We start from the raw sequence: 115343 nt of genomic DNA, 5'->3' as shown, positions 1-115343 counted from the left end.
CGCAACAAGGCCGCCACGTTGTGCGCGTGAAAGGCGGCGAGGCACTGCTGTTTGGGCGCGCGGGTGAGGAGATGAGCGAGCTGCGCCGCGCGGGCGTCGAGGTCGAGGTGATCAACGGGATTTCGTCGGGTTTTGCCGCGGCGGCCGGGCTCGGTGTCTCACTCACGCATCGCGATCATTGTCCCGGGGTGATATTCGTGACCGCACACCTGCGCGACGGTACATCGCCGGACTGGCCCGCGCTCGCGCGCACGGGCATGACGCTCGCCATCTACATGGGTGCGAGCCGGCTCGCCGACATCGCCGCGGCCTTGAGTGGCGTGTTGCCGGTGCAAACGCCCGCGGCCATCGTCGAGTGGGCCGGCACGACGCGGGAGCGGCGCGTGGTCGCCACGCTCGACGACATCGCGCGGCTGGCCGGCGCGGCCGGGATTGTGAGCCCGGCGGTGATCCTCGTGGGCGGGGCCATCGGCGAGGCATCGTGTGATGCGGACGTGCTGCAAGACGCGCACGAACTGTCGCGTCGCGCGTGAATGGCGGGCGTAGTTGGGGGGCGGCCACGCGTAAGTGCCGCACCTTACCGCAGACAGCACACGCCCGAGGGCTCAGGCGTGCGCGCCGCGAATCGTGAACCCGTCCACGTACGCGTGCGGATCGCCGCCATCCCAGCGACAGCCATCGATCAACACTTGAGGCAGGTATTCGGCGGGCGAATCGATCCGCATCGACTGCGCCACTTCGCGGTAGAGCGCGGTCTGATTGAGCGCCTGCGCGATCTCGTGATAGTCGTCGCGCCGTGCCAGCATGCCCCAGCGCTCGAACTGCGTGAGAAACCACACACCTTCGGAAGCGCGCGGATAGTTGACGGCGCCATCGTCGAAGAAGCGCACCGGCGGCACATCGGAGCGCATACCTTGCTCCAGCCGGGATGCAATCACTGCAGCGTCGACGCCCAAAAATTCCGGCTGCGCAAGCCACTGTGCGATTTCCCGCCGATGACCCGCACCGTCGAGCCAGCGACACGCTTCCAGCATCGTGCGCACGAGCGCCTGCGCGGTACGCGGATACGCATGCACGAAATCGCGGCGGCAGGCGAGCACCTTCTCCGGATGATCCGGCCATATCGCGCCGCTCTGAACGACAGTGCGTCCCACACCGTTTTGCTCCGCGAGCGCGTTCCAGGGTTCGCCGACGCACAAGCCGTCGAGCCGATCGGCCGCGAGCGCAGCGACCATCTGCGGCGGGGGAATGACGACGCTCTCGACATCGCGCAACGGATGCACGCCTTGCGCGGCGAGCCAGTAGGCGAGCCACATCACGTGCGTGCCGGTGGGGAAGGTCTGGGCGAAGACCGGTTTGCGTCCAAGCGAGGCAAGCGCGCGCGGCAGCGTGCCGTGAACGGCCAGGGCGTCGGCGAGCCGGTTCGAGAGCGTGATGGCCTGGCCGTTGCGCGCCAGTACCATCAGCAGCGCCATGTCGGTCTGCGGTCCGCCGAGGCCGAGTTGCAGGCCGTAGACGAGTCCGTAGAGCGTGTGCGCGGCATCGAGTTCGCCGGACACCAGTTTGTCTCGCAGCGCGGCCCAGGAAGGCTGGCGCGACAGTTCCAGCGTTAGCCCGTGCGCGTGGCCGAATTCGAGCAGCTTCGCAGCGACGATCGGCGCGGCGTCGGAGAGCGGCACGAAGCCGATCTTCAGATGCGACTTCTCGGGCGGCGCGAGCGCGGACGCGTTAGGGGAGAGAGCGTTCGGGTTCATGGGCTTTGCTTCACTCCTTCGATCCGCCAGCGTCGACGATCTGGCGAGCGGCCTCAGCGAGCTTCACGCTCCGGTTCATGGCGTGCTTTCGCAGCGCGGCGTAGGCGTCGGGCTCGGTCATCTTCTGGCGTTCCATCAAGAGCCGCTTGGCGCGGTCGATCAGCTTGCGTTCTGCGAGTTCGTTCTCAGCCTGCGTGAGACGCTCGCGCAACTGCGTTTCCTGCGCAAATCGCGCAAGCGCGACTTCGAGGATCGGCGCGATCCGCTCGCCCGCGAGCCCTTCGACGAGATACGCCGTCACGCCCGCATGCACGGCCGCGCGGATCAGTTGCTGGTTGGCGTCGTTGCTGAACATCACCACCGGACGCGGTGCGGTGGCGTTCATCACGGCGAGTTGTTCGAGCGTGTCGCGTGACGGCGATTCGGTATCAATGATGATGACGTCGGGGCGCGCGTGCTCGACCACGCGATGCAGATCCTGCGGCGTGGCCGGGTCGGGCAGCATCTCATAGCCGAGTCGCGCGAGCGCTTCGCGCAGATCGCCGATGGGCTTGTCGGTGTCGGTGACGAGCAGTACACGCAGCATGTCGGATGGCGGGTTGGAGTGTCTTGTCGTAGCTGTTATTCATCCGCCGATGGCGGCGGTCTCGCACATGCGCCGCAGTTCGGTCACGCACGATCCGCAAACCGTGCCGCAGCCAAGCGACGTTTTTAGCTCCGGCATGGAAGCGCCGCGCGCGATCGCCGCCTGGATTTGCGTTTCGCTGATCTGCATGCAACTGCAGACGATGCGCTCTCGTGGCGCGCTGGCGGTCTCCCCGGCGCGGCGCGCCGCGAACACGCTGAGCCGCGATCCGCGCCACGGTTCGCCCGAGCGCACGGCGGCGAAAAGTGTATCGGCCTGCCTGACTTCGCCCGCGAGCACGAAACCATGGATAACGTTTTCGCGCCAGAGAGCGCGCTTGTCAAGGCCTCGGCGCGCGTCGCGGTATTCGAGCGTGTCGTCGCCGGAGGGAAGATCGAGCGCGGCGTAAAGCCTGTCGAGCCAACCGGCGGGCGCGGCGGTATCGGCTGCGCGCAGGATCAGGAGGTCGTCTTCGATGGCGAGCGCCGCGTAGCGGCACGCGCCGAGCAGCGGTTGAACCGCCGCCTGCAGCGCCAGCGCGTCACCTCGCCGAGCGGCCGCCACGTGCCATGGCAACGCGACAGGTTCGATGCGCACGGCCGCGTGCTTCAATTCCGGCTGCAACGAATCTGGATCGACGGCGGGATCGGTGACCTCGTTGACACCGCCACTCGACATGAACTGCGCGTTCCAGTGCATCGGCGCGAACAGCGTGCCCGAGCGCACGTCGTCGGTCGGCCTTACGGGCAGCACGAGTTCGCCGCGTCGGCTGATGACGCGCACGAGATCGCCTTCGCTCAGACCGCGTCGCGCAGCGTCGCCCGGGTGGATGTCGAGCGTCGGTTCGGGCGCGTGCATGAAGAGCCTGCCGATGCGGCCTGTTCGTGACATGCCGTGCCACTGGTCGCGCAGGCGGCCACTCGTGAGGCGCAACGGAAAGCGCGCGTTGATGGCGTCGGCGGGCGGTTGATAGCGCGCCGCGTGGAAGCGGGCGCGGCCGTCGTCGGTGGCGAAGCGGCCATCGGTGTAGCGGCGCGCCTCGCCTTGTTCGCTGCCCGCACGAAATGGCCACTGTTGCGGGCCGCGTTCGTCCAGCAGCGCGTAGCTCAGGCCGCCGATGTCGAGATCGCGGTTTTCGGTGAGTCGCCGGTGTTCGTTGAAGATGGCTTCCGGCGTATCGAATGCGAAAAGCGGCGCCTCACGCTGGCGGTCGAGCCGCTGCTCGATACGCCGCGCGATTTGCACGGCGATCCACCAGTCGGGCTTTGCGTCGCCTTGGGCGTCGATCGCCGCGCGAACGCGCGAGATCCGGCGCTCCGAGTTCGTCACCGTGCCGTCCTTTTCGCCCCACGAGGCGGCAGGCAGCAAGACGTCCGCATAAGGCACGGTATCGGTCTGCGTGAACGCCTCCTGCACGACGACGAATTCCGCCTTGTCGAGCGCTTCACGCACGCGAGCGTTGTCGGGCATCGAGTGAGCCGGATTCGTGCAGACGATCCACACCGCCTTGATCGTGCCCGCGCGCAGCGCTTCGAACATCTCGACGGCGGGCAGGCCGGGCCGCGCCGAAAGCGCTTGTACGCCCCACAGCTGCGCGAGTTCTTCACGGTCCGCCGCGTTGCCGATGTCGCGATGCGCGGCGAGCATCGTCGCCATGCCGCCCACTTCGCGTCCGCCCATCGCGTTGGGCTGGCCTGTGAGCGAGAACGGCCCCGCGCCTGGCTTGCCGATCTGCCGCGTGGCGAGATGCAGGTTGATGAGCGCGAGATTCTTGTCGGTGCCGTGGCTCGACTGGTTCAGGCCCATGCTGTAGAGCGACAGCGCCGCGTCGCTCGCGCCGAACCAGACGGCGGCCTGAATCAGGTCTTCCTCCGCAATGCCGCACAATTCGGCGGCGATAGCAGGGGTGAACGTCCGCACGGCCGACTTGAGCGCATCAAAGCCCTCGGTGTGTTCGTCGATGTAAGCGCGATCGACAAGCCCTTCCCAGATCAGGTGATGCAGCATGCCGTTGAAGAGCGCGACATCGGTTCCCGGTTCGATCGCGAGGTGCAGATCGGCCATCGCGGCCGTATCGGTGCGGCGAGGGTCGACGACGATCCAGCGGATCGACGGGTCCGCGGCCTTCGCCGCTTCGAGCCGGCGGAACACGACCGGATGCGCCCACGCCGCATTACTTCCCGCGAACAGCACGGTGCGGGCACGTTCGAGATCGTCGTAGCAGGTGGGCGGACCGTCCGCGCCGAAGGCCTTCTTGTACGCGGTTACCGCACTCGACATGCAAAGGCGCGAATTCGTATCGATATTGTTCGTACCGATCAGACCTTTCGCGAGTTTGTTGAAAACGTAGTAATCCTCAGTGAGTAGCTGCCCGGAGACATAAAACGCGACGGCGTCCGGACCGTGCTGCTCGACGATGCGCGCGAAGCGTTCCGCAACCGCGTCCAGCGCGACCGGCCACTCGACCGCTTCGCGCGGCATGTCGCGATGGACACGCAACTCGGGCTGCAGCGCGCGGCCCGTGGTGCTTCGTGCTGTGTCGGCCAGCGCCATGCCCTTGCTGCAGAGCAAGCCACGGTTCGCGGGATGGTCGGGGTCGCCGCGCACGCCGGTGATGCGGCCGTCGCTGGCTTCGATCAGCACGCCGCAGCCGACGCCGCAGTAGCAGCAGGTGGAGCGCGTCACGGTCGTCATGGTCGTCAGTCCAGGCAGATGAATACGGCGCCGTCCTCGACGTGCACCGGGAAGCGTCGCGCGCAACCCTCATCGGGCGCGTGGGCCTTGCCGCTCGCGAGGTCGAAATTCCACGCGTGCAGGGGGCACGTCACGCTCTCGCCGTGGACGATGCCGAGCGAGAGCGCACCGCCCTTGTGCGGACACCGGTCGAGCAGGGCGAACACAGTGTCGAGTGCAGTGCGAAAGATCGCGACGTTACCGTCGTCGCGTTCGACCACGCGGCTACCGAGGCGCGGAATGTCCGTGACTTCGCATACACGCGTCCAGACGGGAGTGGCTTTCATATCCATATGCGTAACCTCAGGCGATGACCTTGAGCGGAATGTATTGATGACGCTGAGTACCACCGACGCGCGTCTCCCAGGGGTCCTGCAGACCGTCGAGCGAATACAGCAGACGCTCGTAGAGTGCGAGTCGGCTGGCGGCGTCCTCCACGACTTTCTGCTTCACGTAATCGAGCCCCACGCGCGCGATGTAGTGCACCGTGCGGTCGAGGTAATACGCTTCCTCACGATAAAGCTGCAGGAATGCACCGCTGTACTCCTTCACTTCGTCGGCTGTCTTCACTTTGCAGAGGAACTGCGCTACTTCCGTCTTGATGCCGCCGTTGCCTCCCACGTAGAGTTCCCAGCCGCTATCCACGGCGATCACGCCCACGTCCTTGATGCCCGCTTCGGCGCAGTTGCGCGGACAGCCCGAGACAGCGAGCTTGACCTTGTGTGGCGACCACATGTTGGCGAGCATGGTTTCGAGGTCGATGCCCATCTGCGTGCTGTTTTGCGTGCCGAAGCGGCAGAATTCGCTGCCCACACAGGTTTTCACCGTGCGGATGGACTTGCCGTAAGCGTGGCCCGACTTCATGCCAAGATCGCGCCAGACGTCGGGCAGGTCTTCCTGCTTCACGCCGAGCAGATCGATACGCTGACCACCGGTGACCTTGACCATCGGGATGTGGTACTTGTCGGCCACATCGGCGATGCGGCGTAGTTCGGATGCATTCGTCACGCCACCCTTCATCTGTGGCACTACTGAGAACGTGTTGTCCTTCTGTATGTTGGCGTGCAGACGTTCGTTGACGAAACGGCTCTGCGGATCGTCGACGGCTTCGCGCGGCCACGTCGAAAGCAGGTAATAGTTGATCGCGGGGCGGCACGTCGCGCAGCCGTTCGGCGTGTTCCATTCGAGGAAATCGTAGACATCGCGGTGCGTGAGCAGATGATGTTCGCGGATGGCCTTGCGCACCTCGCCGTGATTGTGGATTGTGCAGCCGCAGATGGCTTTCGTCTTCGGTGCTTCCTGGAAGCTGGAGCCGAGCGTGCTCATGAGAATCTGCTCGACGAGACCCGCGCACGAGCCACACGAACTCGATGCCTTCGTGTGTTTTTTCACGTCGTCGAGCGTGAAGAGGCCCTTTTCGGTGATCGCCTTCACGATCGTCCCTTTGCATACGCCGTTGCAGCCGCAGACCTCGTCGGTGTCCGCCATCGTGGCGGCGCGGCTCTGCCCCTGCACGCCGGCGTCGCCGATGCCCGTTTCGCCGAAGACGAGGTGCTCACGCAGCTCGCCCAGCTTGCGTTCCTCGCGCAGGAGGCGGAAGTACCATGCGCCGTCGGCGGTATCGCCGTAAAGACAGGCGCCCACCAGCTTGTCGTCCTTGATGACGAGCTTTTTGTACACGCCGCCCGCGGGATCCGAGAGCACGATTTCCTCGGTGTCGGCACCGCCGACGAAATCGCCCGCAGAAAAGAGCTCGATGCCGGTCACCTTGAGCCGCGTCGAGAGCACCGAACCCTTGTAGCTGCCGATGCCCATCAGTGCGAGGTGGTTCGCACACACTTTCGCCTGTTCGAACAGCGGGGCGACGAGACCGTACGCGACGCCGCGATGGTTCACGCATTCGCCCACGGCGTAGATGCGCGGATCGTAGGTCTGCATTGCGTCGTCGACGACGATACCGCGCGAGCAATACAACCCCGCAGATTCAGCGAGTGCGGTGTTCGGCCGGATGCCCGCTGCCATCACGACGAGATCGGCCGGAAGCGATTCGCCATCGGCGAAACGCACGCCCGTCACTTCGCCCGCGTCGTTGCCGGTGATTTCGGCCGTCGCCTTGTTGAGCAGGAAACGCAGCCCGCGTGTCTCGAGCGATCGTTGCAGCAGCTTGCCCGCGGTGGCGTCCAATTGCCGTTCGAGCAGTGTGTCGGCGAGATGCACGACGGTCACGTCCATGCCACGCAGCTTGAGTCCGTTGGCCGCTTCGAGCCCGAGCAGGCCGCCACCGATCACCACCGCATGCTGCTTGACGGCCGCGGCGTCGATCATCGCTTGCGTGTCGTAGATGTCGCGATACGAGACAACGCCTTTGAGCGTGTTGCCTGGCACGGGCAGAATGAACGGCGTCGAACCGGTAGCGATGAGCAGGCGATCATAGGGCGCTTCGGTGCCGTCCTCCGCCACAACCACGCGCCGTACCCGGTCGATGCGCTCGACGCGCCTGCCCAGATGCAGATGAATGCCATTTTGTGCATACCAGTCGAGCGGATTGAGCACGATGTCGTCGAAGTTCTGCTCACCGGCGAGAACCGGCGAGAGCAGAATGCGGTTGTAGTTCGGATGCGGTTCCGCGCCGAACACGGTGATGTCGTAGTGGCCTCGCGCGATCGTGAGCAGTTCTTCGAGCGTGCGGATGCCGGCCATGCCGTTGCCGATGACGACGAGCTTCGGATGCGTATTCATGGAATGTTCCTCGTGCGTAGTCGGTTGTGTGTTCAGACGCGCGCCGCGGCCAGCGACCACGTATTGCGCCAGCGGTGCTTCACGTTGCTCATTCCGGCCCAGCCGAGAGCGGTAAGCAGTGCGAAGAGCGCGAGACCCCACGCGTAGCTGCCGGTGGCCTGCTTGATCGCGCCGAGGCTCGCCGCGAGCGCGAAGCCGCCGACACCGCCCGCCATGCCGACGAGCCCCGTCATCACGCCGATGTCCTTGCCAAAACGCTGCGGCACGAGCTGGAACACGGCGCCATTGCCCGCGCCGAGGCACAGCATCGCGGCGATGAAGAGCAGCACGGTGACGACTGGCCCGCCCGGATGAAACGCGGCCGTGCCGATGAGCAAGGTCACGGCGGCGAAAACGTTGAGCAGCGAGCGCGTGCCGCCGATGCGATCGGCGAGCAGGCCGCCGAATGGACGCATCACGGAACCGGCGAACACGCACGCGGCGGTGGCCCACCCGGCGAGCTTTGCGTCGAACGCGAACTGATCGTGGAAGAAGCCGGGCAGCGCGCTCGCGAAGCCGGAAAAGCCGCCGAACGTGAGCGAGTAGAAAAACATGAACCACCACGTATCGCCGCCGCGCAGCATGCGTGCGTAGTCGGAGAAGCGCTTGCGCTCGACGAAACCCGGCGCGTCCTTCGCGCAGACCATATAGATGACGAGGGCTGCGACGAGCGGAATGCACGCAATGCCGAACACCGATTGCCAGCCAAACGCGACAGCGAGCGCGGGTGCGAAAAGCGCGGCGAGCACGGTGCCCGAATTGCCCGCGCCGGCGATGCCCATCGCAGTGCCCTGGTGCTGCGGCGGATACCAGCGCGACGCGAGCGGCAGTGCGACGGCGAACGACGCGCCTGCAATGCCGAGCGTGAGGCCGAAGAGCAGCACTTGCGGCAGCGAGTGCAGACCGAGCCGCCACGCCACGAGCAAGCTCGCGATCACGCACACCTGACCGAGGAGTCCTGCACGCTTTGCGCCGATGCGGTCCGCGAGCATGCCCATGAACACGCGCAGAATCGCGCCCGCCAGAATGGGCGTGGCGACCATGAAGCTGCGTTGCTGTGTCGTGAGCGCGAGCGTCTGCGCGATCTGGATCTGCAGCGGTCCCAGCAGATACCAGACCATGAAGCTCAGGTCGAAGTAGAGGAAAGCGGAGAACAGCGTGGGGGTATGGCCGTTGCGCCAGAAGCTGCGGTCCATGTCGGCTCCGTCGTTGGATCGCGCCGGTTGGAGATGTACCGGTTGCGACGAACGTCGAACGTCATTGCCCGACAAGGGTTGGCAGTTTCGAGCGTCGTGCGGGACGCGCTGCCGCGATGCAGAGCGGTGCGCGAAGTTCGTGCTCGCCGCTCAAAGGCTCCCGCGTCATTGCGGGAGGCGAGAGCCTTTTCGCAAACACTGTGCCAACTTGCAGCAACGGCGCAAAGCGTTGCTGGACGGGGCTGTGCGGGAAAGGGATGGAATCTGGCTGGTGCACCGCAGCAGTGCGGCGGGCACTTTGCCGCACTCAACTGGCGCAGTGTGCGCACGTGAAAGCGGCGGTCACTTCCAGCAGGCGGCTACAAGTGATCGGGTGTTCAGCGCCGGTTCTGGATGTCGTATTTCGAGTGTTTGAAGTACTGCGAACCCATCGAGCGCGGTGCTATGTGATGGTGACCGGGAGATTCCTGGTTCTTCGCAGATTTCCGGCGAGGGCTCTGTTCGACCCGCAAGGGACGGTCGCCCATACGCAATGCGGCCGTTCAGACAGGCTCCGCCGGGCGCTTTGTTAACGAAATGCCTGCCGGATTCCCAGCGCAATCATGAGCCCTCCACATGTGAGGTCGATCCATGCCTTCGCGCGACGATACGCCGTCGCAATCGCCGCGTGCGATAGAACGAGCGCGACTGCTCCGTACCAGCACGTCGCTGTTGCACCGACAGTAGCAAGTACCGCGAAGAACGTCGGCATGGAAACGTGCGTGGGCACCGCCGAGGAAAACACCGCCGCATAAAAGGCGATGGACTTCGGGTTCGCGATATTTGTCGCGATACCTTGCAGGAACGCGGCACGAAACAGAGGTTCCTTCGTTGGGTGACGTGCTCCTGAGGGGATTGCCCGTGCCGACACAACGAGCCGCAGCCCGAACCAGATCAGATAGGCCGCGCCAGCAAGCCTGATGCCGACAGCGAGCCACGGGAAAATAGCGAACACCATTCCGATACCAAGGATGGCGAAAGTCGCCCAGAACAGATTCACCGTCACGATTCCGGCGACAAGCGCCAGCGCATCGGAGCGTCTGCCGGCTACCGCCTTCTGAGTGATTGCGACGAAGTTCGGCCCGGGAATGACGACAGCTGCCGCATAGACAGAAAAGACTGTCGCAATAGCAGACGAATTAACCATTTGTAGCCTCAGTGAATTGCGGTTGTACAAAAAGTGGAGTCGCTTCATCTGCCCGTATTCTGAAGCAATTCACGACTGACCGCTGTTAGCCGATTCTGTTGAAAAACCCGGAATCGGGAGGCTCGCAGGGGCGATTTCGGTCTATGAGCCCTTGACTGAATGTCCTGCTTTCCGCGGCTACCCCCCGAACGAGAAATCGCGCCTCGGGCCCGCTACGCGTCTGCGAAGGCCATCGACGCAGCACGCGCGACCCGGAGTTTGCACGCGGGATATGACGGCCCTCGTCCGGTGCTCGAGTTTTTCAACAGAATCGGCCGACTACGGCCTGGCCGCGAGTTGTCTCCCCGGTAATCGTCGCTGAATCATATTCTTGTGTCGTCGCGCGATCTCCGGCCCGTTTGTGATTCCCCCGCGCCGTGCCGCTTCTTTTCGCAACTAACCGCCAAGCCCAGCCCCGCCACGCCTGCCGAGTCGCCCGCACGGCGGCGGCGCGCATAAGCCTATGCGCTGACGGCGACGAGCAGAATGCGCGAGTGCATGCACTCACCCCGCTTTATGCACGGGAGGAAACCTCCTCTTGCCGTTGCCAATGCGAATACGCCGAAACCGCTCCTTCTTGTGTTCCTCCTCGAAGTGGGTCAGCGAGAGCTTGACCAGATCGCTGCGCGAGACAATGCCGACGAGTCGCATCGTCGTGCGGTCGGTGACGACAGGAAGTCGTTCGAGGCCATGAATCGCGAGCCGCGTGGCGATCTTGCGGCACGTTTCCTCGGGCATTGCGACGTCGGGCACGCGGGACGCGAGCAGCGCGCCGAGCGTCTTGTCGGCGCCATCGCCACGCAGGGTTTCTAGCGCCGCGCGATCCACGACGCCGAGCACCACGCCGTCACGCACGACGGGCCACGCGCGTCGCGTCTGCGCCGCGCCGAAGCGGGTCGCGAGGGCGTCGGCGACGGTGGTATCGGCGTCGATCGTCTCGACGTTGTGCGACATCACCTCGTCGACATAGTGACGTTCGAGCGGATCGACGCCGTATTCGCGATAGATGTGATACCCACGTCGCGCGATCTTCTCGGTCATGATCGAGCGCTTCATGACGACGGTGGCAAAGCCGTGCGCGATCAGCGTAGCCCCGAGCAGCGGAAGCAGCGCGTTGCTGTCATGCGTGAGGCCGAACGCGAAGACGATAGCCGTGAGCGGCGCACCGAGCGTTGCGCCGAGCGTCGCTGCCATGCAGACGAGCGGCCACAGCGCGGGATCGGCGCCGGGCAACAGGTGTCCGAGCACGGCGCCGAGTCCTGCGCCGAGCATCAGAAGCGGCGCGAGCACACCGCCCGACGTGCCGGAGCCAAGCGCGACGACCCAGATGATGGCCTTCACGACGAGGATGCCGATCGCAACCTGCCAGACGATGTGCAGATTCAGCAGATCGCCGATGACGTCATAGCCGACGCCGAGCGCACGCGGCTCGAAGAATCCCCCGATGCCGACGACGAGGCCGCCGAGCGCCGGCCACCAGCTCCAGTGAACAGGCAGGCGTCCGAACAGATCTTCGACCTTGTAGAGCGCGGCCGACAACCCCGACGCGAGCGCACCGGACAACAGCCCTGCGATGACGCACGAACCGAGCGCAAGCGCATGGGGCGGCGGGGTTTGAAGTGCGAACAGCGGCTCGACGCCGAAGAACGCGGCGCGCGCGAATCCCGCGACAGCGCACGCGAGCGCGACGGGCAGGAAGCTGCGGGGCCGCCATTCGAACAGCAGCAGTTCGACGGCGAGCAGCACGGCCGCGACGGGCGTGCCGAACACGGCGGTCATGCCTGCGGCCGCGCCTGCAACGAGCAGCGTTTTGCGTTCGGCAGAGGTGAGCCTCACGCACTGCGCGAGCAGCGAGCCCAGCGCGCCGCCCGTCATGATGATCGGACCTTCGGCGCCGAATGGCCCGCCGCTGCCGATCGCGATGCCTGACGAAAGCGGCTTGAGCACGGCCACTTTCGGCGACATGCGGCTCTTGCCGAACAGTATCGCTTCGATGGCTTCGGGGATGCCGTGACCGCGTATGCGCTCGGACCCGAAGCGCGCGATCATGCCGACGATCAGCCCGCCGAGGGCGGGAATCAGGATCACCCAGGGGCCGAGCGTGTTGAGCGCGGGCGAATGATCGGCGAACGAAAAGCGGCCGAAGAAAAACAGATTCGTGAACAAATGAATCAGGCTCAGCAGCGCGAAGGCGGCGAGCGTCGCTACGGCGCCGATCACTGCCGCCAGCGCGGCGACACCCGGCAGGCGGTTATTGGCGGAGAAATCGCGCTTGTGGGAATCGGCGTGCATGGCAGTCAAAGATCAATTTGCGGAATCGTGAAGGCGCTTTCGAGCGAGCGCAGTTCAGCGCGATGGAGTTCGGCGAGCCGCGCGAGCAGTTTTTCGCCGTCGGGGAGGAGGTGGACTTCGACCTGGCGGCGATCGCGTTCACTGGCGCGGCGCTCGACGAGGCCAAGCACCTCGCAGCGTGATACGAGAGCGACCACGCCGTGATGCTGCGCCTGCAACCGCTCGGCCAGTTCGCCGATGGTGGCCCAGTCGCGCTCCGGATAACCCTTGACGTGGAGCAGCAGGAGATACTGGAGCGGCGTGATACCTTCGGCCTGAGCCGCGCGTTCGGAGAAGCGCTCGAAGCGCCGCATCTGGTAGCGGAACTCGGACAGTTGCTCGTAATCGCTCTTGGCGAGCGCACGCATGCCTCTTTTCATCGGATGATCCAGTGGGACAGAGAAGCTCATAAATGTATCACAATATGATATATTTTCGCGTGCCAGGGCAATAGTGATAGCACTTATAGCGCTTACATAAGAGTGCTCAAATCAGGCGGCGAGCGGCTGTTCGGTTTGCGACTGCCGGTAAAGACCCGAAATCAGGTCCGCCTGCGTGACGATGCCCGCGAGACGCTTGTGCGCGTCGACGACCGGAACGTGGTGGTGGCCGCGGCCCGCGAAGATCGCCAGCAGATCCGCGATCGGTGTTGTCGTGGCGACCGTGCGCACGGGCGCACTCATCAGCGTATGCACGGGCTCGTCCGTTCCCGCCAGCGGCGCGAGCCAGCGCGCAGCGCGCGCGGCCAGCAGACGGCCCGGATGCGTATTGCGGCCACCATCCGCGAGATTGGCGCGCGTGACGATGCCCTTAACGTGACGCTGCGCATCCACCACGGGCAGCGCCTTGATATCGTGTCGCCGCAACAGGCGACGTGCCTCACGCACGGTCGTGTCGGGCGAGATGCTGATGACGTCGCGCGTCATCACTTCGGCGCAGGTCAGCTCGCCGAATGTGCGTGCATAGGCACGGATTTCCGCTTCGCGCAGAACCGCTTCGAGATCCCGGGGATCGACGTCGAGTATTTCGTCTCGTCCGCGCAGCACCGCCTCCAGGTCGTCACGCGAAAAACCGCGCTGGGCGGGCGCGTTGCGATCCGCCGGTTTGACGGCCACATGCGGATAACGATGCCCCGTCGCGGCGTGATAGACAAGCGCCGAGCCCAGCAGCACTGCGGACTGGAGCGCGACGGGCTCAATCACGAATTCATATCCGAGCGCACGGACCGCAGGTCCGCCGAGCACGGCCGTAAGCGCAACCGCGCCCGAGGGCGGGTGAACGCAGCGTAACGCGAACATTCCCGCAATCGCGAGCGCGATGGCGACCGCTGCAGCCTCGACAGGATCGTGAATCAGGAGCGCGCAGGTCACGCCCACCGTCGAGGAAACGAGATTGCCGCCGATGATCGACCACGGCTGTGCGAGCGGGCTCGCCGGCACGGCGAACAGGAGTACCGCGGAGGCGCCCATTGGCGCGATCAGGAAAGGCAAGGTCGCGTCCGGGCCGAGCAGCCGGTGCGCAATAAAGCCGGTCAGCGCGATGCCGAACAGCGCGCCGCCGCTCGAGCGCGCGCGCTCGCGCCAGCTGATGGAAATACGGGCGGGGGCGAATCCGGCGAGCCAACGGGTAAGGTTCAGAAGTGACACGATCGAAAGCTATCTGGAAGGAGCGGAACGGCGGCCTGGTTCTGAATCAGGAGGCGACAATACGCCGCAAGCCGCGAATTATATCGCAACGTGATATATGTCGCAGCCGTCCCCACGGAAGCCGTGTTGCACGCGCGGAGAACGCTTCCAGTCCCGTCTGGTGCGTCAAGAAGCCGCCATATCTGCCGATATCACAAAGAGAAGGCATGCGGATGTGAAGACGTCCTCAGCCCGGTCCGGCGATCCGGACAGCAACGCTTGAGTTAAAAGCGCGCGATAGCGCGGATTTGCCGTTACATCAGGAGAAAGCGTGGGGACGAGCTATTCCTGGAAGATCGGGGGCATGGGCGGGGCGCCGGCAGGGGGCGCCGGTCACCGTGCCGGTTCGGCGGAAGATGCGTTCGCCTTCGAGCGCGATGTGCTGAGGCTCATCACACGCGGCATGCCGATGCCCGAATTGCTGGCGGAGTTGTGCACCCACGCCGAGCGGCTGCTGGGCGACGGCGCAATCTGTTCGATTCTGCTGCTCGACGCCGACGGACAGCACATCCGTCTCGGCAGTGCACCTTCGCTTCCGGATTACTATCGCCGCAATATCGACGGGACACCTGTTGGTCCGCACAGCACGCCGTCGGGCACGGCGATCTACGAGAACAGGACGGTGTCCGTCGAAGACCTGCTCGCCGATCCTGCGTGGGCCGCCTTTGCGGATGGCGCGGTGAAGAGCGGCGTGCGCGCGTGCTGGACGACGCCGCTCGAAACTGACGCGGGCGGTGTGATGGGCGCGCTGGCGGTGTATCGCGGCGTGCCGTGGCGGCCAAACGCGGCGACCGAGGGCCTGTTGCGCGAAATCGGGCTGAGCGTCGCGGCGCTGCTCAATCAGGCAAACATCGCACATCGCCTCGCCGAGAGCGAAGAGCATTACCGGCTCGTAGTCGATCATCTGAACGAAGGCATCGTCGTGCAATCGCGCGACGACACCGTGCTCGCATGCAACCGCAGTGCGCGCCGCATTCTGCGCCTGGCCGACGACGTGATCGGCCAGAGCATCCTCACCTTGATTCCGCGTGTGCTCGACGAAGACGGGCAGCCCATGAGCGTGGCGCGTCGTCCCAGCATGCTCGCGCAGAGCACCGGACAGTCCATCATCGGGCGCACGACGGGGCTGGAACTCGCGAACGGCGAGATCGTCTGGGTGAGCGAGAACGTGCTGCCCATTTTCCGGCCCGGCGAAACCGAGGCGTCGTCGGTCGTGGTGTCGTTTACCGACATCGGCGCGGTGCGTGAGGCGCAGCAACAGCTCCAGTACCTGGCGACGCGCGATCCGCTGACCGGCCTCTACAATCGCACCTGGCTTGCCGACCGCATGCGCGAATGGCTCGAAAGCGACGATGGTACGACGTGCCCCGCGCTGCTGTTCGTCGATCTGGACGGTTTCAAGAAGGTGAACGACACGGGTGGCCACGAGGCAGGCGACACGCTGTTGCGCGTCGTCGCGGAGCGGCTCACGCAATGCGTGCGCGATGCCGGCACGTTGGCGCGCGTGGGCGGCGACGAATTCGTGATCGCGGTGCGCCGGCACGAGGGCGGCAGCGAGCTGATCGCGCTTGCGCAGCAGGTGCTCGACGCCATCGCCGTGCCATTCAAAGTGGCGGACAACGAGTATTACCTCGGGGCGTCGATCGGCATCAGCCGCTATCCCGACGATGGCACCGACGCTGCCGCGCTCATGCGCAACGCCGATTCTGCGATGTACGTCGCAAAGCAACGCGGCACCAACCAGTTTCAGTTCTTCACGGCTGAACTACGGCAGCGCCTGGAGCGCCGCTACCTGCTGGAGCAGTTGCTGCGGCGCGCGCTCGCGTCGGGGGAATTGCGGCTTGTGTACCAGCCGATCGTCGACGGCAAGACGGGCAGCACGATCGGCGCCGAAGCGCTGCTGCGCTGGGAAAGCGGCGAACTGGGCACGGTCCGGCCCGCCGAATTTATCCCGATCGCCGAGGACACCGGCATGATCATCGGCATCGGCCAATGGGTACTCGAGCACGCCTGCCGCCAGGCCGCGCAGTGGCGCCGCCTGATCGCGCCGGATTTCGTGATGGCCGTGAACCTGTCGCCGCGGCAGTTTACCGAAGGACTCGTCGAGCACGTCGAACGCTGTCTGACGCAGGCCGGACTCGATCCTTCCGGCCTCGAACTCGAAATTACGGAAGGACTGCTGATGAATGACAGTCAGTCCGTTCTACCGATGCTGCGCGCGATCAGCGACCTCGGCGTGCGGATCTCGGTGGATGATTTCGGAACCGGGTACTCGTCGCTCTCTTATCTGAAGCGCTTTCCGCTACATCATCTCAAGGTCGATCGCTCGTTCGTCATGGGGCTGCCCGATAACCGCGATTCGGCGGCAATCACGCAGGCCGTCGTAGCGATGGCGCATTCGCTCGGCATGCACGTCACGGCCGAAGGGGTGGAAACGCCCGAACAGTCTTCGTTCCTCAAATCGCTCGGCTGCGAGCGTCAGCAGGGTTATCTGTTCGGGCGGCCGGTTGCCGCTTCGGTTTACGCGAGCAAGCTTAGCGGCGCGTGAGCCGCGAGGGCGTCCGGTCATGCCGGACTTGCGTGCGGCTCACGCGTGGCTCAGCTATGCGGCTGCACCGGATGGTTCTCGTCGGCTGTGCGGTTTGCGGTGGGCGCCGGCTTGCCGGACGGCGGCTGGTGCGGCTGATGTGCCTGCTGCTGCGGCCGTGCCTGGGGTGGCTGATGCTTCTCGGGCGGGTGTGGCTGGCCGGCCGGCGGGGCGTGCCTCGTGGGAGGCGGCGCCATCTGCACCTTCTGCATCGGCAGGTGACCGTCGTGGTGCGTCATGACGAGCCGTAGATTCGCACGCCGGTGCATGACTTCGCCACGCAGATCGCCATGGCCGTAAAAGTGACGATAGCGCCGGCCATCGTGGCCGAGATACCAGATATACGTGTTGCCGCCTGCAAAGACGATGTCGCTGTCGAGGGCGACCGAAATATACGCGTCGTGAGGCTCGGGCACGTAGACCGGCTCCGCGACGACAACCGCCTGCCGTGGCGGTGGCGGCGGTGCGGCGACGACCGCGTTGGGCCGGGCAGGGCTGGCAGCGACGCGGGTGTCGCTGATGCAGCCGCTCAACAGCAGCGTGGATGCCAGGGCACTGAGGGCGAGCGTTTTACCGTTCAAGCAAGACTCCGTCACGATGGTGGATACCTCAGCGTGTTAACGGCACGTTCGTGCGGCCGCTTGAGAATGGGGTCTCGTTCGACGGGCGGACCCGGGTGTCGCGACTGACCAGGCGGGTGCCAATACTTGACTTGCCGCGTCCTGGCGTCGGGTTTTGTAGTTTTTGCAGAACCTGCGAGGTGGCGAGACGGCGCTCGAGGTGCTTCCCAGTGTGGTACGGGCCTTGCTTCCCGTTGAACCACCTCTGTGCTTCGCACGTATCGGGGGGAGGCACCGAAGCGACGGATACACCTTCTTTCCGCCAGATCCGACTGAGACAGCGGTGCACGACGGCACGTGCCTGTTCGACTGAGTGGTGTTGCCGATACATGCGCGCCGCGGCCGGTGCAGCGGCCCTACCTCGCCCGGCCTGAACTTATAGACTGAAGGGTATCCGGCGCGCTCGCGCGGGTGCGGTCGCCGCACGCGCATCGGCGCGCGACTGCACGACTCACCTTTTGAGACCTCGATGAAAAGGCTATTCCTGTTTATCGCGCTGCTCGCTGGGCTTGCGCCGGGCGTGAGCGCGTTCGCGCAGACCACCGTCGACCAGTCGGATCCGCAGGCGCTCATCAAGACCGCGACTCAGCAGGTGCTGGACGAAGTGCGGACGAACTCGATCGCACCGGACGACATTGCGCGCGTCCGCGGCATTGTCGACCGGGACATCCTGCCTTACGTCGACTTCAAACGCACCACGCAGCTCGCCATGGGCCGTCACTGGCGCACGGCCACGCCTGAGCAGCAACAGAGGATCGAGACGGAGTTCCAGTCGTTGCTGATCCACCTGTATTCCGGCGCATTGGCACAACTGAAGCCGGATCAGCAGATCGAGTATCTGCCGATGCGCTCGTCACCCGGCGACACCGATGCCGTCGTGCGCACGCTTGCGCAGACGAGCGGCAAGCCCGTCGAGATCGACTATCGTCTATACAAGACGCCGCAGGGCTGGCGCCTTTACGACCTGAATGTGCTCGGTGCGTGGCTCATCCAGACCTACCGTCAGCAGTTCAACGAGGAGATCCAGCAGGGCGGCATCGATGGCCTGATCCAGTTCCTCACCGCGCGTAACCAGGAGATCACCTCGGGCAAATCGTGAGGAAGGCCGTGTGCCGTCCGCGCGCCGCTTGCCCGATCGACTCATGAAATTCCCTCGCTACGACATGAATCTTCCGGTGCCGCCGCAGGGCCGGCACAACCGCGTCTTTCCGCCGAGCCCGCCGACGCTGCATGCTCTCGCGTCGGTGATCATCGGCGCAGTCGTGGTGTGCGGTCTTTACTTCGGCCGTGCGGTGCTGATTCCGATCACACTCTCGGTGCTGCTGAGCTTCCTGCTCGCACCGCTCGTGAGGACGTTGCGCCGCCTGCACCTCGGGCAGTTTCTGTCGATCTTTCTTGCCGTGCTTGCCACGGTGCTCGCGCTGGGGGGCGTGGGTACGTTGATCGGGGCGCAGATCGTCCAGCTTGCCGCCGACCTGCCGCAATATCAGGACGAGATCGAGCAGAAGCTGCAGACGGTGCAGCAAAAGACGGTTGGCCGCGCCGATTCGCTGATGAGTCGCGCGTCCACGGCGCTCCAGCGCGTGTCGCCCGCGCCGCCGCCCGCGCCGCCGCAGCTGCATGGGCGCGCCGCGCGCAACGCGCCCGCCGTGCCGACGCCGGTCGAGGTTCGCACGCCCCCGCCTACGCCGATGCAGCTCGCGCTGAGGGCCATCTCGCCTGTGATCGCGCCGCTCGAAACGGGCCTTATCGTGCTTGTCGTCACGATCTTCATCCTGCTCCAGCGCGAGGACTTGCGTGACCGCCTCATCAGCCTGTTCGGCTCGGACGATCTGCATCGCACCACCACGGCGATCAACGACGCATCCCAGCGGCTCTCGCGCTACTTCGTCGCGCAACTGGGCTTGAATGTCTCGGTGGGGGCGGTCATCTCGATCGGGCTCGCGGGGATCGGCGTGCCGGGTGCGCTGTTGTTCGGCGCGATGGCGGCGTTGCTGCGCTTCGTGCCGTACATCGGCATCTGGATCGCGGCGGGGCTCGCGACCGTGCTGGCCGCCGCCATCCAGCCGCAGTGGACCATGGGCGTCTTGACGCTGCTTCTCTTTATCGTGGTCGACATAGCGGCGGGGCAGTTCGCGGAGCCGCTGCTCTACGGGCGCCACTCGGGCCTGTCGCCGCTCGCGGTCGTCGTCGCGGCGATCTTCTGGACCTGGCTCTGGGGGCCGATCGGGCTCGTGCTCTCGACGCCGCTCACGCTGTGCTTCGTCACGCTTGGACGCTATGTGGACAAGCTGAATTTTCTGACCATTCTGCTAGGTGACCAGCCCGCGCTTACGCCTGCGCAAATGTGCTACCAGCGCCTGCTCGCCGACGATCCCCACGAAGCGCTGTTGCAGGCGGACCGGCTGCTCGCGGGCATGCCGCTCATCGACTACTACGAGCAAGTGGTGCTCGAAGGCCTGCGCTTCGCTCGCAACGATGCGTTGCGCGGTGTGCTGCCCGCGGAACAGGTCGAACGCATCAATCAGGCGCTGCTCGATATCGTGGAGGACCTGGAATCCGTCGATGATTCACGACATGCCACCGCTGACGAAAGTCCCGGCGAAGGCAGGGTGCAAACGGCCAGTCGGGAGATGGCTGGACCCAACGCGGTGCTGTGCGTGCCGGGGCGTGGCGCGTTCGATACGGTTGTCGCTGCGATCGTTGCACAACTGCTCACGCGGCGCGGCATCGCTTGCACGACGACGAGCTATGAGCAGGTGCGCAGCACACGAGCCGCGATGGTGGATGCGCGGGATACGCGCATGATCTGTGTGGCGTCGCTCGATGCGCCCGAATCGCCGCCGTATTTGCGCAATCTCGTGCGACGGCTGCGTGAGCGGACGGCGCAGGCGGTGATCATCGTGGGCATCGGCGGGCCGCAGCGCGAGGAGGGGCTGCTCAACAACGACGATGCGAACGTGCGGATTGCGGCGGGGTTAAAGGATTTGATCGAGGAATGCGCGGGGACGCCGGTGGACTAAGCGTGGCGCGCGGCAACGCAAATGGCAACGCCGACGCCAATCAACACAGCGTTGGATTTCACCTCGTCCCAGACGGACTGTGACAGTCATGACGTTGTCACATTTAGCCGTCAACATGTGTGGTTCTGTGCCCCTGGTCGCGGCATTAATGTTACTGGGAGACGATGTTTTGCTGAGTCCGCATGAAATTGCCACGCTGATGCTGGTCCGCCATTCGCCGGAGCAGATCGACATGAATCGCGGTGAACTCCACACGCTGCTCGAACGCAGACTGATCGCGCTGGAGCAGCGCGGGGGAGGTCACCGGAGGCTCTCGTTGACGACGACGGGCCGTCAGTTGCTTGAAGCGGTCGGGCGTCTTGACCCGACTTTGCCGGAGGCGAATGAAGCCAACGGTTTCGGGCGCCTTGCAGTGAATCTATAAGTATCTATTTACTTCAAGTATTAATCGGAGCGGATCCGGCAAGGGTCGCTCCGCGCATAATCGTTCGAAAACGCGAATGGTGATTTCGCACGATACTCGGAGCGTTGGTGCGTTACGCATTAGCGATCCGCGCGAGCAAACCAGCGAATTCCGGATCGAAATTGATAATTTCGACGCTGATGTGATTAATTCGTGATACTGAATATGTAGCGGGAACATCGCTATGAGATGACCTGTTATCTGCCAACTCTAGATCGACTGTTCGCCATCTGCTTAAGCGGAAATAATGCTGCATTTGCCGAAGTGTACGAACGGCCGTGCCAGATTGTCATATCCGTGTTTGCCGAATCGAATTGATTCATATCACGAGTATTTTTTTCAAATCGTCTGGACGGGCTCGGCATCTCCGTGTTTTACTTGTCACATGACGCGTCGCAATATGCGTTACGTATGAAGAGTAACGCTGTCGTATGACGAATACCCTGTCGTAGAACTGTCACCATCGCCGCGATACGATTCTTAACGTCGTCTACTGTAAGCAGGTAGACGAACGGCCGTGCTGTTGCGCAGGGTGTCTTTTTATATGGAGTCCGAATTTTGGTTTGCATTACCGAAGATCGTACCGAATTCAGCACTGCGTGCATGCGTATCGCCGGGATTCCCACCCGGATTACCTGTTGCCTGAGGCTCCATCAACCGGATGTGCCGAATTCACGCGGATCTCGCGTACGAGACTTCGGACGCGGCGTTCGTTACGCCCGCCTCGCTTGCGTGAGCCTGCGCTCACTGACCCCAGCGCGGTTGAATCGATTTCGACCCAACGGGCGAGGCTCTTGCCGGGCATGATCACAACATGCTCCGCGCTGGTTGAGACTTCGGCTACGCGTTGCTGCCGTCGCTTTAGCGCGGCACGATACCCGGCCGCGGCAAGCATCACGTGAACGTGGTAATCGGCGTGCACCTGGCCCGGCCGGCCAGCGGTGAATTACGCATCTGATTCCGACAATCCACGTTATTGCATACGGGTTAATACCCATCGTGTGGCGTGCGGGCGGTCGTCAAACTGACCTCGCCCTCCGCAGCTTTTATCGACTTGCTGATACCCCTAAACGAAAGGAGGAGTTATGGCGAAGCGCATTGCCTATGTAACCGGCGGAATGGGCGGCATTGGAACCTCAATCTGCCAGCGGCTGCACAAGGACGGCTTCACGGTCGTCGCCGGCTGCGGGCCGAATTCCCAGCGTCGCGTGAAATGGCTGGAAGACCAGAAGGCGGCAGGGTATGACTTCATTGCGTCGGAAGGTAATGTGGCTGACTGGGAGTCGACGGCTACCGCTTTCGCGAAGGTGAAGAAGGAAGTCGGCGAAATCGACGTGCTGGTCAACAATGCCGGCATCACGCGCGACGTCGTGTTCCGCAAGATGACGCATGAGGACTGGGTCGCCGTCATCGACACCAATCTCACGAGTCTCTTCAACGTCACCAAGCAGGTCATCGACGGTATGGTCGAGCGCGGCTGGGGACGCGTCATCAACATCTCGTCGGTGAACGGGCAGAAAGGTCAGTTCGGCCAGACCAATTATTCGACCGCGAAGGCCGGCATTCACGGCTTCACGATGGCGCTCGCTCAGGAAGTCGCGACGAAGGGTGTGACCGTCAACACCGTCTCGCCGGGCTATATCGGCACGGACATGGTGCGCGCGGTGAAACCCGAAGTGCTGGAGAAAATCGTGGCGAGCATTCCGGTGCGCCGCCTCGGCGAACCGCAAGAGATCGCATCGATCTGTGCGTGGCTCGCGTCCGATGAATCGGGTTTCTCGACCGGCGCCGACTTTTCGTTGAACGGCGGCTTGCACATGAGTTAAGCGGACTTTTCGTCCGGCTGTGCGCAGCTGGCGGAAACCTCGCAATGCGGGAGCGGGCAGCAGCCTGTTCCCGCATTTTGCATTGTGCGGGTCGCGCTGCGATACGGCAGGGGCCAAGAAAAAGCGCCGGAAACAGGGATCCCGGCGCCCAAGGTTGGCTCTGCGTGTGGTCCCGACTGCTGTTACATGGGACAGGGTATGGCCCGTGGCGCGCGGGGACGACGCATTCGACCCGTCGCCTCGTACCATGATTGTTTTAACGGCAACTGCCGCGCGAAGTTGAGGGTGGAGAATCACGGCTAGCCGAAAGAGCGCAGACATGGTACGTGCGCAGTGCAAGTTGCTTGTCTTCCGCTCGCGATGACTGCGGTCGTCGCGGCGTTGTGGAAAGCGACGCGTTTTCGCAAGTTGAATAGACATCGGTCGCGTTGGTCGGCGGATCAGGAGCGACTCGCCGATCGATGATTTCAAGCGTTGGGGCGACCCTCGAAATAACGTCGCGTGAGATCGTCCGTGCCCACGTTCGTTGCGTCTGATGGCATCGTATGCGAAGGGCTGTGCGGCCACGGCGACGCGATCACGCATTGGCTGAACGCGCCGGGGCGTGAGCGAGCCAACACTGATTCAGATATCGATGCCGTAATATCAGCGTGACGGTTCCGGGTGCCAGGTGTCATTCGGGCTGCCCGGCCGCCGACTGGCGAAGTGCAAATCGTTGTGCAGCGATCCGCGCACGAAGCGCCGGAGCGTGTGACTTTTTTAATCCTTCGTCAGTGCCGCAAAACTAACCGGCAGGCTGGCTCCCCGATCGGAGGCAGCGAAGGGGAACGGGTATGCATTCGAAAGCAATGCCTCAATTGCTTGCAATCGTATTGCTCATGAGTAGCGGCCCCGCTCTTGCCGCCTGTGAACAGGAAGCGTCACAACTCTGCTCGTCCGGCGATCCACGTTGTCTCGAAGGCGCCGCGAAGTCGGTTGAACAGGCGCTCGCCGATTGCAGAACGCCGGAAGGACGGCAACAGAACGCGGCGCTATGGCAAGCCACGCCAACATTCTTCGACGGGCAGCCCTTCGAACACAGGTTCTGGCGGTGTGTTGCGCATTTGTGCGACGAGCGCCAGTAGGCCGGTTTCGCGGTGTGTGTGACAACGACCTGCTATCGCGTTCCGAACCATCTGTCGCAAATGCGCTGGTCAGTAGAACCAGCGATGCGCCCAGAGTCGCGCGCCATCGGACAGTCGAAATGTGCCGCCACGCAAAAGGCGCGGTCTTCGCTGAGCGGTTCGAATCGCGTGCTTTCATGGACGTAGCGCCGTCCTTCTCGACTTGTGGCGCACAGGCGTGATGAATCGAGCTTAGTCGCGAAGTTATGTGATGTCGATGAACAACCGACTCATCTTTGGCCTCGCGCGCGTGCTTGAGGGGCATTAATTGGGCAGGGTATTAGGGGTTAATACCATGTCGATTTCGATATCGGAGGACGCTCAATTGCGCCAAAGTGGATGTCTTGTGCCTGCGGCGATCGACGAGTCATGGCGGGGCAGCCGGCGCCGCGCCGATCGCTATGAGCGAGGATTACCGCGCGAGCGCGCCGAAAAGTCGAGGCTATGCGCAGGGCCGCGCTAAGTGCTGAAGCACCAAGTGCCACCGACAGGAGACAGGATGACGACCACGAACCGTGTACCCCGCCACGCGGGCATCTTCCCCGTCGTACCAACCACGTTCACCGAAACCGGCGAACTGGATCTCGAAAGCCAGAAGCGCGCGGTCGATTTCATGATCGACGCAGGCTCAGACGGACTGTGCATACTCGCGAACTTCTCCGAGCAATTCTCGCTGTCCGACGACGAACGCGACCTCATCACGCGCACCGTGCTTGAACACGTCGCGGGCCGTGTGCCTGTGATCGTAACGACGACGCACTACAGCTCGCACGTCAGCGCGGTGCGCAGCCGGCGAGCGCAGGACCTCGGCGCGTCGATGGTGATGCTGATGCCGCCGTATCACGGCGCGACGTTTCGCGTGCCGGAAACGCAGATCTATGAGTTCTACGCGCGCGTTTCCGACGCCATCGACATTCCGGTCATGATCCAGGATGCGCCCGCGGCGGGCACGGTGCTCTCTGCTTCGTTTCTCGCACGCATGGCGAAGGATATCGAGCATGTCGCCTACTTCAAGATCGAAACGCCGGGAGCGGCAAACAAACTGCGTGAACTGATCCGGCTTGGTGGCGAAGCCGTGGTCGGTCCGTGGGACGGCGAAGAAGGCATCACGCTGCTCGCGGATCTCAATGCGGGCGCAACTGGATCGATGACGGGCGGCGGCTTCCCGGACGGTATCCGGCCGATCATCGTGGCGCACCGCGAAGGCCGCACCGACGAGGCGTTCGCGCTCTATCAGCGCTGGCTGCCGCTCATCAATCACGAGAATCGTCAGGCAGGGTTGCTTGCCACGAAGTCGCTGATGAAGGAGGGCGGCGTGATCGCGTGTGAATTGCCGCGCCATCCATTGCCGCAGATGCATCCCGATACACGCGCCGAACTTGTCGCTATTGCACGCCGTCTCGATCCGCTCGTGCTGCGGTGGGCGCATTGACGATTCACGCGTGGCCATTACCAAACAGGAGATTCTAATGAACGCGTCGCCGTATACGTTGGCCATTGCCGGTGTCGGCAAGATCGCGCGCGACCAGCATCTGCCCGCCATCGCGGCGAATCCGGGCTTTGCGCTCGTCGCGAGCGCGAGCCGCAACGCGCAGGTTGAGGGCGTGAGCAATTTCACCGATATCGATGCGATGCTCGCGGCCGTTTCCGGACTCGATGCCGTGTCGCTCTGCGCGCCGCCGCAGGTCCGTTACGCACAGGCGCGCTCCGCGCTGCTGGCGGGCAAGCACGTCATGCTGGAAAAGCCGCCGGGCGCGAGTGTGACCGAAGTCGAATGGTTGCGTGAACTGGCGCGCGCGCAAGGGCGCACGCTCTTCGCGACGTGGCACTCCCGTTACGCGAGCGCCGTCGAGCCCGCGCGCGAATGGCTCGCGACACGCACCATCAGCGCGGTGCACGTTCGGTGGAAAGAGGATGTGCGGCGCTGGCATCCGGGGCAGCAATGGATCTGGGAGCCGGGCGGCCTGGGCGTCTTCGATCCCGGTATCAACGCGCTTTCCATCGTCACGCGCATGTTGCCGCGCGAAGTGCTGCTGCGCGGTGCGACTCTGCATGTACCCGCCGATTGCTCCACGCCCATTGCTGCCGAACTCGACTGCATCGATACCGATGGTGTCGGCGTGCGCGTCGAATTCGACTGGCGACATGGTCCCGTCGAGCAATGGGAGATCGACGTTCAGACGACGGATGGACTGCTGGCGCTGAGTGAAGGCGGCAAGCGCCTCTCGATCGCGGGCGAGAACGTTGAGCTCGCGCCCGAACGCGAATATCCCGCGCTCTACGAGCGCTTTCACTGGCTGATTGCGCATGGTGCTGAGGACGTCGATGTGCGTCCACTGCGTCTCGTCGCTGATGCGTTCCTGCTCGGGCGTCACGTCGAGGTTGAGCCGTTCGGACGCTAGCGCGGGGGGCGAGTGGAGCGGGCAGACGTAGAGCGGATTTAATACGCTCTACGCTAGCCCGCGCACCACTCAACCTTCCATCTACCGATCCGGTGCGAGCGCTGCGCCGCCGAGAATCGAATTCGCATCGGCGCGCGCGTTATCGAGCTGCACGACGCTCGCCTGTCGAGCGGCCAACGCGTCGCGATGCTCGATCGCGGTGAGTATGGCCTTGTGGCGCGGCAGCGAAAGGGCGTGCGTGTTCGGATGGCGGCTCGTGAGCTTGATCGACTCGGAGAGCGCGAGCGAGAGCATGTTGCCGATGTAAGCGAGCATGTCGTTGTGCGTGGATGCCATGATCGCGCGGTGGAACTCCAGATCGGGCTCGAGCAGTTCGCTCGCTGTGCGCGCCCGCTCCATGCGCGCATAGGCAGCACTGATGCGCGCTATATCGTCGTCACTGGCGGAAATCGCGGCGAGTGCGGCGGCGGCAGGCTCGATGATCTGCCGCACCGTCATGAGCGCCTGGAAAAATTCGCCTTCGGGAATGCTGTTGACGGTCCAGTAGAGCACATCGGGATCGAGCATGTGCCATTCTTCGCGCTTGCGCACGACGCTTCCCACGCGTGGTTTGGACACCACGAGCCCTTTCGCCACGAGCACGCGCGTCGCCTCGCGCAACACGGGACGACTCACACCATAGGCCTCGCATAGCGTGGGCTCCGGCGGCAGTCTCTGCCCCGGCGCGAATCGTCCGCTGACGATCTGCATGCCCAGTTCCTGCACGATGCGGCCGTGCATGCTCTTGCGCTTCGGCAGATTGCGATAATCCATGTTTTCCGCTTTGGGGCGATCCGGTCGGGTACGCCCTCGTTTGTCGTTAATTCGTGCCGTTCGCGCGCATCGCGCGGTACTCGCGCCGCACGATGTCCATGAGTTCCGGCACCGAGGTTTGCGCGCTGTGCTGCTCGAACGTCACGCGGCCGCGTTGCATCAGCATGATGCGGTCGGCGATATCGAGCGTCTGCGCGTAGTTGTGCATGATCATGATAATGGAGAGTCCACCCTTCTCCTTGAGGCGCAAAACGAGGTCGATGATGAGCGCGGCTTCGCGCGCGCCCATCGCCGCGAGCGGTTCGTCGAGCAAAAGTATTCTGGCATCCGAATTGACGGCGCGCGCCACGGCGATCGCCTGGCGCTGTCCGCCCGAAAGCCGCTCGACGGGCAGATCGACCGAGGGCACATGCACGCCGATGTCGTCGAGACACTGCGCCGCGCGCTCGCGCATCTTCCCGTGATCGAGCAGACGAAACGGGCCACGCCGCACGATCTCGCGGTTCAGGAACATGTTGTGGTAAATGCTCAGCGAATTCGCGAGCGCGAGGTCCTGATAGACGCACTCGATGCCGAGCGAACGCGCGTGATCGACTGAGCGCAGCAGCATCTCCTGACCATTCACGTAGAGCGTGCCGGCTGTCTGCTGATGAAACCCCGTGAGGATCTTCACGAGCGTGGACTTGCCCGCGCCGTTGTCGCCGAGGATGCCGAGAATCTCGCCAGGCCCGAGTGTGAACGACACGCCATCGAGCGCCGTCACAGCGCCGAAGCGTTTGACGAGTTGTTCGCCGCGCATCGCGAGCGGCGCGCCGGAATCGGCGCTTGCAGAAGCGGTGGCGTCAGTTCGCAGCTCGGCCATCATCGGCTCCCTCTGCGCCCGATGCGGCCGACGTGAATGTTGAAGATCATCGCGGCGAGAATCGCGGCGCCGAGAATGATGTTGAACATGAACGCGTTGATGCCGATGATGGTGAAGCCGTCGTTGAGAATGCCGAGCACTGCCGCGCCGATCAGCCCGCCGATGATCGTCCCGGAGCCGCCCGTGAGCGGCGTGCCGCCAATCACCGCAGCGGCGATTGCGAGGAATGTGATCTGGTTGCCGCCGGCCTGCGGATCGATGGACGTGATGCGAAAACCTTCGAGGATGCCGGTCAGGCCCGCGAGCATCCCGGCGATGATGAAGTTACCGAGACGCAGCCGGTTGACATGAATACCCGCTTCGCTCGCGCCGAGCGGGTTCGCACCCGCGGCCTGCGTATGCAGCCCCCAGCGCGTGTGACGCAGCAGGACGTGCATGGCGAACGCGAGCCCCAGCGTCCAGAGTATTTCGCTGTAGCCCCACGCGCCCATGACGTTGGCGAATGTCGTTGAACCGGGCGCTTCGACCGGCGTGCCGCGCGAGATCGTGAGCGTGATTCCGTTGATCAGAAAGAGCGTGCCGAGCGTCGTCACGAACGAAGGCAGCCGTAGCCACACGGTTACCGCGCCGTTGACGAAGCCGACCAGTGCCGCGGCGGCGAGTCCCGCGATCAGGGCGAGCCACATGGGCGCGCCTGCGACGTTCGCGAACACCATCATGAACGGCGCGAACGCGAACACCATGCCCGCCGAAAGATCGATATCGCCGCCGATCATGAGCATGATTTCGCCGAACGCGATGATCGCGACCGGTGCAACGAACTGCGAGAGATTGACGAGACTCGCATTCGTCAGAAGAAAGTCGTGATTGGCGAACTCGAAGTACGCGGCGAGTAGCACCGCGACAAGCAGAATGCGCAGCTCCGCTGACCAATGGGACAGCAGGAGCCCGCGCGGCCGCGCGGGCCGCGCCGGGGCTCCGACCTTGCGGGGATCGTCTACGATATTCATCGCTACTTGATCGGACCTCTCATCTGGAGGATCTGCGCCTTGGTGCTCTTGCCTTCATAGCGCGTCGACGTGTTGAGATACGGCTCGACCGTATCCTTCGTCACGAACTTGAGACCCGTGTTGACGTCCGCCGGTCCCACGAGGCCGCCCGACGCAAGCGTCACGAACGCCTGCATCACCGTGTAAAAACCCTGGACGTAAGGCTGCTGATCGATCGTGAAGTCGAGAAAGCCATCGTGGATCAACTGGACCGTCGTCGGCAGCAGGTCGAAGCCGCCGCCGTGTACGCCCTTCGAAGGCAGGTTGTTTTCCTTCATCACTTCAGCGATGCCCTGCGTGCTGCCCGCATCGACGGCGAACATGCCCTTCAGGTCCTGGTGGCCGAGGTAGAACGCCTTGATCTTCGAAAGCTCCTCGTTGACCGTTGCGCCCGTCGCTATGGTCTGGATCTGGATGTTCTTGCCCGACTTCTTGATTGCTTCGCTCGCGCCGTCCAGACGCGGCTGAATGTTCAACTGGCCCGGCGTTGCGATGAACAGGCCGACGAGGCCGCTGTCGATCAGGCTGACGATGCGCTGGCCCATCTGGTAGCCGGAAAGATACAGGTCCTGCCCGATGTAAGCGAGGCGCGGGTTGCTCTTGCCGCGAGGTGCGTCGGCGTTGTAGGCGAACACCGGAATGCCTGCGTCGAGCGCGGCCTGGATCGGCTTGTCGAACGCGGTGGGGTCGACGATCGGAACGGCGATGGCGTCGGCTTTCGCAGCGATGGCGGCGTTGACGGCGCGCACCATTTCACCTGCGTCGGACGTGGCCGAACCGGTCCACTGGTAGTCCATGTCCAGCAGCGAACACGCATCCTGAATGCCGTATTGCGTCGGCACGAAGAACGGATTCGTGGTGACGTGGTTCACGAACACGATCTTCCACTTCTTGTGGTTGGGGAACGCCGATTCAGCGGCCTGTGCCGTTGAGATCAATCCGCCTGCGCCCGTACCCAGCGTGCCCAGCAGCGAGAGCGCGGCGCCGAGTCCCGCACCCTGCAACAGGCCGCGACGGCCCACTTTTACCTGCTCCAGCCGGTCTTGCTCTTCATCCCGTTCTTGCGCCATGTTTTCCTCCGATTGTTTTCGTGGAGATGGGGCATGCACATTCGCGACAGCACCGGGCGGCGCGGCGGTGTCCTGAAGCCAGGACGCCGTGGGTCGAACGTGGAGACCGTGCCGGGACGGTACTCAAAAATGGTAATGCAGCGATTTGGCGGGACCTAGTACATGTAAACCCGTAATAAGTCGGACTATTGTCAGGAAGAAGAGAGTGTCTTGCCGGCGATCAATTATTCCCGCCGCGAAGCACGCGTGATGTGCGTGCCGTATTACACCGCTTTGTGTAAATCGCGTTCGGGATTCGCGCAGGGAACGCTGTACCCCTCACGCCCGCGGCGGTGCCGCCGCAAGCTTCGCCTGATCGAGCGGCGCGGTGCTTTGCGTGCGTGTTTCTTTCGTCATCGGCGCACCCATGCCGGTACCCGTCGACTTGCGCCGCGCCGCATGCCGCTCGCTGGCGCGCTGCAGCAGGCAGAACGCACACAGCAGCGCGCCGATCACAATACGTGTCCACCACGAACTGAGCGTGCCGTCGAAGGTGATGAGCGTCTGGATCGTTCCGAGGATGCCCACGCCGAACACCGACCCGATGACGTAGCCCACGCCGCCCGTGAGCAGCGTGCCGCCGATCACGGTGGCAGCGATGGCATCGAGCTCCATGCCTTGCGCCTGGAGCCCGTACCCCGAGAGCACGTAAAGCGTGAACACGACGCCCCCGAGCGCGGAGCAGAAGCCGGAAAGCGCGTAAACGCCGATCTTCGTGCGCGCGACCGGCAAGCCCATGAGCAGTGCGGAGCGCTCATTGCCGCCGATCGCGTAGACGTTGCGTCCGAAGCGCGTGAAGTGGGCGATGACGATGGCTGCCGCGAGCATCGCGAGCGCGATCAACGCACCGGTGTTCAGCGAGCCGCTGCCGAGGGTGACGTTGAACTGCGAGAGCGCGTGAAAATCCGCGCTGTTGATCTGGATGGATTGCGTGGTGATGAGAAAGCAGGTGCCGCGCGCGAGGAACATACCCGCGAGCGTGATGATGAACGGCTGGAGCCGGAAGTAGTGGATCAGCGCGCCCATGCCGGCGCCGTAGAGCGCGCCGCAGGCGAGCACCACAGGCACGATGACGACGACGGGCCAGTGCCACCGTTCGGACATGACCGCGCAGAGAATCGTGGTGAGCGCGACGACCGCGCCGACCGAAAGATCGATGCCACCGGAAATGATCACAAACGTCATGCCGATCGCGACGATCAGCAGGAAAGCATTATCGACAAGTAATCCGAACAATACCTGCAACGAGAAAAATCCGGTGTACATCACCGACCCGAAGCCGAACAGCGCGACGAACAACAGCACGGTGACGGCAATGGGCAGCACGCGCGGATCGCCGAAGCGGGCGGCGCCGCGTCGAAACGCGGCGAGCGGGGCGAAGTGCGGGAGGGAGTGGTTCATGCGTTCGGTTCCTCTCTCAGGCGCTTTCTCGCGCACGGCGTACGAGCGCCGCGCGTCGTAGTTGCCGCGCGGCGAACGCGCGGGCCGTCGGCGACTGGATCAGGGTCACGAGCAAAACGACGACGGCTTTGACGACAAGCGTCGCCTCGGGCGGCACGCCGATCGAATAGGTCGTGTAGGTCAGGGTCTGGATAATGAGCGCCCCGAGTACGGTGCCCGCGAGGCTGAAGCGTCCACCCGCGAGCGACGTACCGCCGAGCGTGACGGCGAGGATCGCGTCCAGTTCGAGCAGCAAGCCTGCGTTGTTGCCATCGGCGCTGCGCACATTCGAGCTGATGAGGATGCCCGCGACGGAAGCCATCAATCCGCAGAACGCGTAAGTGCCGAACACCACGGCCTGCGACGACAGCCCGGCGAGGCGCGCGGCCACCGGATTCACGCCGATCGATCGAATGAAGAGCCCGAGCGCGGTCTGATTGACGATGAGGACGGTGAGGATGGTAACGGCGATGGCGATCCACACGTCGCACGGCACAAGCGCGTAGTAGCCGCCACCCGCGAAGAGATAGCCCGGTGCGCCGATCGGGATGATCTGCCCGCCGGTGAGCAGTTGCGCGACGCCGCGTCCGGCCACCATCAGGATGAGCGTGGCGATGATGGGCTGCATGCCGACGAACGCAACGAGCATGCCGTTCCACATTCCCGCCAGCAGGCCCACGCCTAACGCTGCGGCGAAGGCGGTGCCCACGCGCGTCGGATCGCCTTCGAGCACGCTCGCGGCGGCGGCCCCGGCGATGGCGACCACGGCGCCCACCGAAATGTCGATGCCGCGCGTCGCAATCACGAGCGTCATCCCGAGCGACACCACGACTAGCGGTGCGGCGTTCATCAGAATGTCGATGGGTGCGCCGAACAGGTGACGGGAAAGCAGGGTGATCGAAAGGAAGTTCGCGCGATGGGCGACGTCGATGGCGAACAGGCACACGAGCGTCGCCACCGGCCACATGAGCGGATGCTTGAAGAGCGTGGACAAGCGCATCATCGATGGCCTCCGGCGATCAGGTCATACACTTCGTCCTCTGAATGACCGTGGCCGTTCAGTTCGGCAACCTTGCGGCGATCGCGCAACACGGCGATGCGATCGCTCACGCGGACCACCTCGCTGATCTCCGACGAAATGAACAGAATGGCGAGCCCCTTCGCACACAGTGCGCGCACGCGATCCATGATTTCGAATTTCGCGGCGACGTCGATGCCGCGGGTGGGCTCGTCGAGTATCAGCAGTTCGGGCTCGGTCGCGAGCCAGCGGGCGAGCAGGACCTTCTGCTGATTGCCGCCGGAGAGCAGGCCGAGCGGCTGTTCCGCGTCGCGCGCCTTGATGCCGAGCTGCGCGATGTATTCGTTCGCGATTTCACGCGAGCGAGCGCGGCTGATCATGCGCCACCAGCCGCGGCGCGCCTGCAGTGCGAGCACGATGTTCTCGCGGATCGAGAGGTCCGCGACGATGCCTTCCTTCTTGCGGTCTTCGGGACAATACGCCATGCCGTGCCGCACGGCATCGCGTGGCGAGGAAAGCTTCACCGTCTCGCCGCCGATCGACACCGCGCCCTCGTCCGCGCGGTCAGCGCCGAACAGGAGACGCGCGGTTTCCGTGCGCCCGGAGCCGAGGAGCCCGGCGAGCCCGAGTATCTGGCCAGGCTGGACGTCGAGATCGAGCGGACTGAGCACGCCGCGCCGCGCGACGCCGTGCGCGCTGAGCCAGGGTGCTGCAGGCGCAGCACTCGCCGGGGCCAGCGTCTCATTGCCCGGTTCGAGCCGTTCGCGCGCGAGCTGCTGCCCGACCATCTTCGCGACGAGCGTCTGTACGGGCAGGTCCGCTGCGAGATATTCACCTTCGCGCTCGCCATTGCGCATCACCGTGATGCGATCGGAAATCGCGTAGGTCTGTTCGAGAAAATGCGTGACGAACAAGATCGCGATTCCCGAATCCCGTAGCTTGCGCAGGACTTCGAAGAGCCGCGTGACTTCGCTGTCGTCGAGGCTCGAGGTCGGTTCGTCGAGGATCAGGATGCGCGCATCGACGGACATCGCACGCGCGATCGCCACCATTTGCTGCATCGCAATGGGATATGTGTCGAGCGATTGCGTGACGTCGAGCGCGAGATTGAGTTCGTCGAGCGCTTCGTCGGCGCGCCGGTGGATCGTCTTCCAGTCGATCAGGCCGCGCCGCCGTGGCTGCCGTCCGGCGAAAATGTTTTCAGCGACCGAGAGGTTCGGACAGAGGTTGACCTCCTGGTAGAGCGTCTGGATGCCGGCCGCTTCCGCTTCCAGCGGCGTCGAGAAAAGCACGGGCGCGCCGTCGAGGAGGATTTCGCCTGCGTCGGGTTGGTGCACGCCGGTCAGGACGTTGATGAGTGTCGATTTGCCGGCGCCGTTCTGACCCATCAAGGTATGGATCTCGCCGGGGTAAAGCCGGAAATCGACGTTGACGAGCGCACGCACGCCCGGGAACGTGCGCGAAAGGCCGTGAGTTTCGAGGAGCGGAGTGGCACTCATAGCGTAATTAGCACGCAGCGGCGGGCGGCACGCAATAGCGCGCCACCCGCCGTCTGCGAATCAGTCGTCAATGTTAGTACTTGCGCGTCGGCAGCACTTGCGCGGCCACGCTCATCGGGAACACGGTCTCGGTCGTCACGATGCGCTTGGGCAGTTCCTTGCCCGCCACGACATCTTTCACGGCGGACATTAGTTGCGGTCCGAGCAGCGGGCTGCATTCGACGTCAACATTCATCTTGCCGGCGATCATCGCCTCGAAACCGCCCTTGGTCGCGTCGAACGACACCACGGCGATGTCCTTGCCAGGCTTCATTCCGGCTTCTTCCATCGCCTGGATTGCGCCGAGCGCCATGTCGTCGTTATGCGCGTAGACCACGTTGATCTTGTTGCCGTAGGTCTTGGCGAACGCTTCCATGACCTGCTTGCCGCCCGCGAGCGTGAAGTCGCCACTCTGCGACGCGATGATCTTGAACTTCGGATCGTTCTTGATCACTTCGATCAGGCCGGCATGGCGGTCGTTGGCGGGCGCGGAGCCCACCGTTCCCTGCAGCTCGACGATATTGATCGGGCCCGCGTCGTTCTTGTAACGCTCTTCGAGCCACTTGCCGCCGCGGCGCCCTTCCTCAAGGAAGTCGGAGCCGATCATCGTCACGTAGAGCGACGTGTCCTTCACGTCGATGTTGCGGTCCGTGAGGATCACGGGAATCTTCGCGCGCTTCGCTTCCTGCAGCACCGGCTCCCAACCCGATTCGACCACGGGCGAGAACGCGATCACGTCCACCTTCTGCGCGATGTACGAGCGGATGGCCTTGATCTGGTTTTCCTGTTTCTGCTGGGCGTCCGAGAACTTGAGATTGATGCCGGCGTCTTTCGCCGCCTGCTTGACGGACACTGTATTGGCTGTTCGCCACGCGCTTTCTGCGCCTACCTGGGCAAAGCCGAGCGTGATCTGCTTGTCTTCGGCGTGGCCGGTGCCAGCCGCAAATGCGAAGGCGGTTGCCATGAGTCCGCCCGCGACCATGCGAATTGCCAGTTTCATGCGTGTCTCCGATGTAGCTTGCGTTGTAATCGTTTAATTCACGGCGCTACACCCGTTGTCCACCACGGCCGGATACTGTCACGAGTAGTTCGCGCCATTTCTGACCACCGGATGCTCTGGTGGCCGCCCGACTGCTGACTTCAATAGGAAAACTATATGCACGCTATTTAAGGGTTTCGATTAGCGTTTTCCCGGTACTACGGGATCAAATAGTCATGCTATTTATACTCCATTGCCACGAAAATGGTACCGCCATGAGCACACGCACAAAAAAGCTTCGCTCGGCAGCCTGGTTCGGCACAGCGGACAAGAACGGCTTCATGTACCGAAGCTGGATGAAAAATCAGGGTTTCCCGGATCACGAATTCGAGGGCAAACCCGTGATCGGCATCTGCAATACGTGGTCGGAACTCACGCCCTGTAACTCACACTTTCGCAAACTCGCCGAACACGTGAGGCGGGGCGTCTACGAAGCGGGCGGCTTTCCCGTGGAATTTCCGGTGTTCTCGAACGGCGAGTCGAACCTGCGGCCCACGGCGATGTTGACGCGCAATCTCGCTTCGATGGATGTCGAGGAAGCGATACGCGGCAATCCGGTCGATGCTGTCGTGCTGCTCGTGGGCTGCGACAAGACTACGCCCGCATTGCTGATGGGCGCCGCAAGCTGCGACGTACCCGCGATCGTCGTGAGCGGCGGTCCGATGCTCAACGGCAAACACGAGGGGCGCGACATCGGCTCGGGCACGGTCGTGTGGCAGTTGAGCGAGCAGGTGAAGGCGGGGCGGATTTCGATTCACGAATTCATGTCTGCGGAGGCGGGCATGTCGCGCTCGGCAGGGACCTGCAACACCATGGGCACCGCGTCGACGATGGCGTGCATGGCCGAGGCGCTCGGCGTGACGCTGCCGCATAACGCGGCGATTCCCGCCGTCGATGCGCGCCGCTACGTGCTCGCGCATCTCTCGGGCATGCGCATCGTCGAGATGGCACTGGAGGATCTGCGGCTGTCGAAGCTGCTCACGCGCGAGGCCTTCGAGAACGCGATCCGCACGAACGCGGCCATCGGCGGCTCGACCAACGCGGCCATTCACCTGAAGGCCATTGCGGGACGCATCGGCGTGCCGCTCGAACTCGACGACTGGACGCGCGTCGGGCGCGGCACGCCCACGCTGGTCGATCTGCAGCCGTCGGGCCGCTTTCTGATGGAAGAGTTTTATTACGCGGGTGGCCTGCCCGCCGTGCTGCGACGGCTCGGCGAAGCCGGACTGTTGCCGCATCCGGATGCGCTCACGGCGAACGGCAAGTCGCTCTGGGACAACGTGCGCGAAGCGCCGATCTACGACGCCGAAGTGATTCGCCCACTCGACAATCCGCTCGTGCGTGACGGCGCTTTGTGCGTGCTACGCGGCAATCTCGCGCCGAACGGCGCGGTGCTGAAGCCATCGGCGGCGACGGCCGCGCTGCTCAGGCATCGCGGCCGCGCGGTGGTGTTCGAGAGCTTCGACGACTATAAAAGTCGTATCGCCGAACCCGGACTCGACGTCACGCCGGACTCGGTGCTCGTGATGAAGAACTGCGGGCCGAAGGGATATCCGGGCATGGCGGAGGTCGGCAACATGGGCTTGCCGCCGAAACTGCTCGCGCAGGGCATCACCGACATGGTGCGCATTTCGGACGCGCGCATGAGCGGCACGGCGTATGGGACCGTCGTGCTGCACGTCGCGCCCGAGGCGCGCGCGGGCGGACCGCTCGCCATCGTGCGCGATGGCGACTGGATCGAACTGGACTGCGAGGCGGGGACGTTGCACATCGATATCAGCGATGAGGAGATTCGCGCGCGCCTTGCGCAGTGGGCGGATGCGCGAGAGGAAATACCGGAGGATCGCGGCGGCTATCGCGGCCTGTATGTAGAACACGTGCTGCAAGCCGACGAAGGGTGCGACTTCGATTTCCTCGTCGGCTGCCGGGGAAGTGAGGTGCCGCGGCATTCGCATTGAACGACGGCTGTCCGCGCTAACCGCAGGCTTGCGCTCGTCGCCAACGCGAAGGAGGCATCGCCGGTAGCGGGCGCGCCTTGCCGCCTGCCTGACGATTGCGATTGTCGCGATCGTACGTCCGGCAATGAGAGCAAGTTCGATCAAGTGCCCCTGATTCCGGCTCACTACAATCCATGCAATCCACTTGGGGGAGATCGCATGGAAATCCTGGGGCGTACCTTTCGATTTGCTGCCGTCCGCTTTGCCGCGCTCGCGACCGTGTGCGGCCTGTTCGCCATTGCGGGTTCGCGCGCCGAGGCAGCGGTGGGGTTCCAGCGGCTAACCTACACCGCACCTGGAGGCGCTCACGTCGAAGCAGGCATCTGGTACCCGAGCGAAGGGGTCGAGAAGCCTGAACCGCTGAGCTTGAACGAGCAGGACGTGGTCACGGGCGGTGCCGTTCGAGGCACCGATCTGCCGCTCGTCGTCATCTCGCACGGAACGGGTGGCTCGTTCACGGGGCACTACGATACGGCGATCGCACTCGCGAAGGCCGGCTTCGTGGTGGCCGCGCTGACGCATCCCGGCGACAACTACCTCGACAACAGTCGCGCGTTATTCATCTCCGACCGACCGAGGCAAGTCAGCCAACTGCTCGACTTCATGCTCGAGCACTGGAGCGGGCGGGCAAGCCTCTCGACGCAAAAAGTCGGCGCGTTTGGCTTCTCCGCTGGCGGATTCACGGTGCTGGCGCTAGTCGGCGGTCGCTACGATCTTGGTCTCGTCAGTGAGCATTGCGCCGATCATGCCGACGAGTGGACCTGCAAGTACGTCGCAAACAGTCCGGTGCCGGTGAACTTCGCCGTGCCGCGCGCGGATGGCGCGGACACCGATCCGCGCATCAAGGCCGCGGTAGTCGCCGCGCCTGCGCTCGGCTATACGTTCGGGAAAGCCGGACTAGCCAACGTTCGCGTTCCGGTCCAGCTATGGCGTGCCGCCGCCGACGAGATCCTGCCTCAGCCCTTTTACGCGCAGGCCGTTTATGACGCCCTTCCGGTCGCGCCGCAATACTTCGTCGTGCCCGGTGCGGGCCACTACGATTTTCTCGCGCCGTGTTCCGCCGCCCTTGCTCAGCAAGTGCCGGACATTTGCACGTCGGCGCCCGGATTCGATCGCGCGGCGTTTCATCGGCGCTTCAATGCGGCAGTCGTGGACTTCTTCAAAGAGAATCTGCGTTAGCGTCAGCGCAAAACCGGCAATGACCGACGCTTGCGTGCAGCGGACGCGCTTCGCTCAAAGTGTCGTCACGCACTCGGCTAGCCGCGAGCGCTCCGCCGTGGTCACGCCGCTTGCCACTTCGACCGGCACGCGGCGCGCGAGCGCACACATCAGTTCATAGCCGATCGTGCCCGACGCTTCGGCCACGTCGTCGACCTTTACCCGGTCGCCCCAGAGTTCGACCGACGACCCGATTGTCGCCTGCGGGCACGGCGTGAGATCGACGGTCAGCATGTCCATGGAGACGCGTCCGACGACGCGCGTGCGCACGCCATCGACGGCAATGGGCGTGCCGGTGCGTGCGTGACGCGGATAACCGTCTGCGTAGCCGCAGGCGACGACGCCGATGCGCATCGGATGGCTTGTCTGGTACGTGCGCCCGTAGCCGACGGTCTCCTGCGGCATGAGCGTTTGCACACCGATGACGCGGCTAGTGAGCGTCATCGCCGCGCGCAGCCCGAAGCCTGCGACGTGGCGCGTCGCGCCCGTGGGCGACGCGCCATAGAGGATCGTGCCGGGCCGCACCCAGTCGCGGTGCGCGCGCGGATGCCAGAGCACGCCCGCCGAGTTCGAAAGCGACTGCTCGCCGGGAATGTCCTGTGTGACGGCGTCGAACTGATCGAGTTGCCAATCGATCGCGCCATCATCGGCGTTGGCGAAATGGCTCATGAGCCCGACTGAGCGGATCGAAGGCAGCGCCGACGCACGCTCCCACGCTCGCCGGAACGCATGCGGACGAAAACCGAGACGGTTCATGCCGGAGTTCATCTTGAGCATGACGTCGATGGGCTGGCGCAGCTTCGCCGATTCCAGCAACTGCAACTGCTCGTCGCAGTGGACGGCGACGGAGAGGTGATGGCTGTCCGCGACTTCGACGTCGATGGGCTCGAATACACCTTCGAGCAGCAGGATCGGCTTCGTCCAGCCCAGTTCGCGCACGCGCACGGCTTCGTCGAGATCGAGCAGGGCGATGCCGTCGGCTTGCGCCAGCGCGGGATAGATCCGCTCGATGCCATGGCCGTATGCGTTGGCCTTGACGACGGCCCAGACGCGCGAGTGGGGCGCCGTCTGCTTGACGAGTCCGAGGTTGTGGCGGACGGCTTCGGGATGAGTGCGGGCGATGATGGGACGCGGCATGGCGGTTCCTGATCCGGGATGTCTGGCCTGCGCTGCCCGTATCGCCGGCGGCGCGGTTAGCCTGGAGGAGTGGTTTGCGCAATCATATTGATCTTCAGCCAGTTATTTTTAATATATTTGATTGATTTTTTGGTCGAAATAACTGTGCTGATGCGCTTCCGTGATCGATGGTTCGCGACCTTGGCGAACGTTGTGTGTGTGGAGGGGAGTTTGTGGAAGCGAGTGGCGCTCGCTTCGCGATCGGCCTTTACGCGCCGACACCCAGCATCGTGCCGCGGCAGCCGCCCGTGCCGCATCGGCAAACGTACATCAAGCGCGTCTCGTCGCTCGCATCGCTTTCGAGTTCCAGCGCGTAGTCGATGAAGAGTTCCGCGCCCGCGTCGATATCGCAGATCGCGTCGATGAACACGCGCCCGTCGATCTCGACTGTTTCGCAATTCGCATTGCAGGCGTGATTGAGCCAGCGCGCGCCGTTGCCGCCGCGCCCTCCGTCGATCACGCGGCCATCGGAGAGACCGAACAGAAACGTGTGGGCGCAGTCCGCGCGCGACTCGCAGTGACGCGAAGCCTCGCGCCAGGTGGTCACCTTGCCACGGTATTCGAAGATTCGTTCGCCCGCGCGCAGGGCGCACAAGGCGAAGACGCCTCGGCCATGCACCGGGGAGCGCCGCACTGTGATTCGTCTCATGTCGATTGTGGTGGTGTGGATTGCGTGCAGTATAGGTGGGCAATATTGCGTGTTGTGTTGAAGATGTATTACCCGGTTTGAGCTGTAGCGGCGAGGCGCCGTGCCTCCCACCTCCGTGTTCCGCCAGAAGTCCACCGGTCCGTTAAACACGCTCACTCGTGGCTCCACAAGAGTGTCGTCGCGTGGACCTTCCGAAGGTGCCACGAAAGACGTAGTCTTCTGGATTCACCTATCACACTCGCGGGAGCAGTCCTTGACACAGCGCCTTAACGAATTCGGGCAACCCATCGGCGAACCGGTCCCGGGCTGGACGCCGCGCGAGCGCCCCGCCGACGTCACCCTGACTGGTACCTGGTGCCGCCTCGAGCCGCTCGACGCGGCGCGCCACGCGGACGATCTCCACGCTGCCTATCGCGCCGCGCCCGATAGCCGTAACTGGACCTACCTGGCCGTCGGCCCGTTCGAGACGGTCGACGAATTCCGCCGCTACGCCGAAGGCGCGGCGCGCAGCGCGGACCCGAAGCACTACGCGGTGATCGACCTCAAGACGGGTCGCGCAGTGGGCACGTTGGCGCTGATGCGGCAGGACCCGGCCAACGGCGTTATCGAAGTGGGCAGCGTGACGTTTTCGCCGCTGCTTCAGCAGACGCCGCTCTCCACGGAGGCGCAGTACCTGCTCATGGCCTATGCCTTCGACACGCTCGGTTATCGCCGGTACGAGTGGAAGTGCGACAGCCTCAACGCGCCTTCGCGCAAGGCGGCGCAGCGTCTGGGCTTTACGTATGAGGGAATCTTCCGCCAGGCGGTGATGTACAAGGGACGTACACGCGACACGGCGTGGTTCTCGATCATCGATACGGAATGGGCGTCGATCAAGCGCGCGTTCGCGGCGTGGCTGATGCCGGAAAACTTCGATGAAGAGGGGCGTCAGCGTGTGTCGCTTGCAGCGCTACGCGAGCGAGCGTGACACGGGCCACGCAGCGTAACTGACCGGACGATGGGGCCGTGCGTGCCTCATCCCCCGATCAACTTCAATCCGGCAGGCAGCGATTCGCCGAATACGCGTCCGGTATCGGCATTGTCGAGCGACACCACTTCGCGGACCATCTCGACCCATGCAAGCGGTGCATTCGCCGCTTCGAGCCGCCGAATGATGGTGTCGCGCACGGTCTGCGGCAGATCGCGCGAGCGGTCGCCGGTCATCCTTGCGATCTGCACGGCAGCAAACATCGCGGGCTCGACCTTGCGCCAGTTCAGTTCGAGGATGACGTCGATCCAGCGCGTCGCCACGTCGGGCGGCACGACACCATGCGCGCTGCCATAAAACGGCCGGCGCGCACCGATCCGGCCGACCGCCCACCAGCTCTGCGGGTTTTCCGAAGACTGCTGTAGCCGCGCAAGCAGGCGTTCAGCAATCTGGATCTTGCGATCGACGTCGATGTGTTCGAGCGACGCGTACAAGCGAACCATGTCGCCCTGGCCCAGCTTCGACGGATCGAAGGGCAGTTTGTGGCGCTTCGCGCCCGCTGCCGCTTCGAGCCAGTCCATGGCTTCGAGCACCTGCTGCTGGGCCGCTTCGGAGAGCCCGCCAGCCGCGCGCCGCCAAAGCGTCCACCACTCCGACCACACCTGGCTGTCATTGACGTGCTGGATGCCGTCGTCGAACAGCGTCCACAGTTGTTCGACGCGCCACTCGTCGAGCGGATAGCCGAAGCCCGGCCGCACGCTGTAGCCGGCGAGGTTGAGCCAGAGCCGTTCGTGATCGGCGGAACGCCGGCGCCGGCCCGAGCGCTCCCAGAGCGCGCCGAACAGTTCACGAAGCAGCGCGCTATCCCAGCTTTCGCGCGGCCCGAGACGTTGTTCGAGTTGCGCGCGCAGACGCTTCACTTCCTTCGCATCGACGCTCGCGGACCGTGGTCCGAACACGCGATCGATGAGGCCGATCGCTTCGTCGAGCGACGGATGACGCTGCGTCGCTTCGGCGTTATTTCCCCTATCGTCGCGCCGGAGCTGGAATTCCAGCAGCCATCGTTGCGATGGATCGTCGGTGGCGATGCAACGCACTTCGAGCGTACCGAGTTCCGTTAGCGAGGTCGTGAGCTTGACCTCGCGCTCACGCGGCGCGTTTGCGTCCATGCGTTGCACGACCGTTGCTAGCGGCGGCAGGCGCACGAAGTCGGCGCTCGAGAGATCGGCAAGCTCGCCTGCTTTCCACGCCGTATCGGCGACCGTGGAGACCAGATGGAACTGCACAGGGTGTCCGAGCCGCAACGCGAACACGCGATCGTCGAGACGCACTTCGTGCGCTTCTTCCGTGCCGCGCGGCAAGAGGCAAACGCCTCGCTGCGTTTCGGGGGCACTGTCGAGCACGAGGAAATAACTGCGCGCGGAGCCGCCGCCGATGCGCGGCGCCTCGCCCGCGCGGGCCAGCGCATAGGCCACCGCGCCGCGCGCGACGGCGACATCCGGCTGGTCGTTTTGCAGGACGTGCAGCGCTTGCCCGCGCCATGTGCCGAGCGTATCGGCGAGGCGCGACGAAAGGGCTTGCGCGCGAAAAACGCCGCCATTGAGCAGCAGCGTGTCCGGCACCGGCACGGTGGGCGCTTCGGTTTCGGCCAACGTGTCGCCCAACGCATCGCGCGATTGCGCGGCGAACCGGTCGAGGAACGCAGCGATGTGCCGCGTGATGGCCGGATCGGCGGCGTAGGGCAAGCCGAACTCGACGAGTGCTGCGCGCGAGCGGCGCGGCAGGTCGCCCGCGCCCCCCTTCGGAAAGAAGCCGTCCACGACAACCTGTTCGACTTCTTCACGACGCAGCTGCGTCGTGCGCGCGCCGCCCACCAGCCGCGCACCCGCGCCAAGCAGCGTGATCGGGACGCTATCGGGCGCCGCTTCGTCGAGCAGTTGTTCCTTCGCGGCGCGACAGCGTTCGACGAGCTGCGAGAGGCTCGCTGCCGTTAGCCGCGTGCCAGCCGGTTGCCCGGCCGCGAGTCGCGCTTCGACGAGATGCGCCAGCGCGAGATCCATGTTGTCGCCGCCGAGCATCAGATGATTGCCCACGCCGATCCGCGTCAACCGCGGCTCGCCGTCTTCGACATGCACCTTGATGAGCGTGAGGTCCGTCGTACCGCCGCCCACGTCGCAAACGAGCACGAGGCGCGTCTTTCCGAGTTCGGTGTCGAGCGTCGTGCGATGGTGGTACAGCCAGTCGTAGAACGCGGCCTGCGGTTCTTCGAGCAGGCGCAACGCGGGCAATCCGGCGAGCCGCGCGGCTTCGAGTGTCAATGCACGCGCGCCGTCGTCGAACGAGGCCGGGACGGTGAGGACCACATCCTGATCTTCGAGCGGCGCATGCGTGAAGCGCGCATTCCAGGCGTCGCGCACGTGCGCGAGATAGCTGGCGCTCGCCGCGACGGGCGAAACCTTCTGCGCGTCGTCGCTCGCGCCCCAGGGGAGGATCGGCGCGAGACGGTCGACCGAAGCGTGCGAAAGCCAGCTCTTCGCACTGCTCACGAGCCGGCCCGGCACCTGCGCGCCAAGCGTGCGCGCGAGCCCGCCGATCACCGCCTGCGGCGCATCACCTGGTTGCGCGCCGCTCCATGGGAGGCGCAGATCGTCCGCAGCGAGTTCTCCCGGCGCCGGGTGATAGCGCGCGGAGGGCAGGAGCGGTTCGGCATGCACCTCGCCGAGACCCACGAGCTGATCGACGTCGAAGACGCGGATCTCGCTGTTGTCCACCCCGCCGCGCGCCTCGACGTAGGCGACGACCGTGTTGCTCGTTCCGAGATCAATGCCGACGAGGTATTGCTTCATCAAGCTCAGGCGTTGGCGCTGCCACGCACGTCGAATTCGACTTTCCAGCGCTCGTTCGTGCCGCTCGACAGCGCTTCGAGTTCGAGCGTGCCCGCTTCGGTCACGCGCGCGTGCAGCTTCACGGGCACGACGTCGCCGGGCGTGCGGCCTTCGGGCGGCAGCGTCGCCTGGATTTCTTCGAGTTCCTGCAGTTCGTCGGGCGACCAGTAGTCGAGCATCGTGCCGACTTGATCCTGCCGCCGGACCGACGATCCGAAGAAGCGGAAGTGCACCGGCTCGCCGACCACGAGTCCGAATTCCTGCGGCGGCAGAGCGGCGTCCGTGCCTTCTTCCATGCCGAAGGGTGCGACGCACAGCGCCGACACCGGCGGCTCGAGACCGGGCACGGCAGGCATGGCCGACTCGATCGCGATGTAGTAAGCGCGCGCCGTGCCTCCGCGAATCCGCACGCCTTTGCCGCGCTTCACGTAGCCGTAGTACGCGGCGCCGCGCGCGACGGCGAGATCGAGGTCCGCGCCGCCGATCAGGCGTGCGCTCGCGGCGCCGTCGGCGGTGAGCCAGTTGTTCAGGACGCCGAGAATCCGTTCGGCCAGCAGCGCGGACTTGAACACGCCGCCGTTGAACAGCACGGCGGTGGGGTGCAGGAAGCTCGCACTTTCGGCCGGAGCGGTGGCGAGGCCCTGGAGTTCGGCCAGCGCGCCGACCTGCTTGCCGAGGAACGCCGCCAGGTGCCGCGTGATGCCGGCGTCCTGCGCGTACGGCAGGCCGAGCTGCGTGAGGCCCGCGCGTGCGCGGCTCACGGGGCGCGCTGCGGCATCGACCGGCGGGAAGAAGCCTTCGAGAATCGTCTGCGTGAGTTCGGCACGCGTGAGTTCGGTGCGGATCGACCCGCCGATCAGCTTCGATCCGCGGCTCGGCACGACGAGCGGCACGGCGTCGGCGGCGGGGTCGGAGAGCAGCGTTTCCTTGGCCGAGCGGCACGCGTAAGTGAGGGCGCGCAATTGCCACGGATCGGCCTGCGTGCCTTGCGCCGCGAGCTTGCGCGCGACGACGTGCGCGAGCGCGAGGTCCATGTTGTCGCCGCCGAGCAGAATGTGCTCGCCGACCGCGACGCGATGGAGTTCGAGATTGCCTTCGCGCTCGACGACGGCGATCAGCGAGAGGTCGGTCGTACCGCCGCCCACGTCGATGACCAGAATGATGTCGCCGACCGTCACCTCTTTGCGCCACGCGCCACCGCTTTTCTGGATCCAGCTATAGAGCGCGGCCTGCGGCTCTTCCAGCAGCGTCATGCGTGCGTAGCCGGCGGCCTGCGCAGCCTCGGCGGTCAGCTCGCGCGCGGCCGGATCGAACGAGGCGGGAATCGTGACGGTGATGTCCTGCTCGGCGAAAGGCGCCGCGGGATGCGCGTGGTCCCAGGCTTCGCGCAGATGCGTGAGATAGCGCACCGAGCTTTCGAGCGGCGAAATGCGCGCGACTTCGGGTGGCGCGTCGTTCGGCAGGATCGCTGCGCGCCGGTCCACTCCGGGATGGCACAGCCAGCTTTTGGCGCTCGACACGAGGCGGATCGGCGTGCCTGCACCACGGCTTCGCGCGAGTTCGCCTACCGCGTAGTCGCGGCTTGCCGTCCACGGCAAGGTCAGATCGCCGGGCGTCAGTTCGCCGGGATGCGGCAGATAGAGAAACGAAGGCAGCAGGCTGGGCGATTCGAGCGTGCCAGGCGCGGTGAGCTGCGCGATGGGCAGCACGCCCTGGGTGGTTTTCTCGCCATCGCTTGCCGTGAGGTCGACGTAAGACAGCGCGCTGTGCGTCGTGCCCAGATCGATACCGATCGAAAAGCGCGGCTCGCTCATAGCTCCACCTCGGCGGGTGCGATCACCGTCACGTCGTGGGACTTGATGAGCTTCGGCAGCCTGACTTCGGCGGCGCGCCAGCCGCGGTGCGCGACGCTGCCGCTAAACGGTGCCTTGCCGACCACGTTGCCGGTGAGGCGGATCGCGGTGGCGTCGAAACCCTCGGGGACCGTGACGCGGCTGCCTTCGGCTTCGTCGCGCACCGGGCGGATCGTGAAGTGTTCGCGCAGCGTCGTGCGGCAACCGTCGTGAACGAGGCGCGCCGCAGCACCGATTTCGAAATCGGAATAGCTCGCGATGTCCTCTTCGACGAAGTCGATGAAGCGCGCGTTACGCTGAAGCAGGCCCAGCAGTTGAAGGGCTGCATCGGGACTCGCTTCTTCGATGGCGGGCGCCGGAGCAGGCGCGGCGACCGGTGCGGGTTGGGGCGCGGAAACAGGGGCAGAAAGAGGGGCAGAAACGGGCGCCGGCGCGCCTTCGCGCAAACGGCGAACGTTCGCGGCAAGCGTGCTGTCGCCGAGGATGGCGAAAAACGATCCGACGGCGACGGAAAGCCGGCCGACGAACGAAAGATTCGATTCGGTCATGAAGAACTGCTCCTGGAGTCGCCTGAGCGGCGAGCGGGCCGGCCGGGCCTGGCGTTGCTCGCAGCGAGCATTGCAGGCAGTGGCCAGCGTGGGAAAGCCGAGCCCTGTGAGGGCTCAAAAGCGTTATTTTGCCTTGTTCCGGCGGCGAGCCGGGCAAAACACGGCCGCGAGGGCCGGATATGACGCCCGGTTGAGGGCGCGGCGGGGCGCCGGGTCACGGCAAAGGAGAGATCCGCCCGGGCAGGTGGCCTGCTCGCGGGCGGCTATTTCGATCGACGCCGACTGGTGTTGGCGATCATGCACATGTCGCCATCGTCGCGGTAGGCGCGCGAGAACCTCACGCTCGCAACGCGCGTCGCGACCGGTCTCAGGTCTTCTTCGTATAGCCGCTGCACCAGCCGCCGCTATTAACGATCTTGCCGCCGAAGAGCAGACAGGGGCCAGTCGCCGCTCCCGTCTTGCCCTGAAACAGCTGGCAATTCGAACACGCCTGGCCGGTTTGATATTTCGGGTACTTCGCTTTATCCACCTGCGAGGCATTGGCCTTGTAGCCGAGCGCCTGAGCCGTCGGATCGCTCTCGGAGACCGGCGGGGCGTCGGCGCGCGCTTCGTCGATGAGAATCGACGTCGAGGCGAACGTGGCCGCGATGGCGATGAACTTGCGACGTGAACATGGCATTACAAGACTCCCTTTGAACATGCGCGCCTTGGGGAAAGGTCCGCGCGAGTGGTTGTTCGGGTCGGCTCCTGCAGTCACGAGCCTAAGCCTATGTGGTGCCGTCTGGCATCGCAAGTTTTTTGCGATGCCTTCTATTCCCGGCGCGCAGCGCGGCGCATCGCCTAAACGGCGGGCGATCTCACTCGTCCATCAGGCGCGCTTTGATCTTCTTGCCCTTAACCTTGCCCGCATTGAGCTTGCGCAGCGCATCGCGTGCGATGCCACGCTCGACGGCCACGTAGGTCGAAAAATCGGTGACGTTGATCTTGCCGATCTGCTCGCCCTTGAATCCGGCTTCGCCGGTCAGCGCGCCCAGCACGTCGCCCGGACGGATCTTCTCCTTGCGGCCGCCAAGAATCTGCAGCGTTTCCATCGGCGGCAGCAGGGGCGTATTGCTGGCGGGTTTTAGCGAGGCGACGGGATGCCATTCGACTTCGCGCTTGAGCGCCTGCTCGATGCCGCCCACGCGCCCCATCTCGTCCATGGTCGCGAGGGAAAGCGCCCAGCCGTCCTGATCCGCGCGTCCCGTACGGCCGATGCGGTGCACGTAGGTTTCGGGATCGGGCGTTACATCCACGTTGATCACCGCTTCGAGCTGCGCGATGTCGAGACCACGCGCGGCGACGTCGGTGGCCACGAGCACCGAGCAGCTTCGGTTGGCAAACTGGATCAGCACCTGGTCGCGTTCGCGCTGGTCGAGTTCGCCGTGCAGCGCGAGTGCATGAAAGCCCTGCGCGCGAAGCACGTCGAGCAGGTCGCGACACTGCTGCTTCGTGTTGCAGAACGCCAGCGTGCTCACCGGGCGATAGTGATTCAGCAGCATGCCGACCGCGTGCAGACGGTCGTTCTCGGTGACTTCGTAGAAGCGCTGGCGAATCTTGCTATTGTCGTGATGTTCTTCGAATTTGGCTTCCTTCGGATTGCGAAGGAAGCGTTGACTGAGCTTCGTGATGCCGTCCGGATAGGTGGCCGAAAACAGCAACGTCTGACGCTCTTTGGGGCACTGGCTGACCACTTTGGCGATGTCGTCGAAGAAGCCCATGTCGAGCATGCGGTCCGCTTCGTCGAGCACGAGCGTGTTCAGCGCTTCGAGCGCGAGGCTGCCGCGCTCCAGATGATCCATGATGCGTCCCGGCGTGCCGACGATGATATGCGCGCCATGTTCGAGGCTCGCCGTCTGGGGGCGCATGGGCGTGCCGCCGCATAGCGTCAGCACCTTGATGTTTTCCTCGGCGCGCGCAAGGCGGCGGATTTCCTGCGTGACCTGGTCGGCCAGTTCGCGCGTGGGGCAGAGGATCATCGCCTGTACTTCGAGGCGGCGCACATCGAGCCGCGACAGCAGCGCCAGCGAAAATGCGGCCGTCTTGCCGCTACCCGTTTTCGACTGCGCGATGAGATCGTGTCCCGCGAGCGCGATGGGCAGGCTTTCGGCCTGGATGGGCGTCATTTCGAGGTAGCCGAGCCGGGTGAGGTTCTCGAGCATGGCGGGCGCGAGCGGGAGCGCGCTGAAGGGCGTGGCGGTAGATGGGTTCGTCATACGGGGTCTCGCGCCGTGGGTCGCGGCAACGCGGCTTGAAGCTACGTTGCGCAGGGGCGTTGGGTGGATCGGGAGGCGAAGAAAGATCGCGCGTGCCGCGATTCTAGCGGAAGCACGGGGGCGCGCCTTTTATTTCGTCGCGCCGCACGCTGTTAGGGCCAGATCCAGGGCGAAAAATCGTTGTGTTCTCAATCACCTTGCAGCAGACGGAGCCGCCAACCGATGGCACAATATGGTCTATCCCAAAATACCCTCGTCCGGCGCAGCGCGACCGGCCTCAAAACAATAATGAACGCTGCAGCGAATCAAGAATCCGGCAAGGGAAGGCGTTTCGTCGAACGCGTCTACCGGTTGCGGGTCGCAGGGTGCGGCCTGGGGATCTTCTGTGTAGCTTCGGTGTTCGCGCAGCAGGGTCGCGGCTATGTGCTGTGGGCGCTGCTGATATTTCACTGTTTCGTGTGGCCGCACGTGGCGCGCCGTGCCGCGCTCGCCAGCGCGGTGCCGTATCGCGGCGAGCTCGTCAACCTCTTGATCGACTCGGCATTCGGCGGCTTCTGGGTTGCCGCGATGCGCTTTAACGTGCTTCCGTCCGTGCTGATCCTCACGATGCTCAGTATGGACAACATCGCGGCTGGCGGCTTGATGCTCTTCACCTGGGGCGTGGTTGCGCACGTTGTTGGGCTCGCGGCGGGGCTGCTCCTGCTCGGCTTTGCCTTCGAGCCGATGTCGCGCATGCCGACCATTCTCGCCTGCCTGCCGTTCATGGTGATCTATCCGATCGCGCTCGGCTGGTCCACTTACCGGATCTCGCGCAAGCTCGCACAGCAGACTCGCGCGCTCGAGCGCCTGAGCCGCACCGACGGCCTGACCGGCATCCTCAATCGCCGCACGTGGGAGGGCGTACTCGCCGACGAATTCGAGCGCAGCCGCGCGAGCGGCTATGCGTCATCGCTGTTGCTCGTCGATCTCGATCATTTCAAGCACCTCAACGACACGCGCGGCCATACGGCAGGCGATGCCGCGCTGCAGGCGTTCGCCGGGATACTGCGCGAGCACTTTCGCGACGGCGGCCACATCGGCCGCTACGGGGGGGAGGAGTTCGGCGTCGTGCTGCCGGGCGCGACGCTGGCGCAGGCACGGGTCGTCGCCGAGCGGCTGGTCGCGACGGTGCGCGAGTATGCGTCGATGGACGACGCGGTGTGTCCGTGCACGGCCAGTGTCGGCGTGGCGCAGTGCGACCAGGCCATGCGCGATCACATCTCATGGCTGCAGAAGGCCGACACGAGTCTCTACGCCGCGAAAGTGGGCGGGCGCGATCGCGTGGTCGTGGCGCACGCGTCGCCGGTCGCGGATGCTTGAGCGTATTGGCTCGCGCATGTGAGCCGCGCGGCCAGCGCGACGGTATGCACAGGCACACGCAGGCACCGCTGAAGCCGCCTTCTTTGACCGGCTGGCGCGCGCAAGACTATTTCCCCTGAAGCGTTGGAGCGACGCCCTCGGGCGATCCGAGGCAGCCGAGGCTCGCCAGCGTTGTTTCGACCGCCGCGTCGAGCGCGGTGTGCGGTTCACGGCCCAGCGTTGCGACGAGCCGCGCGTTATCGAGCTGGACCGGTTCGCGCCACAGGTAGCGCATTTCGAGCATTTCTCGCAGCGTCGTCACAAAGGGCGCGGCGGCGAACACGAGGGGCCACGGAAAGCGGCGCTGCGCGACTTCCAGACCGTGGCGGTGTGCCACCCGGGAAATCGCCGCGGCCATTTGCGTGCCATCGGCGTCCCAGTGGCCGGCCAGGTGAAACGTCGCGAACGGCGCCAGCGTCGCGCGTCGCGCGATCAATTCGACCATCGTGCGCGCGACGTCCGGCACGTAGGCCCATTCATGCCCCACGCCGGGCTTTCCAGGCAGCCGGACCACGCGAAGCGGTTTGCCCGCTTCGATCAGCCCCTGCGAAAACCAGCTATTGCCCACCATGTGCGGGCCGAAAAAATCGCCTGCGCGCACGATGATCGTTCGCACGCCGTGGTCCGCGGCGGCCTGCAATTGCCGCTCCATTTCGACGCGGATGGCGCCCTTTCGCGTGCGCGGCCGTTGTGGCGAGTCTTCACGCAAAAGCGGAAACGCATCCGGCCCATAGTTGTACACGGTGCCGGGGAACACGACAGTCGCGCCTGCCGCCTGCGCCGCCGCGATTGTGTTGCCGAGCATGGGCAGCACGAGTTGCGGCCAGCGGCGGTAGCCCGGCGGATTCACGGCGTGGACGATCACCGTGCAATCCTGCGCGGCGCGCACGACCGCTTCGCGATCCATGGCGTCGCCCTCGTGCCATTCGATGCTGTCGCCCGTCTTCGCTACCTTCCCGGGATGCCGATGCAGCGCGCGCACCCGCCATCCCGCGTCCAGCAACTGACGCGCGACTTCGCCGCCGATTCCACCCGTCGCGCCGAGTACCAGCGCCAGTTTGTCCGTCGTTTGAAGAGAAGTGAGTGCCACGTCGAGTCTCCGGTTGAAATGCTTCGATGGGGGCATTCTGCGCTTCTGGCGGCACACAAGAAATTGGCGAAATGACGACATCGGCTATACATTTATGTATGGCCTCGAATCTCAACTGGGAACTCTACCGGACCTTCCTCGCCGTGCTGACGGAAGGCTCACTGTCGGGTGCCGCGCGTGCGCTCGGCATCACGCAGCCCACGGCGGGGCGGCATGTCGAGGCGCTCGAAGCGGCGTTCGGGCAACCGCTTTTCACGCGATCGCAGACCGGCTTGCTGCCCACCGAAGCGGCGAGCGCACTGCGCGGCTACGCCGAGGCGATGCGCAGCACGGCGGCGGCGCTGGAGCGCGCGGCGGCGGGCCACGGCGCGGCGGCGCGCGGCGTGGTGCGCATTTCCGCGAGCGAAGTCATCAGCGTGGAGGTGTTGCCGCCCGTGATCGCGCAGTTGCGGCGCGCACATCCGGGGCTCGTCGTCGAACTGGTGGCGACCAATCGCATGCAGGATCTGCTGCAACGGGAGGTCGATATCGCGGTTCGCATGACGCAGCCGAAACAGGAAATGCTGATTGCGAAGCGTATCGGCTCAGTGGAGGTGGGTCTCTTCGCGCGCGACGATTACCTCGCGGAACGCGGCACGCCGTCGACCGTCGACGACCTCGCGGCCCACGCGCTGATCGGTTTCGACGAGGCAACACCGTACCTGCGCGACGCGACGAAGCAATTTCCACTCTGGCGTCGTGACGCGTTCGCGATACGCACCAGCAGCGATGTCGCGCAACTCGCGATGATCCGCGCTGGGTGTGGCATCGGCTTTTGCCAGGCAGGCGTGGCGCGGCGCGATTCACGGCTCGTTCGCGTGCTGGCGAAGCCGTGCTCGGTGGGTCTCGACACGTGGATCACCATGCACGAGGACTTGCGCAGCAATCCGCGTTGCAGGGCGGCGTTCGACGCGCTGGCGCAAGGGTTGGGTGCTTATATCGCGGGTGGTTGATCGAGGGTTCGTCTGCGGCGCGTGGACATAGCCCGTTGACGTTCGACCCGCGGTATTCGGCCAACCGGAAATAACCGGCTATGTCCACGCGCCGGGCGACATCTTCAACCGATGCAGAGAGCAGCAACGGTCATCGCTCTCACTATCGCAACGTACTGCAACGTATCGCAACGCGCAGGCTCACTCCGTCGTCGAATCGGCGTTCGCAACCACCGCTTCACGCGCCGGCTTCCGCACGGCCCGCACCTTGCCGCTATCGCCGCCGCCGCAGTAGAACCGGTCGCGACCATCGGATTCGAGTCCCGATACGCCCATGCCTGTGGGCATGACGACTTGTTCGAGCACCTCGCCTGTGCCGGGGTCGATGTGGCGCAACTCGCTCTCCTGATTCTCCCAGGTGCCGTGCCAGAGTTCGCCGTTCACCCAGGTGACACCCGTAACGAACCGGTTCGATTCGATCGTGCGCAGAATCGCCCCGGTTTGCGGATCGAGTTGATGGATCTTGCGTTCCTGGTAGCGGCCTACCCAGAGGCTGCCTTCCGCCCATGCGAGCCCGCTGTTGCCGCCGCCTTCGGGCGACGGAATCGTCGCAACGACTCGCCCGCTCGCAGGATCGATCTTCAGGATGGCCGCACCGTCGATCTGATAGAGATGCTGGCCATCGAAGGCCGTGCCCGCGTGCGACGGCGCCTCGATCGAGCGCACGGTCTCGCCGCTTGCCGGGTCGAGTGCGTTCACCTTGTCGCCCGACGCGAACCATACGTGATGGCCGTCGTACGTGACGCCATTGACTTTGTCGATGCCCGCGAACGGGCCGTATTCGCGGACGACTTCCGCGGCTACTGGCTTCATGGTGAATCCTCGTCGATTGGGAGGGAGGAGGGGAGTAACAAAGTCGTCGCGAATCCGGGCGCGGGCGGGGTGGTCCAGCGGCGCGCGCGTCCGCGGCCGAACGACTGGATCTTGCTCTTTGCCGCCAGTGCATCGAGGGCGCGCTGAACGGTGCGCTGGCTCGCGCCCAGCGCGAGCGCAAGCGACGAACTCGACCACGACTCGCCGTCGGCGAGCAGCGCGAGCACGGCTGCGTGCGGCTCTTCGATCGGGCGCGCCAGCACCACGATCCTGCGCGCGACGTTGGGCGTCATCGTGAAGCCGCGATTCGTCGCGTGGATGCCCGCAAGCGGGCGCAGCGCCGTGCGCAGTCGGCCCATCTCCACGCGCAGTCGCGCGCGATGCGTTTCGTCCGCGTGCTTCGTGCGAAACGCGCGCTCGATGAGCGCGTCGCGCGGTGCATCGGCGGGCCACGCTTCGGCTAGCGCGCGGGCGAGCACGAAGAGCACCGGGCGGCGCGCGAGCGCGATCACAGTGCCAGCTTCGCGCACAGCATGGCGGCACGCATCCACGACGAACGTCTTCGACATCAGCAGCGCTTCAACTTCGTCGAGCAGCAGCGTTCGTTCCGTACCGTTCGCCAGTAGACGCGCCGCAGGCGCGTTCAGGACCGCGCTCACACTGTCGACCTCGGCGAGGAGCGCGGGGATGGCCGCGCGGCGTGCGGCCTGCGCGGCCCGCGCGAGCGCGGTGCGGGCCGCCTGCGTCTGGAGGCGGCGTATGGCGATGCCGGCGATGGCCAGTTCGTGGGCGGCCGCAAGCGCGGACGGCAAAGCGGTGGAATCGATCGCGGCAAGGTGGTCCTCGGCGGCGTCGAGACGGCCGATCAGCACGAGACGCCGGACCTCCAGTTGTCGCGCATGCGCGGCGTTCGCGAGGTCGCCGTGCATCTCCAGCGTCGTGCGCGCGGCATCGAGCGCGTGCTGTGGCCAGCCGAGGTCGCGCGAGGCAAGTGCGATCTCGGCTTCGGCGACGACGCAGCGCGCGCGGGAAACAGGCGCTTTCGGGCCGAATGCGCGCGCGGCCTGGCGCACTAGCGTGCGAGCGCGTTCGAAGTCGCCGAGCTGCGCCATCGCGATGCCGCGTAGCGCGAGCGCAGGCGCATCGTCGCGCAGTGCGACGCGGTTCAGCGCGCCGAACGGATCACCGGCCGCAAGCGCGCGCGCGGCGGCCGAGATGTGAGAGTCCATTGGAATCCCGCCACACTTGTCACTCCCCGGGTTGGAGGCCGGCAACTAATCTAGCACACGAGCACCGGCGCGCTTGCCCGTCTCGCGGGCCGGACGTTTCGACGATGACCATCGCAAGGAGGGAAGCATGAGCACGAAACATACGACCGGGACGCGCGAACAATGGCTGGCGGCGCGCCTCGAACTGCTGGCCGCCGAAAAGGCGCTGACGCATCGCAGCGACGAAGTCGCGCTGCAGCGCCAGGCATTGCCGTGGGTGCGTATCGACAAGACCTATCGCTTCGACACCGACGACGGACCCGCGACCCTCGCCGATCTCTTCAAGGGCCGCTCGCAACTGCTCGTCTATCACTTCATGTTCGGGCCGGATTACAAGGCGGGCTGCCCGTCGTGCTCGTCGATTGCGGACGGCTTCAACGGCGTCTTCGTTCACCTCGCGAATCACGATGTCACGCTGATGGCCGTGTCCCGCGCGCCGCTCGCGAAACTGCTGGCTTACCGGCAGCGCATGGGGTGGGCGTTTCCGTGGGCGTCTTCCTCTGAGAGCGATTTCAACTTCGATTTCAACGTGTCGTTCTCGGAGGTTCAGGAGCGCGAGGGCAGCGTCGAATACAACTACCGGCGCGGCGGTCACGCGATGGATATGACGCCCGTCCCCAAGCCCGTCGAGGAGTTCGCCGCCAGTTGCGGGACGGATGGTCAGACCTACCGGCGCGACCGGCCCGGCATCAGCGCGTTCGTGATGGAGGACGGTGAGATCTATCACACGTATTCGGCCTACGCGCGCGGCGTGGACGCCATCTGGGGCATGTATCAGTGGCTCGATCGCGCGCCGCTCGGGCGTAACGAGACGGGCATCTGGTGGCAACGCCACGACGAGTACGCCGTTCGGTGACGCATGATGCGCGCCCAGCCCATCACCGAGGCCTGCGTGCGCATGCGAAAGCGCGTGCGCGCAGGCGCCTGGATCGGCGTCGCCGCGCTGCTGTTCTGCGTGGCCACGACGCTGACGATCGCGATCTGCACGTCGATGTCGTCGAAGGGCGGCATGCCGATGCCGGGCGGCTGGACGATGTCGATGGCCTGGGCGCGCCTGTGCGGTCAAACCTGGCCTGGCGCCGCGGCTTCGTTCATCGCCATGTGGTCCGCGATGATGGTCGCGATGATGCTGCCCGCGCTCTCGCGTTACCTCGCGGCAGCGTCGGGGCAGGCGCAGGCGCGTGCGGGATGGTTCGTGCTGCAGGTGGCGCTGGGCTACTTCGCGGTGTGGGTCGCGCTGGGCGTGGCGCTGTATCCGGTGGGCGCCTGTCTGGCCGCGCTGGCGTTATGCGTCAGCGCTTTCTCGCGCGCCGTTCCCGTCATGGCGGGCGTGATCGTGCTGCTGGCTGGCGCGTTTCAGTTGAGCAGCGTGAAGGCGCGTTTTCTGGCGTGCTGCCGCGCGGCGGCGCCGCAAAGCTTTGCGCGGTACGCCCCCATGGGGCTGGCGTTGCGCCACGGCGCGCGGCTTGGATGGCATTGCGTCGGCTGCTGCGCGGGGCTCACGGCGATGGTGCTCGTAATCGGCGTCATGGATCTGCGTGCCATGGCGTTTGCCGCCGCCGCGATCAGCGGCGAGCGTTACGCGCGCAATGGCGCGCGCGTGGCGCGGGTCGTCGGCGGTTGCCTCCTGGCAGCGGGTGGGGTCCTGCTCGCGAAGGCTGGCGGTTTAGCATGAGGGCGTTGTCGTGCGCAGTCGATGCGGTTCGTCGCGAATGTACGGTCATGCCGCGCACAAAAAGCCTAAATCGCGGCGCATAACGGTCGTTATCCTGTGTATTGTCCCTCGCCGAGAGATCCGTGACCGAGCCGAACACCCTGTCCAAGCGTCTGCGCAAGCTGATCGATACCGTCCAGCATAACGAGCGCACCCTCCAGCGCTTTCAGGAGATCGAAGTCCGCCTCATCAGCGTCGACGATTTCGCCGCGCTGCTCGACACCCTCGTGACCGATCTCGCGCGGGCGTTCGACCTCTCGGTCGTGACCCTCTGGCTCGACGCGCGCGTACCGTATGTCGGCGAACTGCTGCACGGCGACTCCGCTCCCGTGGCCGACTCTCGCCACTTGCGCGGCGGCCACGCCGACGAACGCGGTCTGGTGCTGCCCGGCGAGACCGGCGCGCCGTGGCTCGGCCAGCCCACGGATCTGCCGCCCGCGTTGCGCGCCGAGTTCTTCGACCCCGTCGATGAGCCGCGAAGCGCCGCTATCCTGCCGATCGAAAGCGGCGCGGGCGTGTGCGCTTATCTGTGCCTCGGCAGCGCGGACGCCGGCCGCTTCACTGCCGACATGGCCACGGATTTGCTGAAACGCTTCGCGATCTTCGTGAGCGCGGGGCTCGTGAATGTCGTGCATCGCCAGCGGCTCAGGCGCCAGGGCGTGACCGACGCGCTGACCGCACTCCCTAACCGTCGCTATTTCGACGCGCGGCTGCGCGAGGAAATCCAGCGTGCAGCGCGTGTGGCGGAGCCGGTAGCGTGTCTTTTCATCGATATCGATCTGTTCAGGCAGTTCAACGACACCTTCGGTCACGACGCGGGCGACCGCGCGCTCATGGCCGTCGGTTCCTGCATCCGGCGCACGGTGCGGCAGGGCGAAACGGTTGCGCGCTATGGTGGCGAGGAGCTCGTCGCGCTCGTGCAGGGTGACACGCGCCGGGCCTGCATCGCGGCGGAACGCGTGCGTGCTGCCGTGGAAGCGCTCGTGATCCACGACGACCGAGGCGCGCCGTTGCACCTGACGGTTTCGATCGGTGTGGCCGCGCGGGCCATAAAGCAGATCAGCACTGACACGTCCGTCACGGCGAATGCGCTGATCGAGGCCGCCGATCGCGCGATGCAACTTGCCAAATCCAGCGGGCGCAACCGCGTCGAGGCGCACCGCGAGGATGCGGGCGCCGTGGTTTGAGCCGCGCCGCCGCGGCTCAGGCCGGCGTGACCTCTCCTATACTTTCTCCCGACTGGTCCATTCGAAGGCTTCCGGCCCCGCTGCGGACGCAAGAAGGTTCGTGATCGTCCCGCGAGGCATTGCGCCTCGATTCGTCCGGCACTAATCCACCGGGAGAAATAGCATGATGCTCGACTGGGACGACTACCTTCAGCAATTGAAGACCACGATCGGCGAGATCGGAAAGCTCAGCCCGAAGACCCTCCACGGTTATCAGGAACTGGCGACCGCAGGCAGCGCAACCGGCCAGCTCGATCCGAAGATACGCGAGCTGATTTCGCTGGCAGTAGCAGTGACACTGCGCTGCGACGGCTGCATCACCACTCACACGAGCGCTGCGATCAAGCATGGTGCGACGCGCGAGGAAATCGCGGAGGCGCTCGGCGTGGCCATTTCAGTGAATGCGGGTGCGGCGCTTGTGTACTCCGCGCGTGTCATGGACGCGTATGCGCAGAAGACCGCGTGACATATCGCCGGGCGTCGCCGTCTGGCGGGGCGCGATCCAGACGCGACAGCAGTAGCCGGGCTGGTGTGATTTTTATTGAGGATCGCTGATTATAAAGCTGTGCGTGAGCAAGGTGAGAGAGTGGGGCATGCCGCTAGCGACGCGGATCGGTCAGCACCGGACCGCGTCGCGCCAAACAGACCTGAGTGCTATCAGGCCGTGATGACGTCGATGCGCAAGGCTTCGGCGCCCGCGACGATAGCGAGCAGGCGGTCGACGTTGGGATGTGCGCCGGGGCGGTTACGGGCGTCGACGGTGTGCTCGGCGAATACGGCAAGACCATGCTCGGCGGCGCGTGCGTCGAGCGTGCCGAACGTCTGCTTCAGATAATGGTAGACGGCGAGTGAACCTTGCTTGCCCGGCTGGTTTTCGATGGTTGCCACCACCGCGCCTTGCCCGTCAACGAGATCGATGCGCTCGATACCCGCGATGGTGGGCAGTTGGGCCAGATTGTCCTTGAATACAGTGCCTGGTTGAATCATTCAAATCACTTCGTTAGTTGGGGGAAATGGATCGGCCGGAAGCCGACTGGATGCAGCAACGGACTCACACCAACGGCTGAGCGATGCCCTCGGTCTTGAATGCACGCGCGACGGCCGGGCGTTCGAGCATACGCTGCAGATACGCGCCAAGCCGCGGCCACGTCCGCGCCGGACGATGAAGGCCGCGCGTCCACCGGCAAAGCATCAGCGCGTAGGGATCGAGCGCGGTATAAGGCTCGCCGAGCAGCCACGGGCCGCCTGACGTTTCCAGCTGCGCCTCAAGCTGATCGATCAGCGTGGCGATCTTCGCTTCGGCGTGGGCCTGGACCTGCCGGGCGCCATCGGCGTTTCCGGCTTCGACCCAGCGGTCCGGGTAGAAATAGAGGATCAACGTAGCCTGCAGCGTGTTCGTGAGCCACATGAGCCATTTGTAGAATTCAGCGCGTTGCGGCGTGCCCAGAGCGGGGACGAGGGCACGCCCGGGATGCGTATCGGCGAGATGCAGACAGATCGCGGCCGATTCGTAGAGAACGAGGTCGCCGTCGACGAGCGCTGGAATCAGGCCGTTCGGATTCAGCTTCCGGTATTCGGCGGATTTGTGCTCGTCTTTCATGCGATCGACGAGCTTCAGTTCGAAAGGCCGCCCGATTTCTTCGAGCAGGATGTGGGGGGCCATGCTCGCGGTGCTGGGGTAATAGAACAGCGTTGTCATTGAGGTTTTACTCTGGGTCGGTAAAAGTGGCTTCGAACGCAATGCATCCGCATATTATTGCAGGAAGGCATCGCGAATCGTATGTCGTTGCGTAGGTATGCCAGACCGTAACCGGTTGGCGTGATGCGCCGGGAACGCAAAACCGGTCCTGTTTTTACGGCATTTTTTCTTGTGGCGGCCTGGTGCGTACCCTGGACTCCAGTCACAGGGAGGACCGGAGAAACCGTCTTGAAACGTCGCGCAGCGGCGCCTGGCCAACACTGTGCGCGTGCGGACCAGCCTGCCGTCGTCACGCCAATATGGCAACAAACTACGATTGCCGCTACTCCTGACCAATCGATAACGCAATCGGGCGCCAGCTCGTCGTGACGCAGCAGCTCAGTGGCGTCTCAATCGTCTTCTTCTTCGTTCCTGGTGCGCGTTGCTTCATCGATGCGCTTCATGTTGTCCAGCAGTTTGAGCAGGTAATGCAGCGCGTGTGTGACGTCGTCGATCGAGAAGTCGGTGAGCACGTCGTCATAGTACGCATTGATCTTCGGTATTGCCTGTTGCTGCCAGAGCTGCCGTCCCGAGGTGCTCATACGCACAAGTCGCGAGCGGCGGTCGCGCTCGTCCGCAGCGGTCGTCAGATGCCCGTCGCGCTCCATGCGACTGATCAACCCCGATAGATTCTGCCGGCTCACCATCAGGTAGCGCGCCAGGTCTCCGACGCTCATGCCGGCCGCGCTTTCCTCGCGCGAGAGCGCGCCGAGTACCGCCCATTGCTGGGTGGTCAGGCCTTCATCTTCTACAGCTCGCGTACCGGTTTTATGCAGCATATTGCTGCATTGATACAGTTTGAAGAACAGCCGGTTAGCGAGGTCGAGCTTCACCGAATTTGCATTGTTTCTCGAATTTGCCACGGGTTATCCCTGGTTAAATAGTCCTTGATGCACCGGCGGCGCAGTGCCTAGTATACGTCAATATGTTGACGTAAATTGATCGTGGGGTGCAAGGTCGTTGAATCCCCAATATACCCTGACATAACGCGGAGACACATCATGGGAAAGCTGACGGGCAAAACGGTCATCGTGACTGGCGGCGGCGGTGGGATAGGCGGTGCAACGTGTCACCGCTTCGCGGCCGAGGGTGCAAAGGTTGCGATTTTCGATCTCTCGATCGATGCGGCAACCAAGGTGCGTGAGGCAATTCGTGCCGTCGGTGGTACCGCAGAGGCGATCCGCTGCGACATCACCAACCGTGCCGAGGTCGATGCGGCGGTAGCCGAGACCGAAAGCAGGCTCGGCCCGATCGACGTGCTGGTGAACAACGCGGGCTGGGACGTATTCCGGCCGTTCGTGAAGACCGAGCCGTCCCAATGGGACAAGCTGATCGCGATTAACCTGACCGGCGCGCTGCATATGCATCACGCGGTGCTGCCGGGGATGGCGGCGCGCAGGAGCGGCCGTATCGTCAATATCGCTTCGGATGCGGCGCGTGTGGGGTCGTCGGGTGAAGCGGTATATGCAGCGTGCAAGGGCGGCCTGGTGTCGTTCTCGAAGACCATTGCGCGTGAGCACGCCCGCCACGGCATCACGGTCAACGTGGTGTGCCCGGGCCCGACCGACACGGCGCTGTTCGCCGAATACAAGGAAGGCGCGGGTAATCCGGAAAAGCTCATGGAAGCGTTTCAACGTTCGATTCCGCTTGGCCGTATCGGTCAGCCTGACGACCTGCCGGGCGCCGTGGTGTTTTTCGCCAGCGATGACGCGGGCTATATCACCGGACAGGTGTTGAGCGTGTCGGGCGGTTTGACGATGGCAGGCTAAGTACTCCAGATCAATGCAAGGAAGCGAGATGAACTACGAAGACATTCGGTATGAAGTGCGAAATGGCGCGGCCTGGATCACGATTAATCGTCCGGAGAAGATGAATGCGTTTCGTGGCCAGACCTGTGACGAACTGATTCACGCGATCACCAGGGCTGGCTACTCGCGAGAAGTCGGCGTGATCGTACTTGCAGGCGCTGGCGAGAAGGCGTTCTGTACGGGTGGGGACCAGAGTGCGCACACAGGCCAGTACGACGGGCGCGGCACCATCGGGCTGCCGATGGAAGAGTTGCACAACGCGATCCGCGACGTGCCCAAACCCGTGATCGCGCGCGTCCAGGGTTACGCGGTCGGTGGCGGCAACGTGCTGTGCACGATCTGCGATTTCACGATCGCATCGGAAAAAGCCGTGTTTGGTCAGGTCGGCCCGAAGGTCGGTTCGGTCGATCCGGGCTTCGGCACGGCCTTTCTTGCCCGCGTGGTCGGCGAGAAGAAGGCCCGCGAAATCTGGTATCTGTGCCGGCGTTATCCGGCGTCCGAAGCACTCGCGATGGGGCTCGTGAACGCGGTCGTTCCGCACGATCAACTCGACGTTGAAGTGCAGAAGTGGTGCGACGAAATCATGGAGAAGAGCCCGACCGCCATCGCGATCGCCAAACGCTCTTTCAACATGGACACCGCACATCAGGCCGGCATCGCCGGCATGGGCATGTACGCGCTCAAGCTCTATTACGACACCGAGGAGTCGAAGGAAGGCGTGAAAGCCTTCCAGGAGAAACGCAAGCCCGAATTCCGCAAGTACGCGAAGTAATTACGCTCTCTCCGAAGTCCGTGCCGGCTCCCACCGGGTGGGAAGCGGTTCATCACCTGGGAACACAATCGTGAATCCATATCTCGACGAAGACTTGATGGCGCTCGGCGAGCATGCCCGCCGCTTTGCCCGGGAAGTGGTTGCGCCGGGCTTTCTCGAGCGCGACAAGACGCGCGTGCTCGACCGCGCGATCATGCGCCAGATGGGTGAAATGGGCTTTATCACGCCCGAACTACCGGAACAGTTCGGCGGTCAGGGGCTGGGTTGTCTCGCAGCCGGCGTGATTCATGAGGAAATCGCGCGTGCGGACTTGAGCCTGTCGTATATCAACCTGCTGGCTTCGCTCAATGGCCAGATTCTTGCGCACCACGCCCGCCCCGAAGTCGCGAAACCCTGGCTCGAACGCCTGACCAAGGGTGACGCACTCTTCGCGATTGCGCTGACCGAGCCGCGCGGCGGTTCCGACGCGGCCAATCTGCGCCTGAAGATGGAGCGCGTGGGTAACGAATACGTCCTGAACGGCGAAAAGACCTCGATCTCGGCCGCCGATCAGGCTGACGCTGCGGTGGTGTTCGCTCGCAGCGGCACAGTCGAAGAAGGCGCGCGCGGCGTTTCCGCACTGCTCGTGCCGATGGACCTGCCCGGCATCACGCGCAATCGTTTCGACTGCCATGGCCAGCGCGCCATCGGTCGCGGATCGATTTTCTTCGAGAACGTGCGCGTGCCGGTCGACCATCTGCTCGGCGAGGAAGGCAAGGGATTCGTGCAGGTGATGCAGGGCTTCGATTTCTCACGTGCGCTGATCGGCCTGCAAGTGCTGGCCGTCGCCAAGGTCAGCCTCGAGGAAACGTGGGAATACGTGGCGCAGCGAGAAGCGTTCGGCAAGCCACTGTCGGCGTTCCAGGGCGTCTCGCACCCGCTCGCCGAGTACGAAACCCAGGTCGAGGCCGCGCGCCTGATGTGTCTGCAGACGCTCTGGCTCAAGGATCGCCATCTGCCGCACACGGCCGAAGCCGCCATGTGCAAGTGGTGGGGACCCAAGCTGGCGTATGACGTGATTCATCAATGCCTGCTGTCGTTCGGTCATGGCGGCTATGACCGGGGCGTGATGGAACAGCGTCTGCGCGATGTACTCGGTTTCCAGATCGGCGATGGCACGGCACAGATCATGAAGACCATCATCGCGCGCACCAACGCCGGCCGCGATGCCGTACCGGCCTGATCCCGACTGCCTCGAAGCCTCAATAAAAATCCTGGAGACATGGCATGAAGTTCGATCCCGTACTGATCGGGCCTCGCCGCGCGCAGAGTATCGCAAAGGGCTGGTGGCCGGACCGCACGATCAATGACGCGCTGGACGAGGCGCTCGCGCAATGCCCTGACCAGATCGCGTTGACCGCTGTCTGCGCCGACAACGGCGCGCGCACGCAGTTCACGTATCGCGAGATGGCGCGCATGGCGGACCGCATCGCGGTCGGCCTGGCGCGGCTCGGTGTGGGTCGTGACGACGTGGTGTCCATGCAGTTGCCCAACTGCTGGCAGTTCTCGCTGCTGTATCTGGCGTGCTCGCGCATCGGCGCGGTCGTCAACCCGCTGATGCCGATCTTTCGTGAGCGCGAACTGACGTTCATGCTCACACACGCAAGCAGCAAGGTGATGATTGTCCAGAAGCGCTACCGCAATTTCGACTACGAAGCGATGCTTGACGGTTTGCGCGAGCAGTTGCCCGATCTCGAACACCTGGTGGTAATCGGCGCCGGGCAGGATGGACGCCCGGCGCCGCACAGCTTCGAGGCCTTGCTCTCCGATCCCGGCTGGGAAACCGCGCCCGACGCGCAGGCTGTCCTGACCGCCGCGCGGCCCGGCCCGGATGCGGTCACGCAACTGCTCTACACCTCGGGTACGACCGGTGAGCCCAAGGGCGTGATGCACACCGCGAACACGCTGATGGCGAACATCGTTCCCTACGCGCCGGCGATGCGCCTGACCCCGGCCGACGTGATCCTCATGGCCTCGCCGATGGCGCACCAGACCGGCTTCATGTACGGACTGATGATGCCGATCATGCTGCGTGCCCGCGTGGTGCTACAGGACGTCTGGGATCCGGCGCTAGCGATGCGCCTGATCAACGACGAACGTGTCACGTTCACGATGGCCTCGACTGCGTTCCTGACTGACCTGGCGGCGACCGTGTCGGAGCAGCGCAGCGGCGTACCGACCCTGCGCACTTTCGTGTGCGCGGGTGCGCCGATTCCGGGGCCGCTGGTCGAGCGCGCGTGTGCCGCGCTGGGCGCCAAGGTTGTATCGGCGTGGGGCATGACCGAAATGGGCGCGGTGACGCTGACCGGCCTCGACGATCCCGACGAGCGTTCGTTCAACACCGACGGCACCCCGCTGCCCGGCACCGAACTGAAGGTGCTCGACAACGACGATCGACTTGCCGCGCCCGGCGTGATCGGCCGTTTGCTTGTGCGCACCAGCTCGGGATTCGCCGGCTACCTGAACCGTCCGCACCTGAACAATGTCGATGCCGAGGGCTGGTTCGACACCGGCGATATGGCCTACGTCGACGCAAGCGGCTATCTGCGTATCGCAGGCCGCAATAAGGACATGATTATCCGTGGCGGCGAAAACATTCCGGTGGTCGAGATCGAGGCCCTGCTATTTCGCCATCCGCAGATCAGCGACGTCGCGATCGTCGCCTATCCGGACCCGCGGCTCGGCGAGCGTGCCTGCGCGGTGGTGGTGCAAAAGCCGGGCGCAAACCTCGATATGCCTGCCGTCGTCGAGTTCCTGAAAATGAACAAGGTGGCTTTGCAGTACATCCCCGAGCGTTTGCTCGTTATCGACTCGATGCCGAAAACGCCTTCGGGCAAGGTCCAGAAATTCCGGCTTCGCGAGATCGTTCGCGATGGCAAGGACTGAGGTTCAGTCCAGGGTCGCATTACTCGATTCCCGGGCATTTCGCCCGGTGTCTGGCGCCAATGTCGGTAACTGGCCCCGGCTCGATGCGTGGTCGCTCGAACCGGGGCAGCCAACGTTTGCTGCCTCGCGCAGGAAACGTTAGAAGGTCTCCCAGTCGCTCGATGCCGATGCGGGGGAGGGCGCGGGAGCCGGAGCAACCGGTGCTTGCGTCTGACGCGGGCTGGCTGCTGCTGCGCTCGCCTTTGGTTTAAGCTGCGGTTCGCGCGACGCCATCGGCTTAGCCGCGGGCTTGGCTGCGGTCCTCACCGGCTTCGCGGCAGCGGGTGCCGAAATCGCATTTCCGCCGCCGATCCGGAACACCGCCACCACTTCGCGCAAGCCCTGCGATTGCGCGGCCATCGCCTGCGCTGCCGCCGACGCCTGTTCGACCAGCGCCGCATTCTGCTGGGTCATCTCGTCCATCTGCGAGACAGCCTTGTTGACCTGCTCGATGCCCGAGTGCTGCTCTTCGGACGCCGCCGCGATTTCGCCCATCAGGTCCGCGACGCGTTTAGCCGACACCACGACCTGATCGATGGTCGTGCCTGCTTCGTCGACGAGCTTCGAGCCCTCCACGACCTGCGCGACCGACTGGCCGATCAGTTCCTTGATCTCCTTCGCGGCGCTGGCGCTGCGTTGCGCGAGGCTGCGGACCTCGGCGGCGACGACAGCGAAACCGCGTCCCTGATCGCCCGCACGCGCTGCTTCCACGGCGGCGTTGAGTGCGAGGATGTTGGTCTGGAAAGCGATTCCGTCGATCACGCCGATGATCTGCTCGACCCGTTCCGACGTGGACGAAATCTCGTGCATCGTGCTCACGACGCGGCGCACGACATCGCCGCCGCGTGCCGCGACTTCGGATGCGTTGACGGCCAGCGTGTTGCCCTGGCGCGCATTGTCGGTGTTGTGCTTCACCGTGGCGGTCAGCTCTTCCATGCTCGCGGCGGTCTCTTCGAGCGAGGCGGCTTGCTCTTCGGTGCGCGAGGAGAGGTCGAGGTTGCCGGTGGCGATTTCGTTGGAGCCGGTCGTGATCGACTCGGCGGACGTCTGGATGCGTCGCACCGTATCCACGAGTTGCTTCTGCATCTGGCCCATCGCGTAGAGGAGGCTGCCGTTGTCGCCGTTCGCGAGCTTCACCTGGGTGGTGAAGTCGCCAGAGGCGATGCGCGTGCAGATCTCGGTGGCGTAAGCGGGTTCGCCGCCGAGGCTCGTGCGGATGTTGCGGATCAGCCAGAGCATGCCGAGCGTGACCGCCACGCCGATAACCACCACGAGCGCCAGATTACGCATCAGCGCGCTGAGGAACGCGGCCTGAATGTCGTCGACATAGGCGCCCGTGAAGAGGTGCCAGCCCCAATCAGGAACGGTCTCGGCGTAAGTGATCTTGTCGACCGGGCTGCTGTTACCCGACTTGGGCCACACGTAGTGGCTAATGTGATCGCCGCCCGGCAACGAGCTCTTCACGATCTCGACGGCTACGTGCGTGCCTTCCGGGTCGACCATGTCGGCCTGGCTCTTGTTCTCGAGTTCGGGCTTGGGCGGGATCAGCACGCCCATGTACTGCGAATCGTAAATGCCGAAGTATCCGCTCTGGTCAGCGCCATAGCGCATTCCGCGCAGCGTGGCGATGGCCTGGCGCTTTGCGTCGTCGGCGGAGAGCTGGCCGGACGCGGCCTGCTTCTGATAGAAGGTCACCACGCCCATGGCAGTCTCGGTCTGCTGTGCGAGCATGTCCTGGCGCTCGCTCCACAGGCTCTGGCGCGTCATGATCGCGTCCGCGACGACCAGAACGACCAGCGAGATCCACAACAGGGCGACGATGCTCCAAGCCTTTTGATTTAACGATGTACGTTTCACTTTCAGAATTCCTGGTCTCTTTCGCTACTCAAAATCCCATCCTGGCGGGTGGAATCCGCCAGGCCAATCTGCTTATCGGACGATCTGGAGCAATCTGAACCCTTTTTTTACGTTTGGCTGAGAATTTCTCTTGGAGCTAGACCTGGAAAGGGCTTGACAGATTTCTTCATCAAACTGACGCGTTGATCGGCCAGGCGCCGCGTGCGGCGCCTGGCGTGATGGGTCAGTGCGGGGTCAGTGCGGGGTCAGTGCGATTCGCGCGGCACCGGCGCGCCGCTGGCGCCCACGAGAAAGTCGAGGTCGGCGCCGTCGTTCGCCTGCAGGACGTGCTCGACATACAGGCGGTAATAGCCGCGCTCGGGCAGCTCGGGGGCCTTCCACGCGGCTCTGCGGCGGGCGAGTTCTTCGTCGGACACGTCCAGATGCAGACGGCGCGCATCGACGTCAAGCTCGATCATGTCGCCCGTGCGCACCAGCGCGAGCGGTCCGCCCGCCGCCGCTTCGGGGCAGACGTGCAGCACGGCGGCGCCGTAGGCGGTGCCGCTCATGCGGCCATCGGAGATGCGCACCATATCGGTGATGCCTTTCTGCAGGACCTTCTTCGGCAGCGGCATGTTGCCGACCTCGGCGAAGCCCGGATAGCCCTTCGGCCCCGCACCCTTGAGGACCATGACGCAGTGCTCGTCGATGTCGAGCGAATCGTCGTCGATCCTCTCGTGCAGTTCTTCGACGTTCTCGAACACCACGGCGCGGCCGCGATGACGCAGCAGCGCGGGCGTCGCCGCCGAGGGCTTGATGACCGCACCGTCCGGCGCGAGGTTGCCTTTGAGCACGGCAATGCCGGCGTGCGGCTTGAACGGACGCCCGAACGGCGTGATGACCTGTTCGTTATAATTTTCGGCATCCTGAACGTTTTCCCAGATCGTCCTGCCGTTGACGGTCAGCGCGTTGCGATGCAGCAGCCCTTGTTCGCCGAGTTGCCGCAACACGGCCGGCAATCCGCCCGCGTAATAGAAGTCTTCCATCAGATACTGGCCCGAGGGCTGGAGATTCACGAGGCACGGCACGTTCGTGCCCAATTCCCAGTCCTCGAGCGAAAGCGGTACGCCAATGCGCCGCGCGAGCGCGATCAGATGCACGACCGCATTCGTCGAGCCGCCGATCGCCGCATTCGTGCGGATCGCGTTTTCGAAGGCCTCGCGCGTGAGGATCTTCGTCATCGTGAGATCGTCGCGGACCATCTCGACGATGCGCCGCCCCGCGAGATGCGCGAGCACCTGGCGGCGCGCGTCGACGGCCGGAATCGCGGCGTTGTGCGGCAAGCCCATGCCGAGTGCTTCGACCATCGACGCCATCGTCGACGCTGTGCCCATCGTCATGCAATGCCCGCGCGAGCGGTTCATGCACGATTCGGCCTCGACGAACTCGACCTGTGTCATGGTGCCAGCGCGTACGGCTTCGGACATCTGCCACACGCCCGTTCCCGAGCCGATGTCGTGCCCGCGAAAACGCCCGTTGAGCATCGGTCCGCCGGAAACGGCAAGCGCCGGGAGGTTGCATGACGCGGCGCCCATCAAGAGTGCGGGCGTGGTCTTGTCACAGCCGACCAGCAGGATCACTCCATCGATGGGATTTCCGCGGATCGACTCCTCGACGTCCATCGACGCGAGGTTACGAAACAACATCGCCGTGGGCCGGAGGTTGGTCTCGCCGAGCGACATGACGGGAAATTCGAGCGGCAGGCCGCCCGCTTCGTGCACGCCCTTCTTCACGTATTCGGCCAGCTCGCGGAAATGCGCGTTGCACGGTGTGAGTTCCGACCACGTATTGCAGATGCCGATCACTGGGCGGCCGTCGAACGCGTCGTGCGGGATGCCCTGGTTCTTCATCCAGGAGCGGTGGATGAAGCCGTCCTTGTCGTTGCGGCCGAACCAGGCTTGCGAGCGAAGTTTGCGCATGATGTCTCCTCTGATCCCACGCCCGCCAGGGTGACGGTCGCACGTGGTGCTCTAGAGCCGCTCCACCTCGACCAGTCCGGGTGCCGCGAGTTTCTGGATCACCTCGCTTGCGGCCGTGCGGCTCACGCCGCGTGAACGGGCGAGTTCGATTTCATTGGGCAGCACGCCGCCGGGAACGCAAGCGAAGGACACGATGGAGCCGATCAGCTCCGGAACGATGGACTCGTGTAGCGTTCGCATGGGATCTGTTTTGACAGACTTAACCGGTGCGTACGTTTCAAAACTAGCACAGCGCCTCGTGCGTGTCGCGAAATGTGTCGAACGTCAATATGCGGTAGCGAATCTGGGCGTTACGTTCCGCTTTCTGTCGTTTTTCGCAACCAATAATGCCGGACGACGATTGGTCTGGCCCAGGCCATTGGATCAACGAGGGGTGCAAGGGCGACTTGAACGTAGCGATTTCGGCGTGGATTGACGTGCTCTGCTTACCCGAACAAACGCGTCCATACAGTGCGAATCCGGCGCCCCCGGTCCTCGAAGAGGTACGAGGCAGTGAGCGCAAACAAGCCTGACATAACGCCCGTCGCGATGTGTTCGAGAACATGAATGCGATAGTGACTCGCGTGGGAGTAGGCGTCGCCTACCACCGTCAGGCAGCCGACGACCAGTGCGTTGGCGTAGCGATTCGCGTACCACTTCGCCGCGGGTGTGAAGGTCAGCAGCACGGCCAGCACGCCGGTGAGCAGCCCGGTCTTGAACGCAATCGCCCAATGGGTAAGGCTCATGACGTTACCCCAGCTTCCCGGCATGCAGGTCATGCAGGCACTGGTTGGCTGCCAGAAACGCTGGATAAACAGTCTTATGCGGCGTTTCCATTCGCTTGCCATGACGGACTCCGCGAAAACGGCCTGAGATTCCGCTGAAATGATATATCGCGACCGCGCGCTAGCGTTGGAGCGCGGTAATGTCGCTCCCGTCGCAAGCAGCACCGGGAATGTCGTGGTTTCGGCGGCGAGGTTCTGTTAGTGCCCCGGGGTTCGCTATTAACGATCGGACGCTCCCGTCGGTTAGGTAACAGCGTGCCGAATAGGCCCAGCCCAGCGGCACGGACTCCAATCTAAATCCCGTCCACAGCTTTGAACGCAGGAATCTCCGCCGGGCCTTCATTGCGCCAGATGTTTCAGGTTGACAATGCCTTCAGGCAACCTAAGCTCGTTTAAACAGGCATCCTGCAAGCGATACCGGAGGCCAGTATGGCAATCCCGCGCAAGGCCGCATACCAGATCGTTGGCGGCGTGGTGCTGTTGGGTGTGCTGGGTTTCGTTGTACTGACTTCGCCCTGGACGTGGTCATTGACGCACCCCACTCCAACGCTACCCGGTTTGGCGGATGCAAATCTGAAGAACGGGCGCAACGTATTTCTGGCTGCGGATTGTGCAACCTGTCACATGACGCAACGCCAAAGCGATGACACCCTACTTGGCGGCGGACGAGCATTGGACACCGCGTTCGGGGTGTTCCATATGCCGAATATTTCGCCCGACAAAGAAACCGGTATCGGCAACTGGACACTCGAGCAGTTCGACCGCGCGCTGCGCGAAGGTGTGGGTCCCGGCGGGCTGGATGGCCGGAACCTGTATCCGGCCTTCCCGTATACCTCTTACCAGCGCCTGTCGGGTGAGGACGTACGCGATCTGTACGCCTACATCATGACGCTGAAACCGGTGAGCAATGCAGTCCCTGCACACGACCTTAAATTCCCCTTCAATATGCGTCGCGGGGTCGGTATGTGGCGCCTGCTGTATCTGGATGGTAAGCGCGGCGAAGTGGCCGCGGTTCCCGAGGGAGCAGATGCTGCTCAATACAAGCGCGGCGAGTACCTCGTTGAAGCGGCCGGCCATTGCGCTGAATGCCATTCGCCGCGGGCCTTCATGGGTAATGTGATATCGAGCCAGCGCTATGGCGGAGGACCCAATCCGGAAGGTACCGGTTATTTCCCGAACATCACACCGGACGAAGTTGGCATCGGATTCTGGTCGGCGGCGTCAATCGCCAATTATCTGCATACCGGCGTCAGCCCGATCGGACGGGCCGCTGATGGCGACATGGCCGATGTCATCAAAAATACCTCCCGCCTGCCTTTCAGTGATCTCCAGGCGATGGCGCTGTATCTCAAGCATGTTCCTGCGGTGGATCTGCGCGCGCCGGGGGTACCGGAGCCCAACCGCACCGATGCAGTGGTGATGCTCCCGAACGCCGTCGGGGGAAAACCAAACCTGCCGACCTCGCCGGAATCTGCGATCAGTGACGGCACCGAAGCCACAGTGGTTGCAGCGAAAAATATATGGTTGAACGAGGCCAACACGGGGGGATCAACTCCCGAGCAAGGCAAACTGTTGGGCGGGGCCCTGGTACGCGTAGCCAAGCGTGACGGTGACAAGGTACAGCTGGAGCTCAAGGGCTGGCAAATGGCGGATGCGCCCTCGGTCGTCTATCAGGCCAAGGGGCAACGCGTCATGATGGCCGTGCTGGCTGATGATGCAGCGCCTGCTCTCCAACGCGGCACCCCTGAAAAGGATGCCGATACCGGCCAGTCCTGGGTTCCTGTGGAAATCGCCGCCTGGTCGAGCGCCTCGGACCTGAACACCAGCCGCGAGGCGGTCTGGGACTACAGCCATACCACGTTCCAGAAAGCATGTTCCGCTTGCCACGTGCTGCCGCAGATGGATCACTTCACCGCGAATCAGTGGATCGGCACGTTGAAGGCGATGAAACGCTTCACTTCGTTCTCCGATGATCAGTATCGCCTGATACTGGTGTATTTGCAGAATCACTCAAAGGACCTCGACACCAGCAACGGGGAGCACCAGTAATGAGTGATGTAACGAATCGCAGCATTCCCGATACGCCGGATCTGGCCTTCGTGGCCGAGTGGTTGGCGCTGCAATTCATGGCGCCACCCGAAAAGGCTCGGCTTCACGCGATGCGTGGTGCTCAGGGGCAAGCCGCGCTGCACTGGATCGGGGTAGTCCTGGATCAGCAGGAAGCGGCGGAATCGATCTGTCTGGAGTTGACCCTTGGCACGACGGACGAAATCACTGTGACGCTGCAGCGTCGCTACACAGCCTTGTTCGAAGGCGTGTTTCGGCAACGCGGCGCGCCGCCCTATGCCAGCGTGTGGGATGGGACAGGGCGTCTGTTTGGCCCGGCGGTCGAGCGCATGCAGCATCTGCTGCGCGATCTGGATGTGCGTATGGCTCCGGACTGTACCGAGCCTGCGGACCATGTGGCGGTGCAGTTGGCGGCGTTGGCCGAGGCGCTGCGACAAAACAGGGTGGACACCATCCAGACGTTACATAGCGAGATGCGCGACTGGACTGGACGTTTTACGGCTGCACTGATCGCGACCGAGGGTTCCAGCTTCTATGGCAACGCTGCCCGATTCCTCAGCGCGCTGGTTGAGCAAATCGCGCCAGACCGCTTCGTGGCGGTCGATCGGGACATAGCGGCCGCGCCGGCACGAATCTGAGGGGAGAATGGTTATGGGTATCAACGCCACAATGTATTCGGGCGGTCCGTCGGCTTCCAAACGTACCTTCCTCAAGGGCACTGCCGCGGCAATGGCGTTGGGCTTCACCGGTCTGCCCATCCTGTTACGTGGAGCAACCACGCAGGCGCAAAGCGGACAACAGGGCATTCTGTCGGGTTGTCATTGGGGCGTCTTCCAGGGCATCGTCAAAGACGGGCGAGCTGTCGAATTCCGCCCCTGGCAGGGCGACCCGGCTCCCTCTCCCCAGCTTCCTGGCGTGCTCGATTCACTCTATTCCGAATCACGTATCCGGTATCCGATGGTTCGGCGTGCCTGGCTGGAAAAAGGTCCTGGCGCAGATCCTGACGGGCGTGGCAGCGGTGACTTCGTGCGCGTGAGCTGGGACAAGGCCATCGACCTGGTCGCCCTCGAGATCGCCCGTGTACGCAAGGAAGATGGCCAGCAAGCCGTGTTCGCCGGCTCTTACGGCTGGAAGAGTCCTGGAAAACTGCACAACTGCCAGACCTTGTTGCGACGAATGCTCAATCTGACCGGCAGTTACACGAACAGCACGGGCGACTATTCGACCGGGGCTGCGCAAGTGATTCTGCCGTACGTTTCTGGTTCGCTCGAGGTCTATGAGCAATGCACCACCTGGAATAACCTCGCAAAAAACTGCGAGCTGATGGTGTTTTGGGGGTGCAACCCGTTGAACAATTCGCAGATTTCGTGGCAGGTCGCTGATCACGGCGCCTGGCCCGGCGTCGAGGCGCTGAAGAAGGCCGGGACCAAAGTGCTATGCATAGACCCGGTACGCACCGAAACTTGCATGGCACTGAACGGCGAATGGCTGGCCCCGAACCCGCAGACCGATGTCGCAATGATGCTGGGGATCGCCCACACGTTGTACACAGAGGGCTTGCACGACCAGAAATTCCTCGACCGCTACACCACCGGCTTTGACAAGTTCCTGCCGTATTTGATGGGCACCAGCGACAACACGCCGAAGACGGCAGAGTGGGCAGCACAGATTTGCGGTCTTCAAGCCGACACGCTGCGCGATCTGGCGCACCGCTTCGCCAAGCATCGCACCATGCTGGCGCTCGGCTATTCGACCCAGCGTCAGCACCACGGCGAACAGATTCACTGGATGCTGATTACGTTGGCTTCGATGCTGGGTCAGATCGGGTTACCGGGCGGTGGCTACGGCCTCAGCTATCACTATGCGTCCGGCGGTGCTCCCACCGCGACGACGCCGATTCTCAAGTCGATCGACGACGCCTCGGGCCAGAAGCAAGAGGGCGCAGCCTGGCTGGCCAGTAGCGGCGCGGTGTCGATCCCGGTCTCTCGTCTGGTCGAGACCTTGCTGAATCCTGGCAAGACCATGCAATTCAATGGTAACGACATCAAGTTGCCGGTGATCAAGCTCGCTTACTGGGTAGGCGGTAACCCGTTTTCGCACCAGCAGGACCGCAACGAGATGCTCCGTGCCTGGCGCAACCTCGACACCTTCATTGTCCATGACGTGCAATGGACGGCCACGGCCCGCCATGCGGACATCGTGCTGCCGGCAACGACTTCCTATGAGCGAAACGACATCGAACAGGTCGGCGACTATGCCCTCAGCCATATCGTGCCGATGAAGAAAATTGTCGATCCGGTTTTCGAAGCTCGCAACGATTTCGACATTTTTGCGGCCATTGCGGCCAAGCTCGGCAAGGGGTACGAATTCACCCAGGGCCGCACGGAAATGGACTGGGTCCGCGGCCTCTACGAGGCGGCGAAGATCGAATCCCGCGGTATGGGGATGGAGATGCCCGTCTTTGACGTGTTCTGGAACTCCAACAAGCCGCTCGCATTTCCGGTGAGCCCGGCTCAAGTGGACTTCGTGCGCTATGCGGATTACCGCGCCGATCCACTCCTGAACGCACTTGGCACGGCCTCAGGAAAGTTCGAACTGTATTCGAAGGCCATCGAAAAATATCACTACGACGACTGCCCACCGCACGCGACCTGGATGGAGCCTATCGAACGCGTAGGCGGGCCAACGACCAAGCTCCCATTGCATATCGCGGCCAACCATCCGACTATGCGCCTGCATTCGCAACTGTGCGGCACGGTTAATCGTCAGCACTATGCAATCGCGGGGCGTGAGCCGTGCTGGATGAATCCTGCAGATGCCAAGGCGCGCGGTCTATCGGACGGCGACGTAGTGCGCGTGTTCAACCAACGCGGCCAGATATTGGCAGGCTTGAAAATCACCGAGGACATTCGTCCTGGCGTGATCCGCATTAACGAGGGCGGTTGGTTCGACCCGATGAACCCGCGCGAAATCGGTAGCCTGGACTGCTACGGCGACGTCAATAACTTGACCACCGGGATTGCGACATCAAAGCTCTCTCAGGGCAACTGCGGCCAGACCGGCGTGGCCGAGGTTGAGCGCTTCGTCGGCACATTGCCTCCGGTAACAGTGTTCAGTCAGCCGACCTGACCGCATTCTGGAGCTACCGCAATTACGCCGACCAAAAGTTGAGCCACTTGAAGGGGTTGCGCCGACTGGCGTGCACGACAAGTCACCGTTCTTATGCGGCATTCATACTCGCGTGCGCTATATCCGCATCCGCACTGCGCCACGGTCGCCCATGAATGTCCGCCCGCCCCCTCTCGCTGCGCATGTGCGGATGCACGGACATGGCGCTCGCTGACGAGCATCCATATTTCATCAGTTGATGGTTCGAAGGGTTCAGTTGGCCAGACCAACCGTGACACTCAAGAAGATGAACAAGGTCATCTGGTACCGGCTATCCTCACCAACCTATGCGGCGACCACGGCTGGGCACGGGAACGCAATTCGCGGGCGTCTCGCGTAACCACGGTAAGGCCGCTCAATTCCTCATCGCCACCTTCGTCGCAGCCGGTCGTGTAGTCTGCGCCTGCGCCGTCATCTCGTTCTGCTCGATGATCTTCGCGATCTCGGCATTGGCCTTATCGCCATATTGCGCAAACACGTCGGTGCGATAAGTGGTGTTGACCGCCGCCGCGAGCTGCGTGCCGGAATCATTGCGCGTGTCGGCGTCGACTTCCATCGATAGCCCGATCCGCAGCGGATGCGCCGCGAGTTCCTTCGGGTCGAGCGCGATACGCACCGGCAGGCGCTGCACAATCTTGATCCAGTTGCCGGTCGCGTTCTGTGCCGGCAACGTCGCGAACGCGCTGCCCGTGCCCGCCGAGAAGCCGATCACTTGTCCGTGGTACTTGACGCTCGATCCGTAGACGTCCGCCGTCATCGTGACCGGCTGACCGATGCGCATGCGGCGCAATTGCCCTTCCTTGAAGTTCGCATCGACCCACACGCCGTTGAGCGGCACAATCGACATCAGCGGCGTGCCCGGTGAGACTCGCTCGCCAATTTGCACCGAGCGCTGCGCGACGTAGCCCGTCACCGGTGCCGGCAGCGTGTTGCGTGCGTAGTCGAGATAGGCGTCACGTACCTTCGCGGCGGCGGCCCGCACGTCCGGATGCTGCCGGATCGTTGTGCGGTCGGTCAGCGCGCGGTTCGATTGCGCCTGCTCGCGGGCCGCGTCGAGCGCTGCCTGAGCGGCGGCTACGGCCTCGCGAGCGTGCGAGACATCTTCGGCAGACACCGCGCCGGTGCCGGCCACCGCGACACGGCGCTGCAGATCGTCCTGCGCGCGCGCCAGGGCCGCCTCGCGCTGCGCGACGTTGGCCGCGTAGTAGCTGTTGTCCACGTAGAGCGTGCTGACCTTGCGCACGGCCTGGCCGAGCGCCGCCTCGGCGTTCAGGAGTGCGATCCTCGAATCGGCCGGATCCAGCGTGACAACCGGGTCGCCCACTTTCACGATCTGTGTGTCGTCCGCGTTGACTGCGTTGACCGTGCCGGTCACCTGCGGCGTGAGCTGCACGAGGTTGCCGTTGACGTACGCGTCGTCGGTCGACTCGTGAAATTGCCCATACTTGAAATAGTACGTGCCATAAGCAGCACCCGCGACCGCGACCCCGATGCCCAGCAGTGCGAGCCACAGCTTGCGCTTGCTTGAGTCGCCGGGCGGCGTCGCGTCCGGCGGGGTTCCGGTGGTGCCATCGTGTGCACCCTTGCTGTTCGATTGTGCCGGATCCGCACTCGAGCGGTCAGTCGCGCGGTCAGTCTGGATGGTATCGCTCATGTCAATTCACCAAGAAGTTTACGAACGTGCCGTTTCAACGCGCGGCGAGGGAGTTAGAAGGCGCGGCTGAACCCGCACGGTGTGTTGCATCGGATGACCTATCGACATAGCCGCCACCGAGTGCCGATGCGAGCGCGATCTTTTGATCGCGCCGGTCCATCAGCAGGTTGGCGACGGCCTGATCGGCCTGCAGCGTGAGCACGTCGGCATTGAGCACAGTCAGCTGATTCGTCAGGCCGCCCTTGTACTGCGTGAGCGCCAGCTCGTCGGCCCCGCGCGCGTCTTGTTGCGCCGCTTGCGCGTCGCCAATCTGCAAGTCGCTCGAGCGGATCTGCGCAAGTTCTGTCGCCACATTGCTCAAGGCACTGATCAGCGTCTGGTTGTAGGTCGCGACGGCGTCGTCGAAATCGGCGTAACGGCCCTTCAATTGCGCACGCAGCGCACCCCCGTCGAAGATCGGCAGATAGATCGCCGGACCGACGCTGGCCGTGCGGCTCGCCGCCGTCAAAAAGCGGCCGAAGCCGAACGCGTCGAGGCCGATCGCGGCGCTCAGATTGATGTCCGGGTAGAACTCGGCCTTGGCTTCCTTTACTTCGTGCGTAAGCGCATCGACTCGCCAGCGGGCCGCGACGATGTCCGGGCGGCGGCCCACGAGGTTGGCCGGAAGGTTGTCCGGCAGGCGCACCTGGTCGCCGATGCCGAGCGCAGGCCGCGTAATCGCAAGCCCGCGGTCCGGGCCTTCGCCCATGAGCGCGGCCAGTTGGTAGCGCGTCGTCAGGATGCTGCCGTCGAGCGCGGCGAGCGCCGAGCGGGCGGTCGCGAGATTCGCCTGCGCCGTCTTGCGCTCAACCTCGGTATCGAGCCCGGTCGCGATGCGGCCGGCCGTGATTCGGTCGATCTGTTCGCGGCGTCCGACTTCCTGCTGGGCGATGTCGTGCAGCACGTAAAGCCGCGCAAGCTGGTTATAGGTGCGGGCAACCGAGGTCGTGAGCGTGAGCTTGACGACTTCCGCGTCGGCCTCGCTTGCCTGTACCTGGGAAAGCGCCGCCTTCAGCGCTGCGCGATTCTTGCCCCATAGGTCGAGATCAAACGAAGCGCCAAGCAATCCCTTGTTTTCGGTCTGCCATGAGCCGGCAAACGGCGGCGGAATGAGCGTCGTGCTGCTGTACTGCTGGCGCGTCAGCGAATAACTCGCGTCGACGCGCGGCATCGTGCTGGCCTTCGCCGTGCCCGCATAGGCTTGCGCCCCGGCGATTCGGGCGCGCGCCTGCGCAATCGTCGGATTGCCCTTGAGCGCTTCCTCGATCAGGGCCTTCAATTGCGCGTCACCGAACTGGTCGGCCCAGTTGGCGGCCGGCCAGTGACCGCCTTCGGCGGGCAGGCTTTGCGTCGTCTCGAACTGTTGCGGCTTCGCCATCTGCTTGTCGCTGTGAATGCCCGCATAGTTGGCGCATGCCGGGAGCAACGCCGCCAGCATCACCGACAGCCCCGTTTTAATCGCGCGGGCACCGCGGGCTGATCTAGTAATCTGCGGGTTCATTTTCTGACCTGTGAGATGAATGGTTAAAAAAGGGGGAGCGCCGCGGCGCTCACTCGCCAATCAATTTGCAGAGCAAACGGCACAGCTCTTCGAACTCCGCCGTCGTGAGTTTCTTCAACCGTGCGTTCAGCACTTCCGGCGCGATATTCGGAATCTCGGCCGCGATCTCTTCGCCCTTGTGCGTCAGCACCAGGTTGACCACCCGGCGATCATCCACGCTGCGCGAGCGTTCCAGCAGCCCCTTCATTTCCAGCTTGTCCAGCATCCGGGTCATCAGTCCGGTATCGACGGACAACATCTTCGAAAGCTCGAACGGCGTGGTGGCGAGGCCGCGCTGCATCGCCAGGAGAATGCCCATCTGCCGGCCGGTGATGTTGAGATCCTTGAGGGCTGTGTCCATTTCCGCAGTGATCAGGTTGCGAGCCTTGGTCAGCAGGAACCCGACGCCTGGCGTCTGCGAAAAACTTTTGGGCGTGTGATGCTTCATGGGAAGGTTCGCGCGCAGCTCAGTGACCGCCCGCGCCCGCTGCGTTCTTCGCGCCGTCCTTGCTGGGTTTGGTGATCCAGATGAGCGGAATAATCACGACGAAGATCACGGCCGACAGCCAGAACACATCGTTCAGGCCGAGCATCGCCGCCTGCGCGCTCATTTGCGCTTCGAAGAAGGCCTCGGCTTTGAAGAGACTCGCATGCAGCATCGTCTCGATACCGGTGAGCGCATGCACATAGGCCGGGTTGTTCAAACCGGTCTGCTCGGCAAGCTGCGAATGGTGCAGGATCGTCCGGTTGCTCCAGACGGTGCTCAGGAGCGATGTGCCTGCCGCGCCGGCGAAAATCCGCACGAAGTTCGACAGACCCGCCGCCGCCGGGATCTTCTCCGGTGGCAAGCCCGACAGGATGATTGCCGTAAGCGGCGTGAAGAACAGCGCCATCGGGATGCCCTGCAGCAGCGTCGGCAGAACCAGCGTGTAGGCGTCAACGCCCGTCGTGTACCACGAGCGCATCAGGAACACGCCCGCAAAGCCGAGGAAGGCGAGCGTCGCCAGCATCCGCATGTCCGATTTCGGCATGATCTTGCCCATCACCGGCGCAAGGAGCACGGCGAAGACGCCGAGCGGCGCTGTCACGAGCCCCGCATCGACGGCCGGGTAGCCGAGGTACTCCTGAATCCATGTCGGCAGGATCACGAGGTTGGCGAAGAAGACCGCGTACGCGATCGATATCGCGATGGTGCCGCCCAGGAAGTTGCGTCGCTTGAACAGGCGCAGGTCGACGATCGGCTTGGCCTCGGTCAGCTCCCAGACCACGAAGAACAGGAACGCGACCAGCGCGACGATCGTGAGCGCCCAGATCACCGGTGAACTGAACCAGGCGAGGTCCTTGCCCTTGTCGAGCATGATCTGCAGCGCGGCCACCCAGACGATTAGCGACATGAGCCCCACCTTGTCCACCGGCAGCTTGCGCGACGGCGTTTCGCGCTTGCGGTAGATCCCCCAGATCACCGCGGCGGCGAACAGCCCAACGGGCACGTTGATATAGAAGATCCAGGACCAGCTGTAGTTGTCCGTGATCCAGCCGCCCAGGGCCGGCCCGGCGATCGGTCCGACCGTTGCGGTCATCGCCCACAGCGCCAGTGCGTTCGAGCTTTTTTCTCGCGCAAACGTACTGAGCAGGAGTGCTTGCGACAACGGCACCAGCGGTCCCGCCACGGCGCCTTGTACGATACGCGCGACGAGCAGAACAGGCAGGCTGGGCGCGAAGCCGCACGCCGCGGACGACACCACGAACAGCAGGATCGCTGATACGAAGAGCTTGACCTGCCCGACCCGCTGCGTGAGCCACCCGGTCAGCGGAATCGCCACCGCGTTGGCCGCGGAGAACAGCGTGATGACCCACGTGCCTTCATCGACCGACACACCCAGGTCGCCGGACAGCGTCGGGATCGCGACATTGGCGATCGACGAGTCCAGCACATTCATGAAGGTGGCGAGGGACACCGCGAACGCGCCCAGCGCGAACTGCCAGCCGGTCAATGGCGCAAGAGCGCTCGCGTTTTTCGGCAGGTTCATGTTGCGTCCTGTAAGGGGCAATCGTGGTTGCGCTCTCCCAGATGCGGAAGACGCACTCCGATCCGTATCCGGCACGACAAAGGGTTGAGAATGAATAGCCAATGATTCCCGGCTACTGGATGCAAATCCTGGAGAGTTCAACCGTCCGGCGATAAATATTCCTGTCGAGCCACGGCACGAACGTGTACTCGTCGTAAGCGTTGCTTCCGATGTATATCCAGTTGTGCAGAACGTTTGACACGATGATTCCTTGGAGACGATGTAGACGGAACCGGTCGGTCGGGCAACCGAAAAGGTGGTGTTGTCGTCGGGCCGAACCGCGAGTCTTGCGCTACCCTGAGGTCGAGCGCTGTCGCGATGAAAGAAGATTAGGTCTAGCCGGATCGCGAATCTACTCTACGGTTGGATATGTCGATGCCGCGTTAGCGTAGTCTGCTTATACGGTCGTATAAGCGCGCTGAGGAGGCGTCACGAGCGGCTTCGAACTGCGCGACACAATCTCCGGCGACTATTATCTGGAGAGGAGCAACAGAAGGTTCGAGGGACGAGCGCTGTTTTGGTCTGCGATGCCTGGAGCTTTTGCGCCAGACCGGACGCAAGCGGTGAGTAAAGCTGCACTAAGGGAGGCGTTCCGTGCGGGCAGCAGGTTCTTCATATGTTAGCGGCGGCCTTAAACATCTGGTGCCTTTGTGGATTGGGGGCTGCATCGCGCTCGGCGCCGTTGCTGCAATCTGCCTCCGACTGCAGCTGCGATTGAGCACCACGGGCTTCCTTCTCTTGATTGTCATTGTCGTGTTGTCCTTGAAGGACAGCTTCATTTCATCCGCGATTTTCTCGGTCGTTGGCGCCGCGCTGCTGGACTTTTTTTTCACACCGCCCCTCTATAGCTTTCGGATAGCCTCTCCCGAGGACTATATCCCCCTTAGTTCCTTTCTCGTCACGTCAATCGCTGTCACAACGCTTGTCAGGCGGATTAACCGCATTGAAAAAGTGCAGCGTGCCCAGGCGCGGCTCCTGGATCTGACCCACGACACCGTGTTCGTCCGCGACCAGAACGAAGTGATCACGTACTGGAATCGCGCTGCGGAAACGCTTTATGGCTGGAAACAGGAAGAGGCGATTGGGAAAGTCGCCGATGAGCTTCTCCGGACCCTTTTTCCGCTGCCTCGCGAGGAAATTCAGCAACTGTATATTCGCGACGGGAGCTGGGAAGGCGAACTGGTTCACACCAAACGCGATGGTTCTGAGGCCATCGTAGCCAGTCGCTGGGCACTGCAGCGAGACGAGCGGGGCGCGCTGCTCGCCACCCTCGAGACGAACAACGACATCACCGAGCGCAAGCGTGCCGAGGAGTGGCTGCGAAAAAGTCAGGCGCAGTATCTTGCTGAAGCTCAGAAGCTCAGTCGTACTGGTAGCTTCGGGTGGAACGTCTCAACCGGCGAGGTATTCTGGTCTGAGCAGGCCTTCAATATTTTCGAGTACGACGTGGCAATGACACCCACGATTGACATGGTCCGGCAGCGTGTGCACCCGGACGACATGCAGGTGTTCGAGCAACTGCTAGTGGAGGCGCGAGGTTCGAAGTGTGATTTTGACGTCGAGCATCGCCTGCTGTTTCCGGATGCGAGGATCAAGCATCTGCACGTCGTGGTGCACCGAACAACCGATCAGGCGGACAGCAGGCAGTTCATCGGAGCCGTGATGGACGTGACGGAGGCAAAGCAGACAGAGGAACAGTTGCGGCAGGCGCAAAACGAACTCGCGCGCGCCAGTCGCATCACCGCCCTCGGCGAACTAAGCGCGTCGATTGCGCATGAGGTCGGTCAGCCGCTCGCCGCCATCATCACGAATGCCGAGGCCGGTCTGCGCTGGCTGCGCCGCCAGCCGCTCAACGTGGAAGAGATTGAAGGGTGCATGACCCAGATAACGGGTGAGGGGAACCGGGCGGCTGAAATCGTGCAGCGTGTGAGGAAATTGATGAAGGGAGCGCCACCTGACAGGGCACGCGTTGAGGTGAACGAACTGATTGACGAAGTGATGACGCTGATTCGCGGTGAGGTCAAGAGCCACGGTGGATCGCTTGTGCTGAATCTCGCGCCCGGACTTCCCGCGGTGCTTGGCGATCGTGTGCAACTTCAGCAGGTGCTCATCAACATCATCATTAACGGTGTGCAAGCGATGGCCACCGTCGACGGCGAGCGCAAACTTGCGGTCGAATCCGGCATGGACAACGAAGAAAACGTAGTGGTGGCTGTGCGAGACTCAGGGCCCGGCATCAGCAAGGAGAACCTGTCGCGTCTGTTCGAGCCCTTCTTTACGACGCGCAGCACGGGTATGGGGATGGGGCTGGCAATATGCAGTTCGATCATCGAGGCGCATGGCGGTCAAATCTGGGCATCCAACAACCCCGAAGGTGGCTCGACATTCAGTTTCAGCTTGCCGCCAGCGCGAGTGTCTGCAGCACTCGCGTAGCCCCGCTGCCAGCGTTCGCATCGGTTATACATTCGTATCATCGCGGCACGAGCGGTTGTGCAGTAACCTCCAGATAAGAATACGGGCAAGCGGGTTGTTCGCGCTTTATCCCGCAGGAAGAGAGGTCGAGGGCCGCCACTTTGCAAACAGCACCTGTTGTCTCGATTGTTGACGACGATAAAGCCGTTCGTCTCGCGTTAGGAAGCCTCGTGCGATCGCTAGGCTGGCAGGCGCGCATGTTCGAGTCAGCCGAAGAATTTCTCGTGTCCGGGCAGATCGCCGACACATCCTGCCTCATCTCCGACGTCCGCATGTCCGGCATGTCGGGTGTGGAGATGCACGAGCGCCTGCTGGCGCTTGGCTATGCCCCGGCGACCATCTTCATCAGCGCGTACCCAACGCCGTTGCTGCACGCAAGGGCGGTCACCAACGGCGCGCTGGTGTTGCTTCAGAAACCCTATCAGGCGGCGGTGATGACTTACTGGCTCTCGGTTGCACTCGGCAATCCGTAGGGAGAAGGTCGTCGCGAGGTTATCGCCGGACAGAACTGGATACTTGCGGCTTGATGCCGAGGGACTCGGCCTTGCGGACAAGGTCCGGCATGGAGCGCGCGTTCATTTTTCTCATCACCTGGCCGCGGTGGACCTTCACCGTAATTTCGCTCAGGTTCATTTCGGAGGCAATTTGCTTGTTCAACAGCCCGGACAGCACGAAGGCCATCACCTCCTTCTCTCGCGGAGAGAGGGACTGATACGAGGCACGCAGTCCAGCCATGGCGGCGTCTGCCGCAAGCCGCTCAGTATCGAGCGCCAGAGCATGCTCGACTGCGTCGAGCATGTCCTGGTCCTTGAACGGTTTGGCAAAGAAGTCCTGCGCGCCGGCTTTCATCGCTTTCACGCCCATCTCTATGTCTCCATGAGCAGTCATGAAAACGACAGGAATGCAGATGCCGCTGTTGACGATTTCCTGGTGAAAAGCCATTCCGCTTTTCCCGCGGAGCCGGACGTCAAGAATCAGGCAACTGGGCCCGCTCGAAGTGGGAAACTGGAGAAATTCTTCAGGGGACTCAAACGTTTCGACGCGCAGGCCAACCGAGCGCATAAGCGTGCTAAGCGCAAGCCGGATTGCCTTGTCGTCATCGACGACATAGACAACCGGGCCGTCACTTCCTGCTGCGCCGGTCGTGACTGGGTAGGTCGGTCCTGCAGCCATCGAGTCACCCTATGAAGCTGAACGGCGTTCTGATCGCTGCCGTCGACGGCTTATTCTACGCGCCCGGAGGGAAAGCGAAAAATCATGCGCTGCTCCAGGTAAGTATCCGTTTGTGCGGTGCGCTAAGCAGTCTCCGTCAAAACATTTCCGTTCCTTGCCTCGACGAGCGACCGCGCATATCAATGCCGCGGCTGGATGCATTTGACGAAATCTTCCAGCCCCTTCCAGGGGTAGCGTCACCCTGGAAACCACTGGACCGGCGAAGACGATCACGCTCCGGCACGCGCTATATCTCACGCACGCCGTCAGGCTCAAGGGCCAGTTCGCCGGCAGTCACTATCCGCCGCACACGCGCAATACGCATTGCCTCGGGGTGCCGGGCCGCCGTCTCATGACGCGGCGTTTCTGCCACCTTCTTCGCGTGTTGCGGGTTCCCTGCACCCCCCTCACCACCAACGCGGAAGATGCCGGCAGTCAATCTCACAAGGAGCAACACATGGCAGCAGATATCAGTCAATCGCGTCGGACCTTGCTAGGAGTAGCGGCACTCGGTCTCGTCGCTTCCCAGCTAGGCACCATTGCAAGCGCCAATGCACAAGAGAGCAACAACAATCGCATTCCTGCACCGGGGACGGCGGGGGCACCGAAAGCGTCCTTTGGTCCGTTAAAGCATGTCAACGCCGGCGTACTTAGCATTGCTTATGCAGAAGCCGGGCCGGCAGATGGTCCGCCGGTGCTGCTCTTCCACGGCTGGCCCTACGATATTCACAGTTACGTCGATGTCGCTCCTATACTCGCGGCGGCCGGCTACCGCGTTCTTGTCCCGTACCTGCGCGGCTACGGCGAAACGCGGTTTCTCTCCGCATCAACACCGCGTAATGCCCAACCGGCTGCAGTCGCAGTCGATGCGATCAGCTTTATGGACGCACTCAAGATCGATAAAGCGATTATGGGGGGATTTGACTGGGGTGGCAGAAACGCCAACCTTCTGGCATTTCTTTGGCCCGAGCGCGTCAAGGGGCTGGTTTCGGTGAGCGGCTATCTCGTGGGTAGCCAGGCCGCCGCCGGGATGCCATTGCCGCCAGCCGCTGAGGACGCCTGGTGGTATCTATTTTATTTCGCTACCGACCGCGGTCAGGCTGGTTACGCCAGCAACACCAAGGCGTTCAACCGGTTTATCTGGCACCAGGCCTCGCCGAAATGGGCCTTCGATGACGAGACGTTCGAGCGCTCAGCAAGGGCGTTTGAAAATCCGGATTTCGTTGGCATCTCACTCTACAACTATCGCTGGTATTTGCGCCTGGAGCCGGGCGAGCGAAAATACGATGCGTTGGAGAAGAAGATCGCGACATTTCCAGCCATCGCTTGTCCGACGATTACCCTGGAAGGTGACTCGAACGGCGCACCGCATCCTGACCCGAGCGTCTATGCCAGGAAGTACGTCGGCAAGTATGAGCATCGCACCATTACCGGCGGCATAGGGCACAATCTGCCGCAAGAGGCGCCGGCAGAGTTCGCCAAGGCAATCATCGACGTCGACAAGGCTTGACCGCGATTCTGTGAACGAACGGCCATGCCCGATTCTGGGTCACCGGGCGGGCTGTTTCTCAAATCCGCCACGGCTTCACTATTCGAAGAGCGGAAGAAGACGAGTGAGGCCGCTCCGTTGCCTGCCAGTGGGCCGCAAACCGCCGGCCCGTTCCAGGTTTGGCGTGACTCATCCCCACGGATCAAGATTGGCGTTTGCCGCCGCCACCAGCGGGTTTGCCTGCCGGCTTACGTGAACTCGCCGCTGGCTTGCTAGCGGGTTTGCTGCGTGGCTTCTGCACACTGAATGGGTTATCGCTGGAAAAGCTTGTGCCTTTACCCGCGGCCACTGCGCGCGGCGTCGCAGGCTTGCGTTTGTTTTCGCCAGTTTGCGTACGCGGTTTTTTGCTGAGCGCCTGCGTGGCGCCCGGCGCAGCTTGCGGCACTTTGGGCTTCTTGGGCTTTTTGGGTTTCTTGATGAGCTCGCCCGTCGCGCTGGTTTGCGGCACGCGGTGTTCGGCTTCAAAACCCGGCTCCTCTTCACGGGGCAGCGTTTGCCGGATCAGCGCTTCAATCGCGGCCAGTTGCGGCGCTTCATCGGCACACACAAGGGACACCGCCACGCCGCTGGCGCCCGCACGGCCGGTACGGCCAATGCGGTGCACATAGTCTTGCGCCACGATCGGCAGATCGACGTTGATCACCAGCGGCAGGTCGTCGATATCGAGTCCGCGCGCAGCCACATCAGTAGCGACCAGCATATTGACTTCGCCGGTCTTGAAACGCTCCAGCGCACGCAGACGCGCGGGTTGTGGTTTTTCGCCGTGGATGGTGTCGACCGCATAGCCCGCTTCATCCAGCATGGCCGCGAGGTAATCCACGCCATTGCGGGTTTTGACGAACACCAGGGCGTGCTCCCAGTGGTTCTCAGCCACAAGGTGCATGAAGAGGTCAGGCTTGTTCCTTTTATCCACCGGCACTACCCACTGCTTGATCTTGCTGGCGGTGGCATTGGGCGGGCTGACGCTGATATTAACCGGGCCGCGCAGAATGCCCGCCGCCATGGCGCGGATATCATCGGTGAACGTGGCAGAGAACAGCAGGGTCTGGCGCTGAGCGGGCAAGGCCGCAAAGACGGCGTTGAGTTCGCGCGCAAAGCCCAGATCCAGCATGCGGTCGGCTTCGTCCAGCACCAGCGTTTGTACCTGATCAAACTGCACTGCGTTCTGCCGATTGAGATCCAGCAAACGGCCCGGCGTGGCAACGAGCACATCCACGCCTTTGCGCAACTTCATCATCTGCGGGTTGATGCTCACACCGCCGTAGGCGGCCAGAAATCGTAAATCGAGGCCTTTGCCGTAAGCGATAAAGCTTTGCAGCAGTTGTTCGGCCAGTTCACGCGTGGGCACCAGCACCAGAACACGCGCGCGGTTGCTGGACACCGCCGGGCCGTGTTGCACGAGCCGTTGCAGCAGCGGCAGCGCAAAACCCGCCGTTTTGCCAGTGCCGGTCTGTGCCGCAGCCATGACGTCCTTGCCGCCAAGCACAGCAGGGATCGCCTTGACCTGTATTGGCGTAGGCGTCTGGTAATTGAGGTCCTGCACATTACGCAGCAAGGGATCGATCAGGCCAAGCGAGGCAAAAGACATCGGCGTATTCCGGGCTAAAAGCGCAATTCTAGTCCCCTATCGCGTCGGTGACGCGGGGAAACTGCCAGACCGATGCTGCTATCCAGACGCCTTTTACGATTTTCGTGAGGGGCTTCCAGGGTTTATACATTCGGGCTGCTCTTTCGGTGTTCAGGTTATGGCCGACCACTGGCTTGCCACGCGCGTGGCTCCCGCGAAAATTGGCGCCAATGCTGGCGGTCTTGTCGACTGTCTGGGGATCGGATATTGCCTGGTCGGTGTCAGGTGAGGAGCGACACTCTGGGCGATCACGTTGCACGAATCTGCCCGGAGGAGCACAGGCACCATCCGTGACACCGATGGCGTTTTGACGTTGATGACATTTTTATACGGCGCTCTTCTACTTTAACGTCATCCTGGCGATGTCCATGCTTCAATTCAGCTGAGATTGCCGGACGTGTATGCACTGGAGGTGACCTGTGCTGAAACTGCTTATTCCTGTGCTAGGTGCCAGAGCGGCAACCAATGCGGCGCGTCACGGAGCGTTCCTGTTTGCCGAACGATGTGTATCCGAGGTTGAGATCATCGAAGTGCTCGATGATGTGGTGCGGGACCGTGCCGTCGCGTTTCATTCACCGGCAACGCTGCACAGACGGGAGAAGCAGGAAGCGCTCGATGCGCTTATGCAAACGCGGGCGATTCTCGATGATGCTGGCGTTCCATACACATGGAAACGCGTGTTTGGGCCACCGGAGCGGACAATCGCGCAGTACGCGGCGAAGGGGCATGCGGATATCGTGGTGCTTGACGCAAGCCACCTTGGCTTTTTTCACAGATGGACGGTCCTCGCCAGGCTCTGGCGCCTGACTTCAACCCCGGTGACGATGCTCCACTAACATCTGTGCGAGTTCGCGCCTTTGTCGCCCCTGCACGGCGGATGCCCGGATCTGTTGCGATCGCGGACTTCGGCCAATGAATGAGCAGGCGTCCCTCTGGTTCAAGGACCAGTCCTGTCGTCTATCACCCGCTGTGCGGCGCTAAAGCCTGCCGTGAAGGCGTCTTCCACCGTGCCGAAGACGCGATTTCCTTCTGTGACGAGCCGAATTGGCACGCCGATTGGTCTTTTCGGGTCCGCTGCGCAGACACTCACCACAGCAACATACCCCACCGGAGGCCCAACGGTGAATTCGCTCGACACAGCCCGCACGGACTCGAGCTTCACGGTGATCTCGAAGCCTTTGTACGAGTCGGTTTTTTCCATTGATTCTCACCCGTTCGAAAATGGACCACGATAGCCGCCGCGCCTGACGCCTAGCGCATCGCACTTGCCAGGCTTTCCGCTTCCAGTCCGACGATCAGGTCGACCTCGCCATTACCGAGTGCCTGCGTTGCCGGGACGCCAGCTGCCTTCAACGCGGCAGCGTCGATGCGCGATGCGTCCGATAACGCAACGCGTAACCGCGTCGCTGCAAGCGCTTCCAGCTTTGTGATGTTCGCGACACCGCCAAGCGCCGCGCGAATCTTTTCCGCTCGCGCCCTCTGTTGCGTCGTGATGGCGACAGGGGCTGGCGGTTCGGCGGCCTGCGTCGCGCCGGTCGACGCAGGGGAGGCGGCCGGTGTCAGGTCGGCGTCGCTACCGGCGGTCTTCAGGTATTCCTGCATATCGGTTTTCATGTTCTCCGATAGCGGCCCGAAGATAGCCTGCACGGCATCGCCGACGCGAAGGACGCCCGCTGCGCCGAGTGCTTTCAGTCGGGCGTCGTTTACGAGCGCAGGGTCGTTGACGGAGATGCGTAGACGCGTGATGCAGGCATCGAGGTTCGCGATGTTGGCGCGCCCCCCGAAAGCGAGCACCAGTTCGCGTGCGCGGCCGCCTGCGCCGCCTGTGACGCGCACGGGCGCTTCGACGTCGTCGATCTCACGGCCTGGCGTCTTCAGGTCGAAGGCGGTAATGACGAAGCGGAACACGCCGTAATAGACCACTGCGTAGATGGGCCCCAGAATAAAGACGTACCACGCGTGTGTGGACTTGTTGCCGATCAGATTGAACGCGACGAAGTCGATGGCGCCTTGCGAGAAAGTGAAACCCATGTGCATGCCGAGCGTGTTGGCCACGAACTGCGTCGTGGCCACAAGACACGCATGGACAAAGTACAGCACCGGCGCGACGAACAGGAACGCAAATTCGATTGGCTCCGTAATGCCGGTGAGAAAAGAGGTCAGCGCGGCAGAAATCATCATGCCGCCTACGGCGACTTTTTTCTCAGGCTTCGCGCAGTGCCAGATTGCAATGGCTGCTGCGGGCAGGCCGAACATCTTGAAGAGGAAAGCGCCTGCCAGAATCCCGGCGGTGCGGTCGCCGGCGAAGAAGCGGGTAATGTCGCCGTGAACCTCCTTGCCTGTCGTCGGGTCGACGAAGCTCCCCATTTCGAAGAAGAATGGTACGTTCCAGATGTGATGCAGGCCGAACGGGATCAGCAGCCGCTCGACGAAGCCGTAGATCGTGGCGGCGGTGCGGGGATCGGAGACTGCGGCCCATTGTGAAAAGGCCTTGATCGCGCTGCCGATTGGCGGCCACACGATAGACAGCAGTGCGCCGAGCACGATCGAACCGATCGCGGTCACGATGGGCACGAAGCGCTTGCCGGCAAAAAAGCCGAGATAGGCCGGCAGGGCGATCCTGTAGTAGCGGTTGAACATCCACGCGGCCAGCGCACCGGCCAGAATGCCGCCGAACACACCCGTCTGGATCGACGGAATGCCCATGATCGTGTCGGGTTCGACGCCCTCGACCTTGGCGATCACGCCGAGCGTTGCCGTCATGACGAGGTATCCGATCGTCGCGGCGATACCCGATACGCCATCGTTCTCGGTGAACCCAAGCGCGACACCGATCGCGAAGATGAGCGGCAGGTTGGCGAAGATGACGTCGCCCGCGTTCTTCATCAGCGCGAGTACGATGGCCGGTACGTAGCCGTGAAAGTCGGTCGCGCCGAGGCCGAGCAGCAGGCCCGCCACCGGCAGCACGGCGACCGGCAGCATCAACGACTTGCCCACTTTCTGCAAGACTCCGAAGGCATGCTTGAACATGGCGAGTCTCCTCTGGACCGGCTTATTCGGAAAACGGCGCGAGGCGCGCGCGGACCTCGGCGGCGGTGCCCATGCGCAGGACCTCGGACGCAAGCTTGCGCGCCTCGCTCATCGTTAGCCTCGCAAGCTGCGCCTTGATCGAGCCGACGGCAGGCACGCTCACCGAAAGCTCATCAATCCCGAGACCTGCGAGCACGGGCACGGCCATCGCGTCGGAGGCAAGGCCTCCGCATACACCGACCCACTTGCCATGCTGATGCGCGCCGTCCACCGTCATGCCAATCAGACGCAGTACAGCGGGGTGGAGTGCGTCCGCCTGCCGGGCGAGCTTCGGATGCCCGCGGTCCATCGCGAGCGTGTACTGGGTCAGATCGTTCGTGCCGATCGAGAAGAAATCGACTTCGCGCGCGAGCGATTCGGCAATCAGCGCAGCAGCCGGCACTTCGATCATCACGCCAATCTTGATGGCGCTTGCACTTGCGCCGGCTTCCTCGAGCAGAATCCGCTTCGCGGCGAGCACTTCCTCGATCGCCGCCACCATGGGGAACATCACGTGCACATTCCCAAGCGGTGCTGCGCGCAAAATCGCCCGCAACTGGGCGCGGAACATGTCGGGGTGGTCCAGGCTCACGCGCACACCGCGCACGCCGAGGAAGGGATTGTCTTCTTTCGGCAGCGGCAGATAGGAGAGCGGCTTGTCGCCGCCGACGTCGAGTGTGCGGATGACGAGTGGACGCTCGCGGCCCAGCGCTTCGGCTATGGCGCAGTACTCGGCTGCCTGCTCGTCCTCGGACGGCGCGGTGTCGCGATCGCTGAACAGAAATTCGGAGCGCAGCAGTCCGACGCCTTCGGCACCCGCAGCCACGGCCTCGCGCGCTTCCTGCAGGTTGCGGATGTTCGCGACAACTTCAACGCGATGTCCGTCGGCGGTGACGGCAAGCTTGGTCGCGGCGAGCGCTTCTTCCTCGCGCCTTGCTGCCTGGCGCGAGATGCGCTCGTGCGCGGCCTCGGTCTCCCGGGCGTCCGGATTGTGCCGCAAGACACCGCGGGTACCGTCGAGCACGACGAGCGTGCCGTCGGCGAGTTGCAGCGCACCTGGGTCGATTCCGCAAATGGCCGGGATGCCGAGCGAACGCGCGAGGATTGCGACATGGCTCGTGGCGCCTCCGGTCGTCGTGCAGAAGCCACGCACCTTGCTGCGGTCCAGCGAGGCGGTGTCGGAGGGCGAGAGTTCCTCCGCGATCAGTATCGAGTTGGCCGGTACCACGATTTGCGCATGGTTCACGCCGGCCAGCAATGCCAGCACGCGCAGTCCGACATCGCGCACGTCGCCCGCCCGCTCGCGCAGCAGAGGATTGTCGAGTTGCTCGAGTGTATTCGCCTGCTTCTGGAAGGCTTCGCGCCACGCGAAGCCCGCGCTCTTGCCCTCGCTGATGCCCGCGATCGCCATGTCATTGAGATCGGGGTCGTCGAGGAGTTCAAGATGCGCGTCGAGTATCTGCGCCTTGGACGGATCGGCGAGGTTCCCCTTGAGCGCCTCGATCTGCTGACGCGCGAGGTGCTGGGCGGATTCGAGTTGTGCACGTTCACGCGATGGCGATTCGGCCGCTTCCTTGACGTCAATGACCTGCTGCCGATATTGCACGATCGTGCCGACCGCGAGGCCTGGTGACGCCGATACACCGACGAGTTCGTCTTTGTTGACGGGGGCGGTGCGCCCGGCTGGGGCGTTCGCGGGCAGCGCGACGTCGGCGGCGGCGTGTTCCTGCGCGGGGGCGTCGCCGGGCTTTTCACCCGCGCCATCGGCGAGCAGCCGCGCCAGTGCGGCGGCGGCCTCACCGGCGTCGGGCCCGGTGGCCTGGATGCTGACCTTGTCGCCGAAGCGGGTCGCAAGTCCCATGATCGAAACGACCGACTTCGCATTCGCACTATCGGCGCCTCGCAACAGGCGCAGGTCGGATTTGTACTTCTTCGCTTGCGCGGCGACGACCGCGGCGGGGCGCGCATGCAGCCCCTCGCGATTCGGCAGACTGACTTCGTCGGAAACGACCATGCCGCCTGAGCCGGCTGACTCCCGCTCAGCCTCTGCACCGACCAGTTCGAGCGACAACACGGCGTCGGTGCCGGCGGTGACGAGTCCGGTGGCGGGCAGGTAGCGCGTCACCCTGTCGCCGTTCGCGATCACCATCTGCGTCAGCAGGCTTGCAGCCTTCGCCCCAACGACGACAGGATCGAAACGGATCAGGGGTTGTCCCGTCGCCACGGTGTCGCCCTGCTTGACGAGCGGCTCGAAGCCTTCGCCGCGCAGCAGCACAGTATCGAGGCCGATATGCAGCAGCACCTCCAGCCCGTTGTTGCCGGTGATCGTGACGGCGTGGCCTGAGCTGTGCAGGTTCGTTACCGTGCCTGGTAGCGGCGCAAGCAGCTCATTGGAGATGGGGTCGATCGACACGCCGTCGCCGACCAGCTTCTGCGCGAACACGGGGTCCGGCACGGTATCGATGGGAACGAGCACCCCCGAGAGGGGGGCCATCAGCTCGAGGCGGCCGGAATGCTGAAAGCCCTTCATCTGTGCGACTCCCTGAGTCTGGGCTGCCGGCTCGAATGATCTGGATTGCGCGAGCGTGCCTGGCAACCACCTGCGATGACGGGCGTGGACCCGTGTGAGCCATCGAGTTCTGAGCGTGCGGAGCGTTTGGCGCCGACGTGATTGCGACTTCCGGAAACGACAGCACGATTCGAGGCGTGGCGTAAAGCTGGCGTACGGTCTGACGAAGTGCGCGTGAGTGCACAGGCCAGAACAATCGCCAGAACTTCAACTTTCAAGGCCTGCTGCGCACGCAAGTTTCCGAACGTTGATTGCATGCGGAATACTCTGCATTCCCTGGCATCTACCCGGTCTATCAGGTGCGTGACGAATCGACGATTCGTAGTTTAGGACACACCGGGTCAGGAGACACTGCACGCTGTACGAAGCCGATGCATCCCACCGCCCAGGACGTATGCAATCGTAGGGTCTGAGCCGGCGCGAATAACTTGATTTGCAGGCGCAGTAACGTATTCTGCGATCTTGACGCACCAGTCTTTCTCGGGGCCATTCAGCCGTTCTCCGAGCTTGCCCGAAGCGGTGATGCCGTTGAACGATCATCAACGCTCACGTAGCACGACCCGAGCAATCCGCTGCACGCCGGGAACGTCATCGCGTGGGCCAGGAGATGCCGATATGGGCAATACCCTCTCGTCGGACGTTTCATTGCAGGCCACCCCGCTCGATGACAGCGAACTTCGCGCTATCGACGGCTGGTGGCGCGCATGTAACTACCTCTCGGTGGGCATGATCTACCTGATGGACAATCCGCTGCTGCGTGAGCCGCTGAAGGCGGAGCACGTCAAGGCGCGCCTGCTCGGACATTGGGGCGCAAGTCCGGCGCTTTCATTTGTCTGGGCGCATCTGAACCGGATCATCCGGCGCGACGACCTGAATATGATCTTCATGGCGGGTCCAGGGCACGGCGCGCCTGGCGTGCTGGGTCCGGCTTATCTGGAGGGCACTTATTCAGAGGTCTATCCGGACAAAAGCGAAGACGTCGCGGGTATGCAGAAGTTCTTCAAGCAGTTTTCATTTCCGGGCCACATCGGCTCGCACGTGACACCGGAAACGCCCGGATCGATTCACGAGGGCGGCGAACTGGGCTATAGCCTGTCGCACGCGTATGGCGCCGCGCTGGACAATCCGGATCTCATCGTGGCCTGCGTAATTGGCGACGGCGAAGCCGAAACGGGCCCGCTCGCGACGGCATGGCACTCGAACAAGTTCATCAATCCGGCGCGCGACGGCACCGTGCTGCCCATCCTCAACCTCAACGGCTACAAGATCGCCAACCCCACGGTGCTTTCGCGCATCAGCCACGAGGAACTGGAGGCGCTTTTCGTCGGCTACGGTTACAGGCCGTATTTCGTCGAGGGAGCAGACCATGCCGCAATGCACCAGAAAATGGCCGCTACGCTCGACGCGATCGCTGCGGAGATTCGCGCGATTCACGAACGGGCCCGTAGCGGCGACCCGGTGGAGCGGCCGCGCTGGCCGATGATCGTGCTGCGCACGCCCAAAGGCTGGAGCGGTCCACAGGAAATCAACGGCCACAAGGTCGAGGGATCGTGGAGGGCACACCAGGTGCCGTTTTCAGACGTGCGCGGCAATCACGCAAACCTGGAGCTTCTGGATAGCTGGCTGCGCAGTTACCGGCCGGATGAACTCTTCGATGCGGATGGACGGCTGATCCCTGAACTCAAAACGCTCGCGCCGACCGGACATCGCCGCATGAGCGCCAATCCGCACGCCAATGGCGGGGTATTGCGCCGCGATCTGAAGTTGCCGGATTTTCGCAACTATGCGGTCAACGTAGCGCATGCCGGGAGGGTGCTCCAGGAAAATACGCGGCCGCTCGGCGAGTTCCTGCGTGACGTCATGCGTGAGAACATGAAAACCTTCCGCGTATTCGGACCCGACGAGACGGCTTCGAATCGTCTTCAGGCCATATACGAAGTCAGCAAAAAAGTCTGGATGGCCGACCTTTTGCCGGAAGACGAGGACGGCGGTGAACTCGCTCGCGATGGCCGGGTCATGGAAATGCTCTCCGAGCACACACTGATGGGCTGGCTCGAAGGGTATCTGCTGTCCGGGCGACACGGCTTCTTTCACACTTACGAAGCCTTCGCTCACGTGGTCGATTCAATGTTCAACCAGCATGCGAAATGGCTCGACATCTGCAAGAACCATGTGCCGTGGCGTGCATCGGTCGCGTCGCAGAACATTCTTCTTTCGTCTACGGTCTGGCGCCAGGATCACAACGGCTTTTCGCACCAGGACCCGGGGTTCATCGACCTGGCCACCAACAAGAGCCCATCGGTCACACGTGTCTATCTTCCGCCGGACGCCAATACGTTGCTGGTCGTAGCCGACCACTGCCTGCGCTCCACGAACTGCATCAATGTGATCGTTGCCGACAAGCAAAAGCACCTGCAGTTCACGACGATCGACGAGGCGATCGTGCACTGTGCAAAGGGTATTGGAGTGTGGGGCCGCGCGAGCACGGACGACGACGTGGAGCCGGATGTGGTGATGGCTTCGTGCGGAGACGTCGCCACCCAGGAGGCGCTCGCGGCAACGGCCATCCTGCGCGAACGCATTCCCGAACTCAAGCTGCGCTTTGTGAACGTGGTCGATCTCTACAAGATGCAGCCGGTTAGCGAGCACCCCCACGGCTCGACCGCGCGTGAATTCGACAGCCTGTTTACGGTGGATAAACCGGTGATCTTCAATTTCCATGGATACCCGTGGTTGATCCATAAACTCGCCTATCGCTTTCGCAACCACGAGAACATTCACGTGCGGGGATACAAGGAGAAGGGCAACATCAATACGCCGCTCGAACTCGCCATCCTCAATCAGGTCGACCGCTTCAATCTCGTGATCGACGTGCTCGACCGCGTGCCGCGCTTGCAGGCCAGAACCGCGCATCTTCGGGAGGACATGAAGAACGCCATCATCAGCAACCTGAACTATGCGCACACGCACGGCATTGATCGAACCGAGATCACCGACTGGGTATGGCCTGAGTAGATCGATGCACCGGTCAAGCGGGAGCGAACAAGCATCGTGATCCGTCCTGTTGCGCGCGCGGAGGATCGACCTTGACATGCAGGATAGTGAATGGCTTTGCCGCTACGCCGTGGCTCCAGGCTCGCGGTTTCCGCCGGGTGCGACGGTCGCGACTGGCGGCGTTGCATGCCGTCTGCCCGACCACCTCAAAGCAGCAACGGCACGCTGATCACGAGAAAAACGACGATGTAGATGACCCCGAAGATCGCACCGAGTTTCCAGTAGTCACCAGCAGGCAGATAGCCGCTGCCGTAGTACACAGGGCTGGGTCCGGTTCCGTACGGTGTCAGGATACCCATGAGCCCCAGCGTCAAGGCCAGCAGCAGCGAAAACGCCTCCATCGGCATGCCGGGAATCGTCGAGCCCACGGTCAGCATGACCGGAAGCATGGCCGTTGCGTGCGCGGTGACGCTGGCGAACATGTAATGCGTGAAGAAAAATATCAGCACGAGGACCACGGCCGCGAGGATGGGAGAGTAGCCGCTCATGTGATGCGACATCATATCGGCGAACCACTTGACGAAACCCGTTTTGCTTAGCCCGTCGGCCAGCGAAACCAGCGTCGCAAACCACGCGAACGTATTCCATGCCTGTTTGTTTGCGAGCATCTCGTCCCATGTCACGACCCCGGTAATCAGCATGAAGGCGATCACCATGAGCGCCGCGGTCGTGGGATTGACGTAATCGTCGGCAAAGATCCAGAGCGCCAACGCAATGAGAACCAGAACACCCAGCGTCCATTCCCGCCGGCTGAGCGGCCCCATCTTTCGCAGTTCCTCCGCAGCCCACGCCGGTACTTCGTTGCCTTGCTTCACTTCCGGTGGATAGAGCACGTAGGTGAGAACAGGCACGGCCAGCAGCAGGACGAAACCTGCGGGTGCCATGGCCGTGAACCATTGAATCCAGCTCACGTCGATCTTGACCGTCTTCCTGATGAGTTCAGCGGCGAGCAGATTGGGCGCGAGCGCCGTGAGAAACATCGAACTCGTCACGCAGGTGGTCGCAATGGCGGTCCACATGATGTATGACCCGATCCGTCGCGCGGAGGGGTCGTTTGGTTTCGAATCATATAGAGGCGGCAGATTGCGGATCACGGGGAAGATCGTTCCGCCGCTACGCGCCGTATTGGATGGCGTGAAGGGCGCGAGGATGGCGTCGGCCACCATAACCGCATAGCCGAGGGTAAGCGTCTTGCGGCCCATCGCCCGCACTAGCAGGAGCGCGATACGCCGGCCGAGGCCCGTCTTTTCGTAGCCGAGCGCAAACATGAAGGCGCCGAAAATCAGCCATACCGTACCGTTGGCGAAGCCGGCGAGTGCCCAGGCCAGGCTGGCATTTGCAACGTTGAAACCGGGCTTCGCGAGTTGCTCAGGGCTGAAGAATACCCATTCGGAGAATACGGCCACAACGGTGACGGCGATCAGGCCGATCGCCGCGCCCGGAATGGGTTCAAGCATCAGACCGACGATCACGCCGACGAAGATCGCGAAGTAGTACCACGTATGCTGTGCGAGCCCTTCGGGGGCGGGGATGAGCGCGATCACGATCGCGGCGATGACGGGTGCGAGGGCCTTCCATGACGCTTTCACGTGACCTCCACTTCGCTTTGGTCTTCATTGTGCTAAGGTTTATATGACGTTTTTCCGGGGTTTGCCAGTGCGACGCCGGCGAAACGGCAAGGAGACCGAAGATGGTTAGCCTAAGCATTGAAGGGCGCGAGCTGGAGGCGCCTTCCAACTGCTCGATCCTCCAGGCCTACGTGCATGCTGGCCAGACGCTCGTGGAGGGTGTCGGGTGCATGGGGCAGGGGGTATGCGGTTCCTGCCGCGTCATGGTCCGGCGCAGCGGCGATCAGGAGGTGAAGACCGTACTCGCGTGCGAGACGCTGGTCGAGGAGGGGATGCAGGTGGCTTTCCTCGACTATCTGGCCACCCCGGCGCGGCACGTGTATCGCATGGAGGACCTCGGCGACAGCTGGCAGGCGTTGCGCACGATGTCCGAGATATTCCCCGAAGCGTCCCATTGTCGCCACTGCAGCGGTTGTGACCGCGCCTGCCCGAAGGGGCTCGAGGTCCAGCGCGGCGTGAACCTCGCCGTGGAGGGCAGGCTGAATGCGTCCAGCCAGGTGTTCGACGAGTGCGTCATGTGTAACCTCTGCACGCTCGCGTGCCCCGAACACATTCGGCCCAATCATCTCGGACTGTTCGTACGACGAATGATTGCATCGAACTCGTTGCGCCCCGCCAATCTCATCCGGCGTTTGCAGCAAATCGAAAGCGGAGAAATGAAGATCGACTTCGACGCGCCCGGCGCGCATCCGCCGCGCTGAACGGTGCGTACGAACATGTCAACCGGCATCCCCTATGAAAACGCGCTGCTGCGCTACCGCCCGGGCGTAGCGCCCGCGTTGCGCGCCGACGACCAATCCGTCGACGAGCTTCTCAAGGGCTATCACCCGGACCATGGGCCAAATGCGCGCGTGGCTCTGGCAGTCGGCGTGAATCGCGGGGAATCCTGTCAACCGGATCTCGCGCGTCAGCTGCAGGCCAACGCGTTAGCCGACGACGTCGATCTGGCCGGCGCGCAGCTCGTGCATACCGATGTGCTGGTCGTTGGCGGCGGGGGCGCAGGATGTGCCGCCGCGCTCACTGCAGCGAAGCAGGGCGCGCGGGTCATGCTCGCCAGCAAACTGCGACTCGGGGACAGCAACACCGTGATGGCCGAAGGCGGAATCCAGGCGGCAGTGGGCGAGGACGACAGCCCCCAACTGCACTTCGAGGACACGTTGCGCGCCGGCCATTTCTGCGGCGACCCTGAACTCGTTGCACAGATGGTGATGGACGGCCCCGATGTGATTCGCTGGCTCATCCAGCTCGGCATGATGTTCGATCAGGAGGAAGACCGGCCGATCGGCGGCAACCTGTTGTGCAAGAAGCCCGGCGGCGCATCGGCGGCGCGCATCCTGTCCTATCGGGACTACACGGGCCTCGAGATGATGCGCGTGCTGCGCGAGGCGGTCGATCTCGACCCTGGCATCGACGTGTGGAATCGCTGCCCTGTGGTCGAATTGCTGTCGGACGAGCGCGGCGGCTGCGCGGGCGCCGTGCTGTACAACCTGGAGTGGCGGACCTTTATGCTGGTGCGCGCCCGGGCTGTGATCCTCGCGACCGGTGGTGCAGGGCGACTGCACCTCAACGCATTTCCTACCTCCAACCACTATGGCGCCACTGCGGATGGCCTCGTGCTGGCATATCGTCTCGGCGCGAGGCTGCGCGAGCTCGATTCGTTCCAGTACCATCCTACCGGCGTCGCCTGGCCGCCCCACCTGGCGGGCGGATTGATCTCCGAAGCCGCGCGGTCCGCAGGCGCGAAGCTGATCAACGGCGAAGGCGAGCGATTCGTCGATGAGCTCAAGGCAAGGGACGTGGTGGCGTCGGCGATCCTGCGCGAATGCGCACAAGGGCGCGGCGTCACGCGCGACGGTCAGATCGGCGTGTTCCTCGACACGCCAACACTCGAACTGGAAAATCCCGGCATTCTGGCGCAACGTCTCGTCACGCTGAGCCATCTCGCGCGCAAGTGCGGTATCGATCCGGCGCGCGAGCCCTTTCTCGTTTATCCCACCCTTCACTATCAGAACGGCGGCGTTGCGATCGACAAGCACGGTGCGACGAGCGTACCCGGCCTGTACTGTGCAGGCGAAGTCACGGGAGGGATTCACGGACGCAACCGGCTGATGGGTAACGCCCTGCTCGACATCCTGAGCATGGGGCGCAGGGCGGGGGCGAGCGCTGCGCAATCGAAGGGGCGTTTCATGGCCAGTCGCGCCGGCATTGGCCATGTCCACGCCTGGCAACGGGAGCTCACGTTGGCTGGACTGCCCTTGCACGTGAAGGCGCCGCAGCTTTTTCCCGACTACGCGCATTTCGATTTGCGGGTCGATGCCAGTTTGCGCCCGGACGCGCGCGCGCGTGCGACCGGCAGCATCCGGTGATGCGATCCACGGAGCGCCAATGGACAAGCTCAATCAGGTTCTTATGCGCGACGAGATCCGCGTAGGCGCAGATCTCGACGCCTGGCTTGCGCGCGGCGGTGGCGAAGGGCTTGCGAGGGCGCTGGATGACCCCGCGGCCATCATTGCGGAAATTGCCCAGGCAGACCTGCGTGGCATGGGCGGTGCCGGCTTTCCGGCGCATAAAAAATGGACGCCCGTCGCCGCTGCGTCCGACGGGGACAAGTACATCATCTGCAATGGCAACGAAGACGAACCCGGCACGTTCAAAGACCGTTTTCTGCTGGAACATACGCCACACCAGGTGATCGAAGGCGCACTGATCGGCGCAATCGCGGCCCGTGCCAACCACGTCATCCTTTACGTCAATCCGCATCAGCGGCAATCCCTCGCGGCGACTCGCAGCGCGGTGCAGCAATGGCGGGAGCATCCTCTATTCACGGCGATCGAACAGGTAGTCGGAAGCCCGGTGTCGCTCGGCGTCGTCCCGAGTTCGGGGCTGTACATCGGTGGCGAGGAAACCGCGGTCATTGCAAGCGTGGAGGGCGGTTTTCCGTTTCCGCGGCGCAAACCCCCTTTTCCCGCGGAGCAGGGCGTGCATGGCGCGCCGACCATCGTCAACAATGCCGAGACACTGGCTCACGTGCCGGGAATTCTGTGCCATGGCGCACAGTGGTATCGAGACCTGGGTATTGGCGATGCCGCGGGAACCAAGCTCTATTCGCTATCGGGCGACGTCTTGCGTCCCGGTCTGTACGAACTGCCGATGGGCACCAGTCTCGAGACGCTCGTTTTCGAGCACGGCGGCGGGATGCTGCAGGAAAAGGAATTCAAGGCGGTCTTCACGGGCGGCCCTTCTAACACCTTGCTGACGAAACGCGAACTCGATGTCGCACTGGATTTCGACTCGGTTCGCCAACGCCGCTCGCGTCTGGGGACTGGTGCGATGATCGTCGTGTCGGAGGGCACCAGCATTGTCCGCAAGGTGGCGGAGTTCGTAAGCTTCTTCGCGCAGGGCTCGTGCGGACAATGTCCGCCCTGCAAGGGCGGAACGTTTCAATTGATGCGCCTGCTCAACCGGCTCGACACCGGCCGCGGCGTACGCGCCGACCTGGAGGCGTTGGAGAACCTTTGCCGCATTCTTCCGGGCAGCGGGCGTTGCGGTCTCATCGACGGTGCAGTAACGGTGGTTGAAAGTTCGATCAACCAGTTCCGTGAAGAGTACGAAGCGCTCCTGCCGTAGGCGAGGTTCCTGTGAGAAAGCGAAGTTCATCGGGATGCCAAAGCAATGCCTTACCTTCAGCTCGACGTCAACGGACATTACCCTGTAGAGCAAAAGAAACGCCTCGCGGCGAAGATGAGCGAAACCTACGCGCAAATGATGTCAGTCGATATCAGGCGAATCAGTGTTGCCATTCGCGAACTCGGCGAAGGGGGCGTGTGGCGCATTCCAGCAGTCGGCGCGGAACCCGTGCCTGTTGCGCTGATGATGCTCGACATCAGGCGAGGACGGTCGGCGGAATTGCGCATGGAGGTCGCCAAGGCGCTTTGCGCGCACTGTGTCGAGATCCTGGGCTTGCGTGAAGACCGGCTTAACGTTGAATTCACACAGCACTCAGGAGATGAGATGTATCACCCGGCGCTCGGGGGTTACAGCCCGGAATGGGAGCCGGGTCAGCAATGAGAGGTGGGCCAACGTGACATCGCTGGACATGGCGGCGAGCGGGTCCAGCAAAGACCGTGCTGCCAAGAGCTGCTTTGCTTGCGGCACGGTGCGAAATCGCGTGACTGGCTCGATGAAGGTTCACGGAGATCGTGTCGCGGGCGACCGAAGACAACCGTGGGTGGCGGATTCGCCGGGCCTGGCTGGAGCAACATCCGGAACCCCCTCGGCGCTGGTCGCCAGAGTTGCTACGCAGGCGTTTCAGATTTTTGTCGGTCCGTCGTCTGGCGTAAAGCGGGAGCAGGCCAATCTACGTAGATGGCCGACTGCTGTCCGATGCGGTCGACCGAAGCCGACCCACATCCGCCCTTCGATCTGCGTACTCTTGATGGCGACTTCCAAGGTACAACAGTCGTTCGTGCGGCAATACAATCGGCGTGATATCGGCGAAAGCAGTCCGTCGGCAAATCAAAATTTTGACAATTTTGAATGGCTGCTTTAAATCAGAACACTTCTACATCTGTGCTTCCAGGAGTCAATCGGCCTTGTACCTCGTGACGTGTAACAGACCAGCACCAATCGATTGACCGGGGATCACGGTCGCTCGGCGGCTTTCAGCCAATCGACTACGCCATTGAGCCCCAGAGAAAGTAGCGTGTCTTGTACCACCACAACGCGTTGCAGCATCGCGCCACAGTCAGACTCTTCTCGTTCTTCTGCTTCAGCAAAGAGGCGGGTCATTAGTTGAATAAGATTATTCTCATGGTCATATAGATACGGTTTGCTACGAGTGACATAGGCCAAGTAGATTTCAGTTGCAGCCAATGCGTGTTCCGGATCAAGTTGCGAAGTCGCGTTTAGCCATTCATGATATCCGAAGAGGTGATGCTGCTTGTTTTCGAAGTCGCCTTCAAATACAGAAAAACAGCGACGAATCAGCTCTATCGGAAAATAATTTGTAGCTGTTTCTTCACGGAAAATCTGATCCATCTGTCCCGCAACTGTTTCGGCATGAGTGCCACCTGCACTTAAACCAGAATCTATACCGGCAAGGCACTGCTCCCGATGCAGCCGAATGTTCTCAGAATTTGTCCAAACGGTAGCTGCGCCCCGCCAAGCCTCAGAGTTATCCAGAGTATTCAAGTCCCGTATTAATTCAGAAAATTCGATGTGCCGGGTCATGCTTGCCAAAGCCGAAATGCGCCCCCATGTTTCAAGGTCTTTACCGCTTGCATCGCTGCAAAGACGCGCCAGCAAAGGCCTCACTACTTCGAAATGGTTGTGATAGGCGTAATAAAGGCACGGCTCGGCGATTTGCCAAAGCCCATTTGAATCTTGCATGGCGAGACGGAACAATTCCCAGCCCAGATCAAACATCGCGCCTTGCAAATACGGCAGACGACGTAGGATCAAGGCACGAACTGCAAGGTGTTCGTCGCTGGCAAAGCGGCGCAACGTAGGTGCCAGCAATTCAGGAAATTTGCTGCCGTGCTCTCGAAAGTTATTAGCCAAGATCATCAAGGCTTCGGCAACGTTTCCCTTCACCATATTGATACCTAAAGAAAGTGGATCGACGGTATCACCCTTTATTGGATCGGCTTCATGAAGCCCTTCAAAGCCAATGGCTAAAAATATCAGCCGTTCAGCCTCTTGTGCATCATGTATGACATTGGCGCAGGCTTGTAGTGCGTTGGCTGCCGAGCGCCGGTGTTGCCAGCTTTTCGGATGCCTTTCTAGTTCATCAAGAATCTGGCTTGCCAAGAGTGGGGCATCGGGTTCTTCGACAGGCAGCCACGAGCTGTCGGTTCGCAAGTTGCCGTAACGATAGGCTAGATATGTAGCGGCCCCGTCCATGATTTCATCACGAAACTTTTCGGGAATATCCGTCCAGCGGATTGACAACAGGCCCAGGAATCGGGTGGGATGGCGAGAGGAGGCCTCTCGCAGTTGCCAGCCAACCTCGCGCTCACCGCCAACCAGAAAGTCGGCCCTAAGCCGATCAGAGTGACCGTTGTAGTGTTCAAGTAAGCTCAGCACACCGTTATCGCTGGCGCTGAGAAATACCTCAAATGAGAATGGTGCACTGACCACTCCGCTACGCGAACGGATATGCGGTTGACGAATCAATACCCCCGCTTTTTTCTCGTACGCGTCCGCCACCGCTTGCACTTCAGGCGAACGCAGGTAGCAAGGGATCGGAGCGATCAATTCAGCTCTCGTCTTCAATATCCAGAAATGGCCGTGTTCATCGGAGATTTCTTTGTCCCACACAGTCAATATGTTTGCCATCACAGCATCTTGCGTTGGTACGTCGAGGAACCTGAATGCCGACTGCACCAATGTACCCAATTCGTAGGTAAGTTCGAACTCCAGCATCTTTTGGTCGCACAACATACGACCGATCAAGTCAATGTTGGCTTCAGGCGATGCGATGCAAGCGAGGATGGCGAAGTAGAGCAACGCACCTTCGTGATTGAAGCAAAGACGATCGCGGTTACTTTGCCACAAGTTTGAGTTTGTTTTTGCATGGTGAAGAACGGCGGCTTCAACCGCATCAAGCAGAACGTCCATACTGTCCACATGACTTATATCCCTCTGACTATGCGCATGTTCGTATGAGGTTTCGTCCAAAAATCCATACCGGTAGCCTATACGGGTTTCACCAAAGCGCGATGCACGTACATTGCTCCACCGCTCGATAGATTCCAAGACCAAATTCAGTAAAGTGCTGGATTGCTCCATGCGTTGACGGACAAAATTGTCATCCCGGTCACCGAATTCATGGGCATGGCAGCGCAGCTTGTTATCGAACCTGTATTCAAGTAAATCCGCGTCGCTGATGCCATCTGCCATATAACGCCAGAGCAAGCCGTCTTCCACTACACCTGCCGCCACACAACGGGCGATGACCCGGCCAAGAAAGCTGTGCTCAGATCGCGGCATATCGAGCAGTCGTTCAAGCAATGGGGCAACCAGCGCCATGTCTTTCGGTTTGATTTCGGATAGGTGAATTCCTAGCCTGTCTGCAATTTCATTGCCCTTAAGCCAATCGAGTGATAGCGCCTCCATCCAGAATGACAGCACGCCCGCGCTATCTTCATTGCTCCATTGCGCAATGCGATGAGCATGTCCCATCAATCCTTCGGCATCCTTTGCAGTTTTCAACATAGGAACTAGATGCCTGAGCCAGAAGTGATGCCACTCAATCGCCCCTGCCGAGACGTAAATCACTTGGAAAATGTCGCGGTGTTTTTCGCGCAAATCACGTATCAATGACCAGTCGTCGTCCTGGGGTATCTGTTCGGCAATTGATTCTGCTACCAAACGCCTAATATGGAAGGCTGCGCCACCGGTCAATACGGCCCTGAGTTGTTTTCTGAATTCGCGACGCTCCCCTAGTGCCAACTGTGCGACAAAACTGCGGATGCTGGGGCGTACAAAAGGAACGGGCGGCAAGCCCTGTATGAACTCATTCAACGTCACACCACGACGCACGGCTCCACTTATGACCAGCACATCAAGCAGGGTTTGATGTCCAAACGTCAGCTTGCCATCCTGAGTTTCTTGAAGCACGTTGAGACTGCACAGTTCTCGCTGAATACCCTGCGAGGCAGTGAAGCGCTGATGCGGCACCGCCAAGCTTCGTGATCTCAACATTTCTGAAGCAATGGCCTCAATCGCCTGTATCGCGGTATCACCCAGTGCGACGTTGGCCCGAACAATGGTATCGAGATAGCGCTGTGCCAAAGCTTGGCCGGTCACAACGTTGAAGCTGCCCTCTCGTTGGGCCAATTCAACAAACAATGCCAACGCGCGTGGATTTCTTATCAGCTCGCGAGTAACAGCATCGATGGCGGCAGTTGCAATTCCTAGCGTATCAAGTAACGGAGCAATTTCGACATGCCAGTCCATGGGTTGGCACTTCAATTCGCAATCCCATTGCCGTTCGGCAATTCGGCGGTCGTAATGTCTGTCGAAGTCGCGGCAGGCAGTAACGACGGTGATATTGGGAATCAATAGCAGGCGGTCTATTTGCGCAAGGAAATATGTCAGAACGCGATGATCGCGGGCGATGGAAAGCACATCCAAAGAGTCGATGACTACAATCACATGCGCGTCTTCAGCCATACGAGCAGATTTCTCCACCCATTGCTCAGAGAGGCCTTGGGCTTGGCGGTCTTCTGCTGTAGCCAAGTCGGCGAATTCGCGCGACTGAATAAAGAGTGGCACGATGTCTGAGCGGATTTTCACACGCTCCTCCAATGCCTCTTGAAATGCAAGCATCACACAGGTTTTTCCCGAACCCGGAAGACCCGTGAGCAAAATGGCTCTCTTCTTGGCATCGACGGATGCGAGTAGCTCATTCACGATCTGGCTGGAAATGCGCTGTCCCGCAATATCTCGCCGCCACGACCTACCGATGGCAGAGGTGCTGGAAAACGATAAACGTGTCTCAGCAAGATTCACGGGCGGAGCCAGTATTGATCCAGCTTTATGGAGAATGGCTTTAAGGTCGTCTTTGATTAACCGATGCTGAGTAGCGGTGGATGCGCTATCGCCGCCTATACGTGCCCCGAGTTGGTCGAGGCGGGCCCAAAGTGCATTGAATGCGGAATCAGGATTGCTCACCATGTTACGTAAGCGTTCGCGTAGCAAAGCCTCCATGCGATCCAGTTCATCGCTGGTCACAAACGTTGTGCGGCGCAGGAATTCAAAGGCTAAAAGGCTGGGTGCGGATGTGGCAAGCCGTGCCAACAAAGCCGCATCTGTTACTTGGTGCTCTTTGCCTAAATTCGCTCGGTAGCTGGTTTCATCATCCTGAGCTGAGGCGTGCTCTCGCAGTTTTGCCAGAGCACCAAAGTTGTTTCGTGAATAAAAGCGAACTTCCGCATTCTGGTTGCTGGTCAGAAAACGGGCGGCTTTGTCCAATTCATCCGCGAGGTCGGCTATCGCCCATGCCTTAAAATCGATTTGATTCTTTTTGCACTGACAGGCAATCTGGGTACCGTCAGCTTTGCTGACTACCACATCGTCCACCGAATAGGTTATTGAATCTATTTCAAGCCATTGATATTCTTGGTCGGACAGTACTGTCAATGCCCAATCAAATGCCACCAATGTCTGGTAAACATCACCTCGGTTGGAACGTATGCCTGCGATGCTCATCTATTTATTCCTGTTGGAGGACATTTCTTCCCCTCTTCAAGAGAAGAGTTAACCTATGCCGATAATTGTATAAGATATTGGTCTCAGCTAACTCTGGAGCACTCAATTATTGTATTCGCAGTTATCCTTGGAAGCGGACACTGATAAGAACTAGAGCTTTCGGTGAACGACCGCTATGGCCGAAATGCATTCGTAGACTATCTGACAAGCCCCAGAGCGAATCAGCCCTTCCAATTACGACTCTCCGGGACGGACGGGTGACCGCAACTGGCCCAACGCGGATTCACGCCCCATTTACACAACTGCGTAGGTCCCAACCAGAGAGTGAGGGGCCTCGGTCTTCTGCCCCGCGTACGACCTGGTGCCGCTGCGCGCACCGGCTGGACCATGTTGCCAGCGCGTGACGATGACCGGGATTTTGACTGAACGCTCCAACTGCGCCCGCACCGTGGTAAAGGACACTTACGGTCGGGGTTGCTCCCCGGAGAATGGTGCCCGTCTGCTTTCGTCGAACAGACCCGTGTTCGCGCCTCGGACACCGTCGTTTTTGCCCCTCCCCATGGCAACCCGTCCCTGGTGAGGCCCGGGCGAAAGAATTGGCCCGTAGCCACTTTGCTTCGCGTGTCGTCCGCGAGCCGGGCGGACGCGCAACTTGCCCATGACCTCACATGTTCTCGACAGCTTCATAAACCAGGCCACCGCTCGAAGCCATCTACGGTCGGAGCCGGCCGACAGCGTACTCGCGCTCGCTCCGCTGATGCTCGATCTTGTCGAGCACGCCGGGACGTTTCTACAACCACAACACTTCCGGAGCAGCGAGGCGGGCTATACCCGTAACCTCATCTATGAGGCCCCGGATAAAGGTCTCTCGCTGTACGCGCTCGTTTGGCTTCCGGGTCAATGGACACCGATACATGACCACGGAAGTTGGGGTGTCGTCGGCGTGGTCGAAGGCGTTCTGGAGGAACGAGCCTATGTGAGGGTGTCACCCGATCGCGGAGCCGACGAAGGGATCGACCTGGTGCGTGGGGGCATCGTCCTGCTACGGTGCGGATCCGTGACCAGCTTTGTTCCCAATCCCGATCACATACACGTTACCGGCGTTCCAGCTGAGCGGTCCCGCGCGGTCAGTCTGCACATCTATGGCAGAACGATGAATGACTTCAACACGTACGACATCGAGGCCCGCACCCGTCGCCGCATAACCGTCGCGCATAACGAAAGCTGATCCGAATGCCCGCAGTGGGTTCGGTTGCCGTCGGTCACCCACAAAGACAGCGGGTGCGCCGCCTGAATATCCGGTGGGCGTTCGCCCGGACGCGTGCAGTGGACGCTTCGACGCCTCAGGCCAGAACACGGCGTTGGCGGAGGACTGGTCGGTTCAGTCGAACGCACTCGCTGGCCGCTTTGGGGGCGCTAGTACGCCTTCCTGTGGAGCATCACGTGTGACGTCCGGACCGATTGTGTCCTCAGCGATCGGCAAGAGGCTTCCATCGGACGCATCACCGTTGACAGTCGAATGGCATGGAAGTCTGAGATGCTCCCATTGAACAGGGCTTCCGCACGAACGCCCTTGTCAGGCAGGGCCAAAATCACCGAAGATCGGTGATCCGCCCATTTTTCGTGGGGACGACATGCATCCATTCGCGAATGCCGCCAATCCAGCGCTCAACGATGACGTCTTTGCACTCTGGGATCGGCTGGCCGGGTTCTCCGCGGGCGAAGGCGATGCCGCGCTGACCCATTTGCTGACCACGCTCTGTGCGATGGTCACGGCACAGAATGCGCTTTGGGCCGTCGTTGTGCGATTGCCTTCGCCCGCGCCAATGGATCCTTTGTTCGGCTGGCGGCCACGCCTGGTTCGGCTCCTGCATCCGGTCCCCGCGATGGTCGCTTCCGTGCAGGAGCAGTTCGACACGCTCTGGTCCGGCAAAGTCGACTCGTCACATGTCGTGGCCATGGCGGGGAGCGAGCCGTTCCGCGCCAACCTGCTCTTCGAGGCGATGCCCGCTGAATGGTTTGAAGGTGAGCACTATCGCCGCCACTACCTCGAAGTCGGTCACGGCGACAGCATCCAGGTGCGTTGCTCGCTCAACGACGATGTGCGGATTCATCTCTTCGTGTTTCGCGAGGTGCAGGCACCCCGCTTCACGGCGCCGGATCTCGCGCTTCTGGGCTTCGTGATGCATGGGCTGAGATGGTATTACCGGCAGCAACTGCTCAGCCACGGCCTCCTTATCGCCGACGCTCCCCTGACGCCGGCCGAGCGAAGCGTGTTGCTGTGGCTGCTTGACGGACTCACGGAAAAGCAGATCGCGCAGAAGCTCGACCAGAGTCCGAACACGACGCATGTCCACATCAAGTCGATCTACACCAAATTCAACGTCCGGAGTCGCTCAGCGCTCACCGCGCTGTGGCTCGGCAAGTTGAGATAGCGAACCGCAGGCGCTGGCGTTGCAGGCAGCGATGCTGAGCCGCCGTCTGCCCGACGCAATGCTGCGCCGCTTTACGCTTATCGCGTGCCGGAATGCTGAACGTGAGAGTGGGAACTGATCGTCTCCCACCGCCGGGCATCAGCGATTGGGCACTCCGATCGTTACGCTCAGCCGGTTTCACGACCTGCAGTCGTGCTGGATTGGTCGGCACGCTATGGGTGTGCCGTGCCGGGATGGAAAACCGTGCACAATACCCGCCATGGAAATCCCAGACCTTGAACGCCTCGTCACCCTGACGATGCCCTTTGGCAAATACAAAGGCCGGCTCATCTCCGACCTCCCCGGGCACTACCTTAACTGGATGGCGCGTGAAGGGTTTCCGCGGGGCGAGATCGGCCGGTTGCTCGCCTTGATGCACGAGATCGACCATAACGGCCTGAGGGATTTGCTCGAACCGCTGAGCAAACGCGGACAGAACCAATCCGGTGCCACTGCAACGGTGAACCACACCGGCTCGCCGCGTCGATCAGGCGGTGATCGACGATCGTGACCGGCGACAGCCGACCCGTTGCAGATGCTGGGTCCGGGCCAACAACGGTGGCTCTTTCGGGTGATCAAAAGCCATCCGCAATTTCGCGTATCGGGCTTGCGAGACCAATCAGGTCCCGCCGCCCGTTCAACACCATTGCCTCAGCGGAACCGGCAATGAGTCGAATTCCATGATCGGTCGCTCAGCCCGGCTACACCGGGCTGGTGCTGCATGAATCAGAAGAAGTGCCGAAGACCAACGCGCGACACGAACTGTTTATCCGTCGACGAGGGCCCCATCGTGGCGATCGATGCGACCGTGCCCGTTGCGCCACCCGCCTTTTGTCCCGCGAGTTCGAGATAGACATCGGTCTGCTTCGACAACTGATAGTCGGCAGCCATGTTCAGCGAATACCAATGGGAATCTTCGAGCTTGTCGTACGACACCTTGGCGGAGAGGGCGACATCAGGCCTCAGTCGATAATCGCCGCCGACGTAGACGACCTGGTCGGTCTCCGAGTGGCCGCTCAGTTGCAGCTGGGTATTCGTATAAATTGCCGAAACTCGCGCCTTGTCGAACGTGTACATGCCCGCGGCACCAAGGATGCGCTGATTGTCGACCAGCAGCACCGTCGCCGGTGTCAGCGGATGCCCGAGCAACGTCGGCGCGCCCGTCAAACCCGCGTACACCGGTGCCTTGTTGATGTCGGTCACCACGAGCGCGCCGGAAAACGGTCCGTAGCTATACTGGACGTTACCGCTATACGCACGTCCCTCGTTGGTCGACGCGGTGCCCGCGTTCTGGCCAAACGAATACATCGCTCCGAAGGTCGCTCCCCCGAAGCTCGCGCTATTGAACTGCGCCGAGTTGTTCAGACGCTCGCCCGACGTACGGTCGAGATCGCCATTCTCGAACACCATGATTCCGCAATTGAGGAACGGCGACATGTACCGCTCGAGTTGAAGCGTGTAGTCATACTGACGACCGAGAGAGACATCGCCGATGCCGGACTTCCCGAGACCCACGTACGCCTGCTTGCCGAAAATCAGGCCTTGACCCATGGCTCCCGTGTTCAGCGAAAAGCCATTCTCGAGTTTGAAAAAGGAGCGCAAGCCACCGCCGAGATCCTCAGTACCGGTGAAACCGAGCGCATTGGATTTGTTGATCCCGTCCTGCATCTTGACCACCGAATGGCCCATGATGTTGCTGACGTAGCTGATGCCGTTGTCGACGCTACCGTAGATCGTCACCGACGACTGGGCAAACGCCCCGACGCTGAGCGACTGGAGCATCAACATTGCTGCGATGTGGTGTCTCTTCATTTTTTTCCCCTGACAACGTTTGATAATTTAAAAAACAGCTGCCCTCAGCGGGCGATGGGCCCGCTGGTTCGTTTCTGCTGGAGTGAGATGTCTATGCCACGCGGGTTAATCGCCGATATGCCGGTTCCGCGTTTCTGGCAGCAAGAATGTTGCGACGAGGCTGATCACACTGGTTGCCACCACGTAGTAAGCAGGGGCGAGTGCGCTATGGGTCACGGCGATGATCCAGGTCACGGCGAACTGCGTCGTACCGCCAAAGATTGCCGTTCCCACGCCATACGTGATTGCGATGCCGGTACTCCGGTAGCGCGCGGGCATCAGTTCCGGAATCGCAACCATACCCGCGGCGGCGCTGGCTGCGGTCAGCGATGCGAGCACGGCGGTGGCTATGAGCAGGCTGGTGGCACTGGGCGCAGTGCTGAGCCACCAGAACATCGGTACGATCAGAACGGCCAGGGCGACGCGCGGCACGATCATGGCGGCCTTGCGCCCCCATGCGTCGCAAATGAGGCCACCGGCTAGCCCGAATACGAACGTCAACACCCCGCCGGCCAGCACGCTCATCTGGGCAAGCGTCGGTGGCAACTTCAAGACCTGAATTGCATAGGTCGTCATGTAGTTTCCGACCTGCGAGGAAACGGCACCGGCCAGCAGGACCAGCGTGCCGAGCACGACATAGCGCAGGTTGCCGGAGAGCCGGCTCTCCTTGTTTCCTGCTGCTTCCGCTTTGGGTGTGTCTTCGAGCGTTTCCGGAATATTGCGGCGAATGTAGACCGCAACCGGAACGAGCAGCAGGCTGAACAGGAAGGGAACGCGCCACCCCCAGCTCGCGAGCTGCGACGTGGTGAGCATGAGCGAAATGGCGACGCCGATCACGCCACCGGCAGTCACGGCGATGCCTTGACTAGCCAGCTGCCAGCTCGTGTAAAGACCCCGGCGGTGCGAGGGCGCGGCCTCGACGAGAAGCGCCGTCGACGGGCCGACTTCTCCGCCGAGGGCGAAGCCCTGGATGAGGCGGCAGATCACCACGATGACTGGAGCGGCCACGCCGATAGCCGAGTAAGCCGGCGTTGCAGCAAGACCCAATGTGCCGACCGTGATCAGCGCGACCGTGAGGATCATCGCAGGCTTGCGTCCCGCCCGGTCCGCGAAACGGCCGATCAGAACAGCACCCAGTGGACGCATAAGAAAGCCAACGCCGAACGTGGCCATCGAGGCCAGCAGGCTGCCGTACTCTCCACTCACGGGAAAAAACGCCTTGCCGATATAAACGGCAAAGAACGCGTAGATCACGAAATCGTAGAATTCGAGCGCATTGCCGGCTACGGCACCGGCTACTGCTGCGCGGCTGATCGCGGGGCGTGTCTGATGCACGCTGCCGCGGTCTTGCACGCCAGCCTTGAACGCACTGGAAGTTGTCGTCATTTGTCCTGTCTCCGTGTTGGTATTCTCGTCTGCATCGCAACTTCGCGGCGGATTGAGATGGTCGTCTTACTCATCGTCGCCTCTTTGCAGGCCATTGAGCGACTGCAGATAGACCTCGCGTCCCTGTACCCAGACGGCGAGTTTCCAGTCGTCGTCTGGCGGGTAGAACGCGCGTTTGAATGCCGCCTTGATCGATTGCCGCTTCGAGGTGTCCGCGCAGTTGTATCGATGCAGCCAGTGCTCGGCTCGCATGGCGAGAATGACGTCCTCCATTGGCCAGGTGCCGAACTCGAGGCACACATTCGTGTGCGTTGCCTGCGGCGCTTCCTGCGCGAGCGACGCCTGGATGGGGCCGGTGAGCGGAATGCTCGCAGACGTTCCGGTAGTGACGCGGGTCAGGTTGTCGCCCCACCATTGGCGCGAGCGCGCCAGCGTGGCGGGCTCGTCGGGCGCTGCGAAAATGCGCTCCCCGACCCCATACGGGCCAAGACCGGTGTGAATGTCGATAGAGCCGATATGGCGCGCCGTTGCAGCGTATTTGCGCAAGATGGACCTGAACGTCGTATTGCTCCAGGTCGGCGCGGTGCCGCCGAAATGCAGGCCCTCCTGGAATGCATACTGTCCCAGTGCGACTGCACGCTGGAAACCGCGTGCGCCGACGCGTTCGCGAAACGCGTTCAGGCGCGCTTCGTTCTCGTATTGCGGCGGCCACTCGCGCGGGAGAAGCAGATCGTGGATTTCCGCGTAATCGTGGTTCTCGGGAAGCGGCCCCGAGAAATCGACGAAATTGCGGTTCAGGTCGACGTTTTCGTGGGTCGCCCGTCGCGCATGCGAAAAGCCATAGGGATTGATCGCGTGCACGTGCAGCACAGCCGTGTTTTCAGCGCGCGGACTCGTAACGGTCGGGGCGAGTTCGAGCAGGCCGGTCTGGATCGCGGATCCACAGTAACCTTCGACGCCATGGCATCCACTGATGACGATCAGCAGGTTCGATGCGTCGGCGGGGCCGTCGAGCACGACATCGGTCGCGAGCGTTTCGTCGTCGGCGCCACGCAACGGCAGTTCGTACGAGTCGACGCTCAAGCCGCGTCGGGACGCTGCCATGAGGAACTTCTCACGCGCCTCTGCATAGCTGTTGCTGAACAGCTGTTTGAATTCGGTTTGTGCCACGGTGGGATAGTGCGATTCAGGCGTGAAAACGGGGTTGCAGGCGCTGGCTTAGCCGCATCCGGCAGGCATCGCCAAATGCGGTAAAGATTGCCTGTGCGAGCGGGCTGTCGTCGACGCGCATCTCGGGATGCCACTGCACGCCCAGTGTGAACTGCTCGGCTGACTCGACAGAGATGGCTTCGATCAGACCATCGGGCGCAGTCGCTTCGACGCGCAGGCCGGTGCCCAGTCGTTCGATGCCCTGATGGTGCAAGGAGTTGACCATCACGGTCGCCTTGCCCGACAGTTGTTCGAGACGGCCGCCCGGAGCGACGTGGATTTCATGGCGGTCTTCGTACCAGCGCGCGAGCGGCCGGTCGTGATCGCCTTCCCGGTGATCGAGTCGCCCCGGCTGGTCGTGGACCGCACGCTCAAGGCTTCCGCCAAACACGACATTGAGTTCCTGGAATCCGCGGCAGATGCCGAGGAACGGCACGCCCGCCTCGAGAATCGCTGGCAGCAGTCGCAATGAGACCGCATCCCGGGCCGGATCGACGACGGTCGACGGAGGCAGCGGCGCCGCGCCGTAGCGCTCGGCCGCGACGTTGGACGGGCTTCCGGTCAGCACGAAACCGTCGATCGTGGAAACGAGCGTTTCGGCATCCACACCTTCGTCATGGGCCGGCACGATCAGCGGAAGAACCTTCGCCACTTTCGAGAGGGCGTGTACGTACCCCTCAAGAACGGCATGTGCCGCGTGCTTGTGATACTCGAAGCGATCGGCGACTACCGCAACGACCGGCCTGCGAGAGCGTGGATGAATCATGTCGATTACGCACTACGAGTTTTGACTGGGCCAGTCTAGTGAGTGGCGTGTATTTCGTAAATTGCGTAATAATTTTGTTTATCATGCACTTTCTGCAAGTGGACCGTCGCCATGAACACCCGGCAACTTCATCATTTTCTGGCCCTGTTAAATGCGGGGACGCTGAGCGCCGCTGCGGCAAGCGTTCACCTCAGCCAACCGGCGTTGTCGCGAAGCGTTCGGGCGTTGGAAGATTCGCTAGGGGTGCTTCTGTTCGACCGGACTGATCGACGGTTGCAGCCCACCCCCTATGCGTACACCTTCGCCGAGCGTGCGCGGAGGATCGTCTTCGAAGAGAAAGAGGGCTTGCGCTCAATCGAATTGATGCGAGCGGGCGGCGCGGGAACCCTGACGTTCGGCATGGGGTCATCGCTCGCCGGTACCCTGCTCAAACCGATGTTGCTTCAGTTACTCACCTCGTCACCGCAAGTCAAACTGCGCTCCGTCATCGAAACGTCGGACCAGATGATGCGGTTGTTGCTCGAGGAACAACTCGACTTCTTCGTCGGCGACATCAGGGTTGCCGCGTGCCATCCCGACGTAGAGGTTGAATCCGTCTACCGATGCCGATTCGGCTGGTATGCGCGCAAGGGGCACCCGCTGTCAAAGCTGCCGGCGGTCACAATGAGCGAGTTGAAGCAGTTTCCACTGATTGCGACCGGCTATCTGGAAGAGTCGCTCGCGCGCCGCTTCATGGAAATCTACGGTCTGACCGCGCCTTTCGCTGCACACTTCGCTGTGATCGTTACTGATCTTCCGACCGTCTATGACCTCGTATCGTCGAGTGACGCGGTCGTGACATCCACCGATTTCGCGATGCTCGAAGCGCTACGAAGTAAAGAGACGAAATTGCTCAATGTGACGCCGCAGCCCGACATGGAACTGACGCTCGGGATCGTCCGCCTCAAAGGACGAACCCTCGTTCCTGCTGTAGAGCAAGCGTTCGCGATTGTGCGGGAGCGCCTGGGTGCCATTGCCTGAGCGGTACAGAGCGACTGCGGACGTAGCATTGTCGATTGGCACAGTATTTCCCCTTCGCAGAGCACACGTCGGTGAAGCGAGGAAGCGATTCAGGTGGGCGCGCAGTCGCGTCGACGCGGGTCGACCACGGGTTGACCACGGGTTGACCACGCTTCCCGGACGTCGTCTATAACTCGGTCAGGAAGGGCAGTTGAGACGACTCGATGCGGACCGTTCGTTCGTGATTCGCGCAAGCGCCACGGCCACGCACCGGTCGCACATCGATTCGTCGGCGTGAAAGCGCAGTGAAGAGGGTGGTGACGCATGCCTGAAGCGCGCGGTAGCCTGTTCATCCTGCAGACGACAGCCCTCACAACGGTGGCGATGTTCGCCTTCGCGGCCAATTCCCTGCTGTGCCGGCTCGCGATGCAGCGAGGGGA

The 115343-nt window shown here is 62.8% G+C and carries 90 protein-coding genes (2 of these 90 running past the window's edge); 39 read left to right on the top strand and 51 right to left on the bottom strand.

Features of this window, described 5'->3' with window-relative positions:
• Positions 1–533: the 3' portion of a uroporphyrinogen-III C-methyltransferase gene (gene cobA / locus D1Y85_RS18635; RefSeq protein ID WP_185219036.1), read on the top strand. 283 nt of this gene lie to the left of the window's left edge; only the last 533 of its 816 coding nucleotides appear in the window; the start codon falls outside the window, past its left edge; the stop codon is at positions 531–533.
• 72 nt (positions 534–605) lie between these two features.
• Here the strand turns inward: cobA and D1Y85_RS18630 are convergent, their stop codons facing one another.
• The 10 genes from D1Y85_RS18630 to D1Y85_RS18585 form a co-directional block, all read right to left on the bottom strand.
• Positions 606–1754, bottom strand: coding sequence for a CmpA/NrtA family ABC transporter substrate-binding protein (locus D1Y85_RS18630; RefSeq protein ID WP_124152551.1), 1149 nt, complete (start codon positions 1752–1754; stop codon positions 606–608).
• 10 nt (positions 1755–1764) lie between these two features.
• Complete coding sequence (locus D1Y85_RS18625; protein WP_124152550.1) at positions 1765–2340, bottom strand: ANTAR domain-containing response regulator; 576 nt, start codon at positions 2338–2340, stop codon at positions 1765–1767.
• Between the two features lie 39 nt (positions 2341–2379).
• Positions 2380–5073 carry a nitrate reductase gene (locus D1Y85_RS18620; RefSeq protein ID WP_124152549.1) on the bottom strand — a complete coding sequence of 898 codons (2694 nt, stop codon included), beginning with the start codon at positions 5071–5073 and terminating at the stop codon, positions 2380–2382.
• Between the two features lie 5 nt (positions 5074–5078).
• Entirely contained in the window at positions 5079–5405 is a 327-nt protein-coding gene (gene nirD / locus D1Y85_RS18615; RefSeq protein WP_124152548.1) for a nitrite reductase small subunit NirD, read from the bottom strand.
• A 10-nt stretch (positions 5406–5415) separates the two neighbouring features.
• Positions 5416–7851 (bottom strand): nitrite reductase large subunit NirB, encoded by a 2436-nt coding sequence (gene nirB, locus D1Y85_RS18610; RefSeq protein ID WP_124152547.1) that lies wholly within the window; start codon positions 7849–7851, stop codon positions 5416–5418.
• A gap of 32 nt (positions 7852–7883) precedes the next feature.
• Complete coding sequence (locus D1Y85_RS18605; protein ID WP_124152546.1) at positions 7884–9086, bottom strand: MFS transporter; 1203 nt, start codon at positions 9084–9086, stop codon at positions 7884–7886.
• A gap of 568 nt (positions 9087–9654) precedes the next feature.
• Positions 9655–10272 carry a LysE family translocator gene (locus D1Y85_RS18600; protein WP_124152568.1) on the bottom strand — a complete coding sequence of 206 codons (618 nt, stop codon included), beginning with the start codon at positions 10270–10272 and terminating at the stop codon, positions 9655–9657.
• A gap of 543 nt (positions 10273–10815) precedes the next feature.
• On the bottom strand, positions 10816–12603 hold the full coding sequence (locus D1Y85_RS18595; RefSeq protein ID WP_124152545.1) for a chloride channel protein: 1788 nt from the start codon (positions 12601–12603) through the stop codon (positions 10816–10818).
• Positions 12604–12608: 5 nt separating this feature from the next.
• Entirely contained in the window at positions 12609–13022 is a 414-nt protein-coding gene (locus D1Y85_RS18590; RefSeq protein WP_124152544.1) for a MarR family winged helix-turn-helix transcriptional regulator, read from the bottom strand.
• Positions 13023–13133: 111 nt separating this feature from the next.
• Complete coding sequence (locus D1Y85_RS18585) at positions 13134–14288, bottom strand: HPP family protein (protein ID WP_124152543.1); 1155 nt, start codon at positions 14286–14288, stop codon at positions 13134–13136.
• Between the two features lie 343 nt (positions 14289–14631).
• Between D1Y85_RS18585 and D1Y85_RS18580 the strand changes: the two genes are divergently transcribed.
• A complete protein-coding gene (locus tag D1Y85_RS18580; protein ID WP_124152567.1) occupies positions 14632–16875 on the top strand; it encodes a bifunctional diguanylate cyclase/phosphodiesterase in 2244 nt (747 codons plus the stop codon).
• Between the two features lie 50 nt (positions 16876–16925).
• On the opposite strand, the gene D1Y85_RS18575 is transcribed toward D1Y85_RS18580, so the two are convergent.
• Entirely contained in the window at positions 16926–17495 is a 570-nt protein-coding gene (locus D1Y85_RS18575; protein ID WP_124152542.1) for a hypothetical protein, read from the bottom strand.
• Between the two features lie 508 nt (positions 17496–18003).
• On the opposite strand from D1Y85_RS18575, the gene D1Y85_RS18570 reads away from it, so the two are divergent.
• From D1Y85_RS18570 to D1Y85_RS18540, 6 genes are all read left to right on the top strand, one after another.
• Complete coding sequence (locus D1Y85_RS18570) at positions 18004–18633, top strand: MlaC/ttg2D family ABC transporter substrate-binding protein (protein WP_124152541.1); 630 nt, start codon at positions 18004–18006, stop codon at positions 18631–18633.
• Between the two features lie 64 nt (positions 18634–18697).
• Positions 18698–20557, top strand: a complete 1860-nt coding sequence (locus D1Y85_RS18565; protein ID WP_124152566.1) for an AI-2E family transporter — start codon at positions 18698–18700, stop codon at positions 20555–20557.
• An 88-nt stretch (positions 20558–20645) separates the two neighbouring features.
• Complete coding sequence (locus D1Y85_RS18560) at positions 20646–20981, top strand: hypothetical protein (RefSeq protein ID WP_246024967.1); 336 nt, start codon at positions 20646–20648, stop codon at positions 20979–20981.
• 1124 nt (positions 20982–22105) lie between these two features.
• Positions 22106–22846: a 3-ketoacyl-ACP reductase gene (locus tag D1Y85_RS18550; protein ID WP_124152540.1), complete on the top strand. Its 741-nt coding sequence runs from the start codon at positions 22106–22108 to the stop codon at positions 22844–22846.
• Between the two features lie 1662 nt (positions 22847–24508).
• Positions 24509–25441, top strand: a complete 933-nt coding sequence (locus tag D1Y85_RS18545; protein WP_124152539.1) for a dihydrodipicolinate synthase family protein — start codon at positions 24509–24511, stop codon at positions 25439–25441.
• Between the two features lie 37 nt (positions 25442–25478).
• Entirely contained in the window at positions 25479–26411 is a 933-nt protein-coding gene (locus tag D1Y85_RS18540) for a Gfo/Idh/MocA family protein (RefSeq protein ID WP_124152538.1), read from the top strand.
• Positions 26412–26492: 81 nt separating this feature from the next.
• Here the strand turns inward: D1Y85_RS18540 and D1Y85_RS18535 are convergent, their stop codons facing one another.
• The 8 genes from D1Y85_RS18535 to D1Y85_RS18500 all read right to left on the bottom strand — a co-directional run bounded on the left by D1Y85_RS18535 (position 26493) and on the right by D1Y85_RS18500 (position 35222).
• Positions 26493–27224, bottom strand: a complete 732-nt coding sequence (locus D1Y85_RS18535) for a FadR/GntR family transcriptional regulator (RefSeq protein WP_124152537.1) — start codon at positions 27222–27224, stop codon at positions 26493–26495.
• A 46-nt stretch (positions 27225–27270) separates the two neighbouring features.
• Positions 27271–28086, bottom strand: a complete 816-nt coding sequence (locus D1Y85_RS18530; protein WP_124152536.1) for an ATP-binding cassette domain-containing protein — start codon at positions 28084–28086, stop codon at positions 27271–27273.
• Positions 28086–29096, bottom strand: coding sequence for an ABC transporter permease (locus D1Y85_RS18525; RefSeq protein WP_124152535.1), 1011 nt, complete (start codon positions 29094–29096; stop codon positions 28086–28088). The genes D1Y85_RS18530 and D1Y85_RS18525 overlap by 1 nt, the downstream gene beginning before the upstream one ends.
• A gap of 2 nt (positions 29097–29098) precedes the next feature.
• A complete protein-coding gene (locus D1Y85_RS18520) occupies positions 29099–30205 on the bottom strand; it encodes a sugar ABC transporter substrate-binding protein (protein ID WP_124152534.1) in 1107 nt (368 codons plus the stop codon).
• Positions 30206–30523: 318 nt separating this feature from the next.
• On the bottom strand, positions 30524–31645 hold the full coding sequence (gene yjfF / locus D1Y85_RS18515) for a galactofuranose ABC transporter, permease protein YjfF (RefSeq protein ID WP_124152533.1): 1122 nt from the start codon (positions 31643–31645) through the stop codon (positions 30524–30526).
• Between the two features lie 16 nt (positions 31646–31661).
• Entirely contained in the window at positions 31662–32687 is a 1026-nt protein-coding gene (locus tag D1Y85_RS18510; RefSeq protein ID WP_124152532.1) for an ABC transporter permease, read from the bottom strand.
• Positions 32684–34201 (bottom strand): sugar ABC transporter ATP-binding protein, encoded by a 1518-nt coding sequence (locus D1Y85_RS18505; RefSeq protein WP_124152531.1) that lies wholly within the window; start codon positions 34199–34201, stop codon positions 32684–32686. The genes D1Y85_RS18510 and D1Y85_RS18505 overlap by 4 nt, the downstream gene beginning before the upstream one ends.
• A 73-nt stretch (positions 34202–34274) precedes the next feature.
• Positions 34275–35222 (bottom strand): ABC transporter substrate-binding protein, encoded by a 948-nt coding sequence (locus tag D1Y85_RS18500; protein ID WP_246024971.1) that lies wholly within the window; start codon positions 35220–35222, stop codon positions 34275–34277.
• Positions 35223–35494: 272 nt separating this feature from the next.
• Between D1Y85_RS18500 and D1Y85_RS18495 the strand changes: the two genes are divergently transcribed.
• Together D1Y85_RS18495 and D1Y85_RS18490 are read left to right on the top strand one after the other, a co-directional pair.
• Positions 35495–37237 carry an IlvD/Edd family dehydratase gene (locus tag D1Y85_RS18495; protein ID WP_124152529.1) on the top strand — a complete coding sequence of 581 codons (1743 nt, stop codon included), beginning with the start codon at positions 35495–35497 and terminating at the stop codon, positions 37235–37237.
• 198 nt (positions 37238–37435) lie between these two features.
• A complete protein-coding gene (locus D1Y85_RS18490) occupies positions 37436–38455 on the top strand; it encodes an alpha/beta hydrolase family protein (RefSeq protein ID WP_124152528.1) in 1020 nt (339 codons plus the stop codon).
• A gap of 54 nt (positions 38456–38509) precedes the next feature.
• Here the strand turns inward: D1Y85_RS18490 and alr are convergent, their stop codons facing one another.
• Positions 38510–39631: an alanine racemase gene (gene alr, locus D1Y85_RS18485; RefSeq protein ID WP_124152527.1), complete on the bottom strand. Its 1122-nt coding sequence runs from the start codon at positions 39629–39631 to the stop codon at positions 38510–38512.
• Positions 39632–39878: 247 nt separating this feature from the next.
• Positions 39879–40319, bottom strand: coding sequence for an SET domain-containing protein (locus tag D1Y85_RS18480; RefSeq protein WP_124152526.1), 441 nt, complete (start codon positions 40317–40319; stop codon positions 39879–39881).
• A 100-nt stretch (positions 40320–40419) separates the two neighbouring features.
• Between D1Y85_RS18480 and D1Y85_RS18475 the strand changes: the two genes are divergently transcribed.
• A complete protein-coding gene (locus D1Y85_RS18475) occupies positions 40420–41286 on the top strand; it encodes a GNAT family N-acetyltransferase (RefSeq protein WP_425466949.1) in 867 nt (288 codons plus the stop codon).
• A gap of 47 nt (positions 41287–41333) precedes the next feature.
• On the opposite strand, the gene D1Y85_RS18470 is transcribed toward D1Y85_RS18475, so the two are convergent.
• The 5 genes from D1Y85_RS18470 to dbpA form a co-directional block, all read right to left on the bottom strand.
• Positions 41334–44132: an Hsp70 family protein gene (locus tag D1Y85_RS18470; RefSeq protein ID WP_124152524.1), complete on the bottom strand. Its 2799-nt coding sequence runs from the start codon at positions 44130–44132 to the stop codon at positions 41334–41336.
• A 5-nt stretch (positions 44133–44137) separates the two neighbouring features.
• A complete protein-coding gene (locus D1Y85_RS18465; RefSeq protein WP_124152523.1) occupies positions 44138–45985 on the bottom strand; it encodes an Hsp70 family protein in 1848 nt (615 codons plus the stop codon).
• Positions 45982–46572, bottom strand: coding sequence for a DUF2760 domain-containing protein (locus D1Y85_RS18460; RefSeq protein ID WP_124152522.1), 591 nt, complete (start codon positions 46570–46572; stop codon positions 45982–45984). Before D1Y85_RS18460 ends, D1Y85_RS18465 begins: the two co-directional genes overlap by 4 nt.
• A gap of 367 nt (positions 46573–46939) precedes the next feature.
• Positions 46940–47251: a high-potential iron-sulfur protein gene (locus D1Y85_RS18455; RefSeq protein ID WP_124152521.1), complete on the bottom strand. Its 312-nt coding sequence runs from the start codon at positions 47249–47251 to the stop codon at positions 46940–46942.
• Positions 47252–47429: 178 nt separating this feature from the next.
• Complete coding sequence (gene dbpA / locus D1Y85_RS18450; RefSeq protein ID WP_124152520.1) at positions 47430–48827, bottom strand: ATP-dependent RNA helicase DbpA; 1398 nt, start codon at positions 48825–48827, stop codon at positions 47430–47432.
• A 288-nt stretch (positions 48828–49115) separates the two neighbouring features.
• Here dbpA and D1Y85_RS18445 point away from each other — a divergent pair, with 288 nt between their 5' ends.
• Positions 49116–50186 carry a diguanylate cyclase gene (locus tag D1Y85_RS18445; protein ID WP_124152519.1) on the top strand — a complete coding sequence of 357 codons (1071 nt, stop codon included), beginning with the start codon at positions 49116–49118 and terminating at the stop codon, positions 50184–50186.
• 106 nt (positions 50187–50292) lie between these two features.
• Here D1Y85_RS18445 and D1Y85_RS18440 read toward each other — a convergent pair whose 3' ends face one another.
• On the bottom strand, positions 50293–51315 hold the full coding sequence (locus tag D1Y85_RS18440) for an SDR family NAD(P)-dependent oxidoreductase (RefSeq protein ID WP_246024966.1): 1023 nt from the start codon (positions 51313–51315) through the stop codon (positions 50293–50295).
• Positions 51316–51413: 98 nt separating this feature from the next.
• Here D1Y85_RS18440 and D1Y85_RS18435 point away from each other — a divergent pair, with 98 nt between their 5' ends.
• On the top strand, positions 51414–52307 hold the full coding sequence (locus D1Y85_RS18435) for a LysR family transcriptional regulator (RefSeq protein ID WP_124152517.1): 894 nt from the start codon (positions 51414–51416) through the stop codon (positions 52305–52307).
• A gap of 180 nt (positions 52308–52487) precedes the next feature.
• Here D1Y85_RS18435 and D1Y85_RS18430 read toward each other — a convergent pair whose 3' ends face one another.
• Both D1Y85_RS18430 and D1Y85_RS18425 read right to left on the bottom strand, forming a co-directional pair.
• Positions 52488–53159 carry a Vgb family protein gene (locus tag D1Y85_RS18430; RefSeq protein ID WP_124152516.1) on the bottom strand — a complete coding sequence of 224 codons (672 nt, stop codon included), beginning with the start codon at positions 53157–53159 and terminating at the stop codon, positions 52488–52490.
• Positions 53156–54388: a helix-turn-helix domain-containing protein gene (locus tag D1Y85_RS18425; protein WP_124152515.1), complete on the bottom strand. Its 1233-nt coding sequence runs from the start codon at positions 54386–54388 to the stop codon at positions 53156–53158. The genes D1Y85_RS18430 and D1Y85_RS18425 overlap by 4 nt, the downstream gene beginning before the upstream one ends.
• A gap of 127 nt (positions 54389–54515) precedes the next feature.
• Here D1Y85_RS18425 and D1Y85_RS18420 point away from each other — a divergent pair, with 127 nt between their 5' ends.
• The 4 genes from D1Y85_RS18420 (at position 54516) to D1Y85_RS18405 (ending at position 57833) form a co-directional block, all read left to right on the top strand.
• Positions 54516–55283: a DUF899 domain-containing protein gene (locus tag D1Y85_RS18420; RefSeq protein ID WP_124152514.1), complete on the top strand. Its 768-nt coding sequence runs from the start codon at positions 54516–54518 to the stop codon at positions 55281–55283.
• Positions 55284–55286: 3 nt separating this feature from the next.
• Positions 55287–56102, top strand: coding sequence for a DUF2182 domain-containing protein (locus tag D1Y85_RS18415; RefSeq protein ID WP_124152513.1), 816 nt, complete (start codon positions 55287–55289; stop codon positions 56100–56102).
• Between the two features lie 122 nt (positions 56103–56224).
• The gene (locus tag D1Y85_RS18410; protein WP_124152512.1) at positions 56225–57328 is read left to right on the top strand and encodes a GGDEF domain-containing protein; all 1104 of its coding nucleotides are present in this window, start codon (positions 56225–56227) and stop codon (positions 57326–57328) included.
• Between the two features lie 166 nt (positions 57329–57494).
• Complete coding sequence (locus D1Y85_RS18405) at positions 57495–57833, top strand: carboxymuconolactone decarboxylase family protein (RefSeq protein WP_124152563.1); 339 nt, start codon at positions 57495–57497, stop codon at positions 57831–57833.
• Between the two features lie 191 nt (positions 57834–58024).
• Here the strand turns inward: D1Y85_RS18405 and D1Y85_RS18400 are convergent, their stop codons facing one another.
• From D1Y85_RS18400 to D1Y85_RS18390, 3 genes are all read right to left on the bottom strand, one after another.
• Positions 58025–58354 (bottom strand): DUF2322 family protein, encoded by a 330-nt coding sequence (locus D1Y85_RS18400; RefSeq protein WP_124152511.1) that lies wholly within the window; start codon positions 58352–58354, stop codon positions 58025–58027.
• Between the two features lie 64 nt (positions 58355–58418).
• Positions 58419–59066: a glutathione S-transferase family protein gene (locus D1Y85_RS18395; protein ID WP_124152510.1), complete on the bottom strand. Its 648-nt coding sequence runs from the start codon at positions 59064–59066 to the stop codon at positions 58419–58421.
• Positions 59067–59455: 389 nt separating this feature from the next.
• A complete protein-coding gene (locus D1Y85_RS18390; RefSeq protein WP_425466948.1) occupies positions 59456–59968 on the bottom strand; it encodes a MarR family winged helix-turn-helix transcriptional regulator in 513 nt (170 codons plus the stop codon).
• A gap of 138 nt (positions 59969–60106) precedes the next feature.
• Between D1Y85_RS18390 and badH the strand changes: the two genes are divergently transcribed.
• From badH to aliA, 4 genes are all read left to right on the top strand, one after another.
• Positions 60107–60874 (top strand): 2-hydroxycyclohexanecarboxyl-CoA dehydrogenase, encoded by a 768-nt coding sequence (gene badH / locus D1Y85_RS18385; protein ID WP_124152509.1) that lies wholly within the window; start codon positions 60107–60109, stop codon positions 60872–60874.
• Positions 60875–60902: 28 nt separating this feature from the next.
• Positions 60903–61685, top strand: a complete 783-nt coding sequence (gene badI / locus D1Y85_RS18380) for a 2-ketocyclohexanecarboxyl-CoA hydrolase (protein WP_124152508.1) — start codon at positions 60903–60905, stop codon at positions 61683–61685.
• Positions 61686–61755: 70 nt separating this feature from the next.
• On the top strand, positions 61756–62907 hold the full coding sequence (aliB, locus tag D1Y85_RS18375) for a cyclohexanecarboxyl-CoA dehydrogenase (RefSeq protein WP_124152507.1): 1152 nt from the start codon (positions 61756–61758) through the stop codon (positions 62905–62907).
• A gap of 44 nt (positions 62908–62951) precedes the next feature.
• Entirely contained in the window at positions 62952–64610 is a 1659-nt protein-coding gene (gene aliA, locus D1Y85_RS18370; RefSeq protein ID WP_124152506.1) for a cyclohexanecarboxylate-CoA ligase, read from the top strand.
• 138 nt (positions 64611–64748) lie between these two features.
• On the opposite strand, the gene D1Y85_RS18365 is transcribed toward aliA, so the two are convergent.
• The 4 genes from D1Y85_RS18365 to D1Y85_RS18350 form a co-directional block, all read right to left on the bottom strand.
• Positions 64749–66506: a methyl-accepting chemotaxis protein gene (locus tag D1Y85_RS18365; RefSeq protein WP_124152505.1), complete on the bottom strand. Its 1758-nt coding sequence runs from the start codon at positions 66504–66506 to the stop codon at positions 64749–64751.
• 245 nt (positions 66507–66751) lie between these two features.
• Positions 66752–68464 (bottom strand): IlvD/Edd family dehydratase, encoded by a 1713-nt coding sequence (locus D1Y85_RS18360; RefSeq protein WP_124152504.1) that lies wholly within the window; start codon positions 68462–68464, stop codon positions 66752–66754.
• Positions 68465–68515: 51 nt separating this feature from the next.
• A complete protein-coding gene (locus D1Y85_RS18355; protein WP_124152503.1) occupies positions 68516–68704 on the bottom strand; it encodes a GntR family transcriptional regulator in 189 nt (62 codons plus the stop codon).
• A 245-nt stretch (positions 68705–68949) separates the two neighbouring features.
• Positions 68950–69351, bottom strand: a complete 402-nt coding sequence (locus tag D1Y85_RS18350; protein WP_124152502.1) for a hypothetical protein — start codon at positions 69349–69351, stop codon at positions 68950–68952.
• Positions 69352–69717: 366 nt separating this feature from the next.
• Between D1Y85_RS18350 and D1Y85_RS18345 the strand changes: the two genes are divergently transcribed.
• The 3 genes from D1Y85_RS18345 to torA are packed head-to-tail and all read left to right on the top strand — an operon-like array spanning position 69718 to position 74484.
• Positions 69718–71337 (top strand): c-type cytochrome, encoded by a 1620-nt coding sequence (locus D1Y85_RS18345; RefSeq protein WP_124152501.1) that lies wholly within the window; start codon positions 69718–69720, stop codon positions 71335–71337.
• Positions 71337–71993 (top strand): TorD/DmsD family molecular chaperone, encoded by a 657-nt coding sequence (locus D1Y85_RS18340; protein ID WP_124152500.1) that lies wholly within the window; start codon positions 71337–71339, stop codon positions 71991–71993. Before D1Y85_RS18345 ends, D1Y85_RS18340 begins: the two co-directional genes overlap by 1 nt.
• 13 nt (positions 71994–72006) lie before the next feature.
• Positions 72007–74484 carry a trimethylamine-N-oxide reductase TorA gene (gene torA / locus D1Y85_RS18335; RefSeq protein ID WP_124152499.1) on the top strand — a complete coding sequence of 826 codons (2478 nt, stop codon included), beginning with the start codon at positions 72007–72009 and terminating at the stop codon, positions 74482–74484.
• A 394-nt stretch (positions 74485–74878) separates the two neighbouring features.
• Here torA and D1Y85_RS18330 read toward each other — a convergent pair whose 3' ends face one another.
• Genes D1Y85_RS18330 through D1Y85_RS18315 form a run of 4 tightly spaced genes read right to left on the bottom strand, consistent with a single transcriptional unit; the run spans position 74879 to position 79786 of the window.
• A complete protein-coding gene (locus D1Y85_RS18330; protein ID WP_124152498.1) occupies positions 74879–76177 on the bottom strand; it encodes an HlyD/EmrA/EmrK family protein in 1299 nt (432 codons plus the stop codon).
• A 34-nt stretch (positions 76178–76211) separates the two neighbouring features.
• Complete coding sequence (locus D1Y85_RS18325; RefSeq protein WP_124152497.1) at positions 76212–77717, bottom strand: efflux transporter outer membrane subunit; 1506 nt, start codon at positions 77715–77717, stop codon at positions 76212–76214.
• 49 nt (positions 77718–77766) lie between these two features.
• Complete coding sequence (locus D1Y85_RS18320) at positions 77767–78204, bottom strand: MarR family winged helix-turn-helix transcriptional regulator (RefSeq protein WP_124152496.1); 438 nt, start codon at positions 78202–78204, stop codon at positions 77767–77769.
• A gap of 19 nt (positions 78205–78223) precedes the next feature.
• A complete protein-coding gene (locus tag D1Y85_RS18315) occupies positions 78224–79786 on the bottom strand; it encodes a DHA2 family efflux MFS transporter permease subunit (protein ID WP_124152495.1) in 1563 nt (520 codons plus the stop codon).
• A gap of 633 nt (positions 79787–80419) precedes the next feature.
• On the opposite strand from D1Y85_RS18315, the gene D1Y85_RS18310 reads away from it, so the two are divergent.
• On the top strand, positions 80420–82258 hold the full coding sequence (locus D1Y85_RS18310; RefSeq protein WP_124152494.1) for an ATP-binding protein: 1839 nt from the start codon (positions 80420–80422) through the stop codon (positions 82256–82258).
• A gap of 140 nt (positions 82259–82398) precedes the next feature.
• Complete coding sequence (locus D1Y85_RS18305; protein WP_124152493.1) at positions 82399–82770, top strand: response regulator; 372 nt, start codon at positions 82399–82401, stop codon at positions 82768–82770.
• A 19-nt stretch (positions 82771–82789) separates the two neighbouring features.
• On the opposite strand, the gene D1Y85_RS18300 is transcribed toward D1Y85_RS18305, so the two are convergent.
• Positions 82790–83470 carry a response regulator transcription factor gene (locus D1Y85_RS18300; RefSeq protein WP_124152492.1) on the bottom strand — a complete coding sequence of 227 codons (681 nt, stop codon included), beginning with the start codon at positions 83468–83470 and terminating at the stop codon, positions 82790–82792.
• 496 nt (positions 83471–83966) lie between these two features.
• Between D1Y85_RS18300 and D1Y85_RS18295 the strand changes: the two genes are divergently transcribed.
• A complete protein-coding gene (locus tag D1Y85_RS18295) occupies positions 83967–85019 on the top strand; it encodes an alpha/beta fold hydrolase (RefSeq protein ID WP_124152491.1) in 1053 nt (350 codons plus the stop codon).
• Positions 85020–85200: 181 nt separating this feature from the next.
• Here the strand turns inward: D1Y85_RS18295 and D1Y85_RS18290 are convergent, their stop codons facing one another.
• The gene (locus D1Y85_RS18290) at positions 85201–86646 is read right to left on the bottom strand and encodes a DEAD/DEAH box helicase (protein ID WP_124152490.1); all 1446 of its coding nucleotides are present in this window, start codon (positions 86644–86646) and stop codon (positions 85201–85203) included.
• A gap of 458 nt (positions 86647–87104) precedes the next feature.
• Between D1Y85_RS18290 and D1Y85_RS18285 the strand changes: the two genes are divergently transcribed.
• A complete protein-coding gene (locus tag D1Y85_RS18285) occupies positions 87105–87521 on the top strand; it encodes a universal stress protein (protein WP_124152489.1) in 417 nt (138 codons plus the stop codon).
• 101 nt (positions 87522–87622) lie between these two features.
• Here D1Y85_RS18285 and D1Y85_RS18280 read toward each other — a convergent pair whose 3' ends face one another.
• The 3 genes from D1Y85_RS18280 to ptsP are packed head-to-tail and all read right to left on the bottom strand — an operon-like array spanning position 87623 to position 92284.
• Complete coding sequence (locus D1Y85_RS18280; protein ID WP_124152488.1) at positions 87623–87886, bottom strand: hypothetical protein; 264 nt, start codon at positions 87884–87886, stop codon at positions 87623–87625.
• Positions 87887–87936: 50 nt separating this feature from the next.
• Complete coding sequence (gene ptsG / locus D1Y85_RS18275; protein ID WP_124152487.1) at positions 87937–89715, bottom strand: PTS glucose transporter subunit IIBC; 1779 nt, start codon at positions 89713–89715, stop codon at positions 87937–87939.
• A gap of 22 nt (positions 89716–89737) precedes the next feature.
• Positions 89738–92284: a phosphoenolpyruvate--protein phosphotransferase gene (gene ptsP, locus D1Y85_RS18270; protein ID WP_124152486.1), complete on the bottom strand. Its 2547-nt coding sequence runs from the start codon at positions 92282–92284 to the stop codon at positions 89738–89740.
• 654 nt (positions 92285–92938) lie between these two features.
• Here ptsP and D1Y85_RS18265 point away from each other — a divergent pair.
• Positions 92939–95338: a phosphoketolase family protein gene (locus D1Y85_RS18265; protein ID WP_124152485.1), complete on the top strand. Its 2400-nt coding sequence runs from the start codon at positions 92939–92941 to the stop codon at positions 95336–95338.
• Between the two features lie 185 nt (positions 95339–95523).
• On the opposite strand, the gene D1Y85_RS18260 is transcribed toward D1Y85_RS18265, so the two are convergent.
• A complete protein-coding gene (locus tag D1Y85_RS18260; RefSeq protein ID WP_124152484.1) occupies positions 95524–96966 on the bottom strand; it encodes an anion permease in 1443 nt (480 codons plus the stop codon).
• Positions 96967–97067: 101 nt separating this feature from the next.
• Between D1Y85_RS18260 and D1Y85_RS18255 the strand changes: the two genes are divergently transcribed.
• The 5 genes from D1Y85_RS18255 to D1Y85_RS18235 are packed head-to-tail and all read left to right on the top strand — an operon-like array spanning position 97068 to position 101554.
• Positions 97068–97706: a 2Fe-2S iron-sulfur cluster-binding protein gene (locus D1Y85_RS18255; RefSeq protein ID WP_124152483.1), complete on the top strand. Its 639-nt coding sequence runs from the start codon at positions 97068–97070 to the stop codon at positions 97704–97706.
• Between the two features lie 15 nt (positions 97707–97721).
• Positions 97722–99371 carry an FAD-binding protein gene (locus D1Y85_RS18250; RefSeq protein WP_124152482.1) on the top strand — a complete coding sequence of 550 codons (1650 nt, stop codon included), beginning with the start codon at positions 97722–97724 and terminating at the stop codon, positions 99369–99371.
• A gap of 19 nt (positions 99372–99390) precedes the next feature.
• Positions 99391–100632, top strand: a complete 1242-nt coding sequence (locus tag D1Y85_RS18245) for a complex I 51 kDa subunit family protein (RefSeq protein WP_124152481.1) — start codon at positions 99391–99393, stop codon at positions 100630–100632.
• A gap of 45 nt (positions 100633–100677) precedes the next feature.
• The gene (locus D1Y85_RS18240; protein WP_124152480.1) at positions 100678–101073 is read left to right on the top strand and encodes a tautomerase family protein; all 396 of its coding nucleotides are present in this window, start codon (positions 100678–100680) and stop codon (positions 101071–101073) included.
• A gap of 13 nt (positions 101074–101086) precedes the next feature.
• Positions 101087–101554, top strand: coding sequence for a hypothetical protein (locus D1Y85_RS18235; RefSeq protein ID WP_124152479.1), 468 nt, complete (start codon positions 101087–101089; stop codon positions 101552–101554).
• Between the two features lie 92 nt (positions 101555–101646).
• Here the strand turns inward: D1Y85_RS18235 and D1Y85_RS18230 are convergent, their stop codons facing one another.
• Positions 101647–106218 (bottom strand): AAA family ATPase, encoded by a 4572-nt coding sequence (locus tag D1Y85_RS18230; protein WP_124152478.1) that lies wholly within the window; start codon positions 106216–106218, stop codon positions 101647–101649.
• A gap of 658 nt (positions 106219–106876) precedes the next feature.
• Here D1Y85_RS18230 and D1Y85_RS18225 point away from each other — a divergent pair.
• The 3 genes from D1Y85_RS18225 to D1Y85_RS18215 all read left to right on the top strand — a co-directional run bounded on the left by D1Y85_RS18225 (position 106877) and on the right by D1Y85_RS18215 (position 109203).
• On the top strand, positions 106877–107446 hold the full coding sequence (locus tag D1Y85_RS18225; RefSeq protein ID WP_124152477.1) for a cysteine dioxygenase family protein: 570 nt from the start codon (positions 106877–106879) through the stop codon (positions 107444–107446).
• A gap of 406 nt (positions 107447–107852) precedes the next feature.
• Complete coding sequence (locus D1Y85_RS18220; protein WP_124152476.1) at positions 107853–108653, top strand: helix-turn-helix transcriptional regulator; 801 nt, start codon at positions 107853–107855, stop codon at positions 108651–108653.
• Positions 108654–108912: 259 nt separating this feature from the next.
• Positions 108913–109203, top strand: a complete 291-nt coding sequence (locus D1Y85_RS18215; protein ID WP_124152475.1) for a DUF3820 family protein — start codon at positions 108913–108915, stop codon at positions 109201–109203.
• 215 nt (positions 109204–109418) lie between these two features.
• Here D1Y85_RS18215 and D1Y85_RS18210 read toward each other — a convergent pair whose 3' ends face one another.
• The 4 genes from D1Y85_RS18210 to D1Y85_RS18195 all read right to left on the bottom strand — a co-directional run bounded on the left by D1Y85_RS18210 (position 109419) and on the right by D1Y85_RS18195 (position 113904).
• Complete coding sequence (locus D1Y85_RS18210) at positions 109419–110504, bottom strand: porin (protein WP_124152474.1); 1086 nt, start codon at positions 110502–110504, stop codon at positions 109419–109421.
• Between the two features lie 105 nt (positions 110505–110609).
• The gene (locus tag D1Y85_RS18205; RefSeq protein ID WP_124152473.1) at positions 110610–111929 is read right to left on the bottom strand and encodes an MFS transporter; all 1320 of its coding nucleotides are present in this window, start codon (positions 111927–111929) and stop codon (positions 110610–110612) included.
• A 66-nt stretch (positions 111930–111995) separates the two neighbouring features.
• Positions 111996–113099 (bottom strand): M14 family metallopeptidase, encoded by a 1104-nt coding sequence (locus D1Y85_RS18200; RefSeq protein WP_281278299.1) that lies wholly within the window; start codon positions 113097–113099, stop codon positions 111996–111998.
• Between the two features lie 16 nt (positions 113100–113115).
• Complete coding sequence (locus D1Y85_RS18195; RefSeq protein WP_124152471.1) at positions 113116–113904, bottom strand: gamma-glutamyl-gamma-aminobutyrate hydrolase family protein; 789 nt, start codon at positions 113902–113904, stop codon at positions 113116–113118.
• A gap of 111 nt (positions 113905–114015) precedes the next feature.
• On the opposite strand from D1Y85_RS18195, the gene D1Y85_RS18190 reads away from it, so the two are divergent.
• The gene (locus D1Y85_RS18190) at positions 114016–114924 is read left to right on the top strand and encodes a LysR family transcriptional regulator (RefSeq protein WP_124152470.1); all 909 of its coding nucleotides are present in this window, start codon (positions 114016–114018) and stop codon (positions 114922–114924) included.
• Between the two features lie 303 nt (positions 114925–115227).
• Positions 115228–115343, top strand: partial view of a DMT family transporter gene (locus D1Y85_RS18185; protein ID WP_124152469.1) — the start only. The gene runs 766 nt beyond the window's last position; 116 of the gene's 882 nt are visible here — the first part of the coding sequence; the start codon lies at positions 115228–115230; its stop codon lies beyond the right edge, outside the window.

The sequence above is a fragment of the Paraburkholderia dinghuensis genome, assembly GCF_003837865.1.
Lineage (GTDB): Bacteria > Pseudomonadota > Gammaproteobacteria > Burkholderiales > Burkholderiaceae > Paraburkholderia > Paraburkholderia dinghuensis.
Note: the sequence above shows the minus strand (reverse complement) of the source record. Positions and strands in the feature narration are given on the sequence as shown.

Excerpts from the sequence above, each read along its gene's own strand:
- D1Y85_RS18630 (WP_124152551.1), bottom strand. The coding sequence starts at position 1,754 with ATGAACCCGAACGCTCTCTCCCCTAACGCGTCCGCGCTCGCGCCGCCC.
- D1Y85_RS18625 (WP_124152550.1), bottom strand. The coding sequence starts at position 2,340 with ATGCTGCGTGTACTGCTCGTCACCGACACCGACAAGCCCATCGGCGAT.
- D1Y85_RS18620 (WP_124152549.1), bottom strand. The coding sequence starts at position 5,073 with ATGACGACCGTGACGCGCTCCACCTGCTGCTACTGCGGCGTCGGCTGC.
- nirD (WP_124152548.1), bottom strand. The coding sequence starts at position 5,405 with ATGGATATGAAAGCCACTCCCGTCTGGACGCGTGTATGCGAAGTCACG.
- nirB (WP_124152547.1), bottom strand. The coding sequence starts at position 7,851 with ATGAATACGCATCCGAAGCTCGTCGTCATCGGCAACGGCATGGCCGGC.
- D1Y85_RS18605 (WP_124152546.1), bottom strand. The coding sequence starts at position 9,086 with ATGGACCGCAGCTTCTGGCGCAACGGCCATACCCCCACGCTGTTCTCC.
- D1Y85_RS18600 (WP_124152568.1), bottom strand. The coding sequence starts at position 10,272 with ATGGTTAATTCGTCTGCTATTGCGACAGTCTTTTCTGTCTATGCGGCA.
- D1Y85_RS18595 (WP_124152545.1), bottom strand. The coding sequence starts at position 12,603 with ATGCACGCCGATTCCCACAAGCGCGATTTCTCCGCCAATAACCGCCTG.
- D1Y85_RS18590 (WP_124152544.1), bottom strand. The coding sequence starts at position 13,022 with ATGAAAAGAGGCATGCGTGCGCTCGCCAAGAGCGATTACGAGCAACTG.
- D1Y85_RS18580 (WP_124152567.1), top strand. The coding sequence starts at position 14,632 with ATGGGCGGGGCGCCGGCAGGGGGCGCCGGTCACCGTGCCGGTTCGGCG.
- D1Y85_RS18570 (WP_124152541.1), top strand. The coding sequence starts at position 18,004 with ATGAAAAGGCTATTCCTGTTTATCGCGCTGCTCGCTGGGCTTGCGCCG.
- D1Y85_RS18565 (WP_124152566.1), top strand. The coding sequence starts at position 18,698 with ATGAATCTTCCGGTGCCGCCGCAGGGCCGGCACAACCGCGTCTTTCCG.
- D1Y85_RS18560 (WP_246024967.1), top strand. The coding sequence starts at position 20,646 with ATGACGTTGTCACATTTAGCCGTCAACATGTGTGGTTCTGTGCCCCTG.
- D1Y85_RS18550 (WP_124152540.1), top strand. The coding sequence starts at position 22,106 with ATGGCGAAGCGCATTGCCTATGTAACCGGCGGAATGGGCGGCATTGGA.
- D1Y85_RS18545 (WP_124152539.1), top strand. The coding sequence starts at position 24,509 with ATGACGACCACGAACCGTGTACCCCGCCACGCGGGCATCTTCCCCGTC.
- D1Y85_RS18540 (WP_124152538.1), top strand. The coding sequence starts at position 25,479 with ATGAACGCGTCGCCGTATACGTTGGCCATTGCCGGTGTCGGCAAGATC.
- D1Y85_RS18535 (WP_124152537.1), bottom strand. The coding sequence starts at position 27,224 with ATGGATTATCGCAATCTGCCGAAGCGCAAGAGCATGCACGGCCGCATC.
- D1Y85_RS18530 (WP_124152536.1), bottom strand. The coding sequence starts at position 28,086 with ATGGCCGAGCTGCGAACTGACGCCACCGCTTCTGCAAGCGCCGATTCC.
- D1Y85_RS18525 (WP_124152535.1), bottom strand. The coding sequence starts at position 29,096 with ATGAATATCGTAGACGATCCCCGCAAGGTCGGAGCCCCGGCGCGGCCC.
- D1Y85_RS18520 (WP_124152534.1), bottom strand. The coding sequence starts at position 30,205 with ATGGCGCAAGAACGGGATGAAGAGCAAGACCGGCTGGAGCAGGTAAAA.
- yjfF (WP_124152533.1), bottom strand. The coding sequence starts at position 31,645 with ATGAACCACTCCCTCCCGCACTTCGCCCCGCTCGCCGCGTTTCGACGC.
- D1Y85_RS18510 (WP_124152532.1), bottom strand. The coding sequence starts at position 32,687 with ATGATGCGCTTGTCCACGCTCTTCAAGCATCCGCTCATGTGGCCGGTG.
- D1Y85_RS18505 (WP_124152531.1), bottom strand. The coding sequence starts at position 34,201 with ATGAGTGCCACTCCGCTCCTCGAAACTCACGGCCTTTCGCGCACGTTC.
- D1Y85_RS18500 (WP_246024971.1), bottom strand. The coding sequence starts at position 35,222 with ATGGTCGCGGGCGGACTCATGGCAACCGCCTTCGCATTTGCGGCTGGC.
- D1Y85_RS18495 (WP_124152529.1), top strand. The coding sequence starts at position 35,495 with ATGAGCACACGCACAAAAAAGCTTCGCTCGGCAGCCTGGTTCGGCACA.
- D1Y85_RS18490 (WP_124152528.1), top strand. The coding sequence starts at position 37,436 with ATGGAAATCCTGGGGCGTACCTTTCGATTTGCTGCCGTCCGCTTTGCC.
- alr (WP_124152527.1), bottom strand. The coding sequence starts at position 39,631 with ATGCCGCGTCCCATCATCGCCCGCACTCATCCCGAAGCCGTCCGCCAC.
- D1Y85_RS18480 (WP_124152526.1), bottom strand. The coding sequence starts at position 40,319 with ATGAGACGAATCACAGTGCGGCGCTCCCCGGTGCATGGCCGAGGCGTC.
- D1Y85_RS18470 (WP_124152524.1), bottom strand. The coding sequence starts at position 44,132 with ATGAAGCAATACCTCGTCGGCATTGATCTCGGAACGAGCAACACGGTC.
- D1Y85_RS18465 (WP_124152523.1), bottom strand. The coding sequence starts at position 45,985 with ATGAGCGAGCCGCGCTTTTCGATCGGTATCGATCTGGGCACGACGCAC.
- D1Y85_RS18460 (WP_124152522.1), bottom strand. The coding sequence starts at position 46,572 with ATGACCGAATCGAATCTTTCGTTCGTCGGCCGGCTTTCCGTCGCCGTC.
- D1Y85_RS18455 (WP_124152521.1), bottom strand. The coding sequence starts at position 47,251 with ATGCCATGTTCACGTCGCAAGTTCATCGCCATCGCGGCCACGTTCGCC.
- dbpA (WP_124152520.1), bottom strand. The coding sequence starts at position 48,827 with ATGACGAACCCATCTACCGCCACGCCCTTCAGCGCGCTCCCGCTCGCG.
- D1Y85_RS18445 (WP_124152519.1), top strand. The coding sequence starts at position 49,116 with ATGAACGCTGCAGCGAATCAAGAATCCGGCAAGGGAAGGCGTTTCGTC.
- D1Y85_RS18435 (WP_124152517.1), top strand. The coding sequence starts at position 51,414 with ATGGCCTCGAATCTCAACTGGGAACTCTACCGGACCTTCCTCGCCGTG.
- D1Y85_RS18430 (WP_124152516.1), bottom strand. The coding sequence starts at position 53,159 with ATGAAGCCAGTAGCCGCGGAAGTCGTCCGCGAATACGGCCCGTTCGCG.
- D1Y85_RS18425 (WP_124152515.1), bottom strand. The coding sequence starts at position 54,388 with ATGGACTCTCACATCTCGGCCGCCGCGCGCGCGCTTGCGGCCGGTGAT.
- D1Y85_RS18420 (WP_124152514.1), top strand. The coding sequence starts at position 54,516 with ATGAGCACGAAACATACGACCGGGACGCGCGAACAATGGCTGGCGGCG.
- D1Y85_RS18415 (WP_124152513.1), top strand. The coding sequence starts at position 55,287 with ATGATGCGCGCCCAGCCCATCACCGAGGCCTGCGTGCGCATGCGAAAG.
- D1Y85_RS18405 (WP_124152563.1), top strand. The coding sequence starts at position 57,495 with ATGCTCGACTGGGACGACTACCTTCAGCAATTGAAGACCACGATCGGC.
- D1Y85_RS18400 (WP_124152511.1), bottom strand. The coding sequence starts at position 58,354 with ATGATTCAACCAGGCACTGTATTCAAGGACAATCTGGCCCAACTGCCC.
- D1Y85_RS18395 (WP_124152510.1), bottom strand. The coding sequence starts at position 59,066 with ATGACAACGCTGTTCTATTACCCCAGCACCGCGAGCATGGCCCCCCAC.
- badH (WP_124152509.1), top strand. The coding sequence starts at position 60,107 with ATGGGAAAGCTGACGGGCAAAACGGTCATCGTGACTGGCGGCGGCGGT.
- badI (WP_124152508.1), top strand. The coding sequence starts at position 60,903 with ATGAACTACGAAGACATTCGGTATGAAGTGCGAAATGGCGCGGCCTGG.
- aliA (WP_124152506.1), top strand. The coding sequence starts at position 62,952 with ATGAAGTTCGATCCCGTACTGATCGGGCCTCGCCGCGCGCAGAGTATC.
- D1Y85_RS18360 (WP_124152504.1), bottom strand. The coding sequence starts at position 68,464 with ATGCGCAAACTTCGCTCGCAAGCCTGGTTCGGCCGCAACGACAAGGAC.
- D1Y85_RS18355 (WP_124152503.1), bottom strand. The coding sequence starts at position 68,704 with ATGCGAACGCTACACGAGTCCATCGTTCCGGAGCTGATCGGCTCCATC.
- D1Y85_RS18350 (WP_124152502.1), bottom strand. The coding sequence starts at position 69,351 with ATGGCAAGCGAATGGAAACGCCGCATAAGACTGTTTATCCAGCGTTTC.
- D1Y85_RS18345 (WP_124152501.1), top strand. The coding sequence starts at position 69,718 with ATGGCAATCCCGCGCAAGGCCGCATACCAGATCGTTGGCGGCGTGGTG.
- D1Y85_RS18340 (WP_124152500.1), top strand. The coding sequence starts at position 71,337 with ATGAGTGATGTAACGAATCGCAGCATTCCCGATACGCCGGATCTGGCC.
- torA (WP_124152499.1), top strand. The coding sequence starts at position 72,007 with ATGGGTATCAACGCCACAATGTATTCGGGCGGTCCGTCGGCTTCCAAA.
- D1Y85_RS18330 (WP_124152498.1), bottom strand. The coding sequence starts at position 76,177 with ATGAGCGATACCATCCAGACTGACCGCGCGACTGACCGCTCGAGTGCG.
- D1Y85_RS18325 (WP_124152497.1), bottom strand. The coding sequence starts at position 77,717 with ATGAACCCGCAGATTACTAGATCAGCCCGCGGTGCCCGCGCGATTAAA.
- D1Y85_RS18320 (WP_124152496.1), bottom strand. The coding sequence starts at position 78,204 with ATGAAGCATCACACGCCCAAAAGTTTTTCGCAGACGCCAGGCGTCGGG.
- D1Y85_RS18315 (WP_124152495.1), bottom strand. The coding sequence starts at position 79,786 with ATGAACCTGCCGAAAAACGCGAGCGCTCTTGCGCCATTGACCGGCTGG.
- D1Y85_RS18300 (WP_124152492.1), bottom strand. The coding sequence starts at position 83,470 with ATGGCTGCAGGACCGACCTACCCAGTCACGACCGGCGCAGCAGGAAGT.
- D1Y85_RS18295 (WP_124152491.1), top strand. The coding sequence starts at position 83,967 with ATGGCAGCAGATATCAGTCAATCGCGTCGGACCTTGCTAGGAGTAGCG.
- D1Y85_RS18290 (WP_124152490.1), bottom strand. The coding sequence starts at position 86,646 with ATGTCTTTTGCCTCGCTTGGCCTGATCGATCCCTTGCTGCGTAATGTG.
- D1Y85_RS18280 (WP_124152488.1), bottom strand. The coding sequence starts at position 87,886 with ATGGAAAAAACCGACTCGTACAAAGGCTTCGAGATCACCGTGAAGCTC.
- ptsG (WP_124152487.1), bottom strand. The coding sequence starts at position 89,715 with ATGTTCAAGCATGCCTTCGGAGTCTTGCAGAAAGTGGGCAAGTCGTTG.
- ptsP (WP_124152486.1), bottom strand. The coding sequence starts at position 92,284 with ATGAAGGGCTTTCAGCATTCCGGCCGCCTCGAGCTGATGGCCCCCCTC.
- D1Y85_RS18265 (WP_124152485.1), top strand. The coding sequence starts at position 92,939 with ATGGGCAATACCCTCTCGTCGGACGTTTCATTGCAGGCCACCCCGCTC.
- D1Y85_RS18255 (WP_124152483.1), top strand. The coding sequence starts at position 97,068 with ATGGTTAGCCTAAGCATTGAAGGGCGCGAGCTGGAGGCGCCTTCCAAC.
- D1Y85_RS18250 (WP_124152482.1), top strand. The coding sequence starts at position 97,722 with ATGTCAACCGGCATCCCCTATGAAAACGCGCTGCTGCGCTACCGCCCG.
- D1Y85_RS18245 (WP_124152481.1), top strand. The coding sequence starts at position 99,391 with ATGGACAAGCTCAATCAGGTTCTTATGCGCGACGAGATCCGCGTAGGC.
- D1Y85_RS18240 (WP_124152480.1), top strand. The coding sequence starts at position 100,678 with ATGCCTTACCTTCAGCTCGACGTCAACGGACATTACCCTGTAGAGCAA.
- D1Y85_RS18230 (WP_124152478.1), bottom strand. The coding sequence starts at position 106,218 with ATGAGCATCGCAGGCATACGTTCCAACCGAGGTGATGTTTACCAGACA.
- D1Y85_RS18225 (WP_124152477.1), top strand. The coding sequence starts at position 106,877 with ATGACCTCACATGTTCTCGACAGCTTCATAAACCAGGCCACCGCTCGA.
- D1Y85_RS18220 (WP_124152476.1), top strand. The coding sequence starts at position 107,853 with ATGCATCCATTCGCGAATGCCGCCAATCCAGCGCTCAACGATGACGTC.
- D1Y85_RS18215 (WP_124152475.1), top strand. The coding sequence starts at position 108,913 with ATGGAAATCCCAGACCTTGAACGCCTCGTCACCCTGACGATGCCCTTT.
- D1Y85_RS18210 (WP_124152474.1), bottom strand. The coding sequence starts at position 110,504 with ATGAAGAGACACCACATCGCAGCAATGTTGATGCTCCAGTCGCTCAGC.
- D1Y85_RS18205 (WP_124152473.1), bottom strand. The coding sequence starts at position 111,929 with ATGACGACAACTTCCAGTGCGTTCAAGGCTGGCGTGCAAGACCGCGGC.
- D1Y85_RS18195 (WP_124152471.1), bottom strand. The coding sequence starts at position 113,904 with ATGATTCATCCACGCTCTCGCAGGCCGGTCGTTGCGGTAGTCGCCGAT.
- D1Y85_RS18190 (WP_124152470.1), top strand. The coding sequence starts at position 114,016 with ATGAACACCCGGCAACTTCATCATTTTCTGGCCCTGTTAAATGCGGGG.